Below are 115,343 nucleotides of genomic sequence, written 5' to 3'. Positions count from 1 at the left end.
TCGGCTGTCATGGGCAAACGGTATGGCACGAGCCTTTGGGTTTGGATCCTTGCACGATTCAACTCGGTGATAACAATCAGATTGCAGCCATCACCGGCATTACGACAGTGGGGGATTTTAGGCGGCGCGATATGGCGTTGGGAGGTCAGGGCGCGCCTTTAGTCCCGGCTTTCCATCATGCGATGCTGAGCAGCGACGCCGAGCGGCGGGTTATCCTCAACATCGGCGGTATCGCCAATCTTTCCCTGCTGCTTCCGGGCCAACCGGTCACCGGTTTCGATACTGGTCCCGGCAACATGCTGCTCGACGCCTGGATTCTTAAGCATAAGTCATTACCTTACGATAAAGACGCCGCGTGGGCGCTGGGCGGCAGCGTGCATAACGGGCTATTGCAAAAAATGCTGAGCGACCCTTATTTCTTGTTGCCAGCCCCCAAGAGTACGGGACGAGAATATTTCAATTTGCATTGGCTCGAACGTCAGTTGGCGACATTTCCCGAAATTGAACCCGTCGATGTACAGGCAACACTCGCGGAGCTGACCGCCATCAGCATTGCACAGCAGATAACCCAGTCCGGTGGGGCTGAACGTCTACTGGTATGCGGTGGCGGGGCGCGTAACCCTCTCGTGATGCAACGGCTAGCGGCTTTATTGCCGACCGCTGTCGTGAGCGCAACCGATGCATTCGGCATTAGCGGGGATGACATGGAAGCCTTGGCTTTTGCCTGGCTGGCCTACCGCACGCTGTCGGGATTGCCCGGAAATTTGCCGTCCGTGACCGGCGCATGCCGGGAAACGGTGCTGGGCGCGATCTATCCTGCCATGTCCCACGAATAGGACTTTGCTGAGCTCATCCCATTCGACCGGTTGGTAGACTGCTTGCCGGTTAAATAATCACGATGGGAGCGCAAGATGAGCAAACTTTTACTGATGGGGATGTCACTAATGCTGTTAAGCGGATGCAGCCACTTTAGGCATGCTCAGGATAATGTCATGCACTATCAATGTGGGACGATGCCGTTGACCGTGACCCAAACGCAGGTTCAGGGTCGTGAACAGATCGCGTTCTTCCTCGATGGCGAACGGCATCGCTTAACACAGGTGTCCGATGAGTCAGGAATACGGTATGGCAATGATAAATATACCTTTATTCGAAACGGCAATCAGGCGGCAATCCAGCGGGACGGCAAGCTTATCGTGGATGATTGCGTGCTGAAGTAGCGGGTGGATAGGGGGTCATCAACGTTGAGATTTTCACCTGTCGGGCGCAGAATGATTGTACTTTGATACCCGTTTGTGTGATGGAAGGACGCAATGACAACGGAAAATGAACCCTCACGTAATACGGTAGCGATAGCGGCCGATGCCGCCGCGCAGGTCGATATCGCGGATTTACGTCGCGAATATACCCAAGGCGGGCTGCATCGCCGCGATCTGACAGAAGATCCGTTGGATATGTTCGAGCGTTGGTTGAAACAGGCCTGCGACGCACGGTTGAGCGATCCCACCGCGATGTGCGTCGCAACGGTCGATGAAACGGGGCAACCCTATCAACGCATTGTGCTGCTGAAACATTTCGACCGTCAGGGGATGGTGTTTTATACCAATCTCGGTAGCCGCAAAGCGCAGCAGCTGGCTAACAACGCTCGTATCAGTCTGCTTTTCCCATGGCAGATGCTGGATCGCCAAGTAGCGGCACTCGGCCGAGCGGAAAAACTGCCGACGCTGGATGTGTTGAAGTACTTCAACAGCCGCCCCAAAGATAGCCAGATTGGCGCCTGGGTATCGAGGCAGTCCAGCCGTATCTCCGCGCGCGGCATTCTCGAAAGCAAATTCCTGGAATTGAAACAGAAGTTTCAACACGGCGAAGTGCCTCTGCCCAGTTTCTGGGGGGGATATCGCGTGCATATCGACAGCATGGAATTTTGGCAGGGCGGAACGCACCGTCTGCACGATCGTTTTCTATATCAACGTCAGGAAAATGGCTGGCAAATAGACCGTCTCGCGCCATAACGGACGAAAACCTGCACATGCCTCTGGCGCTCCTGCTAACCGCGCTTTATTCTATGGCGTTTTCTGCCGCGCACAGCGACCGGCGGCGTATCGTATAGCATCAGATTCGACGGTTATCCTATGTCCCCGCGTGGTTGGAATTACGGCACCAGTACGTTGCCCGGCAGTTCAACGCCGGGGAAACGACACGATTTTTTATAAAATGGAGTTCTCAATGGCGAGTAGTAACCTGGTAAAACAATTGCAAGAGCGGGGCCTCGTGGCTCAGGTAACGGATGAGGAAGCGTTAGCAGAGCGACTGGCGCAAGGGCCGATTGCACTGTATTGCGGTTTCGATCCGACCGCCGACAGCTTGCATTTGGGGCATCTGGTTCCGCTGCTTTGCCTGAAACGCTTCCAAATGGCGGGCCACAAACCGGTGGCGTTGGTGGGCGGGGCGACCGGGCTGATCGGCGACCCGAGCTTCAAAGCGACTGAACGCAAGCTGAACACCGAAGACACTGTGAATGAGTGGGTGGAAAAAATTCGTCGTCAGGTTGCGCCGTTCCTGGACTTCGACTGTGGCGAAAACAGCGCGATTGCCGCCAACAACTATGACTGGTTCGGCTCCATGAACGTTTTGACGTTCCTGCGTGATATCGGTAAACACTTCTCTGTGAATCAGATGATCAACAAAGAAGCGGTAAAACAGCGTCTTAATCGCGACGACGTCGGTATTTCCTTCACCGAATTCTCCTACAACCTGCTACAGGGTTACGACTTCACTTCGCTGAACCGCGCACACGGCGTTGAGCTGCAAATCGGAGGTTCCGATCAGTGGGGCAACATCACTTCTGGTATTGACCTGACGCGTCGTATGAATCAAAAACAGGTCTTTGGCCTGACGGTTCCGCTGATCACGAAAGCGGACGGCACGAAATTCGGAAAAACCGAAGGCGGCGCGGTATGGCTGGATGCCAGCAAAACCAGCCCGTACAAATTTTACCAGTTCTGGATCAACACCGCTGATGCGGATGTCTATCGCTTCCTGAAATTCTTCACTTTCCTCAGCATCGAAGAGATCGATGCGCTGGAAGAAGAAGACCGCAACAGTGGCAAAGCGCCGCGCGCGCAGTACGTACTGGCCGAGCTGGTGACACAGATGGTGCATGGCGAAGAAGGTCTGGCCGCGGCGCGTCGTATCACGGACAGCCTGTTCTCCGGCGCGTTGCAGGACATGACGGCGGAAGACTTCTCGCAGCTGGCGCAGGACGGTATGCCGACTATTGAGCTGGAAAAAGGGGCTGATCTTCAGCAGGCCCTGGTCAGTGCTGAGCTGGTGCCGTCACGCGGGCAGGCGCGGACGATGATTTCATCCAACGCCGTTTCCGTAAACGGTGAAAAGCAAAGCAATGCGGAATACACCTTCAGTGATGAAGACCGTTTATATGGTCGTTACACACTGTTGCGCCGCGGTAAGAAACATTACTGTCTGGTTTGCTGGAAAGCCTGATGGTTTTTGAAGGGAGCGTGATGCTCCCTTTATTCATTCTGTACGAAAAAAATCGCAACACAGGGGCAAGGGTAGCTATCGTTCATGAAAAATATACTGTCGATCCAGTCTCACGTCGTCTTTGGCCATGCCGGTAATAGCGCCGCCGAGTTTCCGATGCGACGCATGGGCGTCAATGTCTGGCCGTTGAATACGGTGCAGTTTTCCAATCATACCCAGTACGGACAGTGGACAGGCTGCGTCATGCCTGCCGAGCACCTGACAGAGATTGTTCAGGGCATCGGCAACATCGACCGACTGAAGGACTGTGACGCGGTATTGAGCGGGTATATTGGCTCCCCCGAGCAGGGCGCGCATATCCTGGATATCGTTCGCCAGGTCAAAGCGGCCAACCCCAATGCGATCTATTTCTGCGATCCGGTGATGGGCACGCCGGAGAAAGGCTGCATCGTTGCCCCCGGCGTGACGGACTTCCACTGTCACCAGTCGCTGCTGGTCAGCGACGCCATAGCGCCCAACTTACCTGAATTGGAGCTGCTGAGCGGACACACGGTACACAACGTGGATGAAGCGGTATCGGCGTGTCGTGAGCTGTGTCGGCGCGGTCCCAAGCTGGTGCTGGTAAAACACCTGAGCCGCGCGGCCTATCGTCAGGACAGCTTCGAAATGCTGTTGGTGACAGCGACGGAAGCCTGGCATATCAGCCGACCCTTGGTGGATTTCGGCGAAAAACAGCCGGTGGGCGTGGGCGATCTGACCAGCGGTTTACTGTTAGTGAACTTGCTTAAAGGCATTGCGCTGGAGAAAGCGCTGGAGCATACCACCGCAGCGGTATACGAGGTCATGCTCATGACGAGCGAGATGCAACAGTACGAGCTACAGCTGGTGGCGGCACAGGATGGGATCGCTCGTCCGCGCCATCATTTCCAGGCCGTCCGTCTCGGTTAACGCGTCACCTGGACAAAAAAAAGGGGGAAACGCAATGTTCCCCCTGTTTTTATAACGCGATAGAGACTTAATTCAGGTAATAAGCTCAAGTCCTTCCGCCGTCATGGCTTTTTCAACTGACGGCCGGCTGCCCACCCGCTCAATGTAGTTGTTCAGCGCCGGGAACGTACTCAAATCAAATTTCAACTTATGCGTCCAGCGGGCGATGGTGAACAGATAGGCATCGGCGACGCCAAAACGATTTCCGATGAGATAGTCGTGCTCGCTCAACACCAAATTCAGATAGTTGAATCGTTGTTTCAGGTAGCTTCTCATCAGGTCTTTGTAAGACTCGGGGGTGCCTGAGTGGAACAGCGGCGATACCGCTTTGTGCACTTCCATCGCGATATAGTTCAACCACTCGATGGCATGGTAATGATGGATGGTGTTGGGGGGGGCGATGAGATTGTATTGCGGTGCTTTATCCGCCAGATAAAGCCCGATGGCGACGGCTTCGGTGAGGACGCTGCCGTCGTCCAGCTCCAGCGCCGGGACTAAACCTTTAGGCGCAATGTGCAGGTAATCCCGGCCTTGTTCGGTCATTTTGGTGTGCAGGTCCACCCGCTCGAGTGTGAAGTGTGCGCGAGTTTCGCACAAGATGATATGAGGAAACAGCGCGGAACTACCAGGGGTGTAATAGAGTTTCATACGTCGTTCCTTCCGTAAAAACTGCCATGTGATTCGATGTGTTGTTCTTGATGTCGGCTGCTTCAATAGGGTGGCAAGAAGTCGTTGAGGCGAGATATGTATTGCCTCGCCTATTATTTACAGTAAAAACTCATTCTTGTCTGCTTTCCCAGGCGCCAATCTGCGCGCTGTATAACCGAAAATTCTCTCTCCTTTTCGTCACATGCCGCAGGTAGCGACGAATTTTTAACTCATGCCTATCGTTATGATAACGGCCATTGTTATAGAAACGTTATTTTTTGTTTGTGTTATTTTTAAATAAGACCACAAACAGATGCCGGTTATTGTCTGCCGGCGGCCATCAGTGATGGCTCTCCTGCCCGCTGGCGAGAACGTCCTGCTTTGCCCTACGGCGTCCCGCAGGGCAGTTACGCATTAGCCTGGAGGAAGCATGTCAATACAACGTCGCCATGCCTGCATGGAAACGCTGACCGCGGGTCAGCACACCTATCATTTCTTTAGTCTGGCGTTGGCCGCCGACCGCTGGGGCAATATCGACGCCTTACCGAAATCCCTCAAAGTGTTATTTGAAAACGTGCTGCGATTCTACGACGGCGATAGCGTGGGTGATGACGATCTGCGCGCGCTGGTCGCTTGGCAAGCCAGTACCCACGAAGATCGGGAGATCGCCTATCGACCGGCTCGCGTGCTGATGCAGGACTTCACCGGCGTCCCCGCCGTGGTTGATTTGGCGGCGATGCGGGATGCCGTTCGGCGGCTCGGTGGCGATGTCGACAAAGTCAATCCACAGGCCCCGGTTGATCTGGTGATCGACCATTCGGTGACGGTGGACCATTTCGGCGAAGAGGACGCGCTAGCGGAAAATACACGGCTGGAAATGACGCGTAATCATGAGCGATATGCGTTCCTACGGTGGGGGCAAAAAGCCTTCCGTCACTTCAGCGTGGTGCCGCCTGGCACCGGAATCTGCCATCAGGTGAATCTGGAGTACCTGGCTAAAACCGTTTGGTTCGATCAGGACGGAGAGCGGCGGATCGCCTATCCGGACACGCTGGTCGGTACCGACTCCCATACAACGATGGTGAATGGTTTGGGTGTATTGGGCTGGGGCGTCGGCGGTATCGAAGCTGAAGCGGCGATGCTGGGCCAGCCCATCTCCATGCTGATCCCGGACGTCGTGGGATTCAAATTGACGGGACGATTGCGCGAAGGCATCACCGCGACCGATCTGGTGCTGACGGTCACTCAGATGCTGCGCAAACAGGGCGTCGTAGGAAAATTCGTGGAGTTTTACGGTGATGGTCTGGACTATTTACCGCTGGCCGATCGGGCGACGTTAGGCAACATGGCCCCGGAGTACGGCGCCACCTGCGGCTTTTTCCCCGTCGATGAAGTGACCTTGAATTATCTGCGTCTGACCAATCGCAGCGAAGAGCAGATCGCGCTGGTGGAAAATTACTGCAAGCGGCAGGGACTGTGGCGTAATCCGGGTGATGAACCTCGCTTTTCCAGCCAGCTTGAACTGGATATGTCCGAGGTCGAAACCAGCCTGGCGGGGCCCAAACGCCCGCAGGATCGCGTCGCCTTGGCTGATGTGCCCGCGGCCTTCCGGGCCAGTTGTGAGCTGGATCTCAATCGGAAACAGCCGCAGCAGGTCTCCGCGCCGATCAACTCGCCGGCAGGTGAAACGCAGGCATTGCGGGACGGCGCTGTGGTTATTGCGGCAATCACGTCCTGTACCAACACTTCCAACCCGAATGTCTTGATGACGGCGGGCCTGCTGGCGCGCAATGCGGTGGCGCGCGGACTGCGTACCCGCCCGTGGGTGAAAACGTCTCTTGCGCCCGGCTCACGGGTCGTCACGGAATATCTGGCGCGCGCCGGGCTTACCGCTGCGTTGGATCGGCTGGGCTTTCATCTGGTGGGGTATGGCTGCACCACCTGCATCGGCAACTCCGGGCCATTGCCCGCGCCGATTGAAGCCGCGATCCGACAAAGCGACTTGACCGTCGGCGCGGTGCTGTCCGGCAACCGCAACTTTGAAGGCCGCATTCATCCCCTGGTGAAAACTAACTGGCTGGCGTCTCCGCCGCTGGTGGTGGCTTATGCGCTGGCGGGCAATATGACGGTGGATCTTAGCCGTGAGCCGCTGGGTGAGGATGATGAAGGCCAGCCGGTTTACCTGCGTGATATCTGGCCTTCCGCGAAAGAAGTCGCGGAGGCGGTTCAAATCGTCAGCACGGATATGTTTCGTCGCGAGTACGCCGAAGTCTTTTCCGGAACGGAAGAGTGGCGGGCGATAGCGGTTGGCGATGAACCGACTTATCGCTGGCCGGCTGACTCCACCTACATCCGCCAAACGCCGTTTTTCGATACGATGCAGATCGCGCCGGAGCCGGTAAAAGACATTCAGGGCGCCAGAATTCTCGCTATTCTGGGCGACTCCGTCACCACCGACCATATTTCTCCTGCAGGGAATATCAAGGCCGACAGTCCGGCGGGCCGCTATTTGCAGGCGCATGGCGTGGAGCCAGACGCGTTCAACTCCTACGGTTCTCGCCGGGGAAATCATGAAGTCATGATGCGCGGGACGTTCGCCAATATCCGTATCCGCAATGAAATGGTGCCGGGCACGGAAGGGGGGTATACCCGACACATCCCCTCGCAGGAGATCCTGGCGATTTACGACGCCGCGATGCGCTATCAGCGGGAGCAGGTCCCGTTGGCGGTCATTGCGGGCAAGGAGTACGGCTCCGGGTCAAGTCGAGACTGGGCCGCTAAAGGCCCCAGCCTGCTGGGCGTTCGTGTGGTGATAGCAGAAACGTTTGAGCGTATTCACCGTTCCAACCTGATTGGCATGGGGATCCTTCCCTTGGAGTTTCCCGCCGGTGTGACTCGCAAAACGCTGGGGCTAAGCGGTGGGGAGCGTATCGATATTGCTGGGCTGACAGATTTGCAACCCGGCTGTACGGTGGCAGTGACAATGACCTCAGAGGAGGGGAACACCCAGACGGTGAGCACCCATTGCCGTATCGATACCGGTAACGAACTGACCTACTACCGTCACGGCGGCATTTTGCACTACGTCATCCGCAATATGTTGAAATCCAAGTGACGTTGTCACTTATGGTAAGTAAGGTCATACGAACGTCCTCTTGTTGAAGGTCAAATAATCGCGTATCACTGAGGCCGCAGTTTTTTTACCATCACATCGTGTAAGAGGGAAACACAATGGCAAAGGAACATCTGAAGCTGGCGGTGATGCTGGGCGCGCTGAGCATGGGGGCCGCAGCGGAGGCGGCGGTCGTCCCCGCTGGCACCGTGCTGTCGGACAAGCAGGAACTGGTGCGCGGCAACGGTTCGGAACCTGCGACGCTGGACCCAAATCGGGCGGAGAGTGACGTTGAATCCAATATTATCCATGACTTCTTCGACAATCTGATTTGGGCAAACGATGACGGCACCTTTAGCGGCGGCATCGCGGAACGCTGGGAGAACAAGGATTATCGGGTATGGACTTTCCATCTGCGGCCGGGGTTGACCTGGTCCGACGGCAGTCCGATCACCGCTGACGACGTCGTGTTCAGCTGGCGTCGCCTCAGCGATCCGAAAACGGTGTCGCCGTACCAGTCGTTTATTCAAAGCATGCATGTGCTGAATGGAGAAGCGATTACGCGTGGTGAAAAGGGACCGGAGACGCTGGGCATTAAGGCGTTAGATCCGCAAACGGTACAGATCACGCTCGATCAACCGTTGTCTTACTTCTTATCGATGGCCGCGCATTATGTGTTATCCCCGCTGCCAAAAGCGGTCGTCGAAAAGTATGGCGATAGATGGACGCAGCCAGGCAACTTCGTTAGCAGCGGTCCTTATACGCTCAGTGAGTGGGTGGTTAACGAAAGGCTGGTCGGAAAGCGCAATCCGCGTTACTGGGATAACGCGCATACGGTGATTGATAAGGTGACCTATCTGCCCATCGCGTCGCCGACCGCGGAGACCAATCGTTTTAAGTCCGGCGAAATCGATATCACGAATACCTTGCCGCCGCAGCTGTTTAAGTCCCTGCAGCAGTCGCTACCAGGTCAGGTCAAAGTGTCTCCTTTCCTCTCCACCTATTTCTATAAATTCAACACGCAAATACCGCCGTTTAACGACGCGCGCGTGCGGCGGGCGCTCGATTTGGCGTTGGACAAAGTGGTGATTGCCGAGAAGGTGATGGGCATGGGGGAGAGACCGGCTTACAACCTGGTTCCGCCGGGGATGGCGGGCTATACCAGCAACCGGCCTGTCTGGGCTGGCTGGACCCAGCAGCAGCGCATTGCGGAGGCTAAAAAACTGCTGCAGGAAGCCGGCTTCGGCGCGGGTCATCCTTTGCGCTTCGAACTGTTATACAACACGTCTGAGGCTCATCAGAAGCTGGCGATAGCGGCCAGCGCCATGTGGAAACAGTCACTGGGCGTAGAAACTAAACTGGTCAGTCAGGAGTGGAAGACCCTGCTGGATACGATGCGCAACGGACGCTTCCAGGTAGTGAGGTCATCATGGGTTGCGGACTACAACGAGCCGTCGACCTATTTTAATACCCTGCGCAGCAATGACAGTAACAACCAAGGCAAGTTCAGCGACCCCGCCTTCGATGCGTTACAGGACAAAGCGATCAATGCCGGAAGTCTTGAAGAGCGCAACGCGAACTATCATCAGGCGGAAGCGATCCTCCAGCAACAGATGCCGCTGATCCCGATTTACTATTACGTGCGTAGTCAGCTGGTTAAACCCTACGTAGGGGGATTAAAAACCGACCTGCAAGGGAACTTCTACACGCGGGATTTTTATATCATCAAGCATTAAGCCATCAAGCCGGGTACAACCTGACTGTTTAGGTTGTATCCGGTGTTGTGCAGGGCTATTTGCCTTCCAGCAGATGGCCCATCTTGGCGGCTTTGGTCGCCATATAGCGTTCGTTTTTTGGGTTTTGCCCGACGATCAGCGGCACGCGTTCGACGATGTTGATGCCTGCCTCGGTCAGGATTTTCACCTTTTGCGGATTATTCGTCAGCAACCGAACCTGCGCTACGCCCAACAGCTTGAACATATCCGCGCACGGCGTGAAGTCTCGCTCATCTGCGGCGAAGCCCAGTTGGTGGTTCGCCTCAACGGTGTCGGCACCCTTATCCTGTAATGCATAGGCGCGAATCTTGTTCAGCAGACCGATGTTACGGCCTTCCTGACGATGATAAAGCAGTACCCCGCGACCCGCTTCGGCGATTTGATTTAGGGCGGCTTCCAGCTGAAAACCACAGTCGCAGCGCAGACTAAACAGCGCGTCGCCCGTCAGACATTCGGAATGAACGCGGGCCAGAACGGGCTCGGAGCCGGAGATATCGCCATACACCAACGCAAGATGGTCATGCCCGGTCGCTGTTTCTTCAAAGCCTACCATCAGGAAATCGCCCCACGGTGTGGGTAATTTGGCCTCGGCGACTCGTTTTAGCTGCATGTTAATCTCCAACATAAAAAAGACAGAGTGCATCCTACTACTTTTGCTCGAAACCTCTATAGCAGGCTAACAAAAGACCGGATGAATGGCGGTTTTTTAGACTGGTGGGGCTTATAAGAGGCGAAACAGAGCCTACACTTTACTCACTAAGCCGTTGACGTAACCGAAAGGTATTTTACGTCATACTAAACGCCTATGTCCTCTTTTCTGGTAATATCGGAAAAATTTTATTGGTCTTATATCCCTCTGAATTATAGGGAGAATTAATGTACGGAATCACTAAAAGAGTTACCATTGGCGCGCTGTTGCTGCTGATAATGCCTCTTGGGGTCTGGCTGAGCGGCTGGCAGTGGCATCCGCACCTGACCGGCGGGTGGCTGCGTGTGCTGTTTTGGATCACGGAAACAGTGACGTCACCCTGGGGCGTAGTGACGAGCAGCGTGTTGTCGCTTTGGTTGTTGTGGTGTCTGCGTTTCAGCCTGAAATCGACGCTGGGGGTGTTCGCGATTCTGATCGTGACCATAGGTATCGGGCAGGGAATGAAATCGGCGATCAAAAGCTGGGTACAGGAACCCAGACCCTTTGTCGAGTGGCTCGAAAAGAGCCATCAGGTCGATGAGGCCTATTTCTACTCGTTGCCGCGATCCGAGCGGTCGGCATTGGTTAAAAGCCAATTGCATGATGATCAACAGTTGCCCAAATGGTTACGTCATCACTGGCAGGCGGAAACCGGTTTTGCATTCCCGTCAGGTCATACCATGTTCGCCGCCTCCTGGGCGCTGTTGGCAGTCGGCCTGTTGTGGGCGCGTCGCCACTATGTGACCGTGACGATAGTGATGGCATGGGCGGTGGCCGTGATGGGGAGCCGTTTAGCGCTGGGGATGCATTGGCCTCAGGACCTGATGATGGCGACGGCCATAAGCTGGTTGCTGGTATTGGTCGCCACCGGGCTGGCATCTCGATGGTGTGGGCCTTTGACCGCCGCAGAGACCGAGGCTGAGCAAGAAAAACAAACGGTGACGTTGTCACATGAAGGTGATGCTTAAGCCTGACATGTGAACGATGCGTGGACTCACGCACGCCGAAACGGGCATTCCAGCGACTCGCGCGACGCTCTTTTTCTCACGAGTTTCCCACGTCGGGGCGGAAGTGCTAACTTAAATGGGGTCTGTAGCCGATTTCGGCATAATTCATTTTATTTCAAGCGATATCACAGGAAAAAGACGTGAAATATTTGCTGATTTTTTTACTCGTGTTGGCGATCTTCATTGTGGCTATTACGCTGGGAGCCCATAACGATCAAGTCGTGACCTTCAGTTACCTTATCGCACAGGGGCAATACCGCCTGTCTACGCTGTTAGCGACGTTGTTTGCCGCCGGTTTTGTGCTGGGGTGGGTCATTTGCGGGCTGTTTTATCTGCGTTTACGCATTGCGCTAGGCCGTGAACAACGTAAAATCAAACGTCTCGAGCAGCAACTGCCCGACTCGGATGAGAGTAAAACGGTCTCTCCCGAGCCTGTGACTCACTAAGGAATGATTTTTTATGCTTGAACTGCTGTTTCTGTTGTTGCCCGTTGCTGCCGCATACGGTTGGTACATGGGCCGCAGGAGTGTACAGCAGGACAAACAGGATGAAGCCAACCGCCTGTCGCGTGAGTATGTGACGGGCGTGAACTTCCTGCTGTCCAACCAGCAGGACAAAGCCGTCGAACTGTTTCTTGACATGCTCAAGGACGACAGCAACACCTTCGAAGCTCATCTGACGCTGGGTAATCTTTTTCGCTCCCGCGGCGAGGTAGACCGGGCTATCCGCATCCATCAGGCGCTGACTGAAAGCGCCTCCCTCAGTTTTGAACAACGCCTGCTGGCCGTGCAACAGCTGGGACGCGACTATATGACCGCCGGTTTGTATGACCGCGCAGAAGAGATCTTCAATCAACTGGTGGACGAGGATGATTTTCGTCTGACCGCACTCCAGCAACTGTTGCAGATTCATCAGTCGACCAGCGATTGGCAGAATGCGATTGAGACGGCCGAAAAGTTGGTCAAACTCGGGAAAGAACATCTGCGCAGCGAAATTGCACATTTCTACTGTGAGTTAGCGTTGCAGGCGATGGGCAGCGACGATCTTGATAAGGCGATGTCCCTGCTGAAGAAAGCAGCGGCGTCCGATAAGCTTTGCGCTCGAGCGTCCATCATGATGGGACGTATTTACATGGCTCAGCAGCAGTATGCCAAGGCGGTGACGGCTTTGCGGCAGGTGCTGGATCAGGATAAAGATTTCGTAACGGAAACGTTGCCGATGCTTCAGGAGTGTTATCAACACCTGAACCAACCGCTGGAGTGGGCGACATTCCTGAAACGCTGCGTTGAGGAAAATACCGGCGCTACCGCCGACTTAATGCTGGCGGATATTCTGGAGAACGAAGAAGGGGCTGAAGTGGCGCAGGTCTATATTAACCGCCAGCTACAGCGACACCCCACTATGCGAGTTTTCCACCGGCTAATGGATTTCCACCTGAGCGAAGCCGAAGAAGGGCGCGCCAAAGATAGCCTGATGGTGTTGCGTGACATGGTGGGGGAGCAAATTCGGACCAAGCCGCGTTACAGCTGCCATAAGTGCGGCTTCGCCTCACAATCCCTTTACTGGCACTGTCCGTCCTGCCGCTCCTGGGCCACGATCAAGCCGATACGCGGGTTGGACGGCCAATAATTTCCCGCCCGCGCCGAGTTGGTTGCCTATCCCGCTAAATAGTTACAACATCCTTTTTCTCTTCTCGAACATGCGTGTCACACGCCGGCATCGATGCGTCTCGGCTCAGCAGCCACTGGGATTTGGTGGGCGGGGCATGTAGAATGCGGCGGAAATTAACGCTTAGTCTCGTGTCGGTGGGAGACCATTTGCGCCGTTCGTCGAGTTGTCGTGCGGCCTCTTTCTCCCCGCGACGTTGAATCCACATCGATACCTCGGGGATAACGCCAGTGAAAGGCCAAAACGTAACGCAGAAACAGACTTCCCACTCCTCGCCGATTATTGTTGCCCTTGATTATGCCAGCCAGCGCGATGCTTATGAATTTGTTGACCGCATCGACCCGCAGCGCTGCCGGTTAAAAGTCGGCAAAGAGATGTTTACGTTGTTCGGGCCACAACTGGTCAACGATTTACAACAGCGCGGCTTCGAGGTGTTTCTCGATTTGAAATTCCACGATATTCCCAATACGACGGCGCGTGCGGTTGCCGCCGCGGCGGAATTGGGCGTGTGGATGGTCAATGTACATGCCAGTGGCGGCGCGCGCATGATGCAGGCGGCAAAAGAGGCATTGATGCCCTACGGGGCTGATGCGCCCTTGCTGATTGCCGTCACGGTGCTGACCAGCATGGATGAGGACGATCTGCGCGGGTTGGGGATCACGCTGTCTCCGGCAGAGCAGGCCGAACGGCTGGCGGTGCTCACGCAGCAATGCGGGCTGGACGGCGTGGTCTGTTCGGCGCACGAGGCGGAGCGTCTTAAACAGCGCTGCGGCGCGGCTTTTCAGCTGGTGACGCCGGGGATTCGTCCGGCAGGCAGTGCGGCTGGCGACCAGCGCAGAATCATGACCCCAGAGCAGGCGAAGTTGGCCGGCGTCGACTACATGGTGATTGGCCGCCCGATTACCCAGTCGGCCGATCCGGCGCAAACACTGAATGCGATTCTGGCGACGTTAGGAGAATAAATATGAGTTATCGTGATGACAACCCGCTGGTGTATTCAACGGATAGCGGACGCATTGCGGAGAAAACCGCCCCTGTAGAGCGTCCAAAAGGCGATGGCATCGTGCGTATACAGCGCCAGACGAGTGGTCGTAAAGGTAAGGGCGTGTGTGTGATCACCGGCATCGACCTTGATGATGACGCATTGCAAAAACTGGCGGCCGAGATGAAGAAAAAGTGCGGCTGCGGCGGGTCACTCAAAGATGGCGTAATCGAAATTCAGGGCGATAAACGAGACGTGCTGAAACAGCTGCTGGAAGCGAAAGGAATGAAGGTGAAGCTGGCGGGGGGATAACCGCGGGCAAGACAGACATGGGCAGGTCCGGTAACGGAAACCTGCCCATAATAATTATCTTTTGACTTCGTGGCCGATGACGCCGCCGAGCGCCGCGCCACCTAACGTGCCGAGTGTACTGCCGCCGGTGAGAACGGATCCGCCTACGGCGCCTACGCCTGCGCCGATAGCCGTATTGCGATCGCGTTTAGACATATTGGAACAACCGGTCAGGCTTCCTGCCATGACTACCGCAAGTACCGTCACTGCCAATGCCTTATTTACTCTCATGGTCTTCTCCTGTTGATGCCGTCTTAGGTGAAATCAACGATTTGTCACCGTTGCCCATAAGAAATAGGGTGATGGCATCATTCTGTAAAATTAACTACAACTTACTCACGCTTTGTTACCTGAGGCGCAGTATAAATGTCGGCAAGAATTGCGATAGGTAAAAACTCTTAATTCTAGTTATCCCATCGTTCACTTTATGCCACTGACCTGCCCGCCGATGTTCCTCGCGGTATCTCGCTATTGCTTCTTGCTTGGACAGGGGCCAGTCCCCATGAGTCGGCAACGATGACGGCGCCGACAAATCACTGCGGGCATTACGGAGAATCGCCCTTGCATCGTGGAGTCGCATCGACAGGTTTACCTTGTGTTGTCGCCGTTCAGAGGGCGGACACGCTTTGCCTTATTCAAGACATAAGCATAAAAATAGCTAATGAATTTGACGGGGAGAAGGGAAGCTGGTGGGTGCTCGGAATAAATAAACCCGCTGTGACAGCGGGTTTAATATTTAGAAAGAACAATGTCCCCCTTTATGATGGGACCCTGTTCCGCCATGAGGATGCTGTCCTTTAGGGCAGGCGAATGCTGATGTAGACAGTGTGCCAATAACGGCGATTAACAATAATGCTGCGATCTTTTTCATAATTTTTCCTTTCTAAGATTGCTGTGAAAATGTGCAACCCCAGTCTACGTCGCATAAGCAAGGTAGGTAAGCCTGATATTTGATCAGTAAATAATATTTAACCTTAAAATGACGGCGTGAGGCTTTAACGCTGTAAGACGCGGAGTAGGACGTTGATGGCTGACCTAATGACCACGCAGGGAAATGCGTTCGTTAAACGGGCCTATACGCTGGTTACGATCTTGCGGATGGCGCAGAGGTAGGGCGATAACGAGCGGTTCGTCAGCCGAAGAACGAAGGGAATGAGCTTATCTGGCGGGAGCTGACGCCATCAGGTGGCCCTGATGGCGTCGTAGCGAGTTAGGCTGCCGGTTTGGCGATGATGCTGCGCGTCTCCAGACGCACTTCTTTCAACATCACGTCCAGCTTGTCGCTCTGGCGGTAGACCACCTCACCTTTGATAGTGACGGTTCCGGTTTCTTGACTGCATACCAGTTCGTCGCGGACGGCATGGATGAATGAGGCCGGGATAAATGCCGTTGCGCCGTTGTCCAGCAGACGAACCCTCAGACCGCCGCGCGTGACGTCCATAATCTCGGCGGAGAAACGCGTGTCGGTGCCCGCATGCGCTTTCAGGTAGCGCGCGTACAGCCAATCGCTGACGTCGCGTTCGGCCATACGATTAAGACGACGACGGTCCGCCAACTGAACGGTGACGTCTTCCTGGGGTTTCTCCGCGGCCTGACCGGTGATGATCGCTTTGAGCAGGCGATGGTTGACCATATCGCCGTATTTACGAATGGGCGACGTCCAGGTGGCATAGGCTTCCAACCCCAGACCGAAGTGAGGACCCGGTTCGGTGCTGATTTCGGCAAACGATTGGAAGCGGCGCATACGGCTATCCAGGAACTGGGTCGGCAGGGCATCTAATTGGCGACGCAACACGCAGAAGCCTGGCAGCGTCAGTATCTGCTGCGCATCGGCCTGAATTCCGTTGCTTTCCAGAATGGCGACCGCTTGTTCAACCGTAACCGGATCGAACCCGTTGTGGATGTTGTAAATGCCGAAGCCCAGTTTTTCGCGCAATACGATGGCAGCACAGACGTTAGCGGCGATCATGGCTTCTTCGACGATGCGATTGGCGATACGGCGCGGTTCGACCACGATATCCAGCACTTCACCTTTTTCTCCCAGCAGGAAGCGGTAGTCCGGACGGTCTTTAAACACCAGCGCGTTCGCCGTGCGCCAGGCGCTGCGCAGCTGCGACATCTGGTGCAACAGACGGATCTGGGTAGCGATGGCCTCGCTCTCGGGCTGCCATTCGCCTTTCTCTTCTAGCCAGTCGGACACTTCGTCGTAAACCAGCTTGGCGCGGGACTTGATCCAGGCGGCGAAAAAGTGGATGTCGCTCATCGCGCCATCCGCGGCCAATGTGACGCGGCAGGCCATCACCGGACGGCGTTCCTGCGGGCGCAAAGAGCAGATATCGTCCGACAGGTGACGCGGTAACATCGGGATGTTAAAACCGGGCAGGTAGTTGGTGAAAGCGCGTTTGCGGGCGACCGCGTCCAGCTCGCTGTCGGCGGGGACATACGCGGTCGGATCGGCGATCGCTACCGTCATTTCCAACGTCCCGTCGCCGTTGTCGCGGACATACAATGCGTCATCCATATCTTCGGTACTGGCGCTATCAATGGTGACAAAGTCCAGAGCGGTTAAATCTTCTCGCGTCAGTGCGCCATCATTCAGCTCAGCGGCGTCATTCTCCGGCGCGCTACGCTCCAGGTTATGACGTGACAACGTCACCCACCATGGCACCAGCGGATCGTCGCCGGTAGTAATGTATTCGGTGATTTCCGCATGGAAATTACGGTCGCCTTTGAGCGGGTGGCGACGCATCTCCGCAACCACCCAATCGCCATCCTGAATCTCGTGGTCCAGTTGACGTGCGACACGGCAGCTGATCGCATCTTTCAGCAACGGATGGTCGGGGGTGATTGACAGGCGGTCGTCTTTTTTCTGGACGCGTCCCACGAAACGGGTCAGGAACGGTTCGATCAGGGATTCCGGTTCGGCGATTTCACGATCTTTTTCCGTATGCAGCGTCGCAACGATACGGTCGCCGTGCATCACTTTTTTCATGTGCGGCGGTGGGATGAAGTAGCTCTTCTGTGCGTCGGCTTCAAGAAAACCAAATCCCTTATCGGTGCCTTTTACGACGCCTTCTACACGTGGCGTCTTAGAGTGGAGTTGCTGTTTAAGCTGTGCAAGCAGCGGATTGTCTTGAAACATAGCGTCCAGAAATGCGGTTATAGGTGGCTTTAGCGGCCCACAGTTTTACGCGAATCGTGCCCCGGCGGCAAGCGTTGATCGGAGGCTCCAGCAATATTTGCCGACCGTGACCAAAGGGGGAAAAGAGGGCGTAGCCGGTGGTATAGGGCGCCTACGCGCCTTCGCCGCCGGTGACGCCTTTGATCAGGCTATCCTCTGCTGCGGCGCGACCAAACTTCGAGAGACGCGCACGGGAATCGATTTGGAGGTGGGAGTAAACGTCTGATCGCCATAGCTGGAAAGCGGCACCAGCGGATTGGTTTCCGGGTAGTAGGCGGCCAGATTCCCGCGTGGGATAGCATATTCCACGAGTCGGAATCCGCTGACTTTACGGGTAATGCCGTCATGCCACCACGTTTCAATGTCGACCCGATCGCCGTCTTGAAGTCCCAGCGCAGCGATATCGTCCGGATGCATGAACAACACCTCACGTTGGCCATAAACGCCGCGATAGCGGTCATCCAGTCCGTAAATGGTGGTGTTGTACTGGTCATGGGAGCGCAGGGTTTGCAAGATAAACGGCGCCCGCACGCCGTTTTGTTCGGGGACGATGCTGGCAGGCAGCGGCGTGTTACTGAACATGGCTTTTTTAGCGGGGGTGTTAAAACGTAACTCGGCGGCCGCGTTGCCCAGATAGAAGCCGCCCGGTTGGGCGCAGCGCGGGTTAAAGTTATCAAAGCCCGGCAGCGTCGCGGCGATATGGTCGCGGATCAAATCATAATTGCCCGCCAACGCCAGCCAGTCTACCGGTTCATTGCCCATCACGGTGTGGGCGATACCGGCGACGATAGCCGTCTCGGAACGTTGCTGAGGCGAGAGCGGTTGCCCGACGCCTTCAGAAGCGTGAACCATGCTGAAAGAGTCTTCGACGGTGATGTATTGAGGCCCCGTCGCCTGCACATCCCGGTCTGTCCGTCCCAGCGTCGGCAGAATCAGTGATTCCTGCCGGCCGGTGGTCAGATGGCTGCGATTCAGTTTAGTGCTGATGTAAGCGGTCAGATCGCAGCGGCTGATGGCGTCCGCCGTACGTTCGCTGTCCGGCGCGGCGGCGGCCAGATTGCCGCCCAGCGCAATCAGCACCTTGACTTCATCGCGCAACATCGCTTCGATCGCCTGCACGGTGTTGTGACCGTGCTCACGGGGAGGAGTGAAGTTAAAATGTGCGGCGAGGCTGTCCAACATCGCCGCCGAGGGATTTTCATCAATCCCCATCGTCCGATTGCCCTGTACGTTGCTGTGACCGCGAACAGGGCACAGTCCCGCGCCCGGTTTGCCCAATTGACCAAACAGCAACTGCAGATTGACGATCTCTCGTACGGTCGCCACCGAGTGTTTGTGCTGGGTGATGCCCATCGCCCAGGTGCAAATGACCCGCGGGGAGTTCAGGTAAAGCTCGGCGACGTGGCGAAGCTGCGCTTCGCTCAGGCCAGATTGTTCGACGATATGCGCCCAACTCGTCGCATCGACCTGCTCAAGATAGGCTTCCGCTCCATCAGTGTGGCTGTCGATAAACGCCTGATCGAAGATGCCGGGTTCGCCGGCGGTCAGACGCTGGCGATGCGTTTCCAACAGCGTTTTGACCAGCCCGCGGACGGCGGCCATATCCCCGCCTAAATTCGGCTGCAGGTAGGTATCGCTGATCGCGCCTGATAGCGGCGTCAGCATCTCTACCGGGTTTTGCGGGTCGGTAAAACGCTCCAGCCCGCGTTCGCGCAGCGTATTGAAGGTGATCACGTGCGCGCCGCGTGCCGCCGCGGCACGTAGGCTGTGCAGCATGCGCGGATGATTGGTGCCGGGGTTCTGGCCGAACACCAAAATGGCGTCAGCATGATTAAAATCATCCAGGCGCACGGTGCCTTTACCGATCCCGATGCTCTGTTTCAGCCCGGTGCCGCTCGCTTCATGGCACATATTGGAACAGTCCGGGAAGTTATTGGTCCCCATCATGCGGCCGAACAGCTGATAGAGATAAGAGACTTCGTTGCTGGCGCGTCCGGACGTATACAGCTCCATCTGATTAGGATTATCCATTCCGTGAATATGATGTGCGATCAGCGCGAATGCCTGTTCCCAAGTGATGGGAACGTAGTGGTCCGTATGGCGATCGTAGCGCATCGGGTGCGTCAGGCGGCCCTGATACTCCAGAAAGTAATCGCTCTGGCGCCGCAGCGTACTCACGCTATGCGCGGCGAAAAATTCGGGTCCGGCCGCTTTGCGCGTGGCTTCCCAGCTCACCGCCTTAGCGCCGTTCTCGCAGAAGCTGAAGGTGCTGTGGTTATCGTCGCCCCAGGCGCAGCCGGGGCAGTCGAATCCGCGCGGTTTGTTGACCCGCATCAAGTTGCGAATGTTTTTGAAGGCTTCTTTGCTGTCCAGAACATAGCGCGTCGTGGCTTCCAGCGAGCCCCAGCCCCCCGCAGCGCGGCGGTAGGGTTTGATTTCTGGTTTGAATTTCATCATAGGATGTGCGGGCCATATTGTTTTTAATATGTGAATGTTTTTTTAAATAATTGCTGTCACACGTTAAGTCTAGGATCGCCAGGCAGGGACGTCTAATCAAATACAGCTATCGCGAGATAGAGGAGGGTTATCGCAAATAAAGTGTGACCGGGTGCAGGGTCTTGCTCTTTTTGTCTAGTTGTATAGACAAATTTTGTTATTTTCCGGCTATTCCTTAATCAGAACGAAAAACAGGAAGGGCGAATAATGAAAGATCTTGGCAATAAGGTTCACGCCTTTGGTAAGGCACTCATGATGCCGATTTCGGTCATCGCCGCCGCCGGGATTTTCCTGGGGTTGGCGGCAGCGATGCAAAACCCGGCCGTTACCGGCGATGCGTTCGCTAATCTGCAAATCCCGCAGCTCATTATTGGTTTTATCCGTCAGGTCGCCGGTGCGCTTTTCGCTAACCTTCCGCTGTTTTTCGCGGTCGCCAGCGCGATAGGTCTGGCGAATGCCGAAAAACCGACGGCGGCCTTTGCCGCCGTCATTGGTTTTCTTTCCATGCACGTCGGCGTGCAGGCGACGCTCACCGCGCAGAATCTGACGCCGGTTACCACCACGGTGGAAGCGTTGACGGCAGGGGGAATGGACCGCACCGCGGCGTTGATGTATGCCGCCGAGTTCACTAAAACGCTGGGCATATTTACCTACAACATGAGCGTGCTGGGCGGGGTGATTGCCGGGGTAGTGACGGTCATGCTGCATAACCGCTTCTACACGATCGAATTGCCGACGGCGATCAGCTTTTTTGGCGGTCGCCGTTTCGTGCCGATTATCACGGTGGTGTGCCTGCCGCTGGTGGGTATCGGTCTGGCGTTGATTTGGCCCACCATTGGCACCGGCATCGCCTGGATCGGGTCGCTAATCGGCCATAGCGGCCAGTACGGCGCGTTCCTCTATGGTTTTTCCGAGCGCATTCTCATCCCCACGGGTCTGCATCATATTCTGAACGAAACCGTGCGCTTCACTCCTATCGGCGGCGTGGCGACGGTGGACAGTCAAACGGTGGTGGGAGCGTTGAATATCTTCAACACCTCGCTGACTCACCCCGGCGCCGTCAGCGACGACGTGATCCGCAACGCCACCCAGTTTCTGGCTCAAGGCAAGATTCCCGTCATGATGTTTGGGCTTCCCGGCGCGGCCCTGGCGATGTATCAGTGCGCCCGTCCTGAGCATAAAGAGCGCGTGAAAGCGCTGATGCTGGCCGGGGGACTGGCGTCTTTCACGACGGGGATCACCGAGCCGCTCGAATTCTGTTTCATTTTCGTTTCGCCTGTCCTGTATCTACTGCATGCCGTGCTTAGCGGCCTGTCTTTCATGCTGATGTCTCTGGCCCACCTCATGATCGGCAATATCCAGGGCGGCGCTATCGACCTGATCGTGTTCGGCGTGCTGGGCGGGCTGAAAACCCACTGGTGGTATGCCGTATTGCTGGGGGTGTTTTACTTCCTGATTTACTACTCCGTGTTCACGTTCGTGATCAGGCGTATGAACGTCGAGACGCCGGGGCGGGAGTCTGAAACAGCGCCGGCGCCTGCGGCCGTGAGCGCCAGCGAACTGACGCAAACCATCATCGACGGACTGGGCGGGCAGAGCAATATCGCAGAAGTGGACTGCTGCTTTACCCGGCTGCGCGTGCAGGTGAAAGACATCAACCTGGTCGTAGATAAAACCCTGATGACGACGGGCGCGAATGGCGTCAAACGCGTGAATGAACACAACGTTCAGGTTATCTACGGGCCGAAAGTGGAAAAAATCGCCACCGACGTCAAAGCGGCGCTGGGCGTCACGGCGTAATGAAACCTCAACCGGAAAAATGGGAAACAGCTATGACGAAGACATACAGTATTGTGATTGTAGGCGGCGGTTCCACCTGGACACCAGGTTTGCTCAAGGCGCTGTGCAAGCGACAGAACTCGTTTCCCCTCAGACGGGTGGTGATGTATGACATCAACGCCGAGCGTCAGGCGGTGATCGGCGACTTTGCGCGCCTGCTGTTCAGCGAAGAGTATCCGGCGCTGGATTTCTCCTACACGACGGACGTCGATGCGGCGTTTCAGGATGTCGATTTCGTCTTCTGCCAGATGCGTACCGGTGGTTATGCCATGCGTGAGAAAGACGAAAAGATCCCGCTTTCCTTAGGCGTCGTCGGTCAGGAGACCTGCGGGCCGGGAGGATTTGCCTACGGCATGCGTTCCATCGGCGACATGATTGAGCTGGTGGAACAGGTGCGGGCGCGTTCTCCGCAGGCCTGGATTCTGAACTATACCAATCCGGCGGCCATCGTCGCCGACGCCCTGCGCGTCAAATTCCCGTATGACAAACGCATTCTTAATATCTGCGACCAGCCGGTCAATCTGCTGCGATCCTATGCCCGCATGCTGGGCCGCGACGTGAACGAGTTCGAACCGGTCTACTTCGGCCTGAACCACTTTGGCTGGTTTACGCATTTGTACGATCGTGAAGGAGAGGATCTGTTGCCGCAGTTGAAAAAGATCATCCTTAATCAGGGCTTCAAACCGGCGGATGCGGAGCAGCGCGACGCTTCGTGGCTGGAAACCTACGCGGTGGTGGCCGATATGCTGCGCGATTTCCCAGACTATCTGCCCAACACCTACCTGCAATATTACCTCTATCCGGATTACAAGCTCAGCAAGCTGGACCCCAACTTTACCCGCGCCAACGAGGTGATGGCGGGAAGGGAAAAGCGCGTGTTCGATACGTGCCGAAATGCGGTCGCGGCGGGAACGACGAAAGACGCCAGCGTGGTTCACAACGACGCGCACGGCGACATGATTGTCGAGGTCGCCGAATCCATCGCCTACAACCAACATCGCATCTTTGTGGTGATCGTGGAGAACAATGGTCTGGTGAACAATCTGGATGACAGCGCGATGGTGGAAGTGGCGGCGACGCTGGGCATCAACGGCCCGCGGCCTTATGGCGTCGGCAATATTCCCACCTTCTATAAAGGAATGATCGAGCAGCAGTTCGCCTATGAACGCCTGACGATTGAGGCCTGGTTTGAAGGGTCTTACACCAAGGCGTTGCAGGCGCTGACGCTGAATCGGCTGGTGGTGGATGCGAAAAAAGCGCGCAAAGTACTGGATGCGTTGATCGAAGCTAACCAAGGGTATTGGCCCGCGTTGACCTGATTGCGGAAGTGAACAAAAACGACAGGGCTACGGCGTGAATAAAGGCCGCAGCGGCGCGTCGAGGGTAAAGGCATAGCGCCGCTGATTGTAATACACGTTGGAAAGCTCGAAGGGCCGCTCGTCAGCGAAAAAAGCGACGACGCTCGCGCGCAGCACCGGTTCGTCGCGTGCCAGCCCGAGAGCTTCCAGCACATCGACGGAAGGTAGCTCGGCGAAAATCTGCTTATGGCTGCCGACGGCGTCGTAGCCTTTGGATTTAAGGTAAGCGTACTTGGACTGATTCAGATCGTGTTCGCTCAGGTCGGGAAACAGGGACTGAATCATCCAGGATTGCTCATACACAAACGGCGTGCCGTCAATCAACCTCAGGCGCACCATGTAGTGAACCGGCGTCTCTTGGTCTATGCGCAGGGCATGAGCTACCTCGGCGGTGGCGGGTTGCTGAGAAAAATGGCGTAGTTGGTTGACGATCTTGCGCTGCGTGCTGTTGGCGACTTCGCTGGAGGTCAGATGCTGGTCCAGCGGCAGCTGCACCTTTATCCGGGTATCCGGCTGGGCGACGAAGGTGCCTCGTCCGCGATAACGTTCGACCAGTCCTTGTCGCACCAGGTAGTCGACGGCTTTGCGCGCCGTCATGCGCGAAACCTGATATTGCTGACACATTTCCGCTTCGGTGGGGAGTGGGTCGCCGGGTTTCAGCGTGTTGTCATGGATCTGACGGGTCAGGATCTGCTCGATTTGCAGATAAAAAGGAACAAAGGAATGTTTATCAATCATCTTAATTCTTCCCTCCCGTTCGTTTCAGCAGCGTTGATAGTATAGGGGGATAGTTATCTATACAAGTTTTGGCTTTTTTCCTACAAATCCACGATATACCTCAGGGAACCGTGTTTTGAATTCGGGCATCATGCTTCTAAAATGAGCGTGCAAAGAGACCTATTCCTCCCATGTGGTTGTCAGCGTCACTCTCCTTCATGGCGTCATTCATTAGACAGACTCATGCAACACGATTATGACCTGCTGAGAGATGCCTTCGCTCGGTGTGAATACCTTGAATTGAGCGCCCGGCGTTTAGGCAACCCGTAAAATGAAAAGGGGGGGCTGGCGCGACTCGAAGGCAGCGGTTTTCCACCGAGCTTAACGTTTAGGAACTACGAAAATCGATATCAAACAACTTATCTACCTGTGCAATCTGGAAAAGGCACGCCACTTTGGCCGTGCGGCCGAAGCCAGTTTTGTGAGCCAGCCTACGCTCTCCATGCGACTTAAAAATCTGGAGCGTGAACTGGGTTTGTCGCTCATCAACCGCGGTAATAATTTCAACGGTTTCACCGCGGAAGGCGAACGCGTGCTGACCTGGGCGCGCGAAATGGTGATGGTCTATCAAGGGCTGAAGCTGGAAGTCGATGCCCTGAAACGCGGCACGAGCGGGCTGGTGCGCCTCGGTGCCGTCCCGCAGTGTGGTATCGCGGTGTCACAAATGTTAGCCGATGTGCGTCGTGTCTATCCGGAATTGGCTTTTCAGGTGTCGCTGTTCAGCGCCGATCGACTGCTGGAGGCGCTGCAGGCGCATAATGTGGACGTCGGGATCGGCTTTTTCGAACCCGCGCTGCTCGAGGCGCCGCGTTTCCAGGTCAGCTCGCTGGGCGCGCCGCATATGGCTTTGTTATTTAATCCGCAGCATTTTCCTTCGCTACAGGGCGATACGCCGCTTTCGCTGGCTGATGTCGCCGAACTACCGCTGTGCCTGACGGACACCGGACGCTATTTGCGGGGATATCTGGATTCGCTCTGGCAGGACGCCGATGTGACGCCCAATGTGGTGGTAGAAAGCGACTCGGTCTTGCAACTGATACAAAGCGTATTCGTGGGTCTGGGATGCGGTATTGTGCCTCAGGGCAGCCTGCTGCCGGAAATGACGCCGCAGCTGGCGTGGCGCGACCTGACGTTGCCATTGATGCCGCGCACGACGGCCGTGGTGATTTCCGAGCCGGGGAGAGCGACGGCCTTGGCCCAGCATTTCTTCAACGTGGCGGCGGCGTGGTTAGCACGGCAAAACGCAGGATGTGAATAGAACGGGAAAAACAGGGTGTTAGATAGGCGGGGGTAAGGGCGAGAAAACAAGCGAGCCCGTAGGCTCGCTTGCCGGAGGGATTAATCCAGCTCCAGCTCATTCATCGCAGCGATGTTGAAACCGCCGTCGACGTGCAGAACTTCGCCAGAGATCCCGGCAGCCAGATCGGAACACAGGAAGGCGGCGGAGTTGCCGACATCTTCGATGGTCACAACGCGGCGGATCGGCGTGACGGCTTCGCAGTGAGACAGCATCTTTTTGAAGTTTTTAATGCCGGACGCCGCCAGAGTCCGGATCGGACCTGCGGAGATTGCGTTCACGCGCACGCCCTGAGCGCCCATGGCGTTCGCCATGTAACGCACGTTGGCTTCCAGAGACGCCTTCGCCAGACCCATCACGTTGTAGTTGGGGATGGCGCGCTCTGCGCCCAGATAGGACAGCGTCACCAGAGCGGAATTCGGGTTCAGCATCTTGCGGCACGCTTTCGCCATCGCGACAAAGCTGTAAGAGCTGATGTCGTGAGAGATGGAGAATCCTTCGCGCGTCACGGCATCGACGTAGTCGCCGTCCAGCTGGTCGCCCGGTGCGAAGGCGATGGAGTGCACGAAGCCATCAAAGGTCGGCCACACTTTCGCCAACTCGGTGAACAGCGCTTCGATGCTGGCATCTTCCGCAACGTCACATGGCAGAACGATGTTGGAACCGAGTTCGCTGGCAAAACCTTCTACGCGAGACTTCAGTTTGTCGTTCTGATAAGTGAACGCCAGTTCGGCGCCTTCGCGTTGCATCGCCTGAGCGATACCGAATGCGATGGAGCGGTTACTGGCAACGCCCGTTACCAGAATGCGCTTACCATTAAGAAAACCCATAGCAGTATCCTTGTGATCATTATTGCTGCGATCGCCGTTAAAGAATTATTGGTTAATGGCGACCGGTGTGAATAAACCGGGCGATTCTAGCATGAGTGATGCCATATGTAATACTTTGGTCATCACTGCGGCTTTGTGCCCGGGCTGGGTATATTAAAGAACGCCGCCGTCGCTTCGCCAGGCGTCGGCGCTCAATGCTTCGCCAAAATGGCTGGCGATCAGGCGCTTGGTTAAATCGTGCAACGGGGCCGCCAAAACGTCAGCGGTACTGCCGCGTTCCACGACTTCGCCGTTATGCATCACCAAAATCTTATCGCTGATGTGTTTCATCATGCCCAGATGCTGGGTGACGTAGATGTAGGAGATGCCGTGTTTTTCCTGAAGCTCCAGCATCAGATTGATGATTTGAGAACGCATGGACATATCCAGAGACGCCAACGCCTCGTCAGCCACAATCACTTTCGGTTGCAGAATGAGCGCGCGCGCTAGCCCGACGCGCTGTTTCTGACCCGGCGCCAGCGCGTGCGGGTAATACGAGGCATGGTCAGCGCGCAGGCCGACCTGACGCAGCGCCAGATAGACGGCCTTTTCCCGCTCTTCCGGACTGAGCTGCGTATTCAGCCGCAGCGGCAGTTCCAGCAGCTGACCAATACGCTGACGTGGATTCAGCGCGTTGCCGGCATCCTGAAAAATCATGCGAATACGCTGGCTGCGGTAGCCGTAATCGCCATATTTCAGCGGATGGTCGTCGATCACCAGCTGGCCTGAGGTTGGCGGAATGACGCCTGCCAGCATTTTCGCCAGTGTCGACTTCCCGGAACCATTCTCGCCGATAATCGCCAGCGTTTGCCGCTCGCGCAGGGTAAAACTCACCGACTTGACCGCCTCGATGTGCTGCCGCCGGAACAGGCCGGTGCGATAGCGAAACGTTTTGGTGAGATTGCGGGCTTCGAGCAGGGTCTCCACCATCAGGATTCCTCCATATTGAGCGGGAAGTGGCAGGCATACCAATGGTTTTTCGATACGATCAGCGGCGGCGTGATCATGCATTCGCGCTGTGAATAAGGACAACGCGGACCAAGACGACACCCGACCGGCAGATGCTCCAGCGACGGGATCGCGCCGGGCAGCGTATTCAACCGGCTTTTGTGGGGAAGCGCGCGGCCGAAGTCCGGCATTGCGCGGATCAACGCCTGAGTGTAGGGATGGTGCGGGGTGCTGATGAGTTCGCTGCTCAGCGCGCTTTCAACGGTCTGCCCGCAGTACAGTACGTTGATGCGGTTAGCCCATTTACTCATCGTCTGCAGGTCATGGCTGATCAGCAGGATCGTCGTGTTGTTGTTTTGGTTAAGCCGCGACAGCAGGCGGAATATCTGCGCTTGCGTGGTGGCTTCCATCGCATTGGTTGGCTCATCGGCGATCAGGAGCCGGGGCTGATTGGCCAGCGCGATGGCGATCATGACTTTCTGGCACTCCCCTTCGGTCAGCTCATAGGGGTAGCTGCGCATGATGTCCTTGTGGTCCTTGATCCCTACCCGGTGCAGCAGCGCGACGGCGCGGCGTTTACGCCAGTTCAGGCGCTGCCACCAGCGCCCCTTGTAGGTCCAGCCGGGAATAGACTGAACCAGCTGACGCCCGATTTTAGCGGACGGGTCAAGACATGACTGCGGCTCCTGGAAGATCATCGACAGGTTGTGACCCACCAGTTTGCGCCGTTGTCTGGGCGTGAGCTTGAGCATGTCAATGTTGTCAAAGCGGAAACGGTCGGCGGTTACGCGCCAGTTGTCTTTGGTGATGCCGCAGATCGCTTTGGCGATCAGGCTTTTCCCCGACCCGGATTCCCCCACCAGACCGCGGATTTCGCCTTCGCTCAGGCTGATGCTGACGCGATCGACAGCCTTGACCGGCCCTTCGGCGGTCATGAATTCGATGGTCAGATTACGAATGTCCAGTAATGGCATACCTTTTTTCCACCACTATTCGGTTTGTGCCAGCAGAGAACGGCGCAGGCCATCCCCCAGCAGGTTGACGATCAGCACGCTCAGGGTAATCGCGCCCCCGGGCAACATGACGGTCCAGGGCGCGGCGTAAACCAGCTCCAGCGAACTTCCCAACAGCGTTCCCCACTCGGTCGTAGGCAACTGCGCGCCCAGATTGAGAAAGCCCAGCGCGGCAATATCCAGAATGGCGACCGACAAGGCGCGGGTGAATTCGCTGACCAGCAACGGCAAGATATTGGGCAGCACGGCATACCAGATGATATAGCGCGTGGATGCGCCATCCAGACGCGAGGCGATGACGTACTCTTTTTCTAGCTCGTCATGCACGGCGGTGTATATGGTGCGCACCATCCTCGGTAACAGCGCCAGCCACACGGCGAGCATGGCGTGCTCAAGCTTCGGGCCGATAAAGGCGATGACCACAATCGCCAGCAGCAGAGAGGGGATGGAGAGCAGGGTATCCAGAATATGATTCAGGATGGCGGAGCGCAGTCCGTGGGTCACCCCCGCCAGCAGACCGACCAGAATGCCGAATAGCGCCGCACCCAGCGTGACCAACAGCGCGGAGCCGATGGTCGGGGCCGTGCCGCTCAGCAGTCTGCTAAGCAAGTCGCGTCCTAAATCGTCGGTTCCCAAAAAGAACGAGACCTCGCCGTAGTGCGACCACGACGGCGGCAACAGCTGATAGCCGAGGAATTGCTGGTCTACGGCATAAGGGGCGAGGGTGCTGCCGAACAGACACAGCGCAATCAGCATCAGAAAGCCGTAAAACCCGATCATGGCCAGGTGATCCTGTTTGAACATGGTCCAGGTATCACGCCAGCGGCTGGGCTGATGTTTTTCGCGGTAGATGTTATCGGAGAGCATACCATTCCTTGTGTTTCAACGGGTTAGCCATCGCCCCCCAGATATCCGACAGCACGCCGATAGAGGAAACCATCATACCAATCACCATGACGCCTCCCGAAATCGCAGCGTAGTCCTGCTGGCGAATGGCGTTCACCAGCCAGCGTCCTGCGCCCGGCCAGCTGAACACCACTTCGGTAATCATCGCCAGCGTCAGCATGGCGGAAAACTGCAGTCCCAGCTTGGGAATGATGGGCGGCAACGCGTTGTGCAACAAATGACGGCGAATGATGGTGGTACGCGACAGTCCCCGCGTGTAGGCCGCCTTGATGTAGCTTTTGCCGATAATTTCGGTAGTGCTGATCCGCATCAATCGGAACACTTCCGTCGTCGGGGCGACGGACAGCACTGATACCGGCAGAATCAGGTGGCGAACGGCGCTCATCATCATCTCGTCGCGGTAGGGGGACTTCGCCAGCCAGGCGTCAATCAGCGAAAACCCGGTGACGCGCGGCACCTGATAGAGCAAGTCAAAACGGCCGGAGACCGGCAGCCAGCCCAGATGCAGCGAAAAGAACAGCGTCATCAATAGCGCCAGCCAGTAGACCGGCAGCGAGAATCCCAGCAGCGCCAGCCCGCTCAGAATCTTATCCTGCGTTTTGTTTTGCAGGATGCCTGCGGTGATCCCCAGCACGATACCAATGACCAGCGCGAGCGAAAAGGCCAGCACGCACAGCTCTATCGTGGCGGGCAACACCTCTTTCAGCTGTTCGCTGACCGGTTGTCCGTTGATGCTGGACAGCCCGAAGTTCCATTGGAACAGGCCAACGATATAGAAGCGGTAGGCGTCAAACAGCGCTACGCCTCGCAGCGGGGCGTTCGGCGTGAAATAGAGCAGGCTAAAGCCGACCAGCGTCAGCAGAAATAGCGTCACCACCAGCAATAACAGGCGGCGCAAGGCATAGATAATCACGGCGCGACTCCTTCCATCGGCGGCAATTCCGGAAGTGCAGGCTGCGGCGCATCGCTTTCGCGGTAGACTCCGGCGAAAGAGGTATTGCCGAAGGGACTGAGCACCAACCCTTTCATATCATAACGATAGGCCTGCATGCGCAGCGAGGACGCCAGCGGCAGCACCGGCAGCTGGTCCGCCAGAATTTGGTGCGCCTGCTGGTAGTAATCGATGCGCTTGGAGAGCTGTTGCGACGAAAGCGCGTCCTGCAACACTTGATCGAATCCGCTATCGCACCAGTGGGCATAGTTGGTTTGCGACCGGATGGCGGCGCAGCTGAGCAGGGGGCGGAATACGCTGTCCGGATCGTTGCTGTCCGTGGCCCAGCCGGCGAGGGTCAGGTCGTGATTCATTTCCATCAGGCGCGCTTCCTGAAAGCGGCCCTCGACCGGTATCAGCGTCACTTCAACGCCCACCTGGGCCAGATCGGCCTGAATCAGCTCCGCGGTTTTCACCGGACTGGGGTTGTAGGACTGTGATGTGCTAGGCACCCACAGCTGAAGGTGCAACTGATTCACCCCCAGTTCCTGAAGCATCCGACGGGACTTCTCCGGATTGTACGCGGTGATCTGCGCCTCGCTGTTATAGGCCCATGACGCGCGAGGCAAAATGGAGGCGGCGGTTTCCGCCGTGCCGTAATAAATCGACTGCATCAGGCGGTCATTATTGATTGCCAGCGCCAGCGCATGGCGGACGCGAGGGTCGTCCAGCGGCGGCTTACGCACGTTGAACGCCAGATAGGCGACGTTCATGCCAGGGCGCAGCGACAGACGCAGGCGAGGGTCGTTACGTAGGATGCTGAGCTGACTGGCGGCCGGATAGGCCAGGACATCGCACTCGCCGGTTAGCAGCTTGGACAGCCGTCCGGTGCCGCCCGCGCCAAGGTCAAACACCACCTGTTCCATGCGCGGTTGACCGCGCCAGTAGTCGTTATTGCGCCGCAGACGCACAAACTGTCCGTAGCGATATTCGTTCAGCATGTAAGGGCCGGTGCCGACCGGTTGGCGGTCGATCAGCTCCTTTTTATCCTGCTTTTGCAACTGTTGGGCATATTCAGCCGACAGGACCGGCGCGTAGTGTGTCGCCAGGTGCCACAGGAACGACGCGTCCGGTTTGTTAAGACGGATCTCAATGGCGTAATCGCCGATTTTGCGAATACTCTGCACCGTATCGGCGAACTGCAGGCTGTCGAAATAGGGGTATTCGCCGCCGTTGATGTCGTGAAACGGGTGATGTTCATCCAGCATTCGTTCGAAGCTGAACAGCACGTCGTTTGCGTTCATGGCGCGGGTGGGCGCAAACCATGCGGTGTGTTGAAACGGGACATCGTGGCGCAGCGTGAAGCGGTAGGTCGCGCCGTTGTCCAGCACTTCCCAACGTTGGGCCAGCTCAGGAACCAGGCGATAGGTATAGGGGTCCACGCCGAGCAGGCGATCGTACAGCTGTGCGGCGAGGGTATCCACCATCGCGCCACTGCGCGCCATCTGCGGGTTGAACGTCGTCAGTTCGTCGTTGACGCAATACACGAAGCCGCTGCTGCGAATATCTTCCGGCGGCGTCGGGCTTGGCGTGGGCGGCAACGGTGCAGCCAGCGCGGAACCTGTTAACCAGGCCAACGCTAGCGCAAGAGTATATTTTCCAGACATACGGGAGTTTTCAGGCAATATGCGATAGACAGAGTGTAACGCACTCTGCGTCTCGTCCCAATTCCTTGTCGCCAACCGTCGCCTTTTTCACCATCGTGCGGGCTTGCTTTTTCCATCGGCAGGTCGAGATTTAAAGCTCATTGACCGTGATGGCGTGCTTTTTCAGCAGTCCGCGCAGCTGATGGTAGCTCAGTCCCAGCATCTCGGCGGCCTTGCGCTGGTTGAAGCGGGACTGAGCCAGCGCTCGCTGCAACAGTTGCTGCTCCTGCTGACTCAGCCAGCCGCGCATATCCAGCGGCAGCGCGGGCAGGGTGTCTGGCGCGGTGTCCGGCACCGAGAGAGGCGCGCTCGGTTGAAACGGGTTGATGATGATATGGTCCAGCGGTTCGCTGCTGGTGCCGTGGCGATAAACGGAGCGTTCCACCACATTTTTAAGTTCGCGTACGTTGCCGGGCCAGCTGTAGTCGAGGAGGGTGCGTTGCGCGCGATCGGTCAGCCCAGGGAAAAGCGGAAGTCCCAGCTCCCGGCACATCTGAACGGCAAAATGCTCCGCCAGCAGCATGATGTCCTGCTGACGCTGGCGCAGCGGCGGAAGCTGAACCACGTCGAACGCCAGGCGGTCCAGCAGGTCGGCGCGAAATTTCCCCTGCGCCGCCAGCGCGGGAAGATCGTCGTTAGTGGCGCACACCAAACGCACGTCGACCTGCAAAGATTGTCCGCCGCCCACGCGTTCCAGCACGCCGTATTCGATGACGCGCAGCAGTTTCTCCTGCACCAGCATCGGCGCGGTCGCCAGTTCATCCAAAAACAGCGTGCCGCCGTCGGCGCGTTCGAAACGGCCGAGATGACGCTTTTGCGCGCCGGTGAATGCGCCGGCTTCATGGCCGAACAGCTCCGAGTCCAGCAGGTTTTCATTTAAGGCGGCGCAGTTAAGTGAAATGAACGGCCCTTGCCAGCGGGGAGACAGGTAGTGCAGGCGGCTGGCGATCAGCTCTTTGCCGGTACCGCGCTCGCCGATCACCAACACCGGTTTGTTGAGCTGCGCGAGCTGGGAAACCTGTTCCAGCATTTCGAGGAAGCTGTTGGCTTCCCCCAGCAGCGAGTCTTGTTCGTAGGCCACCTGATCACCTTGTGATATTGACTAACTGTTAGCGAATTTAACCAGCATAGCAGTCGCGCGTCATTCCGTAAAAAATAATAATGCTTTTAAATTCAGTTAACTATTTCTGTTTGCGACATTGGCACGGATATTGAAATACCTGACGAAGAGAACGTGACCCGATACACCGGGGCGGATCCAACGGGCGTACTAAGACGCCGGAAATTATCAAGAGGATAACACTATGGGTATTTTTTCTCGTTTCGCCGACATCGTTAACGCCAACATCACCTCCTTGCTGGACAAGGCGGAAGATCCCCAGAAGCTGGTTCGGCTCATGATTCAGGAAATGGAAGACACGCTGGTCGAAGTGCGTTCCACTTCAGCGCGAGCGCTGGCGGAGAAAAAGCAGCTGGCGCGCCGCATCAGCCAGGCTCACGCCCAACAGACGGAATGGCAGGAAAAAGCGGAGCTGGCGCTGCGTAAAGATAAAGAAGATCTGGCTCGCGCCGCCCTGATTGAGAAGCAGAAGTTGACCGAACTCATCGCCGTGCTGGAGCAGGAAGCAGAGAACGTCGATGAAACGCTGGAGCGCATGAAGCGTGAAATCGGCGAGCTGGAAAATAAACTGACCGAAACTCGCGCACGCCAGAAAGCGCTGACGCTGCGTCATCAGGCCGCCAGCTCTTCGCGCGATATTCGCCGTCAGTTGGATAGCGGTAAGCTGGATGAGGCGCTGGCGCGCTTCGAGCAGTTTGAACGTCGGATCGACTCCATCGAAGCCGAAGGTGAAAGCGTCGGTCTGGGTAAGCAGAAAACGCTGGATCAGCAGTTCACCGAGCTGAAAGCGAACGATGAAATCGACGCGCAACTGGCGGCGTTAAAAGCTAAAGTAAAACCTGCGGAGTAACCGCCAGGGCTGTCGCCGTCGGCGGCAGCCTGAGATACGCATCATGATTATTAAGGAGAGAAAATGGGCGCCTTGGTTCTGACGATGATACCGCTGACCATTTTTCTGCTATTCGTCGCTCCGCTCTGGCTTTGGTTGCATTACAGTCAGCGAAAAAACCGTGCTCAGTTGGGGACGGCGGATATGCAGCAGCTGCACACATTGACGCAAGACGCGCAGCGTATGCGCGAACGTATTGAGACGCTGGAAGAGATTCTGGATGCAAAACATCCGAACTGGAGACAATCCTGATGAGACTGAACCGGAGTGCTAAAAAGCTGTATCTGATGCCGGAAGAGGGCATGATCAAAGGCGTTTGCGCCGGACTGGCCCACTATTTCGACGTGCCGGTGAAGCTGATCCGCCTGATTGCCGTGCTGTCGATCTTCTTTGGCCTGTTCTTCTTTACCGTCGTGGCGTATATCGTGCTGAGCTTTATTCTGGATCCGGCGCCGCCTGCCGCTTACGGGACGCCGGACGCCTCTCCCAACCAACTGTTGGATCAGGCGGATGCGCAGCTGATGGAAAGCGAGCGCCGTCTGCGAGATATCGAGCGCTACATCACTTCAGAAACTTACGGCGTGCGCAGTCAGTTTCGCCAGATGTAATCCTATCTGCCACGGTTAAGCCTGCGCTAACGCCGTGGCCTATCTATGACCCCGACACGTGCGCTTTCGCATTTTGCCGTCGGGCACCATAATAGCGTTGACCTATTATCTTCCTTAGAAGCGACACACAGGGAAAGGAGCGTCATGGCAAATCCCCTGAATCGACTGCAGCAAGACATCGGCGCGCTGATGAATCGCGGCGTCGACCGTCATCTGCGTCTGGCCGTCACTGGCCTGAGCCGCAGCGGAAAAACCGCGTTCATCACGGCGCTGGTCAATCAACTGTTGTCGGTGCATAACGGCGCGCGTCTGCCGCTGTTTTCGCCCGTACGCGAAAACCGTTTGCTGGGTGCGCGACGCATCCCGCAGCGTGATTTGGGCGTACCGCGCTTCGCCTACGACGAAGGCATGGCCGCGCTATACGGCGAGCCGCCGGACTGGCCGACGCCGACGCGCGGCGTCAGCGAGATTAGACTGGCGCTGCGCTACCGCTCCAATGACTCGCTGCTGCGGCATTTCAAAGACAACTCCACGCTGTATCTGGAAATCGTCGACTATCCGGGGGAGTGGCTGCTGGACCTGCCGATGTTGGAGCAACGTTATTTGGACTGGTCCCATCAGATGAGCGGACTGCTTCAGGGCGAACGGCGCACGTGGGCGCAGCCTTGGCTGTCGCTGTGCGAACAGCTGGATCCCTTAGCGCCTGCGGATGAGAACCAACTGGCGGCGGTGGCTCAGGCCTACACGGATTATCTGTTGCGCTGCAAACGGGAAGGCCTGCACTTTATTCAGCCGGGCCGACTGGTGCTGCCCGGCGATCTGGCGGGCGCGCCGGTACTACAATTCTTCCCTTGGCCGCAGAGCCGCGACGGGCAGGAGTCCGCGCTGGCGCAGGCTGACGCATCGACCAACATAGGCATGTTGCGTCAGCGTTTTGATTACTACTGTCAACATGTGGTGAAGGGGTTTTATAAGCAGCACTTCGTGCGCTTTGACCGCCAGATTGTGCTGGTGGACTGCTTGCAGCCGTTGAACAGCGGCGTGCAGGCGTTTAACGACATGCGCCTGGCGCTGACGCAGCTGATGCAGAGCTTTCATTACGGCAAACGCACGCTGTTTCGCCGCCTGTTCTCTCCCTGTATCGACAAGCTGATATTCGCCGCGACAAAGGCGGATCATATCACCACCGATCAGCACGCCAATCTGGTGTCGCTGTTGCAGCAGTTGGTACAGGACGCCTGGCAAAACGCGGCGTTTGAGGGCATCAGCATGGAGTGTGCCGGGATTGCCTCCGTGCAGGCGACGCAAAGCGGTCTGGTCGACCACCAAGGGCAGAAAATTCCCGCGCTGAAGGGCCATCGGCTCAGCGATGGGGAGCCGCTGACGGTCTATCCCGGCGAAGTGCCGTCACGTCTTCCGGGACCGGCATTCTGGCGCGAACAAGGGTTTCATTTCGATGCCTTTCGACCGCCGGAAATGAGCATTGATACGCCGCTGCCGCATATTCGCCTGGATACGGTGATGGACTATTTACTGGGGGATAAAATGCGATGACTGAACCGCTTAAACCACGAATGAGGTTCGAAGAGGCGTCGCCGATGGACTTGCCGCCGACGTTGCGCCCCAACGTGACTTTCGACGAGGAGAACGCTCATCAATTCACGCCCACGCTGACGGAAAACGAGCAGGAAGAGGGGGGGGCGGAAGCCGCCGTCAGCCGCGCGTTGCGTCCACGCCGCAGCCTGTGGCGGCGCATGGCGATGGCTGGCGTCGCGCTGTTTGGCGCCAGCGCCGTCGCGCAGGGCATACAGTCGCTTCACCATGCGTGGCTGAATCAGGACTGGATTTCTCTCGGCGGTATCGCCGCCGGAACGCTGATCGTCGGCGCGGGGGTTGGCTCGCTGGCGATGGAGTGGCGTCGGCTATACCGCCTGCGCCAACGGGCGGAGGCGCGCGACCGCGCCGCCGAGTTGTTGCACAGCCACGGGATGGGCGCGGGGCGTGAATTTTGCGAACAACTGGCGCGGCAGGCGCAACTGGACCACGGACACCCGGCGATGCAGCGATGGCTTGCCTCGCTGCATGAAACCCACAACGACCGGGAAGTGGTGGCGCTGTACGCGGAACTGGTGCAGCCGGTGCTGGACGTGCAGGCGCGGCGAGAAATCAGCCGATATGCAGCCGAATCCGCCCTGATGGTCGCCGTGAGTCCGTTAGCGTTGGTGGACATGGCTTTCATTGCCTGGCGCAACCTGCGGCTGGTCAATCGGATCGCCGCGCTATACGGCATTGAATTGGGCTATTTTAGCCGCATTCGCCTGTTTCGTCTGGTGCTGCTCAATGTCGCTTTCGCCGGCGCATCCGAGCTGGTGCGTGAAATCGGAATGGACTGGATGTCGCAGGATCTCGCAGCCCGACTGTCCGCGCGCGTCGCTCAGGGGTTGGGGGCCGGGCTTCTGACCGCGCGTCTCGGCATCAAAGCGATGGAGCTGTGCCGCCCGTTGCCGTGGCTGGACGATAAGCCGCGCCTGGGGGATTTCCGACGCGAGCTGGTCGGCCAGCTGAAATCCACGCTCGCCGACAAAAAATAATTCGCCTGACCCCGAGCCGCCAACGGTGATCGCAGGAAGGGAAAAGCGTATATTGCATCCACGATGACACCAGGCTGTTCGCCTTTTCATGTGATGCCACTATGCGTAATAACCGACTGCGGTTGCCGCTTCTGATCCTTTTCGCTTTGCTTGCCCTCGCGCTCAATTTGCGCAGCCCCCTAACCGCGATTGCGCCGGTTATCGACCAAATTCGCGCCGATCTTCACATCAGCGTGACCCTCGCGGGGCTGCTGACCACGATCCCCGTGCTGTGCTTCGGCCTGCTGACGCCGTTGGCGTCGCTACTCATCTCTCGCATGGGCATAGAGAGGGCGATTATAGTGTCCCTGATTGGCGCGACGGTGGGGACGCTGCTGCGGCCTATGGGCGGCGTCACGATGGCATTGGCGGGGACGTTGACGATCGGCGCGTCACTGACCGTCGGCAATATCGTCTGCCTGATGGTGATCGCCCGGGACTTCCATCAGCGGCGCAATATGGCCACTGGACTGTACACGGCGGCCATTAATGTCGGCACTATGTTGACTTCCGCGTTGACCGCGCCGCTGGCGCTGCTGTTTGGCTGGCGGGTGGCGCTGGGGATCTGGTGCGTGCTGGCGATAGTGGCGCTGGCGGTCTGGGGACGCGTGATTCAACGCAAACGCGGCGCGCGTCAGCCGGAGAGCGGCTCCGTCCCGATCAAGGTTCAAATTAGCCTGTCGCCGTTGCCGTCGCTCACGTTCTGGCGTCAGCCAATTCTGTGGTATCTGGTGACGGCCTTCACCGTTCACCTTTTCATCTACTACGGCATGACCGCCTGGCTGCCCGCCTACTTAACGCAGGAAGCGGGAATGAGCCTTGCGGAGGCCGGTCTGATCGCCTCGGTCTTCCAAATCACGGCGCTAATCGGTTCGTTCGGCGTACCGATGGTGGCCTCGCTATGGCGCGTACCTCGGGCATTCTTGCTGGCGATCGTCGGCGTATTTTGGATGCTGACGCCGGCGGGGATGTATTACTGGCCGCATCAATGGCCGCTTTGGTCGTTGGCCAGCGGTATCGCGCAGGGCGGCGGCTTTACCGCGATTTTCATGCTGATCATGGACCACGCGCGCGATCTGGATGAAAACCGTCGCTTTTCTTCGGCCGTACAGGGCGTGGGATATTCTCTGGCGTCGGTGGGACCGCTGGTGACCGGCGGGCTTCATACGTTGTTCGGCAACTAGGCCGTCAGCTTCCTGCTGCTGTCCGCACTCTCTATCCTGATGCTGGCGATGGGAGGGGCGATCGCCCTGATGAAGCGGCGTGATGCGCCGCCGCCAGAACACGCCAGGCCTGAGTAGAGTGTCAACTTTTGCTGACACTCTGCTTCATCCGACGACGGCGAATAGGGTATCATTCGGCTTTCGTCCCCCCGCGCGCCTGAAGAAGAAGGTATGTTGATGCGTCTGGAAGTTTTTTGTAAAGACCGTATGGGTCTGACTCGTGAACTGTTGGATCTGCTGGTGCTGCGCAACATCGATCTGCGCGGTATAGAAATTGCCGCTGCCGGACGAATCTATCTCCACGTTGATTCGCTGCGCGTCGAAGATTTTCGGGCGCTGATGGCGGACATCCGGCGTACGCAAGGCGTCAGCGATGTCCGCACCGTTTCGTTTATGCCTTCCGAACGCGAGCATCGCGCGTTGAAAGCGCTGCTGGAATCCATGCCCGAGGCCGTTCTGTCCGTCGATCTTAAAGGTCGCGTCGAAATGATGAACGCCGCAGCGCTGACGCTGTTTGGGCAGACGGCGGATAAAGTCTCTCAGTTGAACATCAACCAATTAATTGGCCGCTACGCCTTTAACCGCTGGCTGGAGCAGGGCGCAAAATCGGAAACGGAGCGCGTCGTGGTCCGCGGCCGGGATTTCCTGTTGGAGGTTACGCCGGTCTATCTGAACGACGAGAGCGGAGATTCAATCGCCTCAGGTGCGCTGATCATGCTCAAATCCACGGCGCGGATGGGGCATCAGCTACAAAATTTGTCCGCGAACGACGACCGCGTTTTCGACACTGTCGTTGCCGTCAGTCCGACAATGCGTCAGGTGATGGAGCGGGCGCGTAAGCTGGCGCCGTTGGATGCGCCGCTGCTGATCGTCGGCGAAACCGGCACCGGTAAAGACATGCTGGCACGCGCTTGTCATCTGCGTAGCCACCGCTCCGCTCAGCCCTTTCTGGCTCTGAACTGCGCGGCTTTGCCGGACGACGTGATGGAAAGCGAGCTTTACGGCCATGCGCCGGGCGCTTATCCGAATGCGCTGGAAGGCAAAAAAGGCTTCTTCGAGCAGGCGAACGGCGGATCGGTGCTGCTGGATGAGGTCGGCGAAATGTCGCCCCAAATGCAAACCAAGCTGCTGCGTTTTCTCAACGATGGGACGTTCCGACGGGTGGGGGAAGAGCACGAGCTGCACGTTGACGTGCGGGTGATTTGCGCTACGCAGAAGAATCTGTTGGAACTGGTGCAGCGCGGCCAGTTCCGGGAAGATCTTTATTACCGCCTGAACGTGTTGACGCTGGAGCTTCCGCCTTTGCGGGCGTGTCCGGAAGACGTCATGCCGCTGGTCGAGCTGTTCGTCGCGCGTTTTGCGGACGAACAGGGAATGCGTCATCCGCGCATCGCGCCCGAAGTGCGACAACTTCTGCCCCAATATGGCTGGCCGGGCAACGTGCGGCAGTTGAAAAATATCATTTACCGGGCGCTGACCCAGTTGGACGGCGACACGCTGACTCTGCAGGATATCGACTTACCCGCGTTCTCCTCTGCGCTGGCGCACAGCGAAACGCTGCTGGAAGGTTCACTGGATGACATCACCAAACGGTTCGAACGCTCCGTTCTGACTCGCCTTTACCAGAGCTATCCCAGCACGCGCAAGCTGGCTAAACGACTGGGCGTATCCCATACTGCTATCGCCAACAAGCTGCGCGAGTATGGGCTGAGCGCACGTAAAGCGCCGGGCGACGAGGAGTCATCCTCCTAAAGGTTGCGACGTGGCAGTACGTCCTGACGGTTCGCTGATTTCCTTTACCGTGATGTGTCGTCCGCCATCTCATCGGCATGAGCCAAGACCTTGCTCCTCGTCGGCCGCACGGCGACCTGAATCCATCACTCTTTTCAGTCTGTGAGAGGTCGGCGGGCAAGACTGTCGCGTCTCTCTTACCCACGCATTAACGCGTAGGGATCAGCGAGTACATGGCGGCGTCGGTGGGGTGGCCGTGGATGACCAGACGGTTGTAAGCGATGCCTTCGAAACGCGCTCCGGCTTTTTCTGCGATGCGGCGGCTCGGCAGGTTGTGTTCAGCCGCGATAATCTCCAGTCGGGTAAGCCCCAGCTGGTCGAAACCGAAAGCGGTGATCGCCTTTACGGCCTCGAGAGCGATCTGCTGCCCTTGCTCGGATTGACGCACCCAATAGCCGATGTTCCCCATCTGATAGCCGGATTGAATGCTGTTGATGCCGACGGAGCCCATCAGCCGCCCGGAGTTTTGTTCAATGATGGCAAGGTCAAACGCCATACCTTCCTTAATCCGCAGCGCGCTCTGGGCGACCCAGCGTGACATCTCGGGGATGCTGTATTCATCGGTGCACCAAGACAGCCAGCGCCCAAGGGTATCTTTGGACTCACGTACGGCCTCAGCGAGCTGCGGGATATCGTCCGGGGTGAAAGGGCGAATAAAAAAACGGGGCGTGATTAACGGAAACATGGTGCATTCTCCTGCTTTTCGATAGGACGCAACCTCGGCGTTTCAGACGGGGAAATCCAGCCGGGCCAATTTTTCCAGCATCTGTTTATCCTGCGCCTCAGCGGGCATGTAGACCAGCATGCGATCGCCGTTATGGCTGGCCGTCCACCAGTTGATCTGCCGCAGAGAAATGACGCCCAGCAGCGGATGCTGGAAACGCTTCACCTTGTTTATCACGCCCTGTATTTCATAGCGTTGGTGCCAAAGCTGGCGAAACAGCTCTGATTCGTTCAGGCAGCGCTGCAACAGCGTTTCCCATAGCGGTTCACCGCTGTGTTCCACCAGCCGCGCTCGAAACATGGCGACCATGTTGGGAAGAAATTCCTGCAAGTCCGCCAGGCCTTTCTGCCAGTCAGGGTGCGTGAAGGCCAGATAGATGCAGTTACGATCTTCATGCGGGATCTGATTCAAATCGATATTGAGCAGCCGGCACCAGGATTGATTGAAGCCCAGAATGCTGAAGCGGGCGTTGACGATGACGGCGGGATAAGGGTTAAGCTGGTCCAGAATTGTCTGGCTGTCTTCGTTGATTTTCTCGCAGCTGGCGCGCACTGTTGGCGAAAAGGGCAGTTCTGCCAACATGAACAGGTGCCGGGTCTCCACCTCGTTAAACTGTAGCGCTTTGGCGATCGCCAGCAGCGTTTTTACGGACGTTTTGATAGGGCGTCCCTGTTCCAGCCAGGTGTACCAAGTGATACCGACATCCGCCAGCAGGGCGACGTCTTCTCGACGCAGCCCCGGCGTACGCCGCTTACGCGGGGTAGACAGCCCTAACCGCTCCGGGTCCAGACTCTCTCTGCGTGTGCGCAGGAATTTCCCCAGCGTAAGCCTGCGGTTTTGTTCGGTACTGTCAGGAAGGGGGGCCGTGGTTAGTGCTGACATATCAAGGACTCCGCGCCAGACAGGTGGAATTTATACCAGGATAATCAAGAACTGGTACCCGTTTTCATTAACCACGATGCTAGCGCTCGTGGATAACGAATACAATGGGTACACACAATGAAGCAAGGATCACCATTACATGGGTTGAGTCGTCTCGGGCTGGTGGTATTACTGGCCGGGCAACTCCTGCCGATGATTGATTTTTCCATCGTTAACGTCGCTCTGGAATCTATCGCCCGTTCGCTCTCCGCGAGTCCGGCGGAACTGGAGCTGATTGTCGCGGTTTACGGTGTAGCGTTCGCCGTCGCGTTGGCGATGGGCGGACGTCTGGGCGATAACCTCGGGCGGCGGCGGATTTTTATGGCAGGCGTAGCCGTGTTCGGCGTGGCCTCGCTGTTATGCGGTATTGCGCAGTCCGTATGGCTACTGCTGTTTGCGCGGACGCTGCAAGGGATTGGCGCCGCGCTGTCCGTCCCGCAAATCCTGGCGACGATCCATGTCTGCCTGAGCGGACGGCGGCATGCCCGGACGTTAGGGCTCTACAGCGCCATCGGCGGATTGGCCTTCATCATTGGACAAGTGCTGGGCGGAACCCTGCTGAAGCTGGATATTGGTGGATACGGCTGGCGCAGCGCCTTTCTGGTGAATTTGCCGTTCTGCCTGCTCATTCTGATTTTTGCGCCGTTTTGGGTGCCGAACACCCGTAGCGATAAGCGCAAGGCGATTGATTTTCCCGGCACCGTATTGCTGGCGCTGGCCCTGTCATGCCTGCTGTTTCCTCTGGCTTTGGGGCCGCTATGGCACTGGCCCTTGAGCTGTATCGCGACGCTGGCGGCGAGCTTTGGCCTGTTTCCGCTGTTGTGGTGGGTTGAACGACGTCAAGAGCGACGTCGGCAGGAGCCTTTACTGCCTCCCGCGCTGTTCCGCCTTTCCAGCGTTCGTTTCGGTTGCGCCATTGCCCTGCTGTTTTTCTCCAGCTGGAGCGGCTTCATGTTTATCGTCGCCTATGTACTGCAATCCGGCGCCGGATTTTCGCCTCTGGAATCTGGCAACAGCTTCATCGGGTTGGGGACGGCGTATTTCATTGCCTCGTTGCTTAGCAGCCGGGTGACGGAACGCAAGGGCAATATTCCTACCTTAATGATCGGCAGCGCTATCCAGATGAGCGGACTGCTGCTGCTCATGGCCACGCTGGCTTTGGTCTGGCCTGAGCCAACGCTGTGGACGCTATTGCCCGCGACCTGTCTGATCGGGTTTGGTCAGGCTTTTATCGTCAGCAGCTTTTATCGCATTTTTTTATCGGATGTACCGCTATCTCATGCAGGATCGGGCGGCGCGCTGTTGTCCACGGTACTGCAGACGGCGATGGGAATGGGGCCTATCGTTTTAGGCTCCGTGCTGGTTCATCTGCTGCATAGGTTTCAGGGACGCCATGACGTTGCGCTGATCGCCTCGTTGGGCGTGGAGTGGAGTGTGATGTTGCTGTTGGTGGTTGGGGCATGCTGGATGCATCGACGAAACAGGCGGTCCGAAACGAATCAAAGTGAGAGGAAAGCTCTGGCTGTGGGCGAGTGAGGAAGAGCAGCACCCCGGCGCGGTCGGCCGGGATGCTGAGGCAGGGGATTCCGCTTATTTCAGGGAAGCCAGCGCCTTATCGTAGTTTGGTTCAGTCGTGATTTCGTCGACCAGTTCGCTGTGCAGCACAACGTCATTTTCATCCAGCACAACGACGGCGCGCGCCGTTAATCCCTTCAGACCGCCATCGGCGATAGCAACGCCGTAGTTTTCTTTGAACTCGGCGCCACGCAGCGTGGAGAGCACGTCCACGTTGTTCAGCCCTTCTGCGCCGCAGAAACGCGCCTGAGCGAAAGGCAGATCCGCAGAGATGCACAGTACGACGGTGTTGCTCAGCTCAGAAGCCAGCTGATTAAATTTACGCACGGAGGTCGCGCAAACACCGGTATCAATGCTCGGGAAAATGTTCAGGATTTTACGTTTGCCCGCGTAATGGCTCAGCGGAATATCAGAAAGGTCTTTTGCCACCAGTGAGAAAGCCTTGGCCTTGCTGCCTACAGCGGGGAATTCGCCGGAAACCGGTAGCGGTTGACCTTGGAAGTGTACATTCTTTGACATGGTTGCGTCCTTTATTACAGGTGGTTAACAAGGTGTTCAGTGTAGGGCAACATTATCAACATTGGTATAAAAAAGTAAGTCGACTTAAGACGACCTAAGTCTCGGTTAAGTCACGTTTTAACCTTTTCCTCGGCGGAATAGCAGACTTTTAGCGCGGTATCCTTTTCCCCAAGGGCCATGCAGCGATGCTGCGGGGACCTTATCGATGAATGTTTGGATTTGGCGTCATTCCGATAGGCAAAATCTGATTTCAAGCTATGATAATGCATCGCCCGAAAGGGGGATTTATGTCGTTTTTCAGAGGGATCCGTAGAGAAAATACCGTGATAGAAGAAATGTTGACCTCAGCGCTGAATGACCGATTTTTACAGGTTCGTTGGGGCCGGTATCTTTTGCGACCCGCGCAGCAGCTATTTTAAGGAACGAACACATGATGCCATTTCGCTATTCCGCCCTTTGCGCCGGACTGCTGGCGACGCTGACCGGCGCCGTCAACGCCGCGCAGGTTCCCGCCGGCACCGTGCTGGACGTCAAACAAGAAGTGGTCCGCCATATCAAGGATGAACCCGCCTCTCTGGACCCGATCAAAGCCGTCGGATTGCCTGAAATTCCGGTGATACGCGACCTGTTCGAAGGGCTGGTGAATCAGGATGAGCACGGCAATCCCGTTCCCGGTGTGGCAGAGCGCTGGCAGACCAGCGACAACCGCACGTTTACGTTTATCCTGCGCAATAACGCACGCTGGTCCAACGGCGATCCGGTCACCGCGAAGGACTTTGTCTACAGCTGGCGTCGTCTGGTCACGCCGGCCAACACCTCCTCATTCAGCTGGTTCGCTAGTCTGGCCGGGATGGTCAACGCCGACGAAATTCTGGCGGGTAAATTGCCTCCCGACCAACTGGGCGTCGTCGCGATGGATGACCACACGCTGAAGGTGATGCTGAGTCGGCCGGTGCCGTATTTCGTCAATCTGATGGCGAACTTCAGCCTGTTTCCCGTCCATCGGGCCACGGTGGAAAAATACGGCGCTGACTGGACTCGCCCCGGCCACCTAGTGGGCAATGGCGCGTTCAAGCTGGACGAACGCGTGGTCAATGAAAAGTTGGTGCTGACGCCGAACGAAAACTATTGGGATCATGCTCACACGGTCCTGCGCAAAGTGACCTATCTGCCGATCAGTCAGGAGTCTAACGCCGCCAAGCGCTATCTGGCCGGCGATATCGACATCACCGAATCGTTTCCAAAAAACCAGTATCAAAAACTGTTGAAGACGCTGCCGGGTGAGGTATATACGCCTCCTCAATTGGGCACCTATTACTATGCTTTCAACACACAAAGAGCGCCGACCAGCGATCAGCGGGTGCGCAAGGCGTTGTCGTTTGCGATTGACCGACAGGTGATTGCTCAGAAGGTCTTGGGAACAGGCGAGAAACCGGCCTACCGTCTGACGCCGGACGTGACCTCCGGATTCACGCCGGAACAGAACGAGCTGGAGCAGTACTCGCAGGCTGAACTGGATGCGCAGGCCAAGGCGCTGATGGGCGCGGCCGGTTACGGTCCGGGCAACCCACTAAAGTTGTCCCTGCTGTATAACACGCAGGAAACCAATAAACAGGTGGCTATCGCCGTCGCCTCCATGTGGAAAAAAACGCTGGGTGTCGATGTCAAACTGGTCAACCAGGAATGGAAGACCTATATCGATAACCGAAATAGCGGTAATTTCGACGTCGTGCGTGCTTCCTGGGTCGGCGACTACAACGAACCCTCGACGTTTTTATCGCTGATGACCGCACAGCACAGCGGCAATATCTCGCGCTTCAAAAATGCGGAGTACGATCGGCTGATGAAGAACAGTGGCGGGCAGACCGACAGCCAGAGGCTGAATCAGGAGTACAATCAGGCCGAGCGAATCCTCACCCATGAAGCGCCGATTGCGCCCATTTACCAGTACACCAACGCCCGCTTGATTAAACCCTGGGTCAAGGGCTATCCCATTAATAATCCTGAAGATACGGCTTACAGCCATATGCTCTATATCACCAAACACTGATCTCGCGCGCGCCGCGGCCGGCCGCCGCGGGGTCGTTGCCGTTATGGTCAGAAACGCTAAGATAGTGACTAAGGGGAGTCAATGGGAGAAACCGAGTGGAAGCAGACGTGATTAATGGAACCGCATTGCAGCGCACGGGCGCCGTATTTTCTTATCAGTTGGATGGAAAAGGCGGCGTCATTTCCATCAAAGATAACGAAATCGTCAACAACACTCAGCCCTGCTGGCTGCATCTGGACTCTACCCAACCCGAAAGCAGCCGCTGGCTGCAGGAAACCCGGTTGTTGCCCGATACGGTGCGCGACGCGTTGTCAGGAGAAAGCGCGCGGCCCCGCGTCAGTCGGCTGGGGGAAGGCACGCTGATAACGCTCCGCAGCATCAATTACAATGGCGACGCGCGGCCGGATGAGCTGGTGGCGCTCCGCATCTACATTACCGATAAACTGATTGTCTCAACGCGCCGCCGCAAAGTGGCGGCCATCGATGCCGTGATGAGCGACTTGAAAGAAGGCAATGGCCCGACGGATAGCAGCAGTTGGCTGGTGTCCATCGCCGAGGCGCTGACTGACGATACCAGCGAGTTCATCGACCAGCTTCACGAGCGCATTATCGACCTGGAGGATGCGCTGCTGGAACAGGCGATGCCTGCGCGCGGCGAGCTATCGCTAATCCGTAAACAGCTGATTGTACTGCGCCGTTACATGACGCCGCAGCGCGATATTTTCTCTCGTCTGTCGGGGGAAAAACTTTTCTGGCTCCAGGATGATGATCGTCGCCGGATGATGGAAATTGCCGAACGGTTGGGAAGGGGACTGGAAGACCTGGACGGCAGCATTGCCCGCACTGCTGTCATCGCGGATGAGATCAACACCCTGATGGCGGAGTCGATGAACCGGCGAACATATAATATGTCGGTGCTGGCAATGCTGTTTCTACCGACGACCTTTCTTACGGGGTTGTTCGGCGTCAATTTGGGGGGCATCCCAGGCTCAGGCAGTTCGATTGGCTTTATCTCCTTCTGCATGATGCTGGTCTTTATGGTGCTAATGGTTGCGTGGTGGTTAAAACGAAGTAAGTGGATGTAAAATCCGCCAAATTTCAAGTTAGGAAATGCGATATTATCGCCCGGCACTCAAAAGAATCGTTCAACTTTGAGCAACATCAACATTCCAGAACGGCGCATACGGCAAGATTCCGGCTGCAGGTGAATGCAACGTCAAGCGATGGGCGTTGCGCTCCATATTGTCTTACTTCCTTTTTTGAATTACTGCATAGCACATTTAATTCACACCAAGCCGGCAATGTTATGCCGGCTTTTTTTTCATCTGCATCACAACGCCCCGCGCTAAAAACAAAAACGGCCGGTACAGAGACCGGCCGCTTCAGACGAATTACCGCCTTTATTTAACTTCGACGACGTCCAACCGCTGATCGGCGGGCGGCGCAATCTCATCATCCCCAGGCTGCCAGCCCAGCGGCTGTAGCGGGAATGTTTCCCGATCGAACGCCAGATCGCCGCCGTCCACTACGTCGCTGTTATGTGTGATGGATTTGAAGTCGAACAGCGTTTCGTCGGCGAGATGGGATGGCACGACGTTTTGTATGGCGGTGAACATGGTTTCGATGCGTCCCGGATAGCGCTTATCCCAGTCGCGCAGCAGATCTTTAATCACCTGACGCTGCAGGTTGGGCTGCGAGCCGCACAAATTACAAGGGATGATCGGGAAGTGCTTCGCCTCGGCGAAACGCTCGATATCCTTTTCCCGACAGAAGGCCAGCGGGCGGATTACGACGTGTTTACCGTCGTCGCTCATCAGCTTGGGCGGCATGCCTTTGAGCTTGCCGCCGTAAAACATATTCAGGAACAGAGTCTGCAATATGTCGTCGCGATGGTGGCCGAGCGCAATTTTGGTGGCCCCGAGTTCGGTGGCGGTGCGGTACAAAATGCCGCGGCGTAGACGCGAGCAGAGCGAACAGGTGGTTTTACCCTCGGGGATCTTCTCTTTGACGATCCCGTAGGTGTTCTCTTCAACAATTTTATACTCGACGCCCAGGCTGTCGAGATACTCCGGCAACACGTGCTCCGGGAACCCCGGCTGTTTCTGATCCAGATTCACGGCGACCAGCGAGAACTGAATCGGCGCGCTCTGCTGCAGGTTGCGCAATATTTCCAGCATGGTGTAGCTGTCTTTGCCGCCGGAGAGGCACACCATGATACGGTCGCCGTCTTCGATCATATTAAACGCGGCGATGGCCTCGCCCACGTTGCGGCGCAAGCGCTTCTGGAGTTTATTCAGGTTGTACTGCTGTTTGGGCGTCACCGATTGAATTTCTGACATTTCACTGTGGCTCACGTTCAGGTTTAGGCAGGGTTAGGGCATAAAGCTTATGGCGGGCAAGTTTATCATCAAGCGTCGCCACAATCGCTATCTCATTGTTCTCATCGTTTTGCATCAACGCCGGACGGCGATTTCTCCGTCATTTTAACGTGGAGAGTCGCTTCTTGGCCGTTTTGATGTGGCCTTGTTTTTCATTTTGCAAAAAACTTTCACTGCTAACGGCTTGCCGGTCTGCTAACACGCAATAAACTGTGGTAAATAGGATTGGGACTAATCGGGCGATGAGGGCGGGACATGAAGGTGTGGCAGGGGATGTTGGCGGGGATGGCGCTGGCGCTGGCCGGGTGCGGCAGCAGTGAAAAAACGGCGGAGGAGAACGCCGTCGTGCCGGCGGATGCGGTGACGTTGTCCGCTCAGGAAATAACAGCCTGGCAGGGTAAGGACTCTGCCGCGGCTGCCTGTACGCTGGCTGGCGGGCGAATTGGCTTAGCCCGCCAATTGAACGGCGCCAGCGTAGGAACCTGTCTGCTGACCAACGGACGTCGCTGCGACGCCCAGTCGCTGGAAGATGGCTCCTGCCTGGCCGGAGGATTCCGCTAGCCGATCTGTGGCGATATTACGTCAGTGCGAACGGGCAGTCTTCGCCGAGGCTTATCTGACGCAGGCTTTGCAGCGTGGTGCCGGCAATGCTGGTTAGCGCTTCTTCCGTCAGAAACGCCTGATGTCCCGTAAAAAGCACGTTGTGGCAGGCGGAAAGCCGACGGAAAATATCATCCTGAATGACGTCGTTCGAGTTATCAATAAAGAACAGCGTGTGTTCGTTTTCATAGACATCCAGTCCCAGCGCGCCGAGCTTTTGCTGTTTGAGGGCGTCGATCGCGGCCTGCGAATCAATGAGACCGCCTCGGCTGGTATTGATGACCATCACGCCGTCTTTCATTTGCGAAAAAGCGACCTCGTTGAGCAGATGGTGATTCTCCGGCGTGATGGGGCAGTGCAGCGAGATGACGTCCGATTCCGCGTACAGCGTTTTTAGATCGACATATTCCGTCCCTAACTCTCTGGCCTGCGGATTCGGATAAGGATCGAACGCCAGCAGCCGCATGCCGAATCCTTTCAGGATGCGCAGCGTGGCCACCCCGATTTTTCCCGTACCAATAATCCCCGCCGTACGACGATGCATGTTGAAACCAATCAGCCCTTCCAGTGAGAAGTTGGCATCGCGGGTGCGCTGATAGGCGCGATGAATTCGCCGGTTTAAGCTCATCATCATACCGACGGTATGTTCCGCCACGGCTTCGGGTGAATAGGCCGGCACGTAAACCACGGCTATCCCCAGCGTTCTGGCCGCGTCAAGATCGACGTTATTGAAACCCGCGCAGCGCAACGCCACGATCTTGACGCCGAGGGCCGCCAGTTCGGTCAGCACTTCGCGCCCGCCGTCGTCGTTGACGAAAATACACACGGCATCGAATCCCTCGGCGGTTTTCACCGTCTGCGGGCTCAGCATGAAGTCGTAGTACTCCATCTGGTAGCCATAGTCCTGATTGACACGGTCCAAATATTTACGGTCGTACTGTTTGGTGCTGTAGACAGCCAGTTTCATCATCGGATACCCCGCTATTTTTAGGTTAGGCTAGCATAAAATAGTGAGTGTGATAGGAACCCCACCGCCAAAACATCTGGCCCGTTGCGATAGTGTTTATCGATATCCGGGGGCGTTTTGAGGCGTGTAGAGGTCGAGACAGAGACAGCATACCTTCACCCGGCGGCTGGCGTGAAGGGTGGTATCTGTCACGTCGGGGGACTATTATGCAGGCCGATGAATGATCGCTGTTTTTTGTAGCGGAAGTCGTTGAATAGCGGAATTCTGCTACCGTTATCGATGCTCAACCTCGCATGGCGTGGAAGTCAACGCCGTGCTCACCAAAGACTGATATGCATAATGATGGCGAATGAATAAACATTTTTTACCTCGCGTAGGCCTCGGGCTGGGCGCTATCGCGCTGGTGATACTGATAAGCTGGCTGACGTTGCCGCTCTGGCTACCTCGTCTGCTGACCTTTCTGGCGCCCCCCGGCGTGACGGTGGCGCTGGGCGAGCGTCCCTCTTGGCAACAGGGCGGACTGTCTGTGCCGGGTGTCTCCATACAACTACCTCAATGCCATCTACTTACCGTCGATAACGGCCGTCTAACGAGACAGGATGACGGCTGGCGTCTTCATGTCGCCAGCGTGGCGCTGGATGGCAGCTGCCTCGCGCACTGGCCGCAAAGCGAGAATTCCGCCTCAGAGACGTCGATGAGTCTATCGGAGTGGCAACAGCGTCTGCCCGTGGGCGAGATGACGGTAGAGCGCCTGACGCTGACGCCGTGGCTGGATGACGTCAGCGCGCTGCATTTGACCTCCCGTGACGGGAAGCAATCACTGAACATCGATAATGTACGTCTGAAACTGCAGGCCGACCTCGTCGGACGGACATTGACGCTGCGACGTGCGGAGTTGACCGCGCTGCCTGATCGCCCGCCGCTATGGATAGAAGGCGAAGTGCAGCTTTCGGATTCGCTGACCAGCCTCCCGGAAAAGGGACATTTGCTGGCAGGCCGACTGCCGTTCGATTTACCTGAGGCGGTCCAGGCGACGCTCAATTGGCAGGACTCTCAGGGAGAGCTGAGGGTGGCGAAAGAGGCGGATGCATCGCCGTTGTTGAGTCTGCCGTGGCGCGTCAGCGCGGATGCTATCACCGTTAGCGAGGGACGCTGGGCGTGGCCGTACAGCGCGCAGCCGGTCTCGGGCGGGTTATCGTTGGCGCTGCGCGACTGGCGTCAGAGACACGGACTGCCTCAGATCGAGGCGCGCGTCAATATGTTAACGCAGGGTCGCAACGGCCGGGCCAACGCGGTGTTGACGTTAGGGCCAGGTTCGCTCGGGCTGAGTGATAGCGATCTGCGCATCCAACTCGCCGGACAGGCTAATCTGGCGAATTTGTCCTTTTCAGCCACGCTGCCGGGCGTGCTGCGCGGCGCATTGCTGGATCCCGATCTGGTCTTGCTGCCCGGTTCCCTGCTCCGCGCCTGGGGACAGCCCCAGCCCGGCCTGACGCTGGAAGATGCGCGCTGGCCGCTGGCCGGGATCGTGGTCAATACGCAAGGCGTGAGCGGGCGTCTGCAAGCGATCGTCAAAGCCCACGACGCCTACTGGGGACGCTTCAACCTGCATATGGACGGCAAAGCGGAGCGCTTCTGGCCGGACAACGGTGTCTGGAATTGGCGCTACTGGGGAAAAGGACAGCTGCCGCCGTTGCAGGGTCGGTGGGACATCGCCGGTCGCGGGCGCTGGGAAGACGCGTTGCTGGAAGTCAGCACCTTATCCAGCGGGTTGAACCAACTGCGTTACGGCGCGATGACCGTCGCCAAACCCCGGCTGACGTTGGTGCAGCCGCTGCGATGGCAGCGTAATCAGAAACAGGATGCGTTCGCGGGCGCGTTCCGGTTAGTGGCTGACCGTATCGCATTCACCGGCGGCGGCGCATTACCGCCCGCCGAGCTGAACGTGCAGGTGCAGGGCGAGCATCCCAACCATTTTCTGTGGCGCGGCGCGTTGCAGGCCAAGGAGATCGGGCCGGTTAAACTGGTCGGGCGCTGGGACGGCGAGCGCCTGCGCGGCAGCGGCTGGTGGCCGCCGCAGTCGCTGCGCGTATTCCAGCCTTTGCTGCCGCCGGACTGGAAAATCAAACTGCGCCGCGGGCAGTTTTACGGCCAGGGGGCGTTTTCTGCGGCCCGCGTACAGGGTTTTCGCGTCGGCGGTCACTGGGTGGTCAAAAATGGCAGCGCTTGGCTCAACGACGGCGACGTCAGCGGCGTAGATTTCGTTCTACCGTATCGTTATGCCGATCCGCGTTGGCAACTGGGCATTTCGCGACCGGTTTCATTGCGTATCGCCGAGTTGAACAGCGGATTCCGGATACAGAATATCCGGGCCGATGTGTTTGGCGCGTATCCCTACAGCGATCGACACCCGCTTACGCTGGCCGGGGTAGAGATGGGCCTGCTGCGCGGGAAGGTTTCTCTGACGCCGCTGCGTTTTCCGCAGCATGATGCGGCGCTGTTGCGGATGGACGGAGTTGAAACCAGTGAACTGATGACCGCGATTAACGTGAAAAAGGTGGCGTTGTCCGGCCGTGTCAGCGGCGTGTTGCCGATCAATTTCAATCATCCGACGATGCTGGTGCAGAACGGCCGCGTCACCAACGATGGCGCGTTGACGCTGAGACTGGATAAGGACCTGGCGGATGAAGTGGCTCAGAGCGACATGGTCAGCGCGGCGCTGGTTCGCTGGCTGCGCTATCTGGAAATCGACCGTTCGGACGCGACGCTGCAACTGAGCAATCAGGGGGAACTGTTGATGAAATCCTATATCAGCGGCCATAATTCGCCGCGAGATGCCCGGCAGCAGGTTGATTTGAACTATCGTCATCAAGAAAATTTGTTCCAGCTATGGCGTAGCCTGCGCTGGGGCGACACGATACAGAACGCGCTGGAGCAGCGGTCAACCCAATGAGGAACCACACGATGCATGACAGACGAGCCGTTTTATGGCTGACCGCCCTTTTTCTGACCGGGTGTACGCCGCGCATTGAAGTGACCGCGCCGGACACGCCGATCACCATCAACATGAATGTGAAGATCGATCACGATATTCACATTAAGGCGGATCCAGAAGCCACGCAGCTGCTGGAAAAGTCCGATACCGACGTCGCGGAGCAGATAAAAAAAAGCGCGCCGACTGGCGCGCAAAAAAAGTAATATAGCCAAAGCACTTAACACGAACGAGGGAAGAGAGAGCTTACGCGTTGGCCAGTTCGGTGAGCCGGGTCTTCGCGTCCTGCAAGGCTTTCTGAGCGACTTCCGGACCGTAGCCAATCCCTTCGGCAAACACGAATTCGACGTCGGTGATGCCGATAAAGCCCAACATCAGCTTCAGATACGGCGTGACCAGATCGCTCGGGGTGTCTTTATGAATACCGCCGCGGCTCGTCAGCACCAGCGCGCGTTTACCTTTCACCAGACCTTCAGAGCCTTGCTCGGTATAACGGAACGTGACGCCGGCGCGGGCGATGAAGTCGATGTAGTTTTTCAACTGCGTCGAAATGTTGAAGTTGTACATCGGCGCGTTGATCACAATGAGGTCATGGGACTGAAGTTCGTCGACCAGCGTATCGGATAACGCTAGCGCTTCCTGTTGACGCGGCGTCAGCGGCGTTTCTGAGGGACGAAACGCGCTAACCAATTCGCCGTCCAGTACAGGAATCGGCTGCGCGGCCAGATCGCGCAGGGTGATTGCGTCATCGGGGTGCGCCGCCTGCCACTCTGCAACAAAGTGGTCTGCCATTTGGTTAGACTGAGAGTAATCCGCCAGAATGCTCGATTTCAGTACTAATACTTTCTTCATTGCCTGTTCCTTGTCTCGGAGAGTCAGTGGGTGGAGTCACCGTGGCGTCGTTCGCCGTTGAGTTTCATCATAAGCAGCCTAATAAAAACGCGATAGCGTAATATTTCGAGAACCTTGTTCGATTTAATTGAATAACGTGGCGTGGAGGTAGGTTATAGCCTGCGGCGTCAATGTGATACCATGCCCGCCGCCAAATCCAAGCGTGGCGTCCAGTCTCTGCGCCACGTCTGCCAGACGTATTTAAGGAACCAACCGTGAAATCACAGCTCACCGCATTTTATCCCCACATCAATGCGTTAATGCTGCGCGACCAGCAACGGCTGCGTCGCCGGGTTCAGGGCGCCCTAAAGGTGAAAAATCCTGAAGCGCAGGCGGCCATCGCCCGCGAAATCGAAGCCGACGTGGCGACGGCCCGCCAGCGGGTGGAAAATCGCCGCGCCTCGCTGCCGGCCATTCGCTATCCCGACGCGTTGCCGGTCAGCCAGAAAAAAGACGCGATCATGCAGGCGATTCGCGACCATCAGGTGGTGATTGTGGCCGGGGAGACGGGGTCGGGGAAAACGACCCAGCTGCCGAAAATGTGTCTGGAGCTGGGCCGTGGCGTGACGGGATTGATCGGCCACACCCAGCCGCGTCGTCTGGCGGCGCGCACGGTGGCGGATCGTATTGCCGCCGAACTGGAAATACCGCTCGGCGGCACGGTGGGCTATAAGGTTCGTTTTAACGATCAGGTCGGCGACAATACGCTGGTCAAACTGATGACGGACGGGATCCTGCTGGCGGAAATTCAACAGGATCGACTGTTGATGCAGTACGACACCATCATCATCGATGAGGCGCACGAACGCAGCCTTAATATCGACTTTATCCTGGGTTATCTGCGCCAACTGCTGCCGAAACGGCCCGATTTGAAAGTTATCATTACCTCGGCGACGATCGATCCGCAACGCTTCTCTCGTCACTTTAACAACGCGCCCATCGTCGAGGTTTCCGGTCGAACCTATCCGGTTGACGTGCGCTACCGCCCGGTGGTGGAAGAGGCGGAGGACAACGATCGCGATCAGCTGCAGGCCATTTTCGACGCGGTGGATGAGCTGAGTCACGAAGGTCCGGGCGATATTCTGATTTTCCTCAGCGGCGAGCGCGAAATTCGCGATACGGCGGATGCGCTGACGCGACGCGATTTGCCGAACACCGAAATATTGCCGCTGTATGCGCGTCTGTCCCATCAGGAGCAAAACCGCGTTTTTCAGTCCCATCACGGCAGGCGCATCGTGCTCTCCACCAACGTGGCAGAAACCTCGCTAACGGTACCCGGCATTCGTTATGTGATCGACCCCGGCACGGCGCGGATCAGCCGTTATAGCTATCGCACCAAGGTGCAGCGCCTGCCGATCGAAGCGATTTCTCAGGCGTCCGCCAACCAACGTAAAGGACGCTGCGGGCGTGTGGCGGCAGGGGTCTGCATCCGCCTTTACTCGGAGCAGGACTTCCTGTCGCGTCCGGAGTTCACCGATCCGGAGATATTGCGCACCAATTTGGCGTCCGTGATTTTGCAGATGACCTCGCTCGGTCTGGGCGACATCGCCGCGTTTCCGTTTGTGGAAGCGCCGGACAGCCGCCATATTCAGGACGGCGTGCGTTTGTTGGAAGAGTTGGGTGCGATCCAGACGGTGGAAAACGGCCACTATCGACTGTCTCCGCTCGGCCGACAGCTGGCGCAACTGCCTATCGACCCTCGATTGGCGCGCATGGTGCTGGAAGCGCAAAAAACGCGCTGCGTGCGCGAAGTGATGATTGTGACCGCCGCGCTGTCCATTCAGGACCCGCGCGAACGGCCGTTGGACAAAAAGCAGGCGTCGGATGAAAAGCATCGTCGTTTCGCTGATAAAGAGTCCGATTTCATGGCCTTCGTCAACCTGTGGAACTATCTCCAGGAGCAGCAGAAAGCGCTGTCGTCGAGCCAGTTCCGTCGCCAGTGCCGCACCGACTTCCTCAACTATTTGCGGGTGCGTGAATGGCAGGATATCTATACCCAGCTGCGTCAGGCGGTTAAAACGCTGGGGCTGCCGGTCAATAGCGAGCCCGCGGACTACCGCAGCCTGCATGGCGCGCTGCTGACCGGTCTGCTGTCCCACATCGGTCAGAAAGACGTAGAGAAGCCGGAGTTCAGCGGCGCGCGCAATATGCGCTTTTCCATTTTTCCCGCCTCCGGTCTGTTCAAGAAACCGCCCAAGTGGACCATGGTGGCCGAGCTGGTGGAAACCAGCCGTCTGTGGGGGCGCATCGCCGCGCGGATTGAGCCGGAGTGGGTGGAACCGCTGGCGCAGCATCTGATCAAGCGCAGTTACAGCGACCCGCACTGGGAAAAAGCCCAGGGCGCGGTGATCGCGCAGGAAAAAGTGACATTGTACGGTTTGCCTATCGTGGCGGCACGCAAGGTCAACTACGGCGCGATCGACCCGGTGGTGTCCCGCGAGCTGTTTATTCGTCACGCCTTGGTGGAAGGCGACTGGCGTACGCGTCATGCGTTCTTCCGCGCCAACTTGAAATTGATGGCCGAAGTCGAGGATCTGGAAAATAAATCTCGTCGCCGCGATATTTTGGTGGACGATGAAACGCTGTACGCTTTCTACGATCAGCGGATCCCGCACGATGTGGTGTCCTCCCGGCATTTCGACGCGTGGTGGAAGAAGGCCGAAGCGGATAACCCCGACCTGCTCAACTTCGAAAAAACCATGCTGATCAAGGAGGGCGCGGGCAGCATCAGCGCGTTGGACTATCCAAACTTCTGGCAGCAGGGCAACCTGAAGCTGCGGCTGAGCTACCAGTTTGAACCGGGCGCCGACGCCGACGGCGTTACCGTGCATATTCCGCTGCCGATCCTCAATCAGGTACAGGACGAAGGCTTTGAGTGGCAGATCCCTGGCGTTCGTCGCGATCTGGTGATTGCGTTGATCAAGTCGTTACCGAAGCCGATACGCCGTAGCTTCGTGCCTGCGCCAAACTACGCCGAAGCCTTCCTGGCGCGCGCCAAACCGCTGGAACGAGGGCTGCTGGATGCGCTGGAGCGTGAACTGCGCCTGATGACCGGCGTCACAATTCCTCGTGAAGAGTGGCATTGGGAGCAGGTGCCTGAACATTTGCAGATGACCTTTCGCGTTATCGATGAAAAAAATCGCCCGTTGCGCGAGGGTAAAAGCCTGAGCGCGCTGAAAGAGCAGCTCAAAGAGAAAGTGCAGGAGACGCTGTCCGCCGTGGCGGACGACGGTATCGAACAGAGCGATTTACATATCTGGAGTTTCGGTGATCTCCCGACCCGCTATGAACAGAAACGCGGCGGCTATGCGGTCAAAGCCTATCCTGCACTGGTGGACGAGAAGGACAGCGTGGCGATCCGCTTATTCGACACGCCGCATGAGCAGCAGCAGACCATGTGGAAAGGGCTGCGTCGATTGCTGTTACTGAATATTCCATCGCCGATAAAATACCTGCATGAAAAGCTGCCGAACAAAGCGAAGCTGGGACTGTACTTTAACCCTTATGGCAAAGTGCTGGATTTGATTGACGACTGCATCGCCTGCGGCGTGGACAAACTGATCGCCGAGGCCGGCGGCCCGGTGTGGAGCGAAGAGGGTTATCAGCGTCTGCACGATAAAGTCCGCGCGGAGTTGAACGATACGGTGGTCGAGATTGCCAGCCAGGTGGAGAAAATCCTCACCGCGGTCTTCGCCATCAACAAACGTCTGAAAGGGCGGGTGGATATGGCGATGGCGCTGGGATTGAGCGATATCAAAAGCCAGATGAGCGGTCTGGTCTTTCGGGGCTTCGTCACGGAAAGCGGTTGGCGGCGTCTGCCGGATGTCCTGCGCTACTTGAATGCGATCGAACGGCGGTTGGATAAGCTGGCTCAGGACGTCCACCGCGACCGCGCGCAGATGTTGAAGGTGGAGCAGGTGCGTCAGGCATGGCAGCAGTGGTTGAACAAGCTGCCGCCGGATCGGCAGGAAGCGGAGGAGGTAAAAGCCATTCGCTGGATGATCGAGGAACTGCGGGTCAGCTACTTCGCTCAGCAGCTGGGCACGCCTTATCCTATCTCCGATAAGCGCGTGCTGCAGGCGATGGAGCAGGTGGCGGAGTAACGCCGCCGTTTCGGGGACGCTAAGCGTCAGGCAGGCTTAGCGTCCGATTTTTGATGCCCTGATAGGCCGTTTTGATCTCCTCTTCGCCATACTTCAATTCAAGACGTTTGACCGTGAAGTGCCCTTTGGCCATGTTTTGATAATGCTGGGTGAAGAGAGTATTGATCGTGGCGCCGCTGGCGGCGCCAATCACCGGTATGATCTGCGCCGCCATTTTTTGCGTCAGCGTCACGCCAAACCGGGCGGCGACCGCGTCAATCACCTTCGCCAGAATCGACGCCGCGTGGCGTGAACTCACTGTGCGCGTCGACCCTTTCTTGCTGACCATTGCCATAAGCTCGCGCGACGCATGGCGAGTGATATCGGACAGAATGGCCCGCGACGCGTAGTAGCCCGAGTCCGTTGGGTCCAGCGTCTTGTCTCGCCCGCCTAACGCAAAGACTTCCACACAGGCGCTTTTTACTTCTTCGTCCGCGAGCGAAAACCCTTCGCTACGGGCGATATCCGCCACCGCGCGCATCATAATTGCTGTGCTGATGGGCAGTTCCACCAGCAGTCCGGTCATCCCAAAGAATCCTGAGACCGCGCCGGTTGCGGCGGCGGCGACCCGGTGCAGTCCCTGTGAGGGGGCGTGGTGCGGATTATCCTCCAGCGTATAGAGCGCGGTATCAACCGCTTTGTGCAGCGCGGCCCGGACGCTCTGTTGGATCTTGCGTTGCAGACTCTGCGGCAGCCTCGCGAGGCTCCAGGTCAACGGCTTTCCAATCACATCGGCGATTTGCAGCGTCAGCGCCGGGGCTTCCAGCAGCGTGACGGCCTGTTGAAGCGCACGCAGATCGTCGGGGTGTTCTATCAGGGTCATGAGCAGCTCGCATAATGGCGGAAGGTGATCTAGGTGTAATAAATGATGGTGAATTATGCAACGTAGAGCGGGTTGTCATTTGTTGCGACTGACGCTGATTTGAATGTTGTAAATGCACTTTTCGTGCATAACTTGTCAATCAATACGGGCGTTACTCCATGATCGTCAGAACCTGGCACGGCTGCGTTCCCATCGAACATGCGCGGGGCTTTGCCCGCCATTTGCAGCGCACCGGCATCGATCATGCGCGAGGCATTCCCGGCAACTGCGGGACAGAAGTGCAGCAGCGGCGTCAGGGAGCCTGTGAGCACTTTTTCTGGCGACCTACTGGAACGACCTGTCTGCGATACGGCAGTTTGCGGGCGAAGATTATCCGTTGGCCGTCACGTACCCTGACGACGAACAGTTCGGTTCGATCTCCGATCCTCTGGTGCTTCACCATGAGGTGGCTGACATCCAGCCCCAGCTGCCGCCGAAATGATCACGGTGCCGGGCGCTGGGATAACACATCCAGCGATTGACGGATGGCCGTAACGGCGACAGCCTGATTATCCGCCCGGTCCCGTTCGCTGGCGTCCGGCGCCGAACTCTGAATTGCCACCAACGCCCAGCTATCGCCCGTTTTCAGCATCAGCGGCGAACCGCTGTCGCCAGGCAGCGTATCGCAGCGGTGCGTCAACACCGCCTGATTTTTCCAACCGGTGACAAGGCAGTCATGATGCCGGTACAGCGTATCGGGATGATCTTCGGGATACCCGGCCTGTGTCACTTTGCGGCCAGCCTGTTTTAACGCCGATTTGAGATCCTGTGCGGACCCTTGCCACAGCGGCAGTGGCGCAATGCCCGGCGGCGTTTTTTCCAACCTGATCAACGCATAGTCCAACGGCGCCGCCGAAGGGGGGACGATCCAACCGTCGCCGTCTGCCTTGAGCTGTTTAGCCAACAGCTTATTGACCATCGCTTCCAGCTTGTGCGTTTCATATTTCCATCCCGACGGCGTGGCGTGAAAACGCAGCGCCACCGGTTTGTCAGCCACGCCGGGAGGCGCCAGTACGCAGTGTCCGGCGGTGAGCGCAAGATGCGGCGAGATCAGCGTCGCCGTGCAGAGATTGCCGCTGGCGGTCTCTACCTGACCAATGGCCTGCCACGGCCAAAGCGCGGTATCCGCTACGATGTCGCGGTCATCATGGTGGAAGAACAAAATGCGTTGCTGCTGCAAGACGTCTTTCGGCGGGGTGGCGTTGACGCCCGTCGACAACAAGGTGAAAGAACAGAGCAGCCAGGCCGATATGCGCATGAAATAATTCGCCTTTAACAAAAAATTTTCTGTTAACAGTATGGTCAAGTTCCCCGATTATGGAAACGACGTACAAAAATTCAGAGCTGAGCGGGGCGACGGTGTTTTCGGCGTTGGCGGATGGGCGGGGGTTGAACGCGCTATCGTGGTGTCGAAAACGCTATCGAGTGATCGAACGTCAGAGAAAAAACAGCATGATGATCAACGCGCCGAGGAGCAGAAGCGATAATACAATTTCAAAGGAGTAACGACGTAACATCATCCTGGCTCCATGAAATCGACGCCCGTTGGATGGGGTGCCGGACGGTTGATAAACGTGCCTTTGACTCAACATGATAAAACCGCTCGCTCAGGAATCTATTTTTATCTCAGACCGTTGTTTCAAAATAGATCCCCGCTCGCGCGGGGATTGAGTCAGGTACTGTGGTGTGACCTATGACTTAGGCTGCCGGCGTTGTGACGGCTTTTTTGGCTTTCTTCACGTGTTTTTTAGCGGCCTGAGCTTTCTGTGCAGCCGGTTTTTTCGCGTGTTTTTTCTTGGCGGCCTGCGCTTTCTGAGCCGGTGCTACCGCTTTTTTCTTAGCCGCTTTTTTCGTCGCCTGAGCTTTCTGCTCGGTTGCTTTCTTTGCCTGTTTTTTCACGTGTTTTTTGGCGTGATCGGCTTTGGTCTGAGTGGTGGTGGTCGTTGTAGTCGGTGCGTTTGCAGCAGGCGCGGTGGTGGTGTCGGCAGCAAAAGCTACAGAGGACAGACCCAGTGTTGCGCCAGCGATCATCACTAATACTTTATTCATCATCAATTCCTCATTGTCCGTTTACGTTCGAACCCCAGTGTTGGGCCGATGTAAGGAGCATAGGGAATGATGCGCTAACGGTCTGTGAGTGTTTGGTTTCCGCGTGTAACGGTTTGTACAACGTTAGCCGCCAGCTTATCCGCCGCCGCCGCGCTGGTGACGATAGGCCAGAGAAACGTCATTTTGGCGCCGCCCAATGGGCTGGACTCCGCGCGAATGGTGCCGCCATAGGCGCGGACGATCGCGTGGACGATCGCCAGCCCCAGCCCACAGCCGCCGCTGCTGTTCTGTATGCCCGCCTCCAGGCGCACAAACGGCTCGAAGATGCTCTCCCGGTCCTGCGGCGCAATGCCGGGTCCGTCATCCTCTATCTGCAGACAGGCGACGCCGCGATCGAGCGTCAGCCCCACGCGAATGCTTTGTTGGCAGAAGCGCAGTGCGTTATTGACCAGATTATTCAGCACGCGCTCCATCAGACGCAGGTCCACATAGCCGAAGCGCTGATGGCGGGGCGCGTTCAGTTCCAGTCTCTTGTCGGCATGGACCAGCCGAAAGTCTGCTATCCGCTGCTCCAACCACGCGGGCAGATCGATCTCTTCGAGATGCAACGTTACCTGAGGGCGGTCCAGCCGTGCGTAGGTCAGCAGCTCGTCGATAAGAGACTCTAACTGGCCAATATCCCGATTAATCGCCTCTTGCTCGTCTTCCGACAGGTTTTCGCTCATCGCGAGACGGTAACGCAGGCGCACCAGCGGCGTGCGGAGTTCATGCGCGATATTGTCGATAAGCTGTTTTTTGCTGGCGATTAGCTGATTGAGGTTGTCCGCCATTAGGTTGAACGCTACGCCGAGACGAAACAGGCTGGAGGTATTGTCGAAGTGGGTGCGCTCCTCCAGATGACCGTCGCCGAGCCGCTGCGCCGCGGTTTCCAATTGCAACATCGCTTTCCAGTGCGGCCGTATCCATAAAAAGACCGGCAGCGCAAGAGAAAGCCCGATGATAACCAGCATCAGCAGGTTCAGCATCCGCATTTCGTGTAGGAAAAACAGATAAGGGATCGGGCCGACCGCCAGCACATAGTGACTGCGGGGAATGCGCTGTATGAAGGTGTATTCGTCGTCCAGCGCGATAATTTCGCCCTGCGTCAGGCGCTGCTGCGCTTTGTTGCTGAGCTTGTATTTATTTATCGGCTCAATGTGCATTTTGAACGACAGGTTGAGATCCAGCTGGCTGATGGTTTTGTGCCACTCGCGCGGCGGCAGGGTGCGCAGTTCGTTGCGGATCAGATAGAGCGAGCTTTTCATCAGATCGTCCATTGATTGACGTCCCGCGCGCTCGGCCGTGGCCTTGTAGACCAACCCGACCAGCAGGGTCATCACCAGAAAGCTGGCGAACAGCAGGAGAAAGAACTGAATGAACAGTTTTTTCATGGCGCGAGGGTCTCCCAGGCGTTAGGGGCGAACAGATAACCTTTGTTACGGATGGTTTTGATGCGCACCGCCTCCGGCGCCGTATCGTACAGTTTTTTGCGCAGGCGGGAGATGGCCACATCGATGCTGCGATCCATGCCGTCATAGCTGACGCCGCGCAGGTTTTTGAGCAGTGCGTCGCGATCCATGATTTGTCCGGCGTGGGTGGCTAGCTGCCATAGCAGGTCGAAATCAGCCGTCGACAGGGTAATGTCCTCGCCGGCCAGCAGAACCTGACGGTTCACCGGATCGATACACAGCAGACCGAAGTTTAGCGACTTGTGTACCTGTACTGTCGCGCTGGTTTCCAGCGTCGGCTGGGGCGGGGTGGCATACTGCCGAAAGTGCAGACGCAGCCGCGCCAACAGCACGGCGGGCGGAGTCGTTTTCAGAATGTAATCGTCTGCGCCCATTTCCAATGCGAGAATATGGTTCATGTCGCTGTCCAGCGAGGTCAGCAGCACGATGGGGCCTGAGAAACAAGGGCGCAGCTCGCGGCACAGCGTCATCCCGTCTTTGCCCGGCAGCATGATATCCAGCAAAACCAGGTCGGGTTTATTTTGCTCGATCACCGCTGATGCGGTGTCCCCGCGCGGCTCGATGTGCACCTCAATATCGTGTTTGCCCAGATAGGCGGCAATCAGTTTTCCCACTTCGGGATCGTCTTCAACAAAAACAATCTTATACATACCGTCGAACTCTTTTTTTGATTCGGCTACAGCATAGCGCGCGTCACCTTTTGTAACCATGTGTGAAGCGTAAGCGGGTGTTAAAAGCTGTCGGCCAAACGGAGGCAGGCGAGCAGAAAAAGGGTATTCAGAATGAGTGCGCGATAGCGGGGGGACGGCGAAGAAACCGGCCAGCGCTAGGGTTGGCCGGTAAATGGAAGACGGCGATCAGGCGGTTAGCGGAAGCGGCGTCGCTTCAAGCGCCTGCTCCAGCGTGGGATAGAACGCCAGTCGGTTTTCTATGGGCACCACATTGGCGCGGGCCAACGTCTTCAACGGTTGGAACGGGATGTCGGTAATCACCAGCCGTTTTTCGGGCGGCAGCAGTTCGCTGAAGCGTAAGAGCGCGTTCAGTCCGCCCGCATCCAGTACCGGCACGGCATCCCATTGCAGGATGATGGTCTGGTATTCTTCGCTGTGGAGCAGCAATTCCCCGAAGATACGTTCAGCGGCGGCAAAGAACAGCGGACCGTTGACGCGAATGACTAAACGCTGCCCCTGCACGGTAGAGGGCAGTTCGCTCAGGCGCGTCATTTTCGCTATCCGACGCATGAACAGGATAGACGCGAGAACGATGCCGACCGTAATCGCAATCACCATATCGAACAGGACCGTCAGGGCCAGACAAAGCACCATCACAATAATGTCGTCTTTCGGCGCGTGACGCATCAGGTCGATGACCTTGCGCGCCTCGCTCATATTCCAGGCGACCAGCAGCAGCAGAGAGGCCATCGCCGCCAGCGGCAGATAAGATAGCCAGGGCGCCAGCACCAGCAGCGCGAGGATCACCAGCAGCGCATGCACCACGGCGGAAATCGGCGATGTGGCGCCGGCGCGTACGTTAGCGGCGGAACGGGCGATCGCGGCCGTCGCGGTGATGCCTCCAAAGAACGGCGTGACGATGTTGCCGATACCCTGACCAATCAGCTCGGTATTGGAGTTATGTTTACGGCCGGTCATACCGTCGAGTACGACAGCGCAAAGCAGGGACTCGATGGCGCCGAGGATAGCCATGGAGAAGGCGGCGGGCAGCAGGTCGGAAACGGTGCTCCAACTCAGGGGCATAACGCTACCGTCGCTCCCCGGCATATTCCACGGCAGGACGAACTGAGGCAGGATCGGCGGAATACCGTGTCCCGACGTGCCGTCAGCCAGCAGGTAGCTGAAACGGGAGCCAATAGTGGCGACGTGGATATCCATCAATGACAGCAGCCCCATCACCAGCGTCCCCGCCAATAGCGCGGGCAGATGACCGGGCAGGCGAATGCCGAGCTTGGGCCATATCACCAGCACGGCCAGCGTGACAATGCCAATCAGCGTGTCGCCCAAATGCATAGACGGCAGCGCGCCGCCCAGCGCCATCACTTTGCCGACGTAATGCTCCGGCATTGTCGGAATGGTCAGGCCGAAGAAGTCTTTGACCTGCATGGTGGCGATGGTGATAGCGATACCGGAGGTGAATCCCAGCGTGACCGAGACCGGTATATATTCGATTAACCTGCCCATGCGACAGAGTCCGAGCACGAGGAGGAAGACCCCGGAGAGCAACGTCGCGATCAACAGGCCGGATAGCCCGTATTGCTGGGAAACTGGATAAAGAATGACGACGAACGCCGCCGTGGGGCCAGATACGCTATAACGCGAACCGCCGCATAACGCGGTGATTAGGCCGGCGACAGCGGCCGTATACAGACCAAATTGGGGGGGAACGCCGCTGGCAATCGCCAACGCCATCGCCAGAGGAATAGCAATAATGCCGACAGTGATACCGGCGATAAAGTCTTGGGAAAAACGTTTAAACGTGTATTTTTCCCGCCAGCAGGCGTCAATAAACGCGCTAAACGGTTTAATGCCGTTGAATAGGTATGATTTCATCTAAGACTAGGACCAACAAAATGAAAACAGATGGCGGGTCGGCAGGAGGCCCGTCGCGGGTTAAAGCATTACGATACGCTCATTGTTCTGCGAAGATCCAGATGTAAATCAATAGAAAAGCATTATGTATTACCTTTTAGGTCCTGCTGGAACCGTTAAACATGCACCAAAGGTAATGAGTAGAACGTTTGAAAAAAGGCTTATCGTCCGAGCCAATGCCCTAAGGGCTAGAGGTTCATGAATATCCGTTAAGCGCGCAGGTCGTTTGTTCAGAGAGAAGCGAGGGAAACCGCAGTGAGGAAGCTTAAAATGGAAGAGAAAGGGCACCGCATCTTGCCACGATGCTCTTTCAGAATGGGATCACAGCATGATGGTCATGATGTAGGCGGCAAACATCGCCAAATGCGCACTTCCGTTCAGGACATTGGTGCGGCCGGTGGAAAAGGAGATGTGACACAGGACTAATACCGTCACCATCACGACGATGTGCGGCATATCCAGCGCGAAGTTCAGCGTGTTGCCCGTGATCATCGCAATCAGCGTGACGGCAGGAACAGTCAGTGAGATGGTCGCCAGCACGGAGCCAAAAAACAGATTCATCGCCCGCTGAACCTGATTTTGCAGGACGGCTTTGATGGCGCCCAGGCCTTCCGGCGACAAAATCAACAGCGCGACGAGGAAACCGGTGAACTGGGACGGCGCGTTCATGCGTTCAAGCAGCGTTTCCAAGAGCTTGGAATCCATTTTGGTGACGCTAATGACGGCAATCAGATGAACCAACAGCCATACCGCATGCCAGAGCGAGCTATGGGCCGACGGTTTGCCGTGATGACTGTCCCCTTCGCCGTCGCTCTCATCTTCATGTTCATAGACGAACAAACTTTGGTGAGTACGGGTTTGGATCTTCAGGAAGACGCCGTACATCACCGCCGAGATCAACGCGATGATCAGTGACTGCGAGACGGAAAAGTTACCTGCCGGTAGCGCGGCGGGAAAGACCAATACCAGTACGGCCAAAGGAATAATCGCCATCAGATACTGTTTGATGCCGCCCAGATTAACGTACTGCGTGGCGAATTTACGTCCGCCCAGGATCAGGGCGAATCCCACCAGGCCCCCGGTGACAATCATGATGATGGAGTAGAGCGTATCGCGCATTAAATGCGGGCCGGCATCGCCGCTCGCCATCAGAGCGGAGATCAGACTGACTTCCAGAATGACGACGGACAGGCTGAGGATCAGCGATCCAAAAGGTTCTCCCAGACGGTGAGCCAGCACGTCGGCGTGACGTACCACGCTGAAGGCGCTGGAAAGGATCCCGACCAGCGCCAGGGCGTTGATGGCGATGATCGCCCCCAGACTGGCGGTATCGCCCCACATGACCAGCACCAGTAGAGTCAGGATAGGAAGGACGAGCGTATATTCGTGGTGACGGGTTTTCACCGTTTCGGCGGATGAGGTCATGCTTGAAGGTTCCTTAGTTCGTGTAGCGAGCTTGCTGATAGAAATAACGTATAACGTCGTAATCGAATAATCGCCATGCCAAACACCAAGCGCCACTAAAAGCCTGAAAATGTGACTCTAGCTATGCGTTTTCTGCAAAAAGATATCTGAATATATTATTTTTATGTTTTTACTTTTATCTCTCTAATAATAAACGAAATTGCTACAATTAGTCACTATTTAATCACTTCTCGTGAGCGATTTTTGGGCATATTATGGTGATGTTTCCAAACCAACCGATGAAAAAGAGCGTAAGAAGCGGATTCCATTAAGTTTTCGTTTTTAACCGCAGGCGGCAGGGCATACTGACTTCACTCTAGGGACGACACGAGGGCGATTCCGCCTAAGAACATGATGGTCGTTTCCACAAACAAGAAAATAGAAAATTACCATTATGCTTCATGATGTTAACTACCTTGGTCAGCCAGGTGAACGTTTCCGGCGCGGCGGCAAAATAAACAACGTGCGCGTTGATTGTACGGTTCATGATCGTTCAGAATAGCCGGGTGACGCCATTCGGCAGGACAGCGTGTAAGGGGTAAGGAAAAAAACTTGTGTTAACGCGTGATTTTTTACGGAAAGCCGATTGCCGGACGTCGTTCGGCCACATCGAAGAACATTTATTGCTTACCCCGCAGCAGCGAGCAGACTCTCTGGAAACCACTTTATCCTGTCGCCCCGACCATGAGGGCGTGTGGATTTTTGGCTACGGTTCGCTCATGTGGAACCCGGCATTTGACGCGACAGAAAGTTGTCTCGCCACGCTGAAAGGGTGGCAGCGCGCGTTCTGCTTACGTTTGACCGCAGGGCGGGGCACTATCGCACAACCCGGCAGAATGCTTGGACTCAAGCCGGGCGGTGAAACGACCGGTCTGGCCTATCGTTTACCGGAAGAACGCGTGCGTGAAGAGCTTGAACTGCTGTGGAAACGAGAGATGCTGACCGGCTGCTATCGCCCACTGTGGTGTGAGCTGGAATGTGCCGAAGGTGGCCACCTCACCGCGCTGGTTTTCGTCATCAATCCTGACCACCCATTATTGGAACAGGACACCTGTATCCAGAGTGTGGCGCCGCTCATCGCCCGCGCCCGAGGTCCGCTGGGCACTAACGCACAATACCTTTTCTCCTTGGAGCGTGAACTCCAGCATTATGGTATGCCGGACGATAATCTGATCGCGCTGGCGCTGCGGGTGAGAGAACTATTGAACGCGGCACCCGTCCGCGAATAATCTTCCCCACACCGTTATATAATTTATAGTTATATTGATATTGCTGAATATAATTTCATACGCTTTTGTCATCTCGCCTACACTCCGGACCTTATTTTTTGCTCGGCAATGAGGGATTAGGCAGTGCGGACAATTCATGAACACCTCCAGGCCGGGTGGCAACGAATGGGAAGGGGGCTAAGCCGTGTCTTGGCGCTGGCCGTCACGCTGCTGGGGCTTCTGCTATTCACTTTTTTACTCACTCATCTGGCGCCTATCGACCCGGCGCTGCAAATAGCCGGCGACCGCGCCAGCGAGGCAACCTACCTGCAAGTCCGACAGCAGTTGGGGTTGGACCAACCGCTCTGGGTACAGTTCTGGCATTATCTGGCGGCGCTGGCTCACGGCGATCTCGGGATCTCCCGCAGCACCTCTCAGCCTGTTTTCGATGATTTGACGCGGGCGTTCCCTGCGACGCTGGAGCTGGCGACCTGCGCCATTATCATCGGATTCGTCTTTGGCGTGACGCTGGCGCTGCTGTCGGTGCTGAAGCCCGGCAGCCTACTGGACAATGCGGTGCGGATGTTCTCTCTGGTCGGTTACTCCGTCCCCATTTTCTGGCTGGGACTGCTGAGTCTGCTGCTATTTTATGCGGTCTTGCATTGGGCCGGCGGACCGGGACGATTGGACGACATCTACCAATACACGATGGAGCCGCGTACGGGATTCGTCCTGATCGATACCTGGCTCAGCGGCGATCCGGAGATGTTCCGTAACGCCGTTCGGCATCTGTGGCTACCCGCCAGCGTGCTCGGCCTGCTGTCCATGGCGGGCATCACCCGGCTGCTGCGCGCGGCCATGCTGGATGAATGCCATAAAGAGTATGTTTTGCTGGCTCGCGCCAAGGGCGCCGGACAACTGCGGATCTTGCTCTGCCACGTCCTGCCCAATATTCGCGGCGTCATGGTCACCGTGCTGATGCTGTCTTATGCCAGCCTGCTTGAAGGCGCGGTGCTGACCGAAACGGTCTTCTCATGGCCTGGCGTGGGGCGCTATCTGACGACGGCGCTGTTTGGCGCGGACATTCCCGCCATTTTAGGCTCCACTCTCCTTATTGGCCTGTGCTTTGTCCTGATGAACGCGCTGGCCGATGCGCTGATTTACCTGACCGACCCTCGGACACGATGATGCGATTGACACGCTTTAAGGGACTGCGCTCGCAGCCGCGCGCCCGACGAACTCTCTGGCCTGCCGCCAACAGTCTGAATATCGGCGGCGTTCTCCTGGTCCTGTTAATCGGGATCGCGCTGCTTGCTCCGTGGCTGGCGCCGTTTGACCCGAATGCGCAGTCCATCACCCAGCGCCTGCTGCCGCCTTCGCCCGAACACTGGCTGGGCACGGATGGTTTCGGTCGGGATCTGCTATCACGGGTGCTGTATGGCGCACGGCCGACGTTACTGCTGGTCTCGCTGATCCTGGTTCTGACCGTGCCGGTCGGGCTGCTGGTGGGGATCAGCGCGGGCTATCTCGGCGGCTGGAGCGAGAAAGTGCTCATGCGGCTGACCGATATCGTCCTTTCTCTGCCGGGGCTGGTGATCGCGCTGGCGATGGTGGCGGTGCTTGGACCGGGACTGGTTAACGGAGCGCTGGCTTTGGCGCTGACCAGTTGGCCTCAGTTCGCCCGTCAGGCCCGAGCAGAGACGCTGGCGCTTCGGCGCAGCGACTATTTGGCCGCCGCCCGAATGCAGGGCATTACCGGCCTGCGGCTGATGAGCGGGCATATCTTGCCGCTCTGCTTGCCGGGCGCGGTGGTGCGTGCCGCGCTGAGTCTGGGCGGCATTATCCTGGCCGCCGCCGGACTGGGCTTCCTGGGGATGGGCGTACAGCCGCCGACCGCCGAATGGGGCTCCATGGTCGCGGAAGGGAGCAAGGTCATTTTTGACCAATGGTGGGTGGCGGCTGCGCCGGGCGGCGCAATTTTGTTCGCCAGCCTGACGTTTAATCTGCTGGGCGACGGCCTGCGCGATAAATTGGACCCGCGACATGAAAAACAGTAATCCCCCGTTGCTGGACGTCAACCAGCTGTCCATTGGATTGGCGGATGACCCCGACACGCTGTTGGTGCATCCCTTATCGTTTCGTCTGGGCCGGGAGCGCGTCGCGCTGGTCGGCGAATCAGGCTCCGGCAAATCCCTGACGGCCAAAGCCTTGATGGGATTGCTGCCTCACGCATGCCGAATTCGCAGCGGCGATGTCGTGATGAACGGCCAGTCGCTGGCCTCGTTGAGCGAAAGCCAATGGCGTCAATGGCGCGGCGACCGGGTGTCGATGGTATTGCAGGATCCGAAACATGCGCTGAACCCGATGCGTCAGGTCGGCTGGCAGGTGGAAGAGCCGCTGAAACTGCATACCTCGCTCCCGGCGCGCGAACGACGCGAAAAGGTATTGGACATGCTCAACGCCGTCGGGTTGGCGGAACCGAAACGGTTGTATCATCAGTACCCACATCAGCTTTCCGGCGGAATGGGGCAGCGCGTCATGCTGGCTATTGCGCTGATCACTGAACCGGCGCTACTGATCGCCGATGAGCCGACGTCCGCCCTCGACCACGAGCGACGCGATCAGGTGCTGGCGCTGATCGACCGGCTGGTTGACGAACGCAATATGGGACTGTTGTTGATCAGCCATGATTTACCTCAGGTGGCGCGTCACTGCGAACGCGTGCTGGTGATGTACAAAGGGCGATTGATGGATGCCTTGCAGGCGGAGGATTTACCGCAGGCCACCCACCCGTATACCCGAACATTGTGGAACTGTCAGCCGGGTAAACACACTCGGGGGCAGGTGCTGCCCGTCTTGGATCGCGCGTTGCTGGAGTCGTTGTCATGAGTCGTGATGCTGTGGTTCTGCGTCATTTAAGCGTGTCTCACCCGCAAGGGGGACACGTTAATCAGGTCGTTCACGAGGTCGATCTGACCATTTCCCGCGGCGAATGTTTTGGGCTGGTCGGCCCGTCCGGTTGCGGCAAATCGTCGTTGCTGTGGGCGCTGGCGGGCCTGAATCTGAACTGGCAGGGCGAGATGACATTGCTGGGTCAGCTCGTGAAACCGCTCCATGCCTTTACGGGAGAACTGCGCCGTCGGGTACAGATGGTCTTTCAGGATCCGTTTGCTTCTCTGCATCCTCGCCATCGCCTGAGGCGTACGCTGTCCGAGCCGCTAAAACTGCTCAAGGAAACGGATATCGACGGACGGATTGAACGCGCTTTTCAGCGCGTCGATTTGCCGCTGACGCTGCTGGATCGCTATCCGCATCAGCTTTCCGGCGGCCAGCGTCAGCGGGTGGCGATCATCCGGGCGCTGCTGCTTGAGCCGGAGCTGTTGCTGCTGGATGAGCCGACATCCGCGCTGGATATGTCGGTGCAGGCCGAAATTCTCAACCTGCTGAACGAACTGAAATCGGCGGGCGACCTGACCCTGATATTGGTCAGTCACGACGGCAACGTGATCGACCATCTGTGCGACCGGGCGGCGGCTATGTCGCAAGGGCGTCTGCTGACGGTCTGACGTGATTATCATCAACGGTTATATCAAAGCGTTTAATGCCAATAGCGCAATAACCGGTGTTTTCTCTAGACTCTATCCAACATTGAACTTGTGCCATGGAGACAATATGAAAAAGTGGCTTCCCGTTATCCTGGCGACGGTTTTGCTTGCCAGTCCGTTGCTGCGAGCGGCGACACCGCCGAATACGCTGGTGGTGGCGATTTCCCTCAACGGTATTATCAGCCTGGATCCTGCAGAGAGTTTTGAAACGGTCAGCACCAGTTCGCTGGATGCACTGTATCAGGCGCTGGTGAAAAGCGATCGCGTTAACCCGACTCAGCTCAACCCCGACCTGGCAACATCCTGGCAGGTCGGCGCGGACGGGCGAAGTCTGATCTTCACGCTGGATCCGAAAGCCACTTTTGCCTCCGGCAATCCGGTATTGGCAGACGACGTGATTTACTCGTTCACTCGGGCGGTGAAGCTGAACAAAACGCCGGCGTTTATTTTAAACGAGCTGGGCTGGAAACCGGAAAACGTGGATGCGCAGTTTAAAAAGCGGGATGACCATCAACTGGAGGTCCGCTGGCCGGCGGATATCGGCAGCGACCTGGCGCTCCGGCTGCTGTCCTCCGGCGTGGCGTCCGTCGTCGACAGCAAAGTGGTGTCCAGCCATAGCGTCAACGATGATTTTGGCAGCGGCTGGTTGAAAAATCACTCCGCGGGGAGCGGCGCCTATCAGCTCCGCAACTATATTCCGCAGCAGGCGCTGGTGCTGACTGCCAACACGCACGGGGTGAAACAGCCGAAGCTCAAGCAGGTCATTTTAAAGGATGTGGCCGATCCGGGCGCGCGTCGTCTGCTGTTGATTCAGGGCGATGCCGATGTGGCGTATGATTTGGGCGCGGATCAGTTCAGCGCACTGGCGAATCAGCCGGGCGTCAGGATCAGCACCTCGCCGGGCGGCAAAATCTACTATCTCGGCTTCAATACGCAAGATAAACAGGCGCCGACGCTGGGTAACCCTGCCTTTTGGCAGGCGGCACGCTGGCTGGTGGATTATGAAGGGATCTCGAAAAACCTGCTTAACGGTCAATTCATCGTGCATCAGAACTTCCTGCCGGAAGGGTTTGATGGCGCGGCGAAAGCGCAACCCTTTAAGCTGGACGTCGATAAAGCGAAGAAAATCCTCAGCGATGCCGGTATCAAATCGGGCACTCGTTTCGCGCTCACCGTGATCAATCAGCCGCCGTACACGGATATTGCGCAGGCGCTACAGGCGAGTTTTGCCCAAGCCGACATTCATATCGACGTGCAGCCGGTGGTGGAAAGCGAGTTATGGACGAAAATGCGCTCGCGCAATTTCCAGTCGATTTTTGTTTACTGGGGGCCGGACTACATAGACCCGAATACGAATGCCAGCACCTTTGCCTATAACGTGCCAAACGGCCCGAAAACGCTGGCGTGGCGCGTGGGTTGGGATATTCCGGAGCTAAGCCGGCAGACGCAGGCGGCGGCGGCCGAGCGCGATCGTGAGAAACGGCAAGCGTTGTACCAAACGTTACAGCAGGAGATTCGCGAGCGTTCCCCGTTCGTGGTGATGCTTCAGGGCATGCGTCTCGTGGCGGTGCGCGACAATCTGAAGGACGTCAAACAAAGTCTGGCCAACTCCATGTTGTATTACGACGATATCTCCAAGTAGAGCGACCACGCTGCCCGGCGTATACATGCGGCGGTGCAACGGCGGTGAGAGAGCCGCAAAAAAAACCATCGACCGCGAGGCCGATGGTTTTTTATGCCCGTAGCAGAAGGGGGCCTACCGATGCAGCAGCACGCTCGGAATTACCAGCCGACACCCAGACCTAGCGAGTACAGGGTGTCGTTGACATTGCCCTGTACGCTTTGCGTGCGGTTACGAGCCACCTGCATGCTCACGGAAGACCAGTTGGTAAGCTTATAACGCAGTCCCGCCCCGGCTTTGAAGTACAGTTTGGTCGTTTCATCGAAGGAACGTCCGACTTCGCCCGTGGTGAAGAGCTGTGTTTTTTTCCCGGAGAAGTAACGGCTGTAGTCCCATTTCAAAGCCCCAGCGAAGAAGTCGTCCTGGCCTTCTTCCTGATAGACGAACTGCTGGCTGCTTACCAATGCGGTCATGGAGAAGGCGCCCAAATCATTATCCCAGAACTGATAACCCGGACCGGTACCGATTGAGCGGCTGATTTTGATCTCTTCCACCCAGTCGCGTTTGTATTGGTAGCGGCCCTGCCAGAACCAATTTTCGTCGATGAATTTATCCAGCGCATATTCACCCCCGACGTTCTTGGTGCTGTCTACGTCGTCTTCTTCGGCCATATGATAGCCAGCGTCCAGGTTATGACGCCATGTGCCGTGCAGAAGTTTAGTGCTTAACACCACATCGTGATTGTTGGTCGTCGTCGAGCTTTTCTTATGCGACAGGCTGGCATCGATGTTGCCTTTCCAGGAGAGGTCCTGCACCAGCGGCTTAGGGACGATCATAGAGTTGATGTCACTTAGCGCAAGCGTGCCTTCGTTCGACGTTCCAGCCTGAACGCCGCCGTCGCTCAGAGGCTTCTGAACCACAATCCCGCGGGTTTCCGCTGGTTTGATGGCCGGGTAGAGCACACCTTCTTCATAACGATGTCCCTGAATAACCATCGCGTGGTCTGTCTGAAAGGTTTTAACCTTATCCCAGGAAACGGACAGCGTATCGGCATAGTCCGTTTTGATGAACAGCTTGCCGCTGTCCAGCAGGGTAATTTGTCCAGTGACTTTGTCACCATTGGTCAGCCAGAGGGTATCGGCGGCGTAGCTGGTGGAAACACCTGCGACACTCAGGCCGACGTAAAGGCCGAGAGTGGATAGTGCAAATTTGGAATATGTCATGTTGTGAGATAAACAAAGGGTGACTGATGTGGAAAGACGTCCTTGAGACGCTCGGCCGTTAGAACACCGGTTGATACCGGTGCCGCAAACATTAACAGGAAACGAGTCGTGTCTCTAGGCATAAGTGAGTATCGATTAGAATGTAAATCGTTATAACCGAGGTCATTAACGATTTACCGGTATAACCGTGTGGGAAACTCGCGCTTCCCACGGCGAAAAGATCAAGCTGCGCTGCTCGACTCTGTGAGTCGGCGGCTCAGAAAGCGGTCCGTCAGCGCGTTACGTATCCGCACTACCACCTGTTCCTGAAATATGACGCACAGCGCGACCGTCGTTAATAGGAAAATGCCGTAACCGGTCATTGAAAGCTGTACTTGACCCGCCGTAACAACGCACTGAGACCAATTGGTGAAGCAGGTCATGGGATTGGCCCGGACCAACTGCTCAAGCGTGCGGTAAAGATTAAATAATGGCACATGCAGCGCAAAGATAGACAACGACGCGGCGCCCAGTCGCGGGGACCATTTCCTGATCATCTCGCTGCTGGGGTCGCGGGCTTGCGCCGACAGACAGACTAGCAGGACCTGCGAAGGCAGTAAAAGACCGTTGTGCAGCAGGAAGTACCAGTGCGCTCTTCCACGGGTAAATAGAGCGGTGGCGATGATGAAACAGACCACAATAAAGGCCACCAGCCCTCTGCGCTGACGCGCTGTCAGCGCAGGGACGACGCCGTCTTTGTACTGTCGGAAAATCGCATAACCGAGAATCCCCGCCAGAAACTCGGGCAGCCGGAAAATGGGACCGCGTTGCAACAGACCGGTATACGGCATGCCGTACAGTTTGTGCCAGACCACCCATACCGCGGGCACCAGATAGAGTACGAAGATGAACGCCAGCCAACGGCGCGGATAGCGGCTATTCATCAGCCGGGGCGCCAGCAGCGGAAACAGCAGATAGAAGAAGAACAGGGTGGATAGCGACCACAATGGCGCGTTAAAGGTCAGAAAATAAGGGTTCCACGCCTGTAGCAACAACAGTTGCAGCAGGCTGTTGAACGTGAGCTGGACGTTATCCATATAGTGACGCAGCGTGGCCGGGTCGACGCCAGGTTGATTACTGTCATATATCACGAACCGCGCGCTGGCGACCTGGCCTTCCGGCGGTATTGCCAGCCATTGCATCAACATGACGACCAGGATCGAGCTGACCAGGCCAATGATGTGAATGGGGTAGAGATTGAACAGACGCTTGGCCATAAATCGTCGGGCTGGTTCACGTAGCTGACCGTCCCGGATATACACGTGGGCGAGCAAGAACCCGGACAACACGAAGAAAGTGCTCGTCGCAAAGAACCCCATACTGGTCAATTCATCCAGAAACGGGATGTTGAACCGCTGAGGATAAACGTGCAGCGTATGGTAGACCATGACGTAACATCCCAGCAGGAAACGGAGCCATTCAAGTCCGATAAACCTCTCTCTACTGACTTTCATCTCTATCCTCCGTATGCGTGGCTGCCAGGGTTTAAACAGTACAATTATCTCAGTTTAGGAAAAAAACGCGGAAATATATCTAGGAATCGGGTGATAAATGCTTTGGATACAACGCTAAGCATCCCCGTCACCGTAGTTGAGACGTTATAGCTAAAGGGTTATCGCAGATGAATGGCGCCTAACCGTGAGAAAGCTATTAACTAATAAAAAGGCATTCCGGTCTAGTCGTTTTTTTGTGATGCGATACGACGTTCTCCGCCTGTTACAGGGACGCGAAGTTAGTTAAAAACAGCGAGAGGTCAACAAACAAGCAGTCGAATTCAGTGAGAGATGTAACGTGGAATTTTGACTATACTTAACCTCGGTTTCGAATTGCGATGGTTGATAAACCATTAAGCTGCGAGCCATATAATGGGCAAACAGTTCAGTCACTAACTAGATGAGGTAGGTATGGGCATTCTTTCATGGGTTATCTTCGGTTTGATCGCGGGTATCCTCGCCAAGTGGATCATGCCGGGGAATGATGGCGGCGGTTTCTTCATGACGGTTCTGTTGGGCGTCATTGGTGCGGTTGTTGGCGGGTATATCAGTACCTTCTTCGGCTATGGCCGCGTAGACGGTTTCAACTTTGGCAGTTTTATCGTGGCCGTTATTGGTTCTCTGGTGGTGCTTTGGATCTATCGTAAAATTCGCAGTTAGCTTTTAGCGCTCCCAGTCCGCATCCGATGGGGTGCGGACGTGAAAAAATCTGCTTTCCTGCTTTCCTGCTTTCCTGCTTTCCTGCTTTCCTGCTTTCCTGCTTTCCTGCTTTCCTGCTTTCCTGCTTTCCTGCTTTCCTGCTTTCCGTCATCCATATATTTCTCTTTTATATCCCTGTCGCCACCCTTATTTTGTTTTGTTACTTAAATTTAATATTTATTTTTATTAAAATAATTATTTAAGCTATAAGGTATCCTTCACCCCGCGCCAGCTAACGGTTCTCGGCGGCATTCTGACTTTTTTCGATATCCCTTGTGATTCGAAAATGTTTATCATTTCATTAACATAATCACGTAAATCATTGATGTTTTTAAGGGGTGTTCTGCTCAATTGCGATATAACCCGTCCGTTTAAGTTGTTTTAAATCAATTTAACCCGCATACCTCGGTGGTAGGATTGCAGCCAGTTAACATTTAAAATCAATGGATATGGTGAAAAAAATGAGTAGCGCATTTTATATTCCGGCAGTAAACCTGATGGGCGAAGGATCTTTACAGGAAGCGGCACGGCAGATTCAGGCGCAGGGCTTCAAGCGCGCGCTGATTGTGACTGATAGCGTATTGAACAAAATCGGCGTGGTCGCCACGGTGCAGGCCTTGCTGAGTGAACATCAGGTTTTCAGTGCTGTTTATGATGGCGTGCAACCTAATCCGACGGTCAAAAACGTGGATGAAGGACTGAACTTGCTGAAGTCCAACGACTGTGACTGCATTGTTTCCTTGGGCGGCGGCTCGTCACATGACTGTGCGAAAGGGATTGCGTTGCTGGCGACCAACGGTGGCCAGATTGCAGATTACGAAGGGGTTGATCAATCACATTGTCCGCAGCTGGCGCTGTTCGGCATCAACACGACGGCGGGGACGGCATCTGAAATGACGCGCTTCTGCATCATCACTGATGAAGTTCGCCACGTGAAAATGGCTATCGTCGATCAGAACGTCACTCCTCTCATGTCTATTAACGATCCGGCATTGATGGTCGGTATGCCGGCGTCATTAACGGCGGCAACAGGTATGGATGCATTAACGCATGCGATCGAAGCTTACGTATCAACCGCCGCAGATCCCATCACGGATGCCGTCGCGATCAAAGCGATTGAGCTGATTCGCGACCATTTGAGCAATGCGGTACACGACGGTAAAAATATGGAAGCGCGTGAACAAATGGCGTACGCGCAGTTTATGGCGGGGATGGCCTTCAACAACGCGTCTCTGGGTTATGTGCATGCGATGGCTCACCAGTTGGGCGGTTTCTACAACCTGCCGCACGGCGTCTGCAACGCCGTCCTGCTGCCGCACGTTGTGCGCTATAACGCCGCTGTTGCCGCCGCTCGCCTGAAAGATGTGGCGAAAGCTCTGGGCGTTGACGTGGCTACCTTAAGCGACGCCGAGGCGGCCGAGGCGGCGATTGCCGCTATCGTCAGGCTGTCCAACGACATTGGCATTCCAACCGGTTTGAAAGAACTGGGCGTAAAAGAAGAAGACTTCAACACGCTCGCCGACAACGCCCTGAAGGATGCCTGCAGCCTGACCAACCCAAGACAAGGTACGCACGCTGACATCGTATCTATCTTTGCGGCCGCGATGTAATCCAGGTTTCATACCCTCATGTGGGCGGCGTAAGCCGCCCTTTTTTATGCCCGGAGGATGATGGTAAGGCGGCGGAGTGCTCACCCGGCTGGCGAGACAGCATGAGCAACATGATTGATGGGGACACGTCCACAAATGTCGCGTCGGACTGGCGAGAAAAAGAGCCACGCCAGCCTGACTGCCTTAACTCAAGTGAGTTTTCGAGGTGTCGCTGGCGGAAATCAATGTGTCGTGATCACATCCAATGCGCGCAGATTTTCTGGCATCCAGGACAGTTTTACCCCCGTGCCGACCTTCCAGGACGGATCCACATCGCTCGCCGGTAGTTTCACCATAAATTGAGATTGCCCCGCGACGTCGGTCATCATCCGTACGTGATCGCCCAGATAGATAAACTGACTGATACGCGCATTCACCTGCTGCGCGCCGGGTTGTAGATGTTCGGCGTTGATTTTGACCCTTTCCGGACGGATACACAGCGAAACCGTTTTGCCGGGAGAGCTGGGGCGGACCTTCAGCGCTTTCAACACGGTGCCATCACCCAGCGTCACGTTGTAATAGTCGCCATCGCTGCCTGACTGCGTGCCGATCAGCGTGTTGTTCTCGCCGATAAACTGCGCCACGAACGCATTTTGCGGACGTTCGTAGATATCGTTGGGGCTGTCCATCTGCTGGATGATGCCGTCATTAAATACCGCCACCCGGTCGGACATCGTCATCGCTTCGCTCTGATCGTGAGTCACATAAACCACCGTCAGCTCCAATGCGCGATGCAGCTCTTTAATCTCCAATTGCATATGTTCACGCAGCTGTTTATCGAGCGCCCCTAGCGGTTCATCCATCAGCACTAAACGCGGCTCAAACACCAACGCGCGCGCCAGCGCCACGCGCTGCTGTTGTCCGCCGGACATCTGCGCCGGATAGCGGTCGGCCAGCGTGGTCAATTTGACGCGGTCCAGAACGCGGTCGACCTTCTCTTTGATGTCACTGCGATTCAGGCGGCGGATAGAGAGGGGAAAGGCCAGGTTTTCCGCTACGGTCATATGCGGAAACAGGGCGTAATTTTGAAATACCATGCCGATGCCGCGTTGGTGCGCAGGCTGATTATGCAACGGGGTATCGCGCAGCAGTATCTCTCCCTGCGTCGGGGTTTCGAACCCGGCCAGCATCATCAAACTGGTGGTTTTACCCGAGCCGGACGGGCCAAGCATCGTCAGAAATTCGCCTTCCTGGATATCCAGATTCAGGTTCTTGACGACCAGACGATCGCCATCGTAGGTTTTTTGAATATTTTTGAAGCTGACAAAGTTTTTCATTAAGGCACTCTCTCACTGTGTCTGTATTCAACGATAGATGCATAAATCATGCCTGCTTGAAAAATTGCGGGTGGCAACGTGGGAGTGTCGCCGGGATGACCTGCGCGTTAGGCCGTGGGCAGGACGGATATCTCAAGGTCGCCGCGAGGAAAATGACGTGAGTGGTTTGCCGCTGTTAACAACAGTATGACTGGGCAGGTTGAACAGTTTTCGATACGGCGAGCGCGAGGGTAACAGAGGCGATGCCTCATAATGGTGAACGCATTCAGGGAATAAGGCACCAAAATAGTGCCTTCGCGTGCCTCGTTAAGCCGGCTTGGCACGGGTCCGCATCTCCTTCAAACAGCTCACGATCACGGAGAACGCCCGCGCCATATTTTCCTCCTTGACGCAAGCGTACCCCAGCAGCAGACCGCGCTGGGGGCGAGGGTGGAGATAGTAGCTGGAAAGGGGTTTCACCATGACGCCGCGCTGAATGATGCGGCTGCTGAGCAGCACGTCATCGGTCGCCTCGGGCAGCCGTAAAATCAGGTGCAGACCGGCGTTGCTGTTATAGCCCAGATAGTCTTCGCCGAGATGTTCTACGATCAGCTCGCTAAGCAATGCCCGGCGGCGGCCGTACAGCAGGCGCATCCGGCGAATATGCGCGGCATAGTGGCCCTCGCGCAGAAACTGGCTGAGGGTCAGCTGCGTCAGCATGTGACCGCCGCGGTACAGCTCGTCGTGACCGGTTTTAAGCTCTCGCGCCAGATGCATCGGCAGCACCATGTAACTCACCCGCAGACCCGGATAGAGCGTTTTGCTGAACGTGCCGATATATATTACCGGCGGTTGATTCTTCAAGCCGCGCAGCGCCGGGATCGGGCTGCCGGAAAAGCGAAATTCGCTGTCGTAGTCGTCCTCGATAACCCAGCTGCCGTGCTCCTGCGCCAAGGCGAGTAATCGCTGGCGACGCGCCAGGCTCATCACCGCACCCAGCGGATACTGATGCGATGGCGTGACGCAGATGAGGCGCGGTATCGACTGAGGCGAAATCGTTTCAGGTGGCACCATGCCTTGCTCGTCCACATCGACAGGCGCAATGCGCAGCCCGTTGATAGTCAGTACATTGCGCATCCCCCAGTAGCACGGCTCTTCCAACCAGGCCAGATCCCCGGGATTGCAGAGCATTTTCGCCAGCAGATCCATCGCCTGATGCGTTCCCTCCGTGATGAGTATTTGCTCTGGGCGGCACTCCACCGAACGTGCGACGCGCAGATAGTCGACTAGCGCCTCTTGAAGTTCGGGGCTGCCGCCTTTCGGCGAGTACGAAAGCTGCTCCGGCTTCATGCGACGGGTGATGCGCGTTTGCAGCCTGCGCCACAAATCGTGAGGAAAACAGGTGATATCCGGGATCCCCGGCATGAACGCCCCCCACTGACGCGCCGACGCGCCGGTATAACCGAGCAGGTTCATTCCGCGACGCGAAAGCTCTTGCACCGAGGGCCGCACAGCGCCATCGCTATTGTCCCGCAGCGGGGGAACGGCGACGGGCGGCAGTTGCTCGGTAACGTAAGTTCCGCTGCCGGTGCGCGTTTCGATATAGCCCTCGGCCAACAGCTGTTCGTAGGCGGCAATCACCGTATTGCGCGACAGCGACAGTTGCTGCGCCAAATCCCGAGATGAGGGCAGGCGGCAGCCGGGAGCGATAGCGCCTTCCAGGATGGCCAGCCGAATCGCGTCATTCAGCCGTTTATTCAACGTCCCATCCTGCTGGTTTTCCAACCCCTGCAACAGCAGGTCTGTAAGTAGCGAGCGCAAATTGGATCCCTCAAATTTTATAAACTGGCTCTGGATTATAGAACCATGCAGGCGGTAAATAGCAACAGACGTCAATCGTCAGCCGCAAACAATGCGTCAGTTTATAGAATCGGAGTCAACAAAATGAAAAATAGCGAACTCAATCAACGTCGTTTGGCGGCCACACCGCGTGGTGTCGGCGTCATGTGTGATTTTTTTGCGGCCAAGGCGGAAAATGCGACGTTGTGGGATGTGGAAGGTAATGAATATATTGACTTTTCTGCGGGTATCGCCGTACTGAACACCGGTCACCGCCATCCCAAACTGCTGGCAGCGGTGCGCGAACAGCTGGAATGCTTTACGCATACCGCTTATCAAATTGTGCCATACGGCAGCTACGTCACCCTCGCGGAGCGCATCAACGGGCTGGCGCCTATCGACGGCCCGGCTAAAACCACTTTTTTCACTACTGGCGCGGAAGCCGTTGAAAATGCGGTTAAAATCGCACGTGCGCATACTCATCGTCCGGGGGTTATCGCTTTCGGCGCCGCTTTTCATGGACGAACGCTGCTGACGATGACCCTGACCGGCAAAGTGGCCCCTTATTCAACGGGTTTCGGGCCGTTCCCCGGATCCATTTTCCATGCGCTCTATCCCAATGAGCATCAGGGCATCAGCGTTGAACAGGCGATGGAAAGCATCGATCGCCTGCTGCATACGGACATTGCCGCCGATCAGGTCGCGGCCATTATTCTTGAGCCGATTCAAGGTGAAGGCGGCTTCAATGTGGCGCCGCCGGAATTCATCAGCGCACTGCGCAAGTTGTGCGACCAGCATGGCATATTGCTGATCGCCGACGAAGTTCAGAGCGGGTTCGCGCGTACCGGCAAAGTGTTCGCCATGGAGTATTACCAGGACAAAGCGGATCTGATTACGATGGCGAAAAGCCTCGGCGGCGGTTTCCCGATCTCCGGCGTGGTGGGACGAGCCGACGTGATGGATGCGCCGGGGCCTGGCGGACTGGGCGGCACCTACGCTGGTAACCCGCTGGCGGTCGCTTCCGCCCTGGCCGTACTGGATGTTATCGAAGAAGAGCAACTGTGCCAGCGAGCGCAGAAGCTCGGCGCTACACTGGTAGAGACGCTGGAACAGGCGAAAGCGCACTGTCCGGCAATCGCGGATATTCGTGCTCGCGGTTCGATGGTCGCGGTGGAATTCAACGACCCGCAGACGGGCAAACCGAGCGCGGAAATCACCAAAAAATATCAGAAGGCGGCGCTGGATCAGGGGCTGCTGCTGCTGACCTGCGGCGTGCACGGCAACGTCATCCGGTTCCTGTATCCGCTGACGATTCCCGATGCCCAGTTCAGCCAGGCCCTGACGCTCCTGTCCCGCGTTCTGTCTCAGTAAAGGTGGCTTCATGCAATTGAAAAATAAAACATTATTTCGTCAGTCATGTCTTATTGACGGCCAATGGCAGGATAGCCTGAGCGGCGAAACGCTCAGCGTCAACAACCCGGCAACCGGGAAGGCGCTGGGGACAATCCCGCTGGTGACGGCGGAACAGACTCAACAAGCAATCGCCGCGGCGGAAAAAGCGCTGTCGTCTTGGCGTCAGCGCACGGGCAAAGAGCGCGCCGCCGTACTGCTCGAATGGGCGCGTCTGATCCGCGAAAATCAGGCCGATCTGGCGGCGCTGCTGACGGCCGAGCAGGGAAAATCGCTGGCGGAAGCATCCGGCGAAATCGGCTATGCCAATGCGTTTATCGAGTGGTTTGCGGAAGAGGCCAAACGCATTGAGGGGAGCGTACTCCCGTCTCCACAGGCCAATCAGCGACTGCTGGTGCTGAAACAGCCTATCGGCGTGACGGCGGCCATCACCCCTTGGAACTTCCCGGCGGCGATGATTACCCGTAAGGCCGCGCCAGCGCTGGCGGCAGGCTGCACCATGATCGTCAAACCGGCCGAACAGACGCCGTTTACCGCTCTGGCGCTGGGTGAACTGGCTGTTCAGGCCGGCATTCCCGCTGGCGTATTGCAAGTGATCACCGGCGAAGCACCGGCGGTGGGCAAAGTGCTGTGCGACAGCCCGGTGGTACGCAAACTCAGTTTTACCGGCTCGACCGAAGTCGGGCGTATCCTGATGGCGCAAAGCGCGCCGACGGTGAAAAAGCTGTCTCTGGAACTGGGCGGTAACGCGCCGGTGATCGTGTTTGACGACGCTGACCTTGAACTGGCGGTGAAAGGCATCATGGCCTCCAAATTCCGCAATAGCGGCCAGACCTGCGTTTGCGCTAACCGAATCTACGTACAGCGCGGGATTTATCCGGCGCTGGCGGCCCGGTTGGTCGAAGAGGTGAAAAAACTCAAGGTCGGCGACGGCACTGAGCCTGGCGTCACGCAGGGGCCACTGATTGATGAACAGGCCGTCGACAAAGTGCGTCAGCACATCGACGACGCGTTGACGAAAGGCGCCACGCTGTTGCTCGGCGGCAAGTCCCACGAGCTGGGCGGCACATTCTTCACCCCAACGGTGATTGGCGACGTCACGCGCGAGATGCGGTTTGCGCGCGAAGAGACCTTTGGCCCGGTCGCGCCGCTGTTTCCGTTCACAGATGAAGCCGACGCCATTGCGATGGCGAACGACACTGAGTTTGGACTGGCGGCGTATGTCTTCACGCGTGATGCCGTTCGTCAGTGGCGCGTGCCGGAGGCGATTGAGTACGGCATGGTCGGCATCAACACCGGGCTTATCTCCAACGAAGTCGCGCCGTTTGGCGGCGTCAAGCAGTCCGGACTGGGTCGCGAAGGATCGCGCTTCGGCATCGAAGAGTATCTGGAGATGAAATATCTTTGCGTGGATCTCACGCCATCAGCCTGATGCCGGACTGACGCGGAAGACCATTCCGTGTCACCGCTCCGTCACATTGTGGTGCATTCGAACTCACTGAATGCACCACCCTAAAGCAAATCTTCCCCAGAACGCTTCCCCTATAAAATCGTGCGCACTGCACATGTTCAGGCTAGGTCCTTATCCCGCCCAACGCCGCCTGAATTCCCCCTTTTTTACCCAAAGTGGCACGAAATATGCTTTTACAAAGAGGGGCTTCATCACCACAGCAATGATTGTTCACACAACTCTAAAGTGCCGCCGTTTGGCATTGCGTTCACACTTTTACCAGGAGTCAGATTATGTTGAAAAAATTTGCTTTATCCGCGCTGATTGCCGCAATAAGCTCTCAGGCCTGGGCTGAAAACCTGACCGTAATTTCCTTTGGCGGCACCAACAAGGATGCGCAGGACAAAGCGTTTTACAAGCCGTTTATGGCGGCGGGCAAGGGCACGATTGAATCCGGGGAATATAACGGCGAAATGGCGCGCCTGCGCGCTATGGTTGAAACTGGCCAGATCAGCTGGGACATCGTCGAAGTCGAAGGGCCGGAGCTGCTCCGCGGCTGTAACGAAGGGCTGCTGGAACCGCTGGACTGGAAAAAGCTGGGAGATCCGTCCCAGTTTGTGAAAGGTTCCGTTTCCGAATGCGGCGCCGGGATCTTCGTCTGGTCGACGGTGCTGACCTACAACGCCAACAAATTGAAACAGGCGCCGACCAGCTGGGCCGATTTCTGGGATGTGCAGAAGTTCCCCGGCAAACGTGCCTTACGTAAAAGCGCCAAGTTCACGCTGGAAATCGCCCTGTTGGCCGACGGCGTGAAGCGTGAAGATCTGTATAAAGTGTTGGCAACGCCCGCCGGCGTGGATCGCGCGTTCAAGAAACTCGATCAAATCAAGTCCAATATCCAGTGGTGGGAGTCCGGCGCACAGCCGCTGCAGTGGCTGGTTTCCGGCGATGTCGTGATGACCTCCGCCTATAACGGTCGCGTCGCCGTAGCGCAGAAAGAGAAGCCGGGCATCAATATCGTCTGGAAAGACAGCATTTACGACTTGGATAGCTGGGCCATCGTCAAAGGCTCCAAGCACAAGGCGCTGGCGGAACAGTTTATCGCCTTTGCCAACAAACCGGAAAATCAGAAGGTCTTTGCGGAAAACATCGCCTACGGCCCTACCAATATCAAAACCAACGAACTGCTGCCTGCCGCCATCCGCTCTAACTTGCCGACAGCGCCGGAAAACTTGGAACAATCTTTGGCAGTGGATACCGAATTTTGGATCGATCACGGGGAAGAGTTGGAACAGCGCTTTAATTCCTGGGCTGCTCAGCAGTAATCCCGCGATGGTCTAAAAGAGTAAGGAGAAAATTGATGACCCAGAACGAAAGGGTGGCTGTTGCGCCACCGGCCCAGCCCCTGGAAAACGCCAGCCTGAAACAGCAGCTGCGTCATGCCCAGACGCGTTATAAAAAACGTTCGCTGCTGCTAATTGCGCCGCTGTTTCTGTTTATCCTGGCCAGCTTTCTGTTCCCCATTTTTTCGATTCTGGGCAAGAGCGTATCCAACCCTGAACTGCGTACCCATATGCCCGCCACTATCGCCGCGTTAAAAGAGTGGTCGGGCAATGAGGTTCCTGATGAGGACGTGTTCAAGGCGTTGATTACCGATCTCCGTCAGGCCCGCAGCGGCGGCCAAGTGGCGGCGATCACGAAACGGTTGGGGTATGAAGACGGTCAATACCGTACGTTGATTAACCGCACACTGCGTAAAATGCCGCCCGCCGATAGCGACTCGGTACGTGAACAGCTCATTGCGGATCAGCCGCTGTGGGGTGAACTGAACACCTGGAAAACCCTTCAACGTGCGTCGCGCCCGTTTACCAGCTATTACCTGCTTGCCGTGTTTGATCACCGGGTTGACCCGCAGACCAATGTGATAACGGCGCAGCCGCCGGAACAGTCGCTTTATGTCGATGTACTGGTGCGCACGCTAAAAATGGCGGGAGTGGTCACGCTGCTGTGCGTGGGGCTGGGCTATCCGCTGTCGTACTGGTTGGCCAAACAGCCGTCAAATCGCGCCAATTTGCTGATGATCCTCGTGCTGCTGCCGTTCTGGACTTCGTTGATCGTGCGCACGGCGAGCTGGATTGTGCTGTTGCAGTCCGGCGGGCTAATTAACCGATCGCTGATGGCACTGAATATCATCGACCATCCGCTGGTGCTGGTGTTCAACCGCGTCGGGGTTTACATCTCGATGACGCACATCCTGATGCCGTTTTTTGTTCTGCCGCTCTACGCGGTGATGAAGGGGATTTCGCCCAACTATGTCCGCGCTGCCATTTCGCTGGGCGCGCATCCGTTTATCGCCTTCTGGCGCGTCTATGTGCCGCAGACCTATGCCGGCGTGACGGCGGGTGCGCTGCTGGTTTTCATGATGGCGATTGGCTACTACATTACGCCCGCGCTGTTGGGCGGTCCGGGGGATCAGATGTTGAGCTACTTTGTGGCGTTCTTCACCAATACCACCATGAACTGGGGGATGGCGGCGGCGCTGGGGACGCAACTGCTGGTCATCGTCACCTTGCTGTATGTGGTCTACATCCGTGTGACTCGCACCAACGCAGAAATTGCCGCGCACTAACAGGAGGACAGGGAAATGAGACAACAAAACACGCTGGGTGTCCGTTTGTGGAATGCGTTCTTTAATTTCTACGGCGCGGCAATGCTGCTGTTCCTGATTGTACCCGTGCTGGTGATTGTGCCGCTGTCGTTCAATGCGGGATCGTTTCTGAGCTATCCGCTGGCCGGTTTTTCGCTGCGCTGGTATCGCGAGTTTTTCCACTCGAGCGAGTGGTTAAGCTCTCTCGGCAACAGTCTGCTGATCGCGCCGCTGGCGACGCTGTTGGCGACCGTGCTGGGGGTACTTGCGGCGGTCGGGCTGGTGCGTGGTGAATTTCGCGGTAAATCTTTGGTCATGGCGGTGCTGATCTCGCCGATGATTGCGCCCGTGGTGATCGTCGCCGTCGGCCTGTTTTTCTTCTTCGCCAAGCTTTCGTTGCTGAACAGTTATCTGGGACTGGTGCTGGCGCATGCGATGTTGGGGGTGCCTTTCGTGGTGATCACCGTCACGGCCGTACTGAAAAACTACGATCAAAACCTCACCCGCGCCGCCGCCAGCCTGGGCGCACCGCCGCTGTTGGCCTTCCGTAAGGTCACGCTGCCGTTGATTGCGCCCGGCGTGTTTTCCGGCGCGCTGTTCGCGTTCGCGACATCGTTCGACGAGGTAATCGTCACGCTGTTTCTGGCCAGTCCGCGACAGCGCACGCTGCCATTACAGATGTTTGCCGGGATCCGTGAAAACCTCGATCCGACGATCGCGGCGGCCGCATCGATGATGGTGGGAGCCGCGCTGCTGTTGCTGATCGTGATGGAAGTACTGCGACGCCGCAGTGAAAAGCTGCGCGGCGCACAGCATGGATAGGGGGGATTGCTCCCTGAAGTGAATTCGGTCAGCGCAGGTGACCGCACCGCCATGAGTCGTTTGCTGTTGGCGTTGAAACAGAAAGCCCCGAGCTGAAGAACTCGGGGCTTTCTTTGTGGGGATGACCGCGGTTAACGGACCGGACCGGCGCGGCATGCAAGTTCCGTCATATCGCCTACCGCAGAATCGCCGTCAGGCATCCGGCGAGGAGAGATAATCGGGATTGGGCGCATCGTCGTCCTGAATAATGGACTCGAAGCTGCGCAGACGTTTATAGATCGACAGCAACTCCACAATCGTGGTCCAGGAGTTGATCAAATACTGGAACGAGCTGCGGACCTGATCGAACACGTTGTTAATCTGCGACATCAGGCCTAGCGTGAGCGCACCGGCCACGATGGAGGGCAGCAACACGACAATCCCGAAGACATTGTCCACTTGCAGATACAGCACGCGCGCAATGTTGAAGTAGGTGTAGTGGAAATACAGCCGGAAGTAGTTTTTTCGCACGTTGGTAAACAGCTCGCGTACGGTCGGCGGCGTGGCGCGCTCGGCATGATCCTCGCCGTATACCAGCTCTTTACGGTAAGCCGCTTCCACGCGCTGGTTGTTGAACTCCAGTCCCGGCAGCTTGATCCCGATAAAAGCCAGCAGCCCCGTTCCCGCCAGCGACCAGATTAGCGCGGCGATAAGGAGCGCATAGGGAATTTGGCCGAGGATGGGCACTTCTTTGACGTGAACGGAAAGCGTGATCAGCACCGGCAGGAAGGCGATCAGCGTCATGACCGACTGAATCAGATTGACGCCCAGACTCTCGACCGTGGATGCGAAGCGCATACTGTCTTCCTGGATACGCTGGGCGGCCCCTTCAACATGGCGCAGCCGAGGCCAGTGCGTCATGTAGTAGTCGTTCATCGCCATGCGCCAGCGAAAGACGTAGTGGCTGACGAAAAACATATTCAGCACGCCCACCACCACCGCACACAGCGCGATGCCCAGAAAGACCGCCAGTTCGTGATAGAACGCGCCGATGGTGACGGCGTGCGGGGTGCCGAGCGCTTTCTGGATCAAGTCGTAGAAGGGCACGTACCAGGCGTTGACCGCGACGCCGACTTCCACGGAGAAGTAGGTGACGAAGATAATCAGAGCCGAACCGAGAATGGACCAGCGCTGCCAGCGATGCGGGCTGAATATGAACCAGCAGGCTGAGAACAGAGCGACGGCGATCGCATAGTAGCCGTAAAACCACAGGAAGGCCGGGCTCCAGAAACGGGCGGCGCTGGTGGGCAGCGGCTGATCGGTCAGATTCAGCAGATTGGCCCCCAGAGGGCGGGCGCAAGCGTACCAGATAGCGATGCAGATCAGCGTCCAGATCGCGGCGGAAGAGAAGAACAGTTTGGGATGAGGAAAAAACGATTTGAACATAGAGTATGTCTTACCTGTTAAACGCCGATGCACAGAGTCGGCTGCCTGCCGAACGAACCGCGGCGGTCGTTGCCGGGTAGGCGATTCTGCGCTGAGTTCAATGGATTACCATGCGTTGAGTAATACCAGATAGTGAACGGATGTGCAGGATTATATTGAAACTATTTCTCAATTTTTACCAAATTCAGCATCGTTTTCTTCCCGCGAGGTCGGCGACCGCATTCATTGTTTTGGCGAGCGAACGTCACACCACCGGCTCGTTATCCCTATCGGTCACCTCCGCCCCGCGCGTGGTGTCCTGCTCCAACTGTCGCAGCACCCGATAGACCTGAGCGACGGCCTGTAGCGTGTCTCTCGGAATGTAACGCCCTTCCGGCTGACGGTAGAGCGTGCGGGCGAGCCAGACGAAGCGAATCACAGGGATGTTGGCCTGATGCGCGCGCTCGATGAGCTGGCGCGCTTCCGCATCTTCGCCTTTGCACAGGATGCGCGGCAGCGGGGTTTGTCCCGGCCTGTAAAACAGCGCCACCGCGTAGTGGGTAGGGTTGACCAGCAGTAAGTCGGCATTTTCCACGTTGCCTGCCGGACGCGGCTTGGCTGGCGCGTTAAGGATATCGCGCGCCAGCGACTTACGCTGGCCTTTCATATGCGGATCGCCCTCGGAATCCTTGTGTTCGTTGCGAAGATCTTCATGACTCATGCGCTGCTGTTTCAGGAAGTAGTATTTCTGTAGTCCGAAGTCGAGTACGGCCAGGGCGAGCAGCGCCGCCAGCGTCGTGCGCTCCACGCGCTGGAGTACCACCGCGACGCCGTGCCAGAAGCCATCCAGGTCGCCGTAAGCCAGTTCGACCAACCACTCCAACTGCGGGATAACCACGTGATAAAAGATAATGCCGATGGTGACGGTCTTCAGGATGTTGGTCAGCATCTCCGTCAGCTTGCGCATAGAAAACATCTGCTTGACCTGATTGACGGGATTGAGCCGGTTAAAATCCACTTTAAGCGCCTCGGGGGCGAACAAGGGGCCGTATTGGATCCAGGCGCCGACAATTCGCATCAATATCGCAACCGCGACGGTCAGCAAACATAACGTTGCCAACAGGCTGAGCGCCTCGCCGACGATCTCGTTGACCGCGTGTCCGAAGGGATCGGTCAGACGTTTCAGCGGCAGCTGCATCAGCATTTCCAACTTTTCCATGCCGTGATTGACCAGCGCCAGGATCATTTCCAGCAGCGCGGCGCTAATCAACAGCTTGGGAATGTCCTGACTTTGGCCGACTTCGCCTTTGCGACGCGCATCACGTAGCTTCTTTGGAGTCGGCTTTTCGGTTTTTTCGCTCATGCGTCAGCCTCTGCTAGCCCCTCAGGGGAGCGCGGGGAAAAACTGCGGCAGTACGTGTTTCAGATCCGGCAGCGCCAGAATCCGCACCTCGGCAAGATATTGCAGCACCGGCAGGTACACGATGAAGAACGCCATCCCGGCGAGACATTTGGCGGGCACGGACAACACATAGACTTGTAACTGCGGGCTATACAGACTGAGTATGGCGATGCTGAACTCAAGCAGTAGCAGCAGCGCCACCAGCGGCCCGGCGAAGATGACCAGATGCGTAAAAGTGTCGGCCAGCAGGTCCAGATAGGCATGGAAGCCGGCTTCGCCGAGCGGCGGCAGCCACATCAGCGCGGGCCACAGGCGATAGCTGTCCCAGAGCAGCTGCGTCAGACCGGAGAGGCCCAGCGTCAGCAACAGCATCAGTCCCAACAGTTGCTTCATCATATGGCCGAGGGGCGTCGCGTCGCTGCCGAGCGCGGGGTTGAGTTGTCCTCCGATCAACGCGCCGCGCTGGTTATCGAATAATGCACCTACAGATTCAAACAGCCAGAACGGCATCGCCAGAATGCAGCCCAACAGCAGCCCGACCACCAGCTCCTTGAGCAACAGGCCCGGCAATAGCGGCCAGCTGAGCGTCGTGTCCTGCATTTGCTGCTGGATGGCGGCGGCCGGCACCAGCGCCAGTGCTAGCACGAGGGCATTTCGGAGCAAGCCTTTCACCAGCGTGAACGAAAACAGCGGCAACAGAAACAGGCAGGGATAGAGCCTGGCCATGCCGAGCGTCAGGGCAAAGATAAAGTCATAAAGACGTTCGAGAGTGGCGAGGGTCAGCATCGTGGCCTCATGCGCGGGTTTGTTCGATCATATTGAAAGCCAGCAGGGTCAGCTGGATCAGCTCGACGCCAATCCAACGACCGGTCATGGCCAGCACCAGACCGACCGCCACCAGCTTGATGGCGAAAGGGAGCGTCTGGTCCTGTAGCTGCATGACGGCTTGCAGCAGCGAAATCAGGACGCCCACGATCACGGCGACGACCAGCGGCGGCGCGGACAGCATCACAACCAGCACCATGGCCTGTCGAAACAGATTCAACATTTCCACATTCGCCTCACAGGTAGCTATAAAACAGGCCGTCGAGCAGCCGGGTCCAGCCGCTGACCAGCACGAACAGCAGCAGCTTGAGCGGCAGCGAGAGCGTCGTCGGCGCGACCATCTGCATTCCCAGCGCCAGCAGCACATTAGAGACGATCAGGTCGATGACGATGAACGGTATGTAAATCAAGAAACCAATTTTGAATCCCGCCTGCAATTCGGAGAGAACAAAAGCCGGGATCACCAGCAAGATATTGTCCGTAGTCGCTTTTTCGGACATGGCGGGGGGCCACATGCGGATGCTGTTTTCATGCAGATGGGTGAGAATATCAGGGTCGGTATTGCGAGACATAAACTTCTGCAACGGTTCGATGCCGTGCGTCGCGGTGGTTTCCAGCGTGCCGAGATCACTCATATCCAGCGGCGTATCCTGAAAGCGTTGTTTGATATCGCCGAAGACCGGCGCCATCACGAACAAAGTGGCGGCGAGCGCGATGCCGTACAGCGCCATATTCGGCGGCACTTGCTGTACCCCGATAGCGTTCCGGGTGATCAACAATACGGTGGCGATTTTCAAAAAACAGGTACAAACCACCATCATGAGCGGCATCAGCGACAAGGCCCCTAACATCAGGGCGAACATCACCGGATCGAACGCGCCCGCCGTCATGACATAGGCTCCCGATCCGGCTGCAATGCGCCGAGCCGTTGGGTGATTTGCAGGCCCAGCCGTCCCGCAACCTCCACCAGTTCGCCCCGGGCCAGCGGCACCTCGCCGTGATAAAGCATCGCTTCGCCCGGCAGCGTCTGCTGGACCGGAACCACGCTGCCGCACGACAACTGCTGCAACGCCTGTAGCGTAAGAGAAAGGTGCCCGCAGCGGACCGTCAATGTGAGAGGCAGCGCGGGCAATGGCGCGTCATCAGCCGTTGCGGTCGTCGCCATCTCGTCGGCAAACGGCATGTCATGTGGAGATGAAAATTCGAAAGCGTCATTCACCGGACACTCCTCCTGTTCAGCAATAATAAAGTGGGTAGGCGTCAGGCCGCTCCACTGAAGCTGGCCCCGAAACCGTCTCCCGCCGACCGAAATATGGCCATCGCCCTGCGGGGAAAAACTGCAAGTAGGTGGGTAAATCAGGTCGCCCGGTTCCAACGCGTAAACTTGTCTAGGTGACAATGTCACTTCCGCCAGCGTCAGGGGCATCGAGATCGGCAGTGTCTGCGGCAAAGGGAAAACAGAAGAAAACCAGCCGGGCTGACGCAGTAATGACAGCAGCTCGCTACCGGCCATACAAAGCAGACTACGGGCGCGCCGGGCCGCGACCTGTACGTCCAGCCACAGCGGGATTGCATCGGCGGCGATATCGCCGTTAACCGGCGTCAGCGGTCCCAGCAGCGTGTATAGCTGTGGGCTGAGGGCATGATTAAACAGCGCCCAAAACCACGCGGCCGCCGTCGGATCGTCTTCTTGCGTCGGCAGCAGCGCCGGGCAGTCGGACATCAGCGACAGCGCTGGCGTTGGGTCGCTGAGCGAGAAGCAACCCGCCGCGCTTTGCCAGACGCGTGCGGGAGGCTTAGATTCTCGCAGCGACGCCAGCGACAAACGCAGCTCGCCCTGACGCCCGTCGTCAAAGCTGAACGCGAAGCGGCAGCCCTCCGCCAACTGCTGGGATACCCGCGCCTGCGACGGCGTGAGCGCGCGTAGCCTAAGGGGGGATGGCGATAACGAGGTGTTCATGGCTCCTCCTGAACTTCAAATTCCAACCGGATTGGGCCGTCGAGCGCCGCAGATAGCGCCCGTCGGCAGCGTTCTCGCTGCCGACGGACCTCTTGGAAGGCTGAACGCTGGAATCGCAACATCACCTCCCAGCCGGTGGGGTGCAGCGTGCTCATCCGTACATCGACGTCGCCCAGCTGCGGCAGTTGCAGACTGAAAGAGAACGGACTGTGGCAGGCGAGATCGCGTCGGGCGGTCAGCTCAGCGTGCAGTGCTGAAATGAGTGACGTTGTCACTTCATCGGCGGTGGCGTCACGCGTCAAACCCGACGACCGGGTGCCGGTATCCTCAGACGCCGACCCGGGCGTACAGAAATTGTAGGGCGGTGCAGATAGCAGAAGTTCGAAGTCCAAGGGAGGCGCCGTCGCTTCATCGCCGGAATGGGCGGCACCTCCGCGCGAGCGCGGCAACGGTTTCTCCGCCGAGGGCGACGGAACCGTGCGCGACGGGGATGAGGGGGCGGCTGGCGGAAGATAAGCACTCATCATGGCTCCTGATTCAGGGTCAGTAAAAATTCCAGTTTTTCGACGGCCTTTTGGCGCTGGCGCAGCAGCGCGCGCTTGTCGGCGACCCGCCGTCGGTGCTGTTGGCAGCGCGCCTCTCCGTCTTCGTATTGCTGCTGCTGTTGTCGCAGGCGGCCGATCTGTCTCTGCGTCCGCTCACGCTGCTGTTGCAGACTGTCCAGCGACTGCGCTTGTTCCTGCTGGTGCTGACGTAACGCTTCTTGCTGTTGCCGGTAATGTTCCTGCTGCGCCTCTCGTTCCTGCCACAGCACGTCGAGCGCGGTTTCCTGCTGCGCCAGCGTCTCCGTTTCTTCTCGCAATTGCGATTCGGCGCGGCGCAGGCGCTGACGACGGATAGGCAGCAGCAGTTGGAGGGTGGCGTTCAGCGAGGACATGGCGCGCCCACGGTCCAGAGCGTCTGCGTATTAGACGTCGGCATAGCGGCTGACCTCGCTGAGTCGGGCGGTAATCTCCGCAAAGGTAAGGGGTTCGCGCATCGGCTGTTGCAGGAAGGCGTTGATTTCCCCATGAGCGGTGACCGCGGCGTCCGTCAGGGCATCGTGCCCCCGCTGATACTCGCCGAGTCGGATCAGCATCTCGACCTGCTGATAGGCGGCCATCAGTCGTCGCAGCGCCCCCGCGTCCCGGAGGTGCGCTGCGCTAGCCACGCTGCTCATGGTGCGGCTCAGGCTCATCAAGATATCGATCGCCGGATAGTGATTACGCTCCGCCAGCCGCCGCGAAAGCACGATGTGACCGTCGATGAGCGACCTCACTTCGTCCGCGACCGGATCGTGCATGGAGTCCTGTTCGATCAGCACCGAGTACAGCGCGGTGATCGCGCCCTGACGGGTTTGTCCGGCCCGCTCCACCAGCCGCGGCAGCAGGGTATACACCGACGGCGGCAGGCCGCCGCGCCCTTGAGGTTCGCCGAGGGCCAGACCGATTTCACGCTGCGCGCGGGCGAAACGGGTCAGCGAGTCGACGATCAGCAGCACCTGTTTGCCCTCGGCTCGAAAGGCTTCCGCGATGGCGGTGGCCGTGAAGGCGGCGCGAGCGCGCTCCATGCTGCTGCGGTCGGATGTTGAACACACCAGCACGGTGCGTCGGCGCAGCGTGTCGTCCAGTTCGTGGTCGAGAAATTCACGCAGTTCGCGGCCGCGCTCGCCGATCAGCCCGAAGACGATGGCGTCGCAAGGCGTGTTGCGGGCCAGTTCCGCTAACAGCGTGGTTTTACCGCAGCCCGCGCCGGCAAAAATCCCCACCCGTTGGCCGCGGCCCACGGTCAGCAGGCCGTCGATCGCGCGCAGTCCGGTCGGCAGCGGCTCGCTGATGCGCGGGCGTTCGGTGGGCGGCGGCGCGTCGCCGATGACGGGAATGGGGTGAGGGCATTCCGTACCGGGTTCGACGAAAGCTGACTGGCTCTCCGCCGTCAGCGGTCTGCCGAAACCGTCCAGCACGCTGCCTAACAGACTGTCGGAAACCTGAACGCAGTGCGGCTGATAGAGCGGCGTGACCACCGCGCCTTGCGCGATGCCGTCCAGCGCCCCCAACGCAGACAGAAAGACGTGCTGCGGACTGAAGCCGACGACTTCGGCCAGCACCTGCGTCTGATCGTGGCGTTCAATTCGGCACAGATCGCCAATCCGGGCCTGCGGCAGGCAGGACTCCAGCAGGATGCCGCTGATACCCGTAATCCGTCCCCGCAGCTGAACCGGCGCATAGTCGGCCAGACGCCGTCGCTGCGTGGTCAGCCAGCGTTCGAGCAGCGGATAGCGGCCCGGTTCGTCGGTCGATAGCATAGCCATTACCAGTTCACCTTAATCTGCTGTTTGCCGTTAAATTCGATCTGATTGTTATCGATGCCGACCAGCCGAAGTCCATCCACCTCGTCGCCCACGAACAGACGTTGACCGTTGGACGTCACCACGTTGGCCTGCGCGCCGCTGGTCACTTGTACGATGCGAAACGGCAGCGTATCGCCTTTTACCCGGGTGTGATTTTCAATCGGCTGCGTGACACGGTAACGCTGTTGAAACCGCACCAGCATGCGATTGATCATCGGCATTTGATCTGCGGCGAGCGCGCCGCTGAGGATGATGCGATCCGTCTGTTGGACGACCTGCACGTTGCTTAACTCGCGCTCGTTCAGCATGGCTTGCAGCGTGGCGGCGGATTGAGCCAGCGACGTCATCGGAATACGGGTATCGGACGGCGGTGCGGACGGCATGGCGACGCTATCCTGCATCAGCCAACTGCCGGTCAGCAGCACCAGCGTTCCGATGAGCAGCAGGTAACTGCATTTCGCCCACAGCGGCAGGCGGGCTTTCGTCTTAGCGCTGGGCGTTTCGGCGGGGACATCGTCGGGCGGTGTTGACGGCTCCTCCGCCACCGGCTCGGGTGTAGGGTCAGGCTCGTCCGTCTTCGCTTCTTCCTGCCACGGCGTCTCCGCGCTGACGATGCATAGCCAGATGGCGCCCGCAGCGAACGGCGTGCCCGGCGGCAGCGCGATCGACGCGTCCACCGGATGTCCCTCGCTGTCGTTCACCACGCCCTCCAGCGCGGAGAGTACCCATGCCTCTCCCTGTTTTTCCAACAGGCAGTGACAGTCGCGAATACCGGGGTCGTACAGCACCATATCCGCATCGTCGGCGGCGCCGATACAGCACGATTGTCCGTTCAATGGCAGGGCGGCTCCCCGATGCAGCCCGGTCAGTACGCGCAGTTCAAACATGATTCTGCCTTCTTCTTAGTTGTGAGCGGTAATGTCATGCAGGTCGATGCGGCCTACCACGTTGATGGATAGGTACGACTCCAGCTCGGTGAATGACAGCACCGGCAAAGCGTGAAATTGGTCCTGCACCAGCGCCCGAAGGGGACTGCGCAAATCCTGCGCGACCAGCAGCAGGGACGACAGCGGCGCGGTAGGCGGAAAGCTGTCTCGTAGTTGCGTCAGCAGCGCGGCCGCATCGTGTTGCGCCAACGCGAAGAAGGTGTCGTTTTGCGTTTGGCGCAGGGCGTCGCGCAGCAGCTCTTCCGTTTCCGGCGTCAATAGCCAGACGGACAGGCTGTCGTCCCGGCTGTATTGGTGACAGATCTGCGCTTTCAATTGCAGACGGACGTAATCCGTCAGCGCGTTAACGTCGCGCTCATGCTGGCCGACCTCGATCAGCGCTTCCGCTATCGGGCGCACGGCGCGCAACGGAATGCGTTCGCCCGCCAGCTTTTGCAGCACGCTGGCGAAGCGGGAGAGCGGCATAATGCGCTGCAGCTCCTGCGCCAGCTCCGGCTGTTCGCTTTCGAGCCAGGCGAGAATGGACTTGGTCTCCTGCAGGCCGATGAACTGGGCCGCGCTCCGATGAATGGCGTTTTCCATCCGCAACAGAATCAGCGCTTCTTCCGTCTGACGCGCCAACGCCGAGTGTTGCAATAGCGCATGATCGGGGGGTAGCCATAGCCAGTGCGCTTCGTCGCGGGCGGGATGGCCTGCGCTCAGGGCTTCCTCCTCCGTGGCTTCCGGCGGCACATCTTGGCGGGCGACCGCCAGGCGCGCGGTACCGAAGGTGGCGCGCAGCAGGGGGATCTCATAGACGCAGAATTGAAATTCGTCCGGCGCCATTTCAGGGGTGAATTCGATGTCGAACGAAGGCAGCGTAAAGCCGAACTGGTAGACCAGCCGGTTGCGCAAACGCCGGATATTTTGCACCAGCAGTGCGGCGTAGGGCGCGTTGCGGCAGTCGGTGTGGAAGCGCAGCAGGTAGGCGCGCGTGGGGTTGAACCGACGAAGATCCTGATAACCGTTTTGCTCGGCGGGCATGTTGTCCGCCGCCAGCGCGTTGAACTCAGCCAGACCGAGCTGCTTGGCCCGCCACAGCTGAAAAAGCCCGCTGGACAGAGAGAGCAGGCTGATAAGCAGGAAAACCATCGTCGGCATGCCCGGCAGCAGCGCGAAGCCGAACATGCCGATGGCGGAGATAATCCACGCCTTCGGCTGGCTGGTCAGCTGCTCGGCGATCTCGCGGCCGATGTTGTTATCCACCTTTTGTCCGTCGGCGGAGACGCGCGTGATGATCATCCCGGCGGTCAGGGAGATCAGCAGTGCCGGGATCTGCGCGATCAGGCCGTCACCGATGGTCAATACCGAGTAGACGTGCATGGCGTCGCCGGCCGCCATCTGGTGTTGCATGACCCCGATGGCGAAGCCGCCGATCATATTGATGAACACGATCACCAGGCTGGCGATCGCGTCGCCTTTGACGAACTTCATCGCGCCGTCCATCGCGCCGAACAGCTGGCTCTCTTTCGTGAGATTTTCGCGTCGCTGGCGGGCCTGCTGGGCGTCGATCAGCCCCGCGCGCAGATCGCTGTCGATGGACATCTGCTTGCCCGGCATGGCATCCAGCGTAAAACGCGCCGCCACTTCAGCCACACGTTCGGACCCTTTGGTGATCACCAGAAAGTTCACCACCGTCAGGATCAGGAAGATCACCAGACCGACCGCCAGATTGCCGCCCACGACGAAGTTGCCGAAGGCCTCCACCACGTGGCCCGCGTCCTGTTGCAACAGAATCTGCCGGGTTGTCGAGATAGACAGAGCCAACCGAAACATGGTGGTCAACAGCAGCACGGCGGGAAAGGTCGAAAAGGCCAGCGGCTTGGGCAGATACATCGCCAGCACGATCAGGAGCGAAGAGATGCAGATGTTGAAGGCGATCAACACGTCAATCAGCCCCGTCGGCAGCGGGATGATCATCATGAAGACAATGGCCATCACAATCACCGCGCCCACGATTTCTGAACGCTGCATGGCGCTGATGGCGATGCGGTTGAGCCAGGAGATCAGTAGGGTCATCTGCTACTCCTTGCCCGGCGTGGCGGCCCTTCCGTCCGTCTCGTGGCGGGATAGGTCGCCGATCAGACCGCGGATAAGGTGCATCGCGGTGTGGCGATGTTTGCTATCTCGCCACAGCGTCTGCGGCAGACCGCCCACGAGCCGCAGCAGGGCGTTGAAAAACAGTAATTGCCGCTCGGCATGTTGCCCGGCGACTTCACGCCCCAGATTGTGCAAGTCGCGAACGTAGGCGCCATTGGCGCTCAGGCCGATCAGCCGTCGCGTCAGTTCTACCGCGCCGAGCGTTGCCGCCGGGAAGCGGTGGGCGTCGTGCTCCAGCAGCTGTTGGCTGGACGACAGCGTGTGGCTCAGCTGACGAGCATCGTTGAGGTGCTTCAGCATCTGGCTCAGCGCGGTTTTTGAAATGGATGACGCCAGCGAGGCGATATCGGCGGCGAGCGCCCGTTGCAGAGTACGCAGGCCAGCCGCGAAGTGCTGGGCGTCAAAGCGTTCCAACAGGGCGTCCAGCAGCGAGCTCGGTGATTGCTGATGGACGATACGTGCGTAATAAAGCTCGCGCAGGATCTGTTTCTGCTGCGGGTCGGTGCTGAACAGGGAGAGGGCGGCGGCGGTGTTCAGCCCGGCTCGCACCTCGGGGCCTTTCTCCTGTTGAAGCCGTTCCAGACTTGACTGGGCCGCGTGTTGCAGCGACGCGTCACCCTGTTGTTGGGCCTGCGCCAGTACATGGCGCAGAACGATATCGGCGCGCGCCGCATCGCCGCCCGCCGCCTGTACCAGCGCATCGACTGAGGCCGAGGAGGTTTGCAGCATCAGCTGCCGCATACTCCGGACCTGCTGGTCCAGCGTCGGCTGACGGGGATTTTCCAACAGGTGAAACAGCTCGGTCAGTTTTTCTATACGCTCGATATTCGCTTCCATCCGGTTTTGCGTCTGGCTGATCTGCCTGCGGTTCAGCGACTTGCTTTTGCGCTCCATCTGTTCGCCGAATGCGGCCGACACCTCTTCCATCCCATCATGGATGGCTTTGTCGTGAGACGCCTTCGGCGACGAAGGCTGAGCGGGGGCGGCGGTCGGTGTCTCCGCGTCCACGGCGGCGCTAAAGGGCGTCGCCGGATTGGCTATCGCCGGAGAGAGCGGGGGAATGGCAACCATAGTCAGTCCTGCCTGAATCCATCTTTTGATTAAAGGTATGCGGTTATGTGGCGTTAAGAGAAATCTGGTTCCCGCGTTGGTCCCTATCGTTTTTATTGTCACCAAATGCGCGGACCAGGGATGACAGTGTGATTGCAATCGTTTGCATTTTAGTCAGTGCGCCCCGGCAAAATGTGGCGCGATTGGGCTGTGATTAATTATATAAAGTTCAGTAAAAACAACGTATTGCTAATGTTTTTTTCGCTGGCATACGCCTTGCTATCTCCTGTGCGCCACTCACGGCGCAACCATGGAGAACCAGCAAATGGAAACACTCGTTTTGTCACCGGAAAAGGTCTGCACGATTGAATCTCATCCTGAGGCTGTAGACTGGGAACAGGTCTTTCGGCAGCATGGCAAACGCCTGCAGCATTTCCTTCGTAAACGCGTGGCTAACAAAGAGGATGTGGAAGACTTGCAGCAGATGACCTACCTGGAGGTGCTCAGAAATCGCGAAAAATTCGCCGGCGCATCGCGCCCGGAAACGTGGGTGTTCGGCATTGCGCTGAACCTTGTCCGCAACCACTACAAACAGGCGAAAGCGCACCTACACGAAGCCGCCGAGGATGAACTGGAAAAGCTCTCCTGCGACAGCGATCCCAGCCGCATTATCGAGTGGGGCCATGCCCTGCATCGTGTGCTGATGGCGAGTACGCATTTACCGGAGGAGACCCGACACATGCTCGTGATGCTGGTCGACACCGATGCCAGCTATCAGGATATTGCCGCACGGTTAGACATCCCGATCGGTACGGTGCGGTCCCGCCTTTCCCGTGCGAGGGGCTTTCTGCGTCAGGCCGTAGAGGCCTGAGCTTTTCTGTGACCTCGCGGTAAAAGAGAACCACTCGTCATTCAATTTGAATACCCGGTTACAGACCCTGTCATCCGGAGATGACTGTAACCCCGTACTGCCCGTGGCGCCGAGCTGGAGTCCGGGCAGATCTGCGACAGCATGGAGATGGCTATGTTATACCCCCCGACGCCCCCTGAATCCCCTCATTCGGAGGAGGTTCCACCGATGGAACTGCTCGCGTTCGCGTTCAGCCGGATAAAAGACGCGATCTACATCATCAATGAGCATAACCAGTTTTGTTACGCCAACGCCGAAGCCTGTCGGGCGCTGCACTACAGCCAGCAGGAGTTTCAGGACATGTCCCTCTGGGATATCGATCCTTGCCGGAGCGCGGAGTTGATTCAGCACAGCTGGCGCGACTGGAAGCGCGGGCTGACATTTGAAACCCAGCATATCAGCCGATTCGGCGCGATGATTCCGGTCGAGGTCAGCGTCAACCATTTCATCCATAAAGGACGGAAATACAGTATGTGCGTCGTGCGTGATATCCGGGAGCGCAAACACATCGAGAATATCGCTTACGCGCGAGAACAGGAGTTCCGGGCTTTGGTGGAAAATACGCCCGATCTGGTCGTTCGTTTTGGTCCGCAGATGACCTGCCAGTATGCGAATCCGGCCACGCTGACTCATCTGGGGTTCACCGCCGATCAGCTGCTCGGCCATCGGTTGACCGACCTGATGCCCGATGCCTGCTGCGCTCAGCATATTCAGCAACTGGTGCAGTTGGTTGTGGACACGCACAGCAGTGTGGAGGGGGAGCTGGAGGAGGATACGCAGGAGTTGGGTGATAAACCGCGCGCCGTGCACCATATTCGCTGCGTCCCCGAGTTCGGCCAGAACGGCCAGCTGTCCTCTATTCTCACCGTCGGACGCGATATTTCCGCGATCCGATATGCGGAGAAACGGCTTGAGGAATCCCACAGTCAGCTGCGGCTACTTACGCGCCAGCGAGAAATTTCCCGGGAGGAAGAACGGAAGCACATCGCCCGGGAAATTCATGACGAACTGGGGCAGCACCTGACGTCTATGCGTATCGGTTTGTCGCTGCTGCGTATGCAGTTCGCCAAGGAACATCCCTCGTTGTTGACGCCGTTACAGAATCTGATGGCGCTATCCGATAAGACTATTCAGGTTGTGCGGAATGTGGCGACACGATTACGTCCGAACGTGCTGGATATGGGGCTGACGCCGGCGCTGGAGTGGCTACGGGATGATTTTGTTCGCCAATACGGCGTCCAGTGCCAGCTGCGCGCGCCGGAACCCGAGGTCTTGATGAATGACGAATGCGCGACCGCCGCGTTTCGCGTGGTGCAGGAGTCGCTGACTAATATCGCTCGCCATGCCGCCGCCAGCGAGGTGCTGATTGCGCTCGAAAACCGGGAGGGGCTAATTGTGCTAAGCGTGCAGGATAACGGCAAAGGCTTCGACGCCCGGGAGCAAAAACCCAACACGTTCGGCCTGATGGGCATGAAAGAGCGCGGAAGAATGTTGGGCGGCGAGGTAACGATCACCAGCCAGCCCGGCAGCGGTACGTTGATCCGCATGATGTTCCCGCAGCGTGCCGTCGCACGCTGACACGGTCCGACAGGCTAGCAGGGAAAACACGGTCAACATCTTAGGAGATTTACTGAATGAAACTCATCCGATTAATGATTGCCGACGATCACGTCATCATGCGGGAGGGACTAAAACAGATATTTGCGCTGGACGAAACGCTGCAAGTGGTGGCGGAAGCGGGAAATGGGGCGCAGGTGCTGACCACGTTACGAGAGGTTGAAATCGATCTGCTGTTACTGGACATGAGTATGCCGGGTATCTGCGGAGAGGAGCTGATTATCCGGGTGTTGGCGCAGTATCCGCGCCTACCCATTCTGGTTCTGAGCATGTATAGCGAACCGCAGATTGCGCGACGCGTGCTCAAGAGCGGCGCGTTGGGCTATATCACTAAAGACAAAGATCCGGAAGCGCTGCTGATCGCTATCCGCCGGGTGGCGCAGGGGGCGCGCTATATCGACCAGACTATCGCCGAGCAAATTGTCTTTGCGGATTATCTGACGGACGATTGCCCTAGCCATAGTGTGCTGACGGCGCGGGAACACCAGGTGATGATCATGCTGGCGCAGGGAATGGGCGTCAATGCGATTGCGGAGGCGCTGGCAATCAGCAACAAAACGGTCAGCACCCACAAGTCGCGTTTGATGGAAAAAATGCAGTTCACTTCCAACGTCGATATCGTCAAATACGCATTAAGCCAACGATTGATCCCGTAATGCGGCATGGATGTTCCAGGCTAGAAAATAACCACGCAAAGTCTCCGGGTAAGGATTTCCCTACTTTTTCACCGTTTATTCCTACAGCAACTTCAGCAGTTGACTGATGGTTTCAAATAGCGATGACGGTAATGCTTTAGCGGCTTCGTCAGGCAACTGTTAGATGTTGCTTTTTTTTGTGCGTGAATCGTTAAGAAATCGTAAGCATAATAATGAAGTCGTAGGCTAAACCATTGACAATGGTCGCCTGGATAAGGATAGCCCTCAAGGGTACAGGAGTTGTCATGAGCATCAGAAACCGTCATGTATCGAGTCGACATCTTCCCTATATTGATTGCGGAACCTTTTTTGAGAGCCAGGAAGAAGATATTCATGCCGAGTTAGGCGCCCTAATCAACGATATCGCTCCGCTGAACGTTGATATCATTCTTGAAGGAGAGACGGGGACAGGAAAAGATACGCTGGCACGACGAATTCATCGCCTCTCCGGCTGTTCAGGACCGCTGGTGGCGGTCAACTGTGCCGCGGTCCCGGAAAATTTGGCGGAAAGTGAACTGTTCGGGGTGGTGTCCGGCGCCTATACCGGCGCCAACCGCTCGCGCGCCGGCTACCTGGAGACCGCGGATAAAGGCATCTTGTTTCTCGACGAGATCGATAGCATGCCGCTGACGTTACAGGCCAAGATGCTGCGCGTGCTCGAGAATCGCGGCATCGAGCGGTTGGGCAGTACGCAGTTCAAGCCCGTGGACATGCGAGTGATCGTCGCGACGCAGACGCCGCTTATCAAGCTGGTGGAAGAGGGGCGTTTTCGCCGCGATCTCTATTTTCGTCTGGATACGGTCAAAATCCAGCTGCCCACGCTACGCTCCCGCAGTGACATCATCTTACCCATGTTCCAGCGCTTTGCGCGTGCCGCCGCCGAAAGGCTGCACCGCCCGGCGCCTGCCCTTTGCGCTGAGGTGAACGAGCGGCTGCTGACCCATAGCTGGCCGGGCAATCTTCGCGAGCTTAAAGCCGCCGCCGAACGTTGGGTGCTAGGGCTTTCCCCGCTGGCATCGCGCTCCGAGGCCGGGACGGCGCCGACGCAGCTAAAGCACCGGCTGCGGCGCATCGAAAAATTTCTGATTCAGGATGCTTTGCGGCGCAACGGCCACTGTATTGACGACGTGGTGACAGAATTGGGGATCCCCAAACGAACCCTTTATCACCGCCTGAAGCTGTTGAAGGTCTCCTCACGTGGATTTTGACGGGCTGAGGGCTGGCTGCGAAAAAGTTGAGTTCATCCGGAACCGTTGACCGCTATCTCCTACTTAATAGATGAACACGATGACAGGGTCGTCATCCGGTTCACCACACTCTCAACGACCCTTATTCACTGGAGATAACAACATGTTTGGACTTTCAAGTGCCGCATCCCTGGCCTCAATGCAGACTCTGGATAAAACCATGGCGGAAACCACCGCCATGACCACGGCGGCTCAGAGCCAGAAAATGAAAACGGATGCGATGAACTCCATCGCCGATATGCAGATGGACTCTGCATCCAAAGCGATGAACGCCAGCACCAAAACTGCGAAGTCGATCCAGTTCTGATCGCCGTTATCGCTAATCGAATGGCCGGGGGATTCCCCCGGTTTTTTATAGGTGAAATTTCATCGGTAAGAGGCAGAAACAGGATGAAAATTTCTCAGATTTCAGGTGCGAGCCACGCCTTGTCGGGCATGGACGGACAAGACGCGACGACGGCGCCCGCGGCGGAAGACGTATCGTGGTTTAGCACGGCGATCTCGCCCGGCGCGACGGCGAATGAGCCGGAAAAGGGCAATGCCGTCTGGATTGATGCGCTGGCTGGCCGTTCCAGCCATCTCGACGGGCTTAGGCAGAAAGCCGAACGACAGGTCGGAAAAAGCATTAATAGTAATAATCCCAAGGATGTGATGGACGCTACACGGACACTGTCTTCGTTTTATCTCGAGAGTTTGCTCAACGCGAAAGTCGTGGCAAAAAGCGTTCAAAGTATTGAAAAGATTACTAATTTACAGTGAGGTTGAAGTCATGCGTCACTGCGCGCTTAAACGCGGGTTGCTCCTGCTGCTCATCTGGATTCTGGCGGGATGCGGCGACCGAGTGGAGCTGTATCGCAATCTGTCGGAAAACGATGCCAACGAGGTGATTGCTGAACTTGGCAGTTATCACATCGATGCTGAGAAAAGCATCGATAAAACCGGCATTACGTTGCTGATCGACGCCTACGATATCGAGCGAGCGGTGAATATTCTGAATGCCGCCGGGCTGCCGAGGCAGAACCGAACCAATCTGGGCGAGGTCTTTCAGAAAACCGGGGTTATCTCAACACCGCTGGAAGAGCGGGCGCGCTACATCTATGCGTTGTCGCAAGAAGTGGAGTCCACGCTTAGCCAGATCGACGGCATTGTGGTCGCCCGCGTGCACGTGGTCCTGCCGGAGCGTATTGCCCCCGGCGAGCCGATTCAACCCGCCTCGGCGGCTGTTTTCATCAAACATCGCGCTGATCTGGATCCGGACAGCATCAGGCCGCGCATTCGGCGCATGGTCGCCAGCAGTATTCCGGGACTGAGCGGAAAAAGCGACAAAGATCTGTCCATCGTTTTTTCTCTGGCTAAGCCCTATCAGGACAGCGTGGAAACTGTCTCGCTGGGACCGCTGAAGCTGACGCCGCAAGGGGTCAATCACCTCCAGTGGGCCGGTTTTTTTCTGGCATTGGTGATAGCCGGGGGCGTGGGCGGACTGATGGCGAAGCCCTGGTGGCGGCAACAGCAAGCGCGTAAAAAGCCGACGACGCAGGAGTCCTGACCGATGACGCTCCTTGAGGGAATGAGCCGGGAGTCGCAGTTGAGATGGGTCCGCTGGTGGGCCTACGGCTGCATTCTGGAGGCGGACGGCAGCTGGCAGGTTGATGCCGGGCTGGCGGGAGGGCGAACGGCGATGGAGAGTCTGTCCCTGCATCAGCATTCGTGTATGCGCGCGCGTTGGAGCCTGCCGGAAAGCCTGCCGGATCCCCCCTCGGAGACGTTGTGGGCACTGATTGCCCTGACGCCGGACCAGCGCGTCTGGGCGCTTGAGCTGATCGCGTCCGTCTGCCGTGCGCCGGAGCGTCCCCTGCCGCCGGCGCCGGCGCAATGGTGCCGGCGGCTGGCGAAAGCGCTGCGCCCTGGACTCTGGCTGCCCGAAAACCTGAGTTTTACCGCACGGCGGCAGAGCGATGCGCTTTGCCTGCTGAGGCATTGTTTATCCGCAGCCGCTTGGCCGCGTGTTCGACTGCTGTTTCCCCGCTCATGGAGCGTCGGTGTTGAGGAGACGCCCGCAGCGGCGTTGCCCGTAAGTCGAGTGAACGCGCTGTGCGACGCTGCGATATGGAAAGCGCGCCTTAGCGCTGCGCCGGACGGTGACGACGTCGGCGTGTTTGTTCGTCATAGAAGAGAGGCTTGAGTGAAATGGAAAAAAGGGAATCTGTATGCTGACACGAAAACAATTGAAGCTAGTTACGGGTAGGGATACCGAGGAAGACACGGTCATCAAAGCGGACCGACTACAGCAGCATCAATGTGGGAATCAGGTGATTGAGACCGCCGAACGGCAAGCGAAGGCGTTGTTGGCGGCTGCTGAGAACCGGGCGGAGACCGAGGTAGGGCGGACGATTCGGCAGGCCGAGGCGCGTTTTATGCAACAGGCGGACGACATCCTGCGCGGATGGCAACAGGAAAGGGCGCAGATGGAGGCCTTTATGGCCGAACAGGCGGGTCAGGTGCTGAATGATGCGATGCGCCAACTGGTGCAAGACGTACCGGACGAGCAGCGTACCTCCGCGTTACTGCGCCAGCTATTGCGCCATCAGAGCGGCGAAGGGCGCGGTGTGCTCTATTGTCATCCCGAGCAGCAGGCGCAGGTCGCGAACTGGCTGGAAAACCACACGCATTTGGGATGGCAATTAGCCACCGACGACGTATTGAATAAAGATGAACTGCAGCTTATGACGCCTCAGGGCGTCATGAACCTGAGCTGGCGCCGGGCGGTGGAACAGCTGATCCCTGCGCCTGCTTCTACGCCTTAGCCTGCACGGCCGTCGCGTGGCGTCGAACTTCCCGACGCCTCATCGGCTAAGCGCCCATCGGCCCCCGCATGCTGATGGGATGCCGATCCTTTGAGCATGATTTGGAAGGATCGGCGTGGCGGGTGTTCTGCCCCAATCCTTTGATGTAGTGCCTCCTCGTTCGAACTTTTTCCCTCCTCTGGAACCACCGCGAATGGTTGACCACCTAATGGCAGGTTCAACAACTACAGGAGTACGCATCATGTCTTCGTCGGTGGGAATACAGCGTCGGCTGGATACCGCGTTTGTCGATGCCCAGTCGCAGCTGGATGCGATGGCGCTGAATGTGGCGGAAGAGGGCGCAAACATGGCGGACAGTCATGCTTTTTTTGAAGCCAGCATGGACTACGCCAACGCCAACTGGGCGACCGGACAGCTACTGAGCGTCAAACACGGTCTGGCCAAGGCCATCATCAATGACTTCAACTGAGCTGATCCACCTCATTGAACACTGGCTGAACAGCGTGGACGGCCCGCTCTCGCTTGATATCGACGGCGGGCCGGTTTTGCTGACCCGCTATCCGCGCGGCATCGGCTGTTCGGCGCGGTTGACGACTGGGAAGGAGGTAGACGATGCCTTACTGCCGCGGGCGCTGGTGTTTTCAACCGCCTCGCTGCAGCGCTTTGGCTGGCAGGCGGCCGCGCTGGCCTACGCCGAAGCGGACAAACAGCTCTGGCTACTGATGCGCCACGAGCCGGATGAGCCTCAGGCGCTTTGCCGCGCGCTGGAAAACTTGGTGAATCAGCGGGATGCCTGGCAGGGACTGTTGTTCCCGGAACGCCGCAAAACCGACCTCCCGGTCACTAACCTACACACGCTGGCCTGGTCGCAAGGAGATTGGCATGCGTAACCTGATCTGTTCATTTCTATTCGCTCTTTATCGTCTGTTGTGCTGGTCGCTGGTGGCGATCGGGATGGTGCCGTTAGCGCATGCCGCCACGCCGTCGTCGTGGAATAAGGGCGCTTATGCCTATTCGGCGGAAAAGGCGCCGCTATCGCAGGTATTACAGGGTTTTGCCGACAGTCACGGTGTTGAACTGAGGCTTGGTGAACTTTCTGATAGCGAGGTCAACGGTAAAATTCGGGCCGACAGTCCGGTGGCCTTTCTCGACCGGCTGGCGCTGGAACACCATTTTCAATGGTTTGTGTACAGCAACACGCTGTATGTCAGTCCACAGGACGAACAAACGTCGGTGAGTCTGGAGATCTCGCCGGAAGCCGTGCCCGATCTGAAGCAGGCACTGACCGGTATCGGTCTGCTCGACCCGCACTTTGGCTGGGGGGAGTTGCCGGAGGAGGGCGTGGTGCTGGTCACCGGGCCTCAGGAGTACGTCAATCTGGTTAGCGGCTTCGCTCGTAAACGCGAAAGTCGGCAAGAGCGCCACAAGGTGATGAATTTTCCGTTGCGCTTCGCTGCGGTATCCGACCGCACAATTCACTATCGCGACCAGACGCTGGTGATCCCAGGCGTCGCCACTATTTTGAACGAGTTAATGGATGGCAATCGGACTCCGCCCGTCGGGGCAACGGCCGCCGATAGCGGGGCTAATGCAACGGCTGGGGGCGAACCAGCCACCGGCTACTCCAACAAAGCGCTGGAGAGCGAATCGCGCAACGTGCTAACGCGCTGGGCAACGCGCACGCCTCTCCGCAGCCGTGCCGGCAAAGCGGCGCTTGATGGCAAGGTGTCTGCCGACGTGCGCAATAACGCGTTGTTGATTCGGGATGACGAGAAACGACGTCCGGAATATCAGCAACTCATCGACAGCATCGATATTCCGCAAAATCTGGTCAATATCGATGCGGTTATCCTCGACGTCGACCGCACGGCGCTTTCAAGGCTGGAAGCGAACTGGCAGGGCAAGTTGGGATCGGTGACCGGCGGCGCCAGTCTGATGTCCGGCTCCAGCACGCTGTTCGTCAGCGATTTCAAGCGTTTCTTCGCCGATATTCAGGCGCTGGAAGGCGAAGGCACCGCCTCGATTGTGGGGAATCCCTCGGTGCTGACGCTGGAAAATCAGCCTGCGGTGGTGGACTTCAGCCGGACCGCCTTTATTACCGCGACCGGCGAACGGGTGGCCGACATACAGCCGGTCACGGCGGGCACCAGCCTACAGGTGACGCCGAGGGTGATCGGTAAAGGCGACCAGAGCAGCATCCAGCTGGTAATCGACATCGAGGACGGACAGCTGGAGACGAACGCGGAGGGCAATGCCGCTGGTGTGAAGCGCGGGACGGTCAGCACACAGGCGCTGATTGGCGAAAACCGCGCGCTGGTGCTGGGCGGTTTTCACGTCGAGGAGAGCGGCGATCGGGACCGAAGGGTGCCGTTACTAGGCGATATCCCGTGGGTTGGCAAATTGTTCACCTCCCGGCGGCATGAGGTTTCCCGACGCGAGCGACTGTTTATCCTCACGCCGCATCTCATTGGCGACCAGAACGATCCCACCCGTTATGTTTCTCAGGATAATCGCCAGCAGCTACAGGCCGTAATGGGGCGCGTCACGCAGCGCAACAGCAAAACCGATCTCTACGGCATGGTGGAGAATGCGCTGCGCGATCTGGCCAGCGGTCAGACGCCCGCCGGATTTCACGCCGATAGCGCGGGCAGTCGCCTGAATGAGGTCTGCCGAAGCGCGCGCGGTTTGGCTTACGAAAGCGGCCGTCACCAGTGGTACAGCAATGATGCCGTCACGCTGGCGGTTGGCGTGGTGAAAAACCGCGGGTTGCAGCCACTGCGTTTCGATGAGGCTACCTGCCAGGGGCGTCGCACGCTGGCGGTCGCGGCCTGGCCAAGAACGACATTGACGCCGGGACAGTCGACCGAAGTGTACCTTGCGCTGCTGCCGGCCCGTCTGGCTGCGCCGACGCGTCCTTCCCTGATCCAACCCTGATGCTTCAAGGAGAAAAGCATGTATCCCAAGTTGTTCTCGTGCTGTTTGGCGCTGTTGCTGAGCGCCTGTGCGGCTAAAACGCCGACGGCCCAGTGTGCGGACGTTTCCTGTCGTCCCCAGCCGGAAAACCATCAACTAGTGATCTGGTGGCAGCCGGACCTGCGCACTGGCGTGGCTGATTTTACTCAGGTTGCGCTGCCATGACGGAGAGTAGGTTAATCGATGTTGAGAACGGCGCGGCGTTTATCGCCGCCATGAACCGGCAGCAGCCGACTCGTTGGCTGGCGCAGTCCGGCATTGAACTGCGGTTCCAATTCGGGGAACTCGATGGCTGGGCGCTGGAGCTGTCGATTGAGCCGGGCAGGCAATATCCCGGACTGTTGCGACAGATTTTGAGTCGTCGCTACGACCGTGACGCCGAGACCGAAGGCGCCCATATCTTCCTGCGGGAAACCAACGTGCTGACGATTGGATGGCTGCTTCGGCAACCGGCCGTGGAATATCCGCAGGTGGTGCGTGAGCTGTTTCAACTGGCGGGCGTGGAGTGTGAAGCGCTGGAAAGAACGGATTGATGGCGAGGAAACCATCACAAAGAGGAACTGTTTGACGCTTTGGGTCACTTATTTAGCAGTATCGCGCAGGCGTTTGCCGCAGGTACCGGCGTTATGACGCAGCGTTGCGCACGTCATAGCAGGACATTGCCACGACTCATCAAATGGATAAGGAAATAGCATGATTCAAATATCAATCAAGACCACGCCTGGCGCGGATTTCGGATCTCAAACCTCGGGGGTTGATAGTTACCGATCTCTGTCCGGCGGGACGGAAACACAGGGCGGCAGCGCCGATCAACTGAGCAGCACCCTCGATAAGCTGGCCGACCTGCTGACGGCTCTGATGTTTGCCAGCAAAGGTCAGTCCGATAATACGCAGAGTGGTTTGCAGACCGGCGGCACCGGGACGAAAAGCGGACTGTCTCCCATCGACACCCAAAATACGGAAGCCGTCGATAAACTGTTTGCCAAGGCGCTGGAGAATCTGCTCGGCAGCGATACGGTCAATTCGCTGAGTCAGAGCGGCAATAGCGGTGCGCTGCTGAGCGACAGTCAGGCGACCCCGGCCAACAAAGCGGCCTATAGCCAGGGGGTGAAAGATGCGCTGACGCTACTGCTGGGGAATAACGCAGGCGGCAGCGCTGGTACGTCGTCTTCACTATCGCTGGGCGGCAACGGTCTTCAGGGACTGAGCACGACCTCTGACTTCACCCAGTTGGGGAACGCGGTCGGTTCCGGGGTCGGCAAAAATGCCGGTTTGCAGGCGCTGAATAATATCGACACTCATCGGGACGGCGTGGATCGCAATTTCGTCAACAAAGAGGATCGCGGCACGGCCAAGATCATCGGTCAGCTCATGGACCAGTATCCTGAAATTTTTGGCAAACCGGAGTACCAGAAGGATAACGCCTCGTCGCCGGTCCAGGACGACAAAAGCTGGGCGCAGGCGCTGAGCAAGCCGGATGACGACGGAATGACCAGTGAAAGTATGGATAAGTTTAAACAGGCCGTCGGTATGGTGAAAAGCGTGCTGGGAGGCGATAACGGCAACACCAATCTGAATCTGCGCGGCGCGGGCGGTTCCCTGCTGGGTATCGATGCGGCGGTCGCCGGAGAGAAGATCACCCACCTGTCGCTGTCAGAGCTGACGGCCTAACCGCAGGTTGGCGGAGGGTAACGTTGGAAGCCTTGTTCTCCGAGAGACGTCGTGGTGCGTTTGCCGAGCAGCGGTAAAAGCGCAGCGGTGCAGTCTGAGGGCGACGGGAAGGCGGGGACATTTTCTGGCCTGCCGTTCAGTTCTTCACCCCGGGTCAGCCGGGGTGTTCTTCATGCGGCGCGAGCGATGTGCGATTGTCATCGATGCACATCGCGCTCGGACGCGGAGTTGTCAGGGAACGGGGGCTATATGACGGGGATCTAAATTTCAAACCCCGGCGCGACTTCCTTGATGGGTTTTTTGCACTCTTCCAACTGAGACGCCTGTGGATTTTTGGCAGAACAGTCGGGTTTGAAGGGATTAAGGGTGTCGCGATAAAGATAGATGAGCAACAGCAGTAAAATAAGGGCGATTCGGCGGAATCGTTTGTTTTTTTTCATGGCGTGGTCGTTAATTCGTTTTACGTGATGTTAACATTTTACAAAAGCTGAAAGGCATTGTCTCCTCGCTTTCTCCTCTTCATCTCTTCGCGGCCGAAGGCGAAACTCGGCCCGGACTTCTATTTCGAACAATTCAAAAACTGTGCAAGGTCAAAAAAACAGCGTTTTTTTTGGGGTTGACGAAAAGTCGCGTCATCTACCTGAAGCCGGGAAACTTGGCATAGGGTAACATGGCGTTGATAAGTCGACTTTTTCCGAACAAAGTAAAAAATAAGTTATATAAAAAATGTGCTTATGATTAAATTGCATTTATATGGCAGAGATTTATGCCGTTGTAGTTGATGTAGTAGTCTGTCATTGCAAGAAACGTCCAAACATAAGATGTCGTGCGCACTATTCAATTTGGAATGGGATAAATTATGAAATTGCAACAGCTTCGTTATATTGTTGAAGTTGTTAATCACAACCTGAACGTATCCTCTACAGCGGAAGGCCTTTACACCTCCCAGCCGGGCATCAGTAAACAAGTCCGGATGCTGGAAGATGAGTTGGGGATTCAGATTTTTGCACGCAGCGGGAAGCATTTAACACAGGTGACGCCTGCCGGGCAGGAGATTATCCGTATTGCTCGGGAGGTGCTGTCCAAGGTCGAAGCCATTAAAGCGGTCGCTGGTGAGCATACCTATCCCGATAAGGGGTCGCTGTATATCGCCACCACACATACTCAGGCGCGCTACGCATTACCAGATGTGATCAAAGGTTTTATCGACCGCTACCCGCGCGTGTCTTTACATATGCATCAAGGCTCGCCCACGCAAATCGCGGAAGCGGTGGCAAAAGGATCGGCCGACTTCGCCATTGCCACCGAAGCGCTGCATCTGTATGAAGATCTGATCATGTTGCCTTGCTATCACTGGAATCGCGCCGTGGTAGTCAAGCCCGATCATCCGTTGGCGTCCAAAACCAACATCACTATTGAAGAGCTGGCGGCTTACCCGATTGTAACGTACACCTTTGGGTTTACGGGACGTTCAGAACTGGACACGGCATTTAACCGCGCCGGTCTGACGCCGCGGATCGTCTTCACCGCAACGGATGCCGACGTCATTAAAACCTACGTACGTCTGGGACTCGGCGTGGGGGTTATCGCGAATATGGCGGTCGACCCGCAGACGGAACCCGATCTGGTCAAACTGAATGCCGACGATATCTTCAGTTACAGCACGACGAAAATCGGTTTTCGGCGCAGCACTTTCCTGCGTAGCTACATGTACGACTTTATCCAGCGTTTTGCCCCTCATTTGACGCGTGATGTGGTGGATACCGCCATCGCGCTGCGCTCGAATGAAGAGATCGAAGCGATGTTCAAAGAGGTGGTATTGCCCGTCAAATAACCGCGCAGTGTCTCTCACGGCCAAAGGATTCACTCCTGGCCGTGATAACCCTTCCTCAGACGTCGACCTTCTCTTTGTATTCGCAGAGATCTTCTATCAAGCAGGAACCGCAGCGCGGTTTGCGGGCGACGCAGGTGTAGCGCCCATGCAGGATAAGCCAGTGATGGCAATCTACCTTAAATGCCGCCGGCACGACCTTCAGCAGTTTTTCCTCAACCAGCTCCACCGTCTTACCGGGCGCAAAACCGGTACGGTTGCACACGCGGAAAATGTGAGTGTCGACGGCGATGGTCGGCCAGCCGAACGCGGTATTCAGCACCACATTCGCCGTCTTTCTGCCGACGCCGGGGAGGGCTTCCAATGCTGCCCGATTTTCAGGCACCTGCCCCTGGTGATGTTCAATCAGCATTCGACAGGTTTTGATCACGTTTTCCGCTTTGCTATTAAACAACCCAATCGTCTTGATATAACTTTTCACGCCATCCACACCCAGCGCCAGCATGGCTTCGGGCGTATTGGCGACCGGGTAAAGCTTGGCGGTCGCTTTATTCACGCTGACATCCGTGGCCTGCGCCGAGAGCAGAACGGCAATCAACAGTTCGAAGGGCGAGGTGTAATGTAGCTCGGTCCTCGGTTCAGGGTTGTTTTCCCTTAATCGCGTCAGTATGGCGAGTCGTTTTTCTTTATTCATAGTGATGCAGTAAAGCCTTCTTCAAAGACCGCAATGGCGTGTGTGCTGGGATCGCTGCATTCACGACGACATTCCAGAACGGCGAGATTGTCGCTCAGCGCCAGCATTATAGCGTTCAACATTACTGAGACGATATTCGGGGTTGCGTGAGACGATCAATCAAGGGAACAGCAAGATTTCCCAACAACACCGCGAAAGCCACCCCTTCAGGATAACCGCTGTAGGTACGGATAACCCAAACCAACGCACCGGTCAGTGCGCCGAACAGGAGACGCCCTTTATCCGTCGTCGCCGAGGTGACGGGATCGGTGACGATGAAAAAAGCAGCCAGTAATGTAAAGCCAGAAAACAGATGCAGCGACAATGGGGCGCAGATTTCCGGTTGAAGCTGTCGACCTGCGAGCGCGCAGAACGACAGCGCCAGTAAAAAGCTCACGGGGATCTGCCAGCGAATGACGCCCCGGGCCAGCAGTAACAGGCCGCCGACCAGGAAAGCCAGATTGATCCACACCCAACGCAATGAAGCGGAAAACCCGTTGAACAGGATGTGGTCGAATAGCTTGGCAAGCGGTTCTCCCGCAGGGAGTGTGGCGACACCCGTATTGAACGCAAGAGACGGGACTGTGAAGAGGTCGAACGATGCAAACGCGCGTTGACCGGAGAACAGGGTCTGTAGCGTGCTGATCACATCTTGGGGGGCGCCCGCTGAGAAACCATGGAGTATCGAGGTGGGGAATGCCAGCACCAGCAGGACATAGCCCGTCATCGCGGGGTTAAGACGATTGTGTCCCAACCCCCCGGAGAGCTGTTTCACGCTGACGGCCACCGACGTGGCAAGAATGGCCCACCACCAAGGCGCCAGCGGCGGCAGAATAATACCGAGCAGCACCGCAGTCAAAAGCCCTGAGTTGTCCTTAGGCGTAGCCGCGACGGGCTGTTTTCTAAGTGACAATGTCACTCCCTCGACGACAAACGCCGTCACTATGGCCAGCATTATCTGAATGATCGTGCCGTAGCCGAAAAAATAACTCTGTACGGCGATACCCGGCACGCAGGTCAAAATCACCCATCGCATCATGCCGGAGGTCGTCTGCCGTTGATGCAATAACGGCGCGCTCGCAATTCTGAAAGCCATTTATTCCTCTTGAGACTTAGGTTGCGTTTGAGATCTCTGTGATGCCTGCGCGGCCTTGCGGGCTTTAACCCGAGCGATAGCGGCGGCTACGGCGGCTTTGCGGGGATCGTTTTCCGTTCCGGCATTCAGCGGCGCTTGGG

Annotated in this window: 104 protein-coding genes and 1 pseudogene (1 of these 105 cut by a window edge); 59 read left to right on the top strand and 46 right to left on the bottom strand. The window is 57.3% G+C overall.

Features of this window, described 5'->3' with window-relative positions; all coding sequences use genetic code 11:
• The 5 genes from anmK to pdxY all read left to right on the top strand — a co-directional run.
• Positions 1-836: the 3' portion of an anhydro-N-acetylmuramic acid kinase gene (gene anmK / locus BLU64_RS04675; RefSeq protein WP_026742640.1), read on the top strand. 280 nt of this gene lie to the left of the window's left edge; the window shows 836 of its 1,116 coding nt (coding positions 281-1,116); its start codon lies beyond the left edge, outside the window; the stop codon is at positions 834-836.
• Between the two features lie 75 nt (positions 837-911).
• Positions 912-1,220 (top strand): MliC family protein, encoded by a 309-nt coding sequence (locus BLU64_RS04670; protein ID WP_026742639.1) that lies wholly within the window; start codon positions 912-914, stop codon positions 1,218-1,220.
• Positions 1,221-1,313: 93 nt separating this feature from the next.
• Complete coding sequence (pdxH, locus tag BLU64_RS04665; RefSeq protein ID WP_051625494.1) at positions 1,314-2,012, top strand: pyridoxamine 5'-phosphate oxidase; 699 nt, start codon at positions 1,314-1,316, stop codon at positions 2,010-2,012.
• A 214-nt stretch (positions 2,013-2,226) separates the two neighbouring features.
• On the top strand, positions 2,227-3,504 hold the full coding sequence (gene tyrS / locus BLU64_RS04660) for a tyrosine--tRNA ligase (protein WP_026742637.1): 1,278 nt from the start codon (positions 2,227-2,229) through the stop codon (positions 3,502-3,504).
• Between the two features lie 84 nt (positions 3,505-3,588).
• Positions 3,589-4,452: a pyridoxal kinase PdxY gene (gene pdxY, locus BLU64_RS04655; RefSeq protein WP_074728005.1), complete on the top strand. Its 864-nt coding sequence runs from the start codon at positions 3,589-3,591 to the stop codon at positions 4,450-4,452.
• A 72-nt stretch (positions 4,453-4,524) separates the two neighbouring features.
• Here pdxY and gstA read toward each other — a convergent pair whose 3' ends face one another.
• On the bottom strand, positions 4,525-5,139 hold the full coding sequence (gene gstA, locus BLU64_RS04650) for a glutathione transferase GstA (protein ID WP_026742635.1): 615 nt from the start codon (positions 5,137-5,139) through the stop codon (positions 4,525-4,527).
• Between the two features lie 430 nt (positions 5,140-5,569).
• Here gstA and acnA point away from each other — a divergent pair, with 430 nt between their 5' ends.
• Positions 5,570-8,254 carry an aconitate hydratase AcnA gene (acnA, locus tag BLU64_RS04645; protein ID WP_074728003.1) on the top strand — a complete coding sequence of 895 codons (2,685 nt, stop codon included), beginning with the start codon at positions 5,570-5,572 and terminating at the stop codon, positions 8,252-8,254.
• 116 nt (positions 8,255-8,370) lie between these two features.
• On the top strand, positions 8,371-9,987 hold the full coding sequence (locus tag BLU64_RS04640; protein WP_026742633.1) for an ABC transporter substrate-binding protein: 1,617 nt from the start codon (positions 8,371-8,373) through the stop codon (positions 9,985-9,987).
• Between the two features lie 55 nt (positions 9,988-10,042).
• Here BLU64_RS04640 and ribA read toward each other — a convergent pair whose 3' ends face one another.
• The gene (gene ribA / locus BLU64_RS04635) at positions 10,043-10,636 is read right to left on the bottom strand and encodes a GTP cyclohydrolase II (RefSeq protein ID WP_074728060.1); all 594 of its coding nucleotides are present in this window, start codon (positions 10,634-10,636) and stop codon (positions 10,043-10,045) included.
• A 266-nt stretch (positions 10,637-10,902) separates the two neighbouring features.
• On the opposite strand from ribA, the gene pgpB reads away from it, so the two are divergent.
• The 5 genes from pgpB to yciH all read left to right on the top strand — a co-directional run bounded on the left by pgpB (position 10,903) and on the right by yciH (position 14,683).
• Positions 10,903-11,682 carry a phosphatidylglycerophosphatase B gene (gene pgpB / locus BLU64_RS04630; protein ID WP_026742631.1) on the top strand — a complete coding sequence of 260 codons (780 nt, stop codon included), beginning with the start codon at positions 10,903-10,905 and terminating at the stop codon, positions 11,680-11,682.
• A 179-nt stretch (positions 11,683-11,861) separates the two neighbouring features.
• Complete coding sequence (locus tag BLU64_RS04625) at positions 11,862-12,167, top strand: LapA family protein (protein ID WP_026740275.1); 306 nt, start codon at positions 11,862-11,864, stop codon at positions 12,165-12,167.
• Between the two features lie 13 nt (positions 12,168-12,180).
• Entirely contained in the window at positions 12,181-13,350 is a 1,170-nt protein-coding gene (gene lapB / locus BLU64_RS04620; RefSeq protein WP_026742630.1) for a lipopolysaccharide assembly protein LapB, read from the top strand.
• A gap of 269 nt (positions 13,351-13,619) precedes the next feature.
• Positions 13,620-14,351 carry an orotidine-5'-phosphate decarboxylase gene (gene pyrF, locus BLU64_RS04615; RefSeq protein ID WP_026742629.1) on the top strand — a complete coding sequence of 244 codons (732 nt, stop codon included), beginning with the start codon at positions 13,620-13,622 and terminating at the stop codon, positions 14,349-14,351.
• A gap of 2 nt (positions 14,352-14,353) precedes the next feature.
• Positions 14,354-14,683 (top strand): stress response translation initiation inhibitor YciH, encoded by a 330-nt coding sequence (gene yciH, locus BLU64_RS04610; RefSeq protein WP_026742628.1) that lies wholly within the window; start codon positions 14,354-14,356, stop codon positions 14,681-14,683.
• A 54-nt stretch (positions 14,684-14,737) separates the two neighbouring features.
• On the opposite strand, the gene osmB is transcribed toward yciH, so the two are convergent.
• From osmB to BLU64_RS04595, 3 genes are all read right to left on the bottom strand, one after another.
• Complete coding sequence (gene osmB, locus BLU64_RS04605) at positions 14,738-14,953, bottom strand: osmotically-inducible lipoprotein OsmB (RefSeq protein ID WP_026742627.1); 216 nt, start codon at positions 14,951-14,953, stop codon at positions 14,738-14,740.
• A 979-nt stretch (positions 14,954-15,932) separates the two neighbouring features.
• Positions 15,933-17,864 (bottom strand): exoribonuclease II, encoded by a 1,932-nt coding sequence (locus tag BLU64_RS04600; protein WP_026742625.1) that lies wholly within the window; start codon positions 17,862-17,864, stop codon positions 15,933-15,935.
• 183 nt (positions 17,865-18,047) lie between these two features.
• Positions 18,048-20,357, bottom strand: coding sequence for an FdhF/YdeP family oxidoreductase (locus BLU64_RS04595; RefSeq protein ID WP_026742624.1), 2,310 nt, complete (start codon positions 20,355-20,357; stop codon positions 18,048-18,050).
• A gap of 249 nt (positions 20,358-20,606) precedes the next feature.
• Between BLU64_RS04595 and BLU64_RS04590 the strand changes: the two genes are divergently transcribed.
• Both BLU64_RS04590 and BLU64_RS04585 read left to right on the top strand, forming a co-directional pair.
• A complete protein-coding gene (locus BLU64_RS04590; RefSeq protein WP_026742623.1) occupies positions 20,607-22,199 on the top strand; it encodes a PTS transporter subunit EIIC in 1,593 nt (530 codons plus the stop codon).
• Between the two features lie 32 nt (positions 22,200-22,231).
• Positions 22,232-23,557: a 6-phospho-alpha-glucosidase gene (locus tag BLU64_RS04585; RefSeq protein WP_026742622.1), complete on the top strand. Its 1,326-nt coding sequence runs from the start codon at positions 22,232-22,234 to the stop codon at positions 23,555-23,557.
• A 27-nt stretch (positions 23,558-23,584) separates the two neighbouring features.
• On the opposite strand, the gene BLU64_RS04580 is transcribed toward BLU64_RS04585, so the two are convergent.
• A complete protein-coding gene (locus BLU64_RS04580; protein WP_026742621.1) occupies positions 23,585-24,334 on the bottom strand; it encodes a GntR family transcriptional regulator in 750 nt (249 codons plus the stop codon).
• A 382-nt stretch (positions 24,335-24,716) separates the two neighbouring features.
• On the opposite strand from BLU64_RS04580, the gene BLU64_RS04575 reads away from it, so the two are divergent.
• Positions 24,717-25,631, top strand: a complete 915-nt coding sequence (locus BLU64_RS04575) for a LysR family transcriptional regulator (protein ID WP_026742620.1) — start codon at positions 24,717-24,719, stop codon at positions 25,629-25,631.
• An 80-nt stretch (positions 25,632-25,711) separates the two neighbouring features.
• Here BLU64_RS04575 and fabI read toward each other — a convergent pair whose 3' ends face one another.
• The 7 genes from fabI to pspF form a co-directional block, all read right to left on the bottom strand.
• Positions 25,712-26,500, bottom strand: a complete 789-nt coding sequence (gene fabI / locus BLU64_RS04570; protein ID WP_026740265.1) for an enoyl-ACP reductase FabI — start codon at positions 26,498-26,500, stop codon at positions 25,712-25,714.
• Positions 26,501-26,653: 153 nt separating this feature from the next.
• Positions 26,654-27,469, bottom strand: coding sequence for a putrescine export ABC transporter ATP-binding protein SapF (gene sapF / locus BLU64_RS04565; protein ID WP_026742619.1), 816 nt, complete (start codon positions 27,467-27,469; stop codon positions 26,654-26,656).
• Positions 27,469-28,461 carry a putrescine export ABC transporter ATP-binding protein SapD gene (sapD, locus tag BLU64_RS04560; protein ID WP_026742618.1) on the bottom strand — a complete coding sequence of 331 codons (993 nt, stop codon included), beginning with the start codon at positions 28,459-28,461 and terminating at the stop codon, positions 27,469-27,471. Before sapD ends, sapF begins: the two co-directional genes overlap by 1 nt.
• A gap of 15 nt (positions 28,462-28,476) precedes the next feature.
• A complete protein-coding gene (gene sapC, locus BLU64_RS04555) occupies positions 28,477-29,367 on the bottom strand; it encodes a putrescine export ABC transporter permease SapC (RefSeq protein ID WP_026742617.1) in 891 nt (296 codons plus the stop codon).
• A complete protein-coding gene (gene sapB / locus BLU64_RS04550) occupies positions 29,354-30,319 on the bottom strand; it encodes a putrescine export ABC transporter permease SapB (RefSeq protein ID WP_074728001.1) in 966 nt (321 codons plus the stop codon). Before sapB ends, sapC begins: the two co-directional genes overlap by 14 nt.
• The gene (sapA, locus tag BLU64_RS04545) at positions 30,316-32,004 is read right to left on the bottom strand and encodes an ABC transporter substrate-binding protein SapA (protein WP_026742615.1); all 1,689 of its coding nucleotides are present in this window, start codon (positions 32,002-32,004) and stop codon (positions 30,316-30,318) included. Before sapA ends, sapB begins: the two co-directional genes overlap by 4 nt.
• 130 nt (positions 32,005-32,134) lie before the next feature.
• On the bottom strand, positions 32,135-33,124 hold the full coding sequence (gene pspF / locus BLU64_RS04540; protein ID WP_026742614.1) for a phage shock protein operon transcriptional activator: 990 nt from the start codon (positions 33,122-33,124) through the stop codon (positions 32,135-32,137).
• Positions 33,125-33,347: 223 nt separating this feature from the next.
• On the opposite strand from pspF, the gene pspA reads away from it, so the two are divergent.
• From pspA to tyrR, 7 genes are all read left to right on the top strand, one after another.
• Positions 33,348-34,013, top strand: coding sequence for a phage shock protein PspA (gene pspA, locus BLU64_RS04535; protein WP_074727999.1), 666 nt, complete (start codon positions 33,348-33,350; stop codon positions 34,011-34,013).
• A gap of 63 nt (positions 34,014-34,076) precedes the next feature.
• Positions 34,077-34,304, top strand: coding sequence for an envelope stress response membrane protein PspB (gene pspB / locus BLU64_RS04530; RefSeq protein ID WP_026742612.1), 228 nt, complete (start codon positions 34,077-34,079; stop codon positions 34,302-34,304).
• On the top strand, positions 34,304-34,660 hold the full coding sequence (pspC, locus tag BLU64_RS04525) for an envelope stress response membrane protein PspC (RefSeq protein ID WP_026742611.1): 357 nt from the start codon (positions 34,304-34,306) through the stop codon (positions 34,658-34,660). Before pspB ends, pspC begins: the two co-directional genes overlap by 1 nt.
• Before the next feature lie 156 nt (positions 34,661-34,816).
• Positions 34,817-36,214, top strand: coding sequence for a YcjX family GTP-binding protein (locus BLU64_RS04520; protein WP_074728058.1), 1,398 nt, complete (start codon positions 34,817-34,819; stop codon positions 36,212-36,214).
• Positions 36,211-37,251, top strand: coding sequence for a YcjF family protein (locus tag BLU64_RS04515; protein ID WP_026742609.1), 1,041 nt, complete (start codon positions 36,211-36,213; stop codon positions 37,249-37,251). Before BLU64_RS04520 ends, BLU64_RS04515 begins: the two co-directional genes overlap by 4 nt.
• A 101-nt stretch (positions 37,252-37,352) precedes the next feature.
• Entirely contained in the window at positions 37,353-38,474 is a 1,122-nt protein-coding gene (locus BLU64_RS04510) for an MFS transporter (protein WP_081825701.1), read from the top strand.
• 216 nt (positions 38,475-38,690) lie between these two features.
• Positions 38,691-40,265 (top strand): transcriptional regulator TyrR, encoded by a 1,575-nt coding sequence (gene tyrR / locus BLU64_RS04505; protein ID WP_026742608.1) that lies wholly within the window; start codon positions 38,691-38,693, stop codon positions 40,263-40,265.
• Between the two features lie 187 nt (positions 40,266-40,452).
• Here tyrR and BLU64_RS04500 read toward each other — a convergent pair whose 3' ends face one another.
• Positions 40,453-40,989 carry a GNAT family N-acetyltransferase gene (locus BLU64_RS04500; protein ID WP_026742607.1) on the bottom strand — a complete coding sequence of 179 codons (537 nt, stop codon included), beginning with the start codon at positions 40,987-40,989 and terminating at the stop codon, positions 40,453-40,455.
• A gap of 42 nt (positions 40,990-41,031) precedes the next feature.
• Positions 41,032-41,910 (bottom strand): helix-turn-helix transcriptional regulator, encoded by an 879-nt coding sequence (locus BLU64_RS04495; RefSeq protein WP_074727997.1) that lies wholly within the window; start codon positions 41,908-41,910, stop codon positions 41,032-41,034.
• 117 nt (positions 41,911-42,027) lie between these two features.
• On the opposite strand from BLU64_RS04495, the gene BLU64_RS04490 reads away from it, so the two are divergent.
• Positions 42,028-43,485 (top strand): MFS transporter, encoded by a 1,458-nt coding sequence (locus tag BLU64_RS04490; protein WP_026742605.1) that lies wholly within the window; start codon positions 42,028-42,030, stop codon positions 43,483-43,485.
• A gap of 54 nt (positions 43,486-43,539) precedes the next feature.
• On the opposite strand, the gene tpx is transcribed toward BLU64_RS04490, so the two are convergent.
• Positions 43,540-44,043 (bottom strand): thiol peroxidase, encoded by a 504-nt coding sequence (gene tpx / locus BLU64_RS04485; protein WP_074727995.1) that lies wholly within the window; start codon positions 44,041-44,043, stop codon positions 43,540-43,542.
• 433 nt (positions 44,044-44,476) lie between these two features.
• Here tpx and BLU64_RS04480 point away from each other — a divergent pair, with 433 nt between their 5' ends.
• Both BLU64_RS04480 and zntB read left to right on the top strand, forming a co-directional pair.
• Positions 44,477-46,093 (top strand): peptide ABC transporter substrate-binding protein, encoded by a 1,617-nt coding sequence (locus BLU64_RS04480; RefSeq protein ID WP_026742603.1) that lies wholly within the window; start codon positions 44,477-44,479, stop codon positions 46,091-46,093.
• Positions 46,094-46,188: 95 nt separating this feature from the next.
• Complete coding sequence (gene zntB / locus BLU64_RS04475) at positions 46,189-47,178, top strand: zinc transporter ZntB (protein ID WP_026742602.1); 990 nt, start codon at positions 46,189-46,191, stop codon at positions 47,176-47,178.
• 315 nt (positions 47,179-47,493) lie between these two features.
• On the opposite strand, the gene ttcA is transcribed toward zntB, so the two are convergent.
• Positions 47,494-48,432 carry a tRNA 2-thiocytidine(32) synthetase TtcA gene (gene ttcA, locus BLU64_RS04470; RefSeq protein WP_026742601.1) on the bottom strand — a complete coding sequence of 313 codons (939 nt, stop codon included), beginning with the start codon at positions 48,430-48,432 and terminating at the stop codon, positions 47,494-47,496.
• Between the two features lie 294 nt (positions 48,433-48,726).
• Between ttcA and BLU64_RS04465 the strand changes: the two genes are divergently transcribed.
• Positions 48,727-49,032: a putative hemolysin gene (locus BLU64_RS04465; RefSeq protein WP_074727993.1), complete on the top strand. Its 306-nt coding sequence runs from the start codon at positions 48,727-48,729 to the stop codon at positions 49,030-49,032.
• Positions 49,033-49,048: 16 nt separating this feature from the next.
• Here the strand turns inward: BLU64_RS04465 and BLU64_RS04460 are convergent, their stop codons facing one another.
• Positions 49,049-50,038 carry a 2-hydroxyacid dehydrogenase gene (locus BLU64_RS04460; protein ID WP_026742599.1) on the bottom strand — a complete coding sequence of 330 codons (990 nt, stop codon included), beginning with the start codon at positions 50,036-50,038 and terminating at the stop codon, positions 49,049-49,051.
• 349 nt (positions 50,039-50,387) lie between these two features.
• On the opposite strand from BLU64_RS04460, the gene BLU64_RS04455 reads away from it, so the two are divergent.
• Together BLU64_RS04455 and BLU64_RS04450 are read left to right on the top strand one after the other, a co-directional pair.
• Positions 50,388-52,991, top strand: coding sequence for a YdbH family protein (locus BLU64_RS04455; RefSeq protein ID WP_026742598.1), 2,604 nt, complete (start codon positions 50,388-50,390; stop codon positions 52,989-52,991).
• A gap of 11 nt (positions 52,992-53,002) precedes the next feature.
• Positions 53,003-53,236: a YnbE family lipoprotein gene (locus BLU64_RS04450; protein ID WP_026742597.1), complete on the top strand. Its 234-nt coding sequence runs from the start codon at positions 53,003-53,005 to the stop codon at positions 53,234-53,236.
• A gap of 40 nt (positions 53,237-53,276) precedes the next feature.
• Here BLU64_RS04450 and BLU64_RS04445 read toward each other — a convergent pair whose 3' ends face one another.
• Positions 53,277-53,882, bottom strand: coding sequence for an FMN-dependent NADH-azoreductase (locus BLU64_RS04445; RefSeq protein WP_026742596.1), 606 nt, complete (start codon positions 53,880-53,882; stop codon positions 53,277-53,279).
• A gap of 254 nt (positions 53,883-54,136) precedes the next feature.
• Here BLU64_RS04445 and hrpA point away from each other — a divergent pair, with 254 nt between their 5' ends.
• Complete coding sequence (gene hrpA / locus BLU64_RS04440; protein ID WP_074727991.1) at positions 54,137-58,024, top strand: ATP-dependent RNA helicase HrpA; 3,888 nt, start codon at positions 54,137-54,139, stop codon at positions 58,022-58,024.
• 19 nt (positions 58,025-58,043) lie between these two features.
• Here the strand turns inward: hrpA and BLU64_RS04435 are convergent, their stop codons facing one another.
• Positions 58,044-58,886 carry an EcsC family protein gene (locus BLU64_RS04435; RefSeq protein WP_036152818.1) on the bottom strand — a complete coding sequence of 281 codons (843 nt, stop codon included), beginning with the start codon at positions 58,884-58,886 and terminating at the stop codon, positions 58,044-58,046.
• 158 nt (positions 58,887-59,044) lie between these two features.
• On the opposite strand from BLU64_RS04435, the pseudogene BLU64_RS04430 reads away from it, so the two are divergent.
• Positions 59,045-59,367 (top strand): annotated as a pseudogene (locus BLU64_RS04430) (hypothetical protein).
• Here the strand turns inward: BLU64_RS04430 and BLU64_RS04425 are convergent.
• The 6 genes from BLU64_RS04425 to chaA form a co-directional block, all read right to left on the bottom strand.
• The gene (locus BLU64_RS04425) at positions 59,368-60,183 is read right to left on the bottom strand and encodes a trypsin-like serine peptidase (protein WP_026742592.1); all 816 of its coding nucleotides are present in this window, start codon (positions 60,181-60,183) and stop codon (positions 59,368-59,370) included.
• A gap of 440 nt (positions 60,184-60,623) precedes the next feature.
• Positions 60,624-60,974: an acid resistance repetitive basic protein Asr gene (gene asr, locus BLU64_RS04420; RefSeq protein ID WP_026742591.1), complete on the bottom strand. Its 351-nt coding sequence runs from the start codon at positions 60,972-60,974 to the stop codon at positions 60,624-60,626.
• A gap of 74 nt (positions 60,975-61,048) precedes the next feature.
• On the bottom strand, positions 61,049-62,404 hold the full coding sequence (gene rstB / locus BLU64_RS04415; RefSeq protein ID WP_074727989.1) for a two-component system sensor histidine kinase RstB: 1,356 nt from the start codon (positions 62,402-62,404) through the stop codon (positions 61,049-61,051).
• On the bottom strand, positions 62,401-63,132 hold the full coding sequence (rstA, locus tag BLU64_RS04410) for a two-component system response regulator RstA (protein ID WP_074727987.1): 732 nt from the start codon (positions 63,130-63,132) through the stop codon (positions 62,401-62,403). The genes rstB and rstA overlap by 4 nt, the downstream gene beginning before the upstream one ends.
• Positions 63,133-63,339: 207 nt before the next feature.
• Positions 63,340-65,046 (bottom strand): C4-dicarboxylic acid transporter DauA, encoded by a 1,707-nt coding sequence (gene dauA / locus BLU64_RS04405; RefSeq protein WP_026742588.1) that lies wholly within the window; start codon positions 65,044-65,046, stop codon positions 63,340-63,342.
• A gap of 360 nt (positions 65,047-65,406) precedes the next feature.
• On the bottom strand, positions 65,407-66,510 hold the full coding sequence (chaA, locus tag BLU64_RS04400; RefSeq protein ID WP_026742587.1) for a sodium-potassium/proton antiporter ChaA: 1,104 nt from the start codon (positions 66,508-66,510) through the stop codon (positions 65,407-65,409).
• A gap of 593 nt (positions 66,511-67,103) precedes the next feature.
• Here chaA and BLU64_RS04395 point away from each other — a divergent pair.
• From BLU64_RS04395 to BLU64_RS04370, 6 genes are all read left to right on the top strand, one after another.
• Positions 67,104-67,778 (top strand): gamma-glutamylcyclotransferase, encoded by a 675-nt coding sequence (locus BLU64_RS04395; RefSeq protein ID WP_026742586.1) that lies wholly within the window; start codon positions 67,104-67,106, stop codon positions 67,776-67,778.
• 165 nt (positions 67,779-67,943) lie between these two features.
• Positions 67,944-68,945: an ABC transporter permease gene (locus BLU64_RS04390; RefSeq protein ID WP_051625493.1), complete on the top strand. Its 1,002-nt coding sequence runs from the start codon at positions 67,944-67,946 to the stop codon at positions 68,943-68,945.
• Positions 68,945-69,814: an ABC transporter permease gene (locus BLU64_RS04385; RefSeq protein WP_175527795.1), complete on the top strand. Its 870-nt coding sequence runs from the start codon at positions 68,945-68,947 to the stop codon at positions 69,812-69,814. Before BLU64_RS04390 ends, BLU64_RS04385 begins: the two co-directional genes overlap by 1 nt.
• Complete coding sequence (locus tag BLU64_RS04380; protein ID WP_026742583.1) at positions 69,801-70,646, top strand: ABC transporter ATP-binding protein; 846 nt, start codon at positions 69,801-69,803, stop codon at positions 70,644-70,646. The genes BLU64_RS04385 and BLU64_RS04380 overlap by 14 nt, the downstream gene beginning before the upstream one ends.
• Entirely contained in the window at positions 70,643-71,323 is a 681-nt protein-coding gene (locus BLU64_RS04375) for an ABC transporter ATP-binding protein (RefSeq protein WP_026742582.1), read from the top strand. The genes BLU64_RS04380 and BLU64_RS04375 overlap by 4 nt, the downstream gene beginning before the upstream one ends.
• Before the next feature lie 106 nt (positions 71,324-71,429).
• Positions 71,430-73,004: an ABC transporter substrate-binding protein gene (locus BLU64_RS04370; protein WP_026742581.1), complete on the top strand. Its 1,575-nt coding sequence runs from the start codon at positions 71,430-71,432 to the stop codon at positions 73,002-73,004.
• Positions 73,005-73,144: 140 nt separating this feature from the next.
• On the opposite strand, the gene BLU64_RS04365 is transcribed toward BLU64_RS04370, so the two are convergent.
• Together BLU64_RS04365 and BLU64_RS04360 are read right to left on the bottom strand one after the other, a co-directional pair.
• On the bottom strand, positions 73,145-74,206 hold the full coding sequence (locus BLU64_RS04365) for a DUF481 domain-containing protein (protein WP_026742580.1): 1,062 nt from the start codon (positions 74,204-74,206) through the stop codon (positions 73,145-73,147).
• Between the two features lie 221 nt (positions 74,207-74,427).
• Positions 74,428-75,699, bottom strand: a complete 1,272-nt coding sequence (locus BLU64_RS04360; RefSeq protein ID WP_026742579.1) for an acyltransferase family protein — start codon at positions 75,697-75,699, stop codon at positions 74,428-74,430.
• Between the two features lie 450 nt (positions 75,700-76,149).
• On the opposite strand from BLU64_RS04360, the gene BLU64_RS04355 reads away from it, so the two are divergent.
• The gene (locus BLU64_RS04355; protein WP_026742578.1) at positions 76,150-76,398 is read left to right on the top strand and encodes a GlsB/YeaQ/YmgE family stress response membrane protein; all 249 of its coding nucleotides are present in this window, start codon (positions 76,150-76,152) and stop codon (positions 76,396-76,398) included.
• Positions 76,399-76,898: 500 nt separating this feature from the next.
• A complete protein-coding gene (gene yiaY, locus BLU64_RS04350; protein ID WP_026742577.1) occupies positions 76,899-78,047 on the top strand; it encodes an L-threonine dehydrogenase in 1,149 nt (382 codons plus the stop codon).
• A gap of 221 nt (positions 78,048-78,268) precedes the next feature.
• Here yiaY and BLU64_RS04345 read toward each other — a convergent pair whose 3' ends face one another.
• Together BLU64_RS04345 and pdxR are read right to left on the bottom strand one after the other, a co-directional pair.
• Positions 78,269-79,363, bottom strand: coding sequence for an ABC transporter ATP-binding protein (locus BLU64_RS04345; RefSeq protein WP_026742576.1), 1,095 nt, complete (start codon positions 79,361-79,363; stop codon positions 78,269-78,271).
• Between the two features lie 306 nt (positions 79,364-79,669).
• Positions 79,670-81,163 (bottom strand): MocR-like pyridoxine biosynthesis transcription factor PdxR, encoded by a 1,494-nt coding sequence (gene pdxR, locus BLU64_RS04340; protein WP_074727985.1) that lies wholly within the window; start codon positions 81,161-81,163, stop codon positions 79,670-79,672.
• A 123-nt stretch (positions 81,164-81,286) separates the two neighbouring features.
• Here pdxR and BLU64_RS04335 point away from each other — a divergent pair, with 123 nt between their 5' ends.
• The 5 genes from BLU64_RS04335 (at position 81,287) to BLU64_RS04315 (ending at position 87,510) form a co-directional block, all read left to right on the top strand.
• On the top strand, positions 81,287-82,552 hold the full coding sequence (locus tag BLU64_RS04335) for a 4-aminobutyrate--2-oxoglutarate transaminase (RefSeq protein WP_074727983.1): 1,266 nt from the start codon (positions 81,287-81,289) through the stop codon (positions 82,550-82,552).
• A gap of 10 nt (positions 82,553-82,562) precedes the next feature.
• Positions 82,563-84,023 carry an NAD-dependent succinate-semialdehyde dehydrogenase gene (locus tag BLU64_RS04330; protein ID WP_074727981.1) on the top strand — a complete coding sequence of 487 codons (1,461 nt, stop codon included), beginning with the start codon at positions 82,563-82,565 and terminating at the stop codon, positions 84,021-84,023.
• 311 nt (positions 84,024-84,334) lie between these two features.
• Positions 84,335-85,366 carry an ABC transporter substrate-binding protein gene (locus BLU64_RS04325; protein ID WP_074727979.1) on the top strand — a complete coding sequence of 344 codons (1,032 nt, stop codon included), beginning with the start codon at positions 84,335-84,337 and terminating at the stop codon, positions 85,364-85,366.
• A gap of 35 nt (positions 85,367-85,401) precedes the next feature.
• Positions 85,402-86,670 carry an ABC transporter permease gene (locus BLU64_RS04320; protein WP_026742571.1) on the top strand — a complete coding sequence of 423 codons (1,269 nt, stop codon included), beginning with the start codon at positions 85,402-85,404 and terminating at the stop codon, positions 86,668-86,670.
• A gap of 15 nt (positions 86,671-86,685) precedes the next feature.
• Positions 86,686-87,510, top strand: a complete 825-nt coding sequence (locus BLU64_RS04315; RefSeq protein WP_026742570.1) for an ABC transporter permease — start codon at positions 86,686-86,688, stop codon at positions 87,508-87,510.
• 192 nt (positions 87,511-87,702) lie between these two features.
• On the opposite strand, the gene sbmA is transcribed toward BLU64_RS04315, so the two are convergent.
• The 12 genes from sbmA to sctW all read right to left on the bottom strand — a co-directional run bounded on the left by sbmA (position 87,703) and on the right by sctW (position 99,647).
• The gene (sbmA, locus tag BLU64_RS04310) at positions 87,703-88,935 is read right to left on the bottom strand and encodes a peptide antibiotic transporter SbmA (RefSeq protein WP_074727977.1); all 1,233 of its coding nucleotides are present in this window, start codon (positions 88,933-88,935) and stop codon (positions 87,703-87,705) included.
• Positions 88,936-89,179: 244 nt separating this feature from the next.
• Positions 89,180-90,277, bottom strand: coding sequence for a type III secretion system export apparatus subunit SctU (gene sctU, locus BLU64_RS04305; RefSeq protein WP_026742568.1), 1,098 nt, complete (start codon positions 90,275-90,277; stop codon positions 89,180-89,182).
• A gap of 21 nt (positions 90,278-90,298) precedes the next feature.
• Positions 90,299-91,102, bottom strand: a complete 804-nt coding sequence (gene sctT, locus BLU64_RS04300) for a type III secretion system export apparatus subunit SctT (RefSeq protein ID WP_026742567.1) — start codon at positions 91,100-91,102, stop codon at positions 90,299-90,301.
• Positions 91,103-91,109: 7 nt separating this feature from the next.
• Entirely contained in the window at positions 91,110-91,370 is a 261-nt protein-coding gene (gene sctS / locus BLU64_RS04295) for a type III secretion system export apparatus subunit SctS (RefSeq protein ID WP_026742566.1), read from the bottom strand.
• 7 nt (positions 91,371-91,377) lie between these two features.
• A complete protein-coding gene (sctR, locus tag BLU64_RS04290; RefSeq protein WP_026742565.1) occupies positions 91,378-92,031 on the bottom strand; it encodes a type III secretion system export apparatus subunit SctR in 654 nt (217 codons plus the stop codon).
• Positions 92,028-93,101: a FliM/FliN family flagellar motor switch protein gene (locus tag BLU64_RS04285; RefSeq protein ID WP_036152809.1), complete on the bottom strand. Its 1,074-nt coding sequence runs from the start codon at positions 93,099-93,101 to the stop codon at positions 92,028-92,030. The genes sctR and BLU64_RS04285 overlap by 4 nt, the downstream gene beginning before the upstream one ends.
• On the bottom strand, positions 93,098-93,625 hold the full coding sequence (locus BLU64_RS04280) for a type III secretion system HrpP C-terminal domain-containing protein (RefSeq protein WP_051625492.1): 528 nt from the start codon (positions 93,623-93,625) through the stop codon (positions 93,098-93,100). The genes BLU64_RS04285 and BLU64_RS04280 overlap by 4 nt, the downstream gene beginning before the upstream one ends.
• Positions 93,625-94,038 (bottom strand): hypothetical protein, encoded by a 414-nt coding sequence (locus BLU64_RS04275; RefSeq protein ID WP_051625491.1) that lies wholly within the window; start codon positions 94,036-94,038, stop codon positions 93,625-93,627. The genes BLU64_RS04280 and BLU64_RS04275 overlap by 1 nt, the downstream gene beginning before the upstream one ends.
• Positions 94,039-94,068: 30 nt before the next feature.
• Positions 94,069-95,445 carry a type III secretion system ATPase SctN gene (gene sctN / locus BLU64_RS04270; protein WP_074728056.1) on the bottom strand — a complete coding sequence of 459 codons (1,377 nt, stop codon included), beginning with the start codon at positions 95,443-95,445 and terminating at the stop codon, positions 94,069-94,071.
• Positions 95,446-95,450: 5 nt separating this feature from the next.
• Positions 95,451-96,377 (bottom strand): FHA domain-containing protein, encoded by a 927-nt coding sequence (locus tag BLU64_RS04265; RefSeq protein WP_026742563.1) that lies wholly within the window; start codon positions 96,375-96,377, stop codon positions 95,451-95,453.
• Positions 96,378-96,392: 15 nt separating this feature from the next.
• A complete protein-coding gene (sctV, locus tag BLU64_RS04260; protein ID WP_074727975.1) occupies positions 96,393-98,495 on the bottom strand; it encodes a type III secretion system export apparatus subunit SctV in 2,103 nt (700 codons plus the stop codon).
• 3 nt (positions 98,496-98,498) lie between these two features.
• On the bottom strand, positions 98,499-99,647 hold the full coding sequence (gene sctW, locus BLU64_RS04255; protein ID WP_074727973.1) for a type III secretion system gatekeeper subunit SctW: 1,149 nt from the start codon (positions 99,645-99,647) through the stop codon (positions 98,499-98,501).
• Positions 99,648-99,951: 304 nt separating this feature from the next.
• Here sctW and BLU64_RS04250 point away from each other — a divergent pair, with 304 nt between their 5' ends.
• From BLU64_RS04250 to BLU64_RS04180, 15 genes are all read left to right on the top strand, one after another.
• Positions 99,952-100,497 (top strand): RNA polymerase sigma factor, encoded by a 546-nt coding sequence (locus tag BLU64_RS04250; RefSeq protein ID WP_026742561.1) that lies wholly within the window; start codon positions 99,952-99,954, stop codon positions 100,495-100,497.
• 153 nt (positions 100,498-100,650) lie between these two features.
• Positions 100,651-102,114, top strand: a complete 1,464-nt coding sequence (locus tag BLU64_RS04245; RefSeq protein ID WP_026742560.1) for a PAS domain-containing sensor histidine kinase — start codon at positions 100,651-100,653, stop codon at positions 102,112-102,114.
• 56 nt (positions 102,115-102,170) lie between these two features.
• Positions 102,171-102,809, top strand: coding sequence for a response regulator (locus BLU64_RS04240; protein ID WP_026742559.1), 639 nt, complete (start codon positions 102,171-102,173; stop codon positions 102,807-102,809).
• A 284-nt stretch (positions 102,810-103,093) separates the two neighbouring features.
• Complete coding sequence (locus BLU64_RS04235) at positions 103,094-104,056, top strand: sigma 54-interacting transcriptional regulator (RefSeq protein WP_026742558.1); 963 nt, start codon at positions 103,094-103,096, stop codon at positions 104,054-104,056.
• A gap of 70 nt (positions 104,057-104,126) precedes the next feature.
• Entirely contained in the window at positions 104,127-104,402 is a 276-nt protein-coding gene (locus BLU64_RS04230; RefSeq protein WP_483306177.1) for a type III secretion system major pilin HrpA, read from the top strand.
• Positions 104,403-104,530: 128 nt separating this feature from the next.
• Positions 104,531-104,854, top strand: coding sequence for an EscI/YscI/HrpB family type III secretion system inner rod protein (locus BLU64_RS04225; protein ID WP_235195092.1), 324 nt, complete (start codon positions 104,531-104,533; stop codon positions 104,852-104,854).
• A gap of 10 nt (positions 104,855-104,864) precedes the next feature.
• Positions 104,865-105,641, top strand: coding sequence for a type III secretion system inner membrane ring lipoprotein SctJ (sctJ, locus tag BLU64_RS04220; protein ID WP_026742556.1), 777 nt, complete (start codon positions 104,865-104,867; stop codon positions 105,639-105,641).
• 3 nt (positions 105,642-105,644) lie between these two features.
• Positions 105,645-106,277: a protein kinase family protein gene (locus BLU64_RS04215; protein WP_139171478.1), complete on the top strand. Its 633-nt coding sequence runs from the start codon at positions 105,645-105,647 to the stop codon at positions 106,275-106,277.
• Positions 106,278-106,302: 25 nt separating this feature from the next.
• Positions 106,303-106,899: a type III secretion system stator protein SctL gene (gene sctL, locus BLU64_RS04210; protein ID WP_074727971.1), complete on the top strand. Its 597-nt coding sequence runs from the start codon at positions 106,303-106,305 to the stop codon at positions 106,897-106,899.
• Positions 106,900-107,140: 241 nt separating this feature from the next.
• On the top strand, positions 107,141-107,368 hold the full coding sequence (locus BLU64_RS04205) for a serine kinase (protein WP_026742554.1): 228 nt from the start codon (positions 107,141-107,143) through the stop codon (positions 107,366-107,368).
• The gene (locus tag BLU64_RS04200) at positions 107,355-107,789 is read left to right on the top strand and encodes a type III secretion system chaperone (protein ID WP_026742553.1); all 435 of its coding nucleotides are present in this window, start codon (positions 107,355-107,357) and stop codon (positions 107,787-107,789) included. The genes BLU64_RS04205 and BLU64_RS04200 overlap by 14 nt, the downstream gene beginning before the upstream one ends.
• Positions 107,782-109,833: a type III secretion system outer membrane ring subunit SctC gene (gene sctC, locus BLU64_RS04195; RefSeq protein ID WP_074727970.1), complete on the top strand. Its 2,052-nt coding sequence runs from the start codon at positions 107,782-107,784 to the stop codon at positions 109,831-109,833. The genes BLU64_RS04200 and sctC overlap by 8 nt, the downstream gene beginning before the upstream one ends.
• Positions 109,834-109,851: 18 nt before the next feature.
• Complete coding sequence (hrpT, locus tag BLU64_RS04190) at positions 109,852-110,037, top strand: HrpT family type III secretion system protein (protein ID WP_026742551.1); 186 nt, start codon at positions 109,852-109,854, stop codon at positions 110,035-110,037.
• Complete coding sequence (locus tag BLU64_RS04185; protein ID WP_051625488.1) at positions 110,034-110,405, top strand: hypothetical protein; 372 nt, start codon at positions 110,034-110,036, stop codon at positions 110,403-110,405. Before hrpT ends, BLU64_RS04185 begins: the two co-directional genes overlap by 4 nt.
• A 160-nt stretch (positions 110,406-110,565) precedes the next feature.
• Complete coding sequence (locus BLU64_RS04180; RefSeq protein WP_139171476.1) at positions 110,566-111,543, top strand: type III secretion protein HrpN; 978 nt, start codon at positions 110,566-110,568, stop codon at positions 111,541-111,543.
• Positions 111,544-111,803: 260 nt separating this feature from the next.
• Here BLU64_RS04180 and BLU64_RS04175 read toward each other — a convergent pair whose 3' ends face one another.
• Entirely contained in the window at positions 111,804-111,983 is a 180-nt protein-coding gene (locus BLU64_RS04175) for a hypothetical protein (RefSeq protein ID WP_026740146.1), read from the bottom strand.
• A 419-nt stretch (positions 111,984-112,402) separates the two neighbouring features.
• Between BLU64_RS04175 and cysB the strand changes: the two genes are divergently transcribed.
• The gene (gene cysB / locus BLU64_RS04170) at positions 112,403-113,377 is read left to right on the top strand and encodes an HTH-type transcriptional regulator CysB (RefSeq protein WP_074727968.1); all 975 of its coding nucleotides are present in this window, start codon (positions 112,403-112,405) and stop codon (positions 113,375-113,377) included.
• Positions 113,378-113,432: 55 nt separating this feature from the next.
• Here the strand turns inward: cysB and nth are convergent, their stop codons facing one another.
• Genes nth through BLU64_RS04160 form a run of 3 tightly spaced genes read right to left on the bottom strand, consistent with a single transcriptional unit; the run spans position 113,433 to position 115,203 of the window.
• Entirely contained in the window at positions 113,433-114,068 is a 636-nt protein-coding gene (nth, locus tag BLU64_RS04165; protein WP_026742548.1) for an endonuclease III, read from the bottom strand.
• Complete coding sequence (locus BLU64_RS17770; protein ID WP_268748618.1) at positions 114,065-114,190, bottom strand: hypothetical protein; 126 nt, start codon at positions 114,188-114,190, stop codon at positions 114,065-114,067. The genes nth and BLU64_RS17770 overlap by 4 nt, the downstream gene beginning before the upstream one ends.
• Positions 114,190-115,203: an RnfABCDGE type electron transport complex subunit D gene (locus BLU64_RS04160; protein WP_026742547.1), complete on the bottom strand. Its 1,014-nt coding sequence runs from the start codon at positions 115,201-115,203 to the stop codon at positions 114,190-114,192. Before BLU64_RS04160 ends, BLU64_RS17770 begins: the two co-directional genes overlap by 1 nt.
• Positions 115,204-115,343 lie beyond the last annotated feature (140 nt).

This window comes from Lonsdalea quercina, assembly GCF_900107885.1.
In the GTDB taxonomy this organism is placed as follows: domain Bacteria; phylum Pseudomonadota; class Gammaproteobacteria; order Enterobacterales; family Enterobacteriaceae; genus Lonsdalea; species Lonsdalea quercina.
This window is presented reverse-complemented; position numbering and strand designations above follow the sequence as displayed.

Coding starts and splice junctions, on each gene's coding strand:
- BLU64_RS04285 (WP_036152809.1), bottom strand. CDS start 93,101: ATGAACACCTCGTTATCGCCATCCCCCCTTAGGCTACGCGCGCTCACG.
- BLU64_RS04265 (WP_026742563.1), bottom strand. CDS start 96,377: ATGTTTGAACTGCGCGTACTGACCGGGCTGCATCGGGGAGCCGCCCTG.
- BLU64_RS04225 (WP_235195092.1), top strand. CDS start 104,531: ATGGACGGACAAGACGCGACGACGGCGCCCGCGGCGGAAGACGTATCG.
- BLU64_RS04390 (WP_051625493.1), top strand. CDS start 67,944: ATGGGAAGGGGGCTAAGCCGTGTCTTGGCGCTGGCCGTCACGCTGCTG.
- BLU64_RS04435 (WP_036152818.1), bottom strand. CDS start 58,886: ATGACCCTGATAGAACACCCCGACGATCTGCGTGCGCTTCAACAGGCC.
- BLU64_RS04245 (WP_026742560.1), top strand. CDS start 100,651: ATGTTATACCCCCCGACGCCCCCTGAATCCCCTCATTCGGAGGAGGTT.
- sctW (WP_074727973.1), bottom strand. CDS start 99,647: ATGGTTGCCATTCCCCCGCTCTCTCCGGCGATAGCCAATCCGGCGACG.
- BLU64_RS04385 (WP_175527795.1), top strand. CDS start 68,945: ATGCGATTGACACGCTTTAAGGGACTGCGCTCGCAGCCGCGCGCCCGA.
- BLU64_RS17770 (WP_268748618.1), bottom strand. CDS start 114,190: ATGTTGAACGCTATAATGCTGGCGCTGAGCGACAATCTCGCCGTTCTG.
- lapB (WP_026742630.1), top strand. CDS start 12,181: ATGCTTGAACTGCTGTTTCTGTTGTTGCCCGTTGCTGCCGCATACGGT.
- sctV (WP_074727975.1), bottom strand. CDS start 98,495: ATGACCCTACTGATCTCCTGGCTCAACCGCATCGCCATCAGCGCCATG.
- BLU64_RS04330 (WP_074727981.1), top strand. CDS start 82,563: ATGCAATTGAAAAATAAAACATTATTTCGTCAGTCATGTCTTATTGAC.
- BLU64_RS04375 (WP_026742582.1), top strand. CDS start 70,643: ATGAGTCGTGATGCTGTGGTTCTGCGTCATTTAAGCGTGTCTCACCCG.
- BLU64_RS04640 (WP_026742633.1), top strand. CDS start 8,371: ATGGCAAAGGAACATCTGAAGCTGGCGGTGATGCTGGGCGCGCTGAGC.
- BLU64_RS04275 (WP_051625491.1), bottom strand. CDS start 94,038: ATGTCCTCGCTGAACGCCACCCTCCAACTGCTGCTGCCTATCCGTCGT.
- sctC (WP_074727970.1), top strand. CDS start 107,782: ATGCGTAACCTGATCTGTTCATTTCTATTCGCTCTTTATCGTCTGTTG.
- BLU64_RS04315 (WP_026742570.1), top strand. CDS start 86,686: ATGAGACAACAAAACACGCTGGGTGTCCGTTTGTGGAATGCGTTCTTT.
- BLU64_RS04600 (WP_026742625.1), bottom strand. CDS start 17,864: ATGTTTCAAGACAATCCGCTGCTTGCACAGCTTAAACAGCAACTCCAC.
- BLU64_RS04365 (WP_026742580.1), bottom strand. CDS start 74,206: ATGACATATTCCAAATTTGCACTATCCACTCTCGGCCTTTACGTCGGC.
- BLU64_RS04230 (WP_483306177.1), top strand. CDS start 104,127: ATGAACACGATGACAGGGTCGTCATCCGGTTCACCACACTCTCAACGA.
- dauA (WP_026742588.1), bottom strand. CDS start 65,046: ATGAAATCATACCTATTCAACGGCATTAAACCGTTTAGCGCGTTTATT.
- BLU64_RS04335 (WP_074727983.1), top strand. CDS start 81,287: ATGAAAAATAGCGAACTCAATCAACGTCGTTTGGCGGCCACACCGCGT.
- sctL (WP_074727971.1), top strand. CDS start 106,303: ATGCTGACACGAAAACAATTGAAGCTAGTTACGGGTAGGGATACCGAG.
- sapC (WP_026742617.1), bottom strand. CDS start 29,367: ATGCTCTCCGATAACATCTACCGCGAAAAACATCAGCCCAGCCGCTGG.
- cysB (WP_074727968.1), top strand. CDS start 112,403: ATGAAATTGCAACAGCTTCGTTATATTGTTGAAGTTGTTAATCACAAC.
- BLU64_RS04460 (WP_026742599.1), bottom strand. CDS start 50,038: ATGAAACTGGCTGTCTACAGCACCAAACAGTACGACCGTAAATATTTG.
- sbmA (WP_074727977.1), bottom strand. CDS start 88,935: ATGTTCAAATCGTTTTTTCCTCATCCCAAACTGTTCTTCTCTTCCGCC.
- BLU64_RS04320 (WP_026742571.1), top strand. CDS start 85,402: ATGACCCAGAACGAAAGGGTGGCTGTTGCGCCACCGGCCCAGCCCCTG.
- BLU64_RS04250 (WP_026742561.1), top strand. CDS start 99,952: ATGGAAACACTCGTTTTGTCACCGGAAAAGGTCTGCACGATTGAATCT.
- rstB (WP_074727989.1), bottom strand. CDS start 62,404: ATGAAAAAACTGTTCATTCAGTTCTTTCTCCTGCTGTTCGCCAGCTTT.
- BLU64_RS04175 (WP_026740146.1), bottom strand. CDS start 111,983: ATGAAAAAAAACAAACGATTCCGCCGAATCGCCCTTATTTTACTGCTG.
- asr (WP_026742591.1), bottom strand. CDS start 60,974: ATGAATAAAGTATTAGTGATGATCGCTGGCGCAACACTGGGTCTGTCC.
- BLU64_RS04200 (WP_026742553.1), top strand. CDS start 107,355: ATGACTTCAACTGAGCTGATCCACCTCATTGAACACTGGCTGAACAGC.
- BLU64_RS04280 (WP_051625492.1), bottom strand. CDS start 93,625: ATGAGTGCTTATCTTCCGCCAGCCGCCCCCTCATCCCCGTCGCGCACG.
- BLU64_RS04445 (WP_026742596.1), bottom strand. CDS start 53,882: ATGAAGAAAGTATTAGTACTGAAATCGAGCATTCTGGCGGATTACTCT.
- sapF (WP_026742619.1), bottom strand. CDS start 27,469: ATGGTGGAGACCCTGCTCGAAGCCCGCAATCTCACCAAAACGTTTCGC.
- sctN (WP_074728056.1), bottom strand. CDS start 95,445: ATGCTATCGACCGACGAACCGGGCCGCTATCCGCTGCTCGAACGCTGG.
- gstA (WP_026742635.1), bottom strand. CDS start 5,139: ATGAAACTCTATTACACCCCTGGTAGTTCCGCGCTGTTTCCTCATATC.
- BLU64_RS04580 (WP_026742621.1), bottom strand. CDS start 24,334: ATGATTGATAAACATTCCTTTGTTCCTTTTTATCTGCAAATCGAGCAG.
- osmB (WP_026742627.1), bottom strand. CDS start 14,953: ATGAGAGTAAATAAGGCATTGGCAGTGACGGTACTTGCGGTAGTCATG.
- BLU64_RS04360 (WP_026742579.1), bottom strand. CDS start 75,699: ATGAAAGTCAGTAGAGAGAGGTTTATCGGACTTGAATGGCTCCGTTTC.
- BLU64_RS04185 (WP_051625488.1), top strand. CDS start 110,034: ATGACGGAGAGTAGGTTAATCGATGTTGAGAACGGCGCGGCGTTTATC.
- fabI (WP_026740265.1), bottom strand. CDS start 26,500: ATGGGTTTTCTTAATGGTAAGCGCATTCTGGTAACGGGCGTTGCCAGT.
- pspC (WP_026742611.1), top strand. CDS start 34,304: ATGAGACTGAACCGGAGTGCTAAAAAGCTGTATCTGATGCCGGAAGAG.
- sapD (WP_026742618.1), bottom strand. CDS start 28,461: ATGCCATTACTGGACATTCGTAATCTGACCATCGAATTCATGACCGCC.
- pspA (WP_074727999.1), top strand. CDS start 33,348: ATGGGTATTTTTTCTCGTTTCGCCGACATCGTTAACGCCAACATCACC.
- yiaY (WP_026742577.1), top strand. CDS start 76,899: ATGAGTAGCGCATTTTATATTCCGGCAGTAAACCTGATGGGCGAAGGA.
- BLU64_RS04590 (WP_026742623.1), top strand. CDS start 20,607: ATGAAAGATCTTGGCAATAAGGTTCACGCCTTTGGTAAGGCACTCATG.
- BLU64_RS04205 (WP_026742554.1), top strand. CDS start 107,141: ATGTCTTCGTCGGTGGGAATACAGCGTCGGCTGGATACCGCGTTTGTC.
- tyrS (WP_026742637.1), top strand. CDS start 2,227: ATGGCGAGTAGTAACCTGGTAAAACAATTGCAAGAGCGGGGCCTCGTG.
- ttcA (WP_026742601.1), bottom strand. CDS start 48,432: ATGTCAGAAATTCAATCGGTGACGCCCAAACAGCAGTACAACCTGAAT.
- BLU64_RS04325 (WP_074727979.1), top strand. CDS start 84,335: ATGTTGAAAAAATTTGCTTTATCCGCGCTGATTGCCGCAATAAGCTCT.
- rstA (WP_074727987.1), bottom strand. CDS start 63,132: ATGTATAAGATTGTTTTTGTTGAAGACGATCCCGAAGTGGGAAAACTG.
- pdxH (WP_051625494.1), top strand. CDS start 1,314: ATGACAACGGAAAATGAACCCTCACGTAATACGGTAGCGATAGCGGCC.
- BLU64_RS04180 (WP_139171476.1), top strand. CDS start 110,566: ATGATTCAAATATCAATCAAGACCACGCCTGGCGCGGATTTCGGATCT.
- tyrR (WP_026742608.1), top strand. CDS start 38,691: ATGCGTCTGGAAGTTTTTTGTAAAGACCGTATGGGTCTGACTCGTGAA.
- pspB (WP_026742612.1), top strand. CDS start 34,077: ATGGGCGCCTTGGTTCTGACGATGATACCGCTGACCATTTTTCTGCTA.
- BLU64_RS04515 (WP_026742609.1), top strand. CDS start 36,211: ATGACTGAACCGCTTAAACCACGAATGAGGTTCGAAGAGGCGTCGCCG.
- pdxY (WP_074728005.1), top strand. CDS start 3,589: ATGAAAAATATACTGTCGATCCAGTCTCACGTCGTCTTTGGCCATGCC.
- BLU64_RS04585 (WP_026742622.1), top strand. CDS start 22,232: ATGACGAAGACATACAGTATTGTGATTGTAGGCGGCGGTTCCACCTGG.
- BLU64_RS04215 (WP_139171478.1), top strand. CDS start 105,645: ATGACGCTCCTTGAGGGAATGAGCCGGGAGTCGCAGTTGAGATGGGTC.
- BLU64_RS04455 (WP_026742598.1), top strand. CDS start 50,388: ATGAATAAACATTTTTTACCTCGCGTAGGCCTCGGGCTGGGCGCTATC.
- BLU64_RS04235 (WP_026742558.1), top strand. CDS start 103,094: ATGAGCATCAGAAACCGTCATGTATCGAGTCGACATCTTCCCTATATT.
- BLU64_RS04490 (WP_026742605.1), top strand. CDS start 42,028: ATGAAGCAAGGATCACCATTACATGGGTTGAGTCGTCTCGGGCTGGTG.
- sctU (WP_026742568.1), bottom strand. CDS start 90,277: ATGAGCGAAAAAACCGAAAAGCCGACTCCAAAGAAGCTACGTGATGCG.
- BLU64_RS04465 (WP_074727993.1), top strand. CDS start 48,727: ATGAAGGTGTGGCAGGGGATGTTGGCGGGGATGGCGCTGGCGCTGGCC.
- BLU64_RS04595 (WP_026742624.1), bottom strand. CDS start 20,357: ATGAAATTCAAACCAGAAATCAAACCCTACCGCCGCGCTGCGGGGGGC.
- tpx (WP_074727995.1), bottom strand. CDS start 44,043: ATGTCAAAGAATGTACACTTCCAAGGTCAACCGCTACCGGTTTCCGGC.
- BLU64_RS04500 (WP_026742607.1), bottom strand. CDS start 40,989: ATGTTTCCGTTAATCACGCCCCGTTTTTTTATTCGCCCTTTCACCCCG.
- pgpB (WP_026742631.1), top strand. CDS start 10,903: ATGTACGGAATCACTAAAAGAGTTACCATTGGCGCGCTGTTGCTGCTG.
- sctJ (WP_026742556.1), top strand. CDS start 104,865: ATGCGTCACTGCGCGCTTAAACGCGGGTTGCTCCTGCTGCTCATCTGG.
- BLU64_RS04425 (WP_026742592.1), bottom strand. CDS start 60,183: ATGCGCATATCGGCCTGGCTGCTCTGTTCTTTCACCTTGTTGTCGACG.
- BLU64_RS04355 (WP_026742578.1), top strand. CDS start 76,150: ATGGGCATTCTTTCATGGGTTATCTTCGGTTTGATCGCGGGTATCCTC.
- BLU64_RS04495 (WP_074727997.1), bottom strand. CDS start 41,910: ATGTCAGCACTAACCACGGCCCCCCTTCCTGACAGTACCGAACAAAAC.
- BLU64_RS04510 (WP_081825701.1), top strand. CDS start 37,353: ATGCGTAATAACCGACTGCGGTTGCCGCTTCTGATCCTTTTCGCTTTG.
- sapA (WP_026742615.1), bottom strand. CDS start 32,004: ATGTCTGGAAAATATACTCTTGCGCTAGCGTTGGCCTGGTTAACAGGT.
- nth (WP_026742548.1), bottom strand. CDS start 114,068: ATGAATAAAGAAAAACGACTCGCCATACTGACGCGATTAAGGGAAAAC.
- BLU64_RS04160 (WP_026742547.1), bottom strand. CDS start 115,203: ATGGCTTTCAGAATTGCGAGCGCGCCGTTATTGCATCAACGGCAGACG.
- BLU64_RS04670 (WP_026742639.1), top strand. CDS start 912: ATGAGCAAACTTTTACTGATGGGGATGTCACTAATGCTGTTAAGCGGA.
- ribA (WP_074728060.1), bottom strand. CDS start 10,636: ATGCAGCTAAAACGAGTCGCCGAGGCCAAATTACCCACACCGTGGGGC.
- BLU64_RS04370 (WP_026742581.1), top strand. CDS start 71,430: ATGAAAAAGTGGCTTCCCGTTATCCTGGCGACGGTTTTGCTTGCCAGT.
- hrpT (WP_026742551.1), top strand. CDS start 109,852: ATGTATCCCAAGTTGTTCTCGTGCTGTTTGGCGCTGTTGCTGAGCGCC.
- BLU64_RS04450 (WP_026742597.1), top strand. CDS start 53,003: ATGCATGACAGACGAGCCGTTTTATGGCTGACCGCCCTTTTTCTGACC.
- BLU64_RS04480 (WP_026742603.1), top strand. CDS start 44,477: ATGCCATTTCGCTATTCCGCCCTTTGCGCCGGACTGCTGGCGACGCTG.
- BLU64_RS04380 (WP_026742583.1), top strand. CDS start 69,801: ATGAAAAACAGTAATCCCCCGTTGCTGGACGTCAACCAGCTGTCCATT.
- BLU64_RS04240 (WP_026742559.1), top strand. CDS start 102,171: ATGAAACTCATCCGATTAATGATTGCCGACGATCACGTCATCATGCGG.
- yciH (WP_026742628.1), top strand. CDS start 14,354: ATGAGTTATCGTGATGACAACCCGCTGGTGTATTCAACGGATAGCGGA.
- BLU64_RS04345 (WP_026742576.1), bottom strand. CDS start 79,363: ATGAAAAACTTTGTCAGCTTCAAAAATATTCAAAAAACCTACGATGGC.
- acnA (WP_074728003.1), top strand. CDS start 5,570: ATGTCAATACAACGTCGCCATGCCTGCATGGAAACGCTGACCGCGGGT.
- sctT (WP_026742567.1), bottom strand. CDS start 91,102: ATGCTGACCCTCGCCACTCTCGAACGTCTTTATGACTTTATCTTTGCC.
- sctR (WP_026742565.1), bottom strand. CDS start 92,031: ATGACGGCGGGCGCGTTCGATCCGGTGATGTTCGCCCTGATGTTAGGG.
- chaA (WP_026742587.1), bottom strand. CDS start 66,510: ATGACCTCATCCGCCGAAACGGTGAAAACCCGTCACCACGAATATACG.